Genomic DNA, 112198 nt, shown 5'->3' with positions numbered 1-112198 from the left:
CCCCTCCCCTATCATAAATAATGTCTGGAACTCCACCAAATTTTTCACAAGCTATTTTTGTTCCCCATTCCATAGTTGAGACATTTGGCGGCTCTTCTTTTCTATCAAATGAAGAAACTGCAAATTTATCCTTCAACAACTTTATTAACCCCCCATCATATTTTATATTCATGCAAGCCCTTATCTCTGGGTTGAATTTGCTTGCAGATAAAATTATCTTTGCTATATGCTCAGAAGCTCCAAACTCAATATCTCCAACAATATAAAAACCTCCAAGCTTATTTTTTATTATCCTTCCAGTTAATGCAGCAACATCCTTAAAATCTTTTGGAAATGGTAGAGACTCAGCTATATTACTACCAACCTCTGGGATTAACGTAAAGTTCATCTTTTTTAATAAATATATGGCATAGCTAAGGTTTTTTATCACTTTTTCTTTATTGATATAAGTTGGGTTAGAGTTATAGCCAAACTTTGATTTTTTGGCATAGATAACTGAAGATAAAACAAATCTCTTTGCCTCTTTAATTGCCTCTTCTAAATCATAGCCCTTAGATAAAAAAGCAGTTATAGCTGTTGAATAAACACAACCAGTTCCATGAACTTCTTTATCAACTCTAAATCCTTTAAATGTCTTTATAGGTTTAAAATTTTTCATTAAAATGTCATCAATGCCAGTAGCTAAGATGTATAAATCATTTCTAATCATCAGATTGTTATTTTTTATAAATTCCATGATTTTCTTATATTCTTCTTTGTTAGGAGTTATTAAAAAGCTCTTATTAAAAAGCTCAATATATTTTTCCATCAACTTTTCATCAACAAATGAAAACTTTGTTGTAGATGCAAGAACCGGGTCGCATATAACTTTTAAATCATACTTGTCAATATATTTTAGCAGAGTATCGATAGCTGGTTTTGTTAAAACTCCAGTCTTAACATATTCAATATCAAACTCCTCAAAAACGGCCTTAAACTGATTTTTTATATTCTCCTCTGGTAAATCAAACTTTTCATAAACCATTTTATTATTTTGAGGAATTACTGATGTTGTTATTGTTGGGCAATAAACTCCCAATGTATGGGCTGTTTTTATATCAGCAGAGATGCCAGCTCCACTTGTAGGGTCGTAGCCACCAATAGCTAAAATAACCATTAAAATCACCAAAATTTTATAATGATTTCACATTTATCTCTCTTAAACACTTCATAACCCTCTCTATATTCTCCTCTAAAAATTCAATTCTCTCTAAGTCATCTTTAATTTGCTCTTCTTTAATTTCTCCATTAGCTATTTTCTTTTTAAGCTCATCTTTACTTTTAACATTATATTTTTTAAAAATTTGATTTAATTCATTCTCAAGATCTTTCAGCTCTTCTAAAAATACCTTTTTCATTGAGTTTATTATTAATTTTTCCATACTTAACCCTCTCTATAGAATTCAATTAAATCCTCTAATTTTTTTAACGCTTTACCTTCATCAATGGATTTTTCAGCTAATTTAATACCCTCTTCAACATCTTTAGCCTCTTCAGCAATATATAGGGCAAAGGCAGCATTTAAGACAACAATATCCCTCTTAGCTCCAACCTCCTCACCTTCAAATATCTCCCCAATTATCTTGGCATTTTCTTCAGCATCTCCCCCTCTAATATCTTCTAACTTAGCTTTTTTAATGCCAAAATCCTCTGGTTCAATGTAATAGCTTTTTATCTCCCCATTTCTTAACTCAGATATTTTTGTTTTTCCTATAGTAGTGATTTCGTCCATTCCACTACCATGTACTACTAAAGCCCCCTTCAATCCCAAATTCTTTAAAACATTTGCCAATTTCTCCGTCAATTTTTCATCATAAACTCCCATTAGTTGATAATTAGCGTTAGCTGGATTTGTTAAAGGTCCTAATACATTAAAAACAGTCCTTATCCCCAACTCCTTCCTAACTGGTGTAGCGAACTTCATCGCTGGGTGAAAGTGAGGGGCAAACAAAAACCCAATGCCAATTTTCTCTATAGATTCTTTAACCCTCTCAATAGGAACATTTAGATTAACTCCTAATGCCTCTAAGACGTCAGCACTTCCACTTTTACTGCTCACTGCTTTATTTCCATGCTTTGCAACTGGAACATAGGCAGAGACTACAAAGGCTGTGGCAGTGCTTATATTGAATGTGTTTAAATTATCTCCTCCAGTTCCGCAAGTATCTAAAAGCTTAGGAACATTAGGATTTATTTTTAGTGAAAATTCTCTCATAATCTTTGCAAAGGCAGTTATTTCTTCTATAGTTTCTCCTTTCATTCTTAAAGCTGTTAAGATAGCAGCTATTTGTGTAGGTTTTGCATTTCCACTCATGATGTCTTTCATAACAGCCTCTGCCTCTTTTTCATCTAAATCCTTAAATTCAATAACCTTTTTTAATGCCTCAGTTATCATGTTATCCCCTTTCTATCTTTATAGTATAATGCAACTGCCCTTATTGAAAACACACCTAAATAGAAATCAACAAATGTTGATAATGCGTAAGATATTCCCTTTATTGATATATAAATTATTGTTAAAATACTGTTAGCTAATGCTGAATATGAGATAAATATATCAATAATATTAAGTGGTAAAACAACTATTAGACTTATTATAAAATTAATAATTGCTATGATAATCACTAAGATTATGTATCTTATCCCAATCATCTTAAATATTTCTTTAAATTCAAAGAATCCATAAAATCCTTTAACTGAATAATTAACCTCTGCCAACTTAGAATAAAGCCATAAACTAATTACTGAAATTATAAAAATTAGTATTGAGATTATAATAAGGAAAGCCCCAATAATTTTGCTAATGTATAGTGAAAATATTCCAAAAACAAATAAAATTGCTGGGATAAAGTAAAATATAATATTTAATAAAACTAACCCAACAATATATAGTATTCCCCTATACAGCAAATCAGTAATGTTATTCCAATCAGGAGCTACATTTAATCCTTCAACAGTAGTCTTCATAATTCTCACATTGTATCCTCCTATAATAGCAGAAACAATTAGCCCAATGATAAAAATTATCCCAAAATAAATTAAAAATGACATTATAATATGCATAATGTCATAATTAGCCCTTTCCATAAATAAATCAATAAATGCAGTAGTGACTCCACTCATTGCTCCAACTATGGCACTCATTAAGCCCCCAATACATAACTTTTTAAAGTTAAAGATAATATAGTTATATGAGTTCGTTAAATAACTCTCAATAGTTCCCATATAACTTCACCTCCAAGTTTATTATAAAAATTCATAATTAAAGTATTTAAAAATATCTATTAGGTGATAATTTGTTATATAATATGGATGAGAGATTTGAAATTAAAGATATTGTTGCAAGAGAAGTAATTGACTCAAGAGGAAACCCAACAGTTGAAGTGGAAGTTATAACAAAAGGGAATGGTTACGGTTCAGCAATTGTTCCAAGTGGTGCATCAACTGGAACACATGAGGCATTAGAGTTGAGGGATAAAGAAAAGAGATTTGGTGGAAAAGGAGTTTTAATGGCTGTTGAAAATGTAAATTCAATAATTAGACCAGAGATTTTAGGTTATGATGCAAGAATGCAGAGAGAAATAGATACAATAATGATAGAATTAGATGGTACTCCAAATAAATCAAGATTGGGAGCTAATGCCATATTGGCTGTTTCTTTAGCTGTAGCAAAGGCAGCAGCAGCAACAGCAAAAATCCCTCTCTATAAATACTTGGGGGGATTTAACTCCTATGTCATGCCAGTTCCAATGATGAACGTTATAAATGGAGGAAAACACGCTGGGAATGATTTAGATTTGCAAGAGTTCATGATAATGCCAGTTGGAGCTACATCAATTTCTGAAGCTGTAAGGATGGGTTCAGAAGTTTATCATGTCTTAAAAAATGTCATCTTAGAAAAATATGGAAAAAATGCTGTAAATGTTGGAGATGAGGGAGGTTTTGCTCCACCATTAAAAACATCAAGGGAGGCTTTAGATTTATTAACTGAGAGTGTTAAAAAGGCTGGGTATGAGGATGAGGTTGTCTTTGCATTAGATGCTGCTGCCTCAGAGTTTTATAAAGATGGATATTATTACGTTGAAGGTAAAAAATTAACAAGAGAGGAGCTTTTAGATTACTATAAAGCATTAGTTGATGAATATCCAATAGTCTCAATTGAAGACCCATTCCATGAGGAAGATTTTGAAGGCTTTGCAATGATAACTAAAGAATTAGATATACAGATAGTTGGAGATGACTTGTTTGTTACAAATGTTGAAAGGCTTAGAAAAGGTATTGAGATGAAGGCTGCTAACGCTCTGCTTTTGAAAGTCAATCAGATTGGAACTTTAAGTGAGGCAGTTGATGCTGCTCAATTGGCATTTAGAAATGGTTATGGTGTAGTTGTTTCACATAGAAGTGGAGAGACTGAGGATACAACAATAGCTGATTTGTCAGTTGCTTTGAACTCTGGACAAATAAAGACTGGAGCTCCAGCAAGAGGGGAGAGAACAGCTAAATACAATCAGTTGATAAGAATTGAGCAAGAGTTAGGATTAAGCAAATATGCTGGGAGAAACTTTAGATGTCCATTTTAAATTTTTCTAATTTTTTAATACCTAAGTTTTAAGGTTTTCATCCAATCTTTCCTAAAAGTTTCTTTCAAAATGTTTTACAAGAAACTATATTTCAACTTTTTTTCTATTTTAATGTTTAATTAGGTGAGATTATGGATTTAGAAAAGTTAATAAAAATTGGAGAAAAAGAAGGATTTGAAACTGAAGTTTTATTTGTTAAATCCTATGAGGTTAGTGTTGATTTAGATGGAAAGAGTGTAGATAGCTTTCAAACTGGAATCTCTTACGGTATTGGAGTTAGAGTTATAAAGGATGGGAAAGTTGGCTTTGCCTATGCAAATAAATTTGATGAAAATATTGTTTATAAAGCAATGAAAAACTTAGTTGAAGATAAATATACTGAATTTGCCCATCCACAAAAATATAAAGAACCAAAAGGAATGTTTTATAAAGAAATTTTGGATTTAGATGAAGAAAAATTGTTAGAGGATTTAATAACCATGAGAGATATTGCCTTAGATAATAATGCCATTGTTTTGAGTGGAGGTGTTAGTAAAGAGGTTGGCTATGCAAGATTGATAAATTCAAACGGCGTAGATGTTGAAGAACAAGATACTTATTTCTCTGCGGCAATATCTATAATGTATGATGGAGAAACATCCTATGAATGTAGAACAAGGCACAACATTTTTGATGTTGAAGAAATTAGCTATAGGGCATTGGATTTAGCTAAGAAGTCAGCAAATGGAAAAGCCATATCTTACAAAGGGAATATAGTTTTATCACCAAGGGCATTGTATGACTTGTTATCCTATACGTTAATGCCAGCATTCAGTGCTGAAAATGTGCAGAGGGATAGGAGTGTTTTAAAAGGAAAGATAGGAGAGCAGATTTTTGGAGAGAATATAACAATAATTGATGATGGGACTTTAGATTATGCCCTATACTCATCAAAGTGTGATGGTGAAGGAACAGCTACCCAAAAAACAGTTTTGGTTGAGAATGGAGTTTTGAAAAACTACCTATATGATATAAAGAGAGCAAATAGAGAAGGAAAAACATCAACTGGAAATGCTTCAAGAGGTTATCGCTCTTTACCTTATGTTTCACCAACAAACTTTATTATTAAAGAAACAAAAAATAGCTTAGATGATTTTGATGAGTATGTTTATATCAATGGAGTTATTGGCTCTCACACATCAAATCCAATAACTGGAGATTTTGCTGTTGAGATTCAAAACTCATACTATTACAAAAATGGGAAGATAATTCCAATTAAAAGAGGAATGTTTGGAGGGAATATATTTGAGATGTTTAAAGAAGCTATCCCATTAAACGATGTTGAACAGAGAGGGAAGTTAATTTCTCCTTCAGTAGTGTTTAAGGGTGAAATTATTAATTAATAAATTTATATAAACAAATTAAACAAAACCTATATATAACTTTTTGGCAATATATGTAGTTAAAAATATACATATTAGTATTAGGATATAGTATATTTATTTTAATTGGAAATTACATGTAATTAAGAGATTACAAATTTTGTTTGTAGGTGAAATAATGCCAATGGGTTTTGGAGTGCATTATGTAGGTAGTGAAGGAGTCGCAATAAATCCCTTTTACGATATTCTTTGGATGATTATTTTTGTAGTAATCATTGCGGTAATAATATATATCCTAATCTCTCCATTAAAAAAACAGTCAAGTTCAATAGACAATGAGAAACTTATAAAAATAGAGAAGGATGTTGAGGAGATAAAAGAAATAGTTAAGGAGTTGAAGAAGAAATGGGAAGAGATAGAGTGATTTTATGAAGTTGATAGATGTTGTAAAAATGGGAGAGGCATTGTCAAATCCAATAAGGGTTAAGATATTATACATCTTAAATAAACAGCCAAAAAATATTTATGAATTAGCCAAAGAGTTGGAACTATCAAGACCTGTTGTCTATGCCCATTTAAGAAAATTGGAAGATGCTGATTTAGTTGAGAGTGATTTGGTTTTAGAAGGAAGTAGAGCTAAAAGAATATATAAAGCAAAAGAATTTAAGTTCTATATTGACAATGAGATTATAAAAAAATTATTTGAAAATGAATAGCTATTCTTTTATTCTTTCAATCTTTCTTTTAAATAATCAACGAGCTCATCTATTTTAACTCTAACTTGTTCTCTTGTATTTCTCTCCCTAACAGTTACAGTTCTATCCTCTAATGTTTGTCCATCTACTGTTATACAGAATGGAACTCCAATTTCATCAGCTCTCATATATCTCCTTCCAATAGCTCCACTGTCATCATACTCAGCTATAATACCATTTTCTCTCAACATTTGCTCTATTTCTTTAGCTATTTTTGGCATATCATCTTTATTAACCAACGGCAGAACATAAGCTTTTATAGGGGCAATTGATGGTTTTAAATCTAAATAAACTCTATCTTCTTCCTCTCTGTAAGAGTGTTCTAATAAACAGTAGGTTATTCTATCAATTCCATAGGATGGCTCTATAACGTGAGGGATAACTTTCTCTCCTTTAATAACTTTTTTAACCTTTTTAATTTCAACATAATCCTTTAAAATCTCAAATTCCTTTCCATCAATGTTTATTATTACTTTTCCATCATTTTCAATGTTTTTAACAAATTCTTCTTTTTCTTTTTCACTTAAGTTGTTTATATATGCCTCAATTGCCTTTGTATCTTTCTTAAATATCTTTCCAACAACTTTATAATTTAGATTTATTTCATAAGTTTCAATCTCTCTTTCTTCATCAAGCTCAACAAATACTGAGAGTTCAACTCCACTATGAGCAGAGTGGCTTCTTAAGTCATAATCTGTTCTATCTGCAATCCCAACACACTCAATCCATCCAAATCTCTCTGTGTATATTTCAGCATCCCAACAGTCAATAGCATAGTGTGCCATCTCATTTGGGAGGTGCTGTCTAAATCTTATTTTATCTTTATCAATTCCAATTGCTTCTAAAAACCTCTTTGTTAGAGCTATAAAGTAGGCAATTGTTTGATGCCTTATAATTCCTTTCTCAACAGCCTCACCAATACTTATCTTAATTACCTTTTCATCATCACTTAAGTTTTCATCCATCTGCCTTTCAGCCGGTAATAATGGAACAACTTCATCTTTAACTAAATCAAATTTCTCATGCTCCTTTCTCTCTGGATGGACAAAATATTCAATCTCTGCCTGGGTGAATTCTCTCAACCTAATAACTCCCTGCCTTGGGGAAATCTCATTTCTATAACTTTTACCAATTTGAACAACACCAAAAGGCAATTTATTTCTAAAGAATTGGGCTAATCTCCTAAACTGTATAAATATTCCCTGTGCTGTTTCAGGTCTCATGTATCCAGTTCTCTTTCCTCCCGGACCTATAGATGTGACAAACATTAAGTTAAATTTCTTAACCTCTCCAAGCTCTCCTCCACACTTTGGACATCTTATATTGTGTTTTCTGATTAATTCATCTAATTCCTTTAATGTTTTTCCTTCTGTATCTACATCTACAAATTCTTCAATTAAGTGGTCAGCTCTAAACGACTCTAAGCAGTTTTTACACTCAACAATTGGGTCTGTAAAGTTATCAACGTGCCCAGATGCCTTTAAAACTTCATAAGGTGTTACTGTTGGGCTTTCAATCTCATAAAATCCTTCTTTAATAATATATTGCTCTCTAAACTTTGATATGATGTTATTTTTTAATAAACATCCTAAAGGTCCGTAATCAACAAATCCTGCAATTCCTCCATAGATTTCAAATGAACTCCATAAGTAACCTCTTCTTTTTGCTAAATCCATAATTTTTTCGTAAATATCTTTTTCCATTCTCTCACCAAAGTATTGTCTCTCTCTTATCTATTCTGTCTAATATAAATATCATTAAACTTGATGCAATTAAATCAGCAGTTGTTCCGGGATTTAATTTATTTCCTTCTTTTGATAAATATTTGTCAAATTCTTTGACCTTTTCTTCTTTAAAGTTATTTAACACATCTTCAGCCATTTTAGAAACTTTTAAGGCAGTTTCAAAACCTCTCTTTCTTGCAATTAATGTATCAGGATATTTAGCCAATAGGTTTAAAAATGTTTTTGTTACAGCTAAGTTGATATTGTTGAGCTCATCATAATACTTTTTTAATAAATTATAGCCTTCAAATGAGATTTTAAAGTTATCAACCCATTCTTTGCTTATATTATCCCATTCTGCAGATATTTTATAAACATCCAAAAGAGTTAATCCTTTTTCAATAAGTTCTTTTTTTGCATCTTCTGAAGTAACATCAGGCCCTTTCTTTGGTTTATTAACATAAGCCATTGCTATATTTATAGCATCATAAACATTTAAGGCATCTTCAACAGTTGTATTTTCAGCAATCTTCTTTAAATTCTCTTTTAATTTATTTTCATCAAAATTTTCTAATTTTCCAGCAGCCATGGCTATAGGGATGTGTAGCATTATAATTCCTAAGTTGGCATTAGTTGGAGACCATTTTTTACTCTCAATAACTGCTTTTTTTATGTATAAACCAACATCTCTATCTTTTTGAGCTGCTTCATAAACAACATTTCCAAATGCAATTCCAGCATTTATAAAGTGATGATATTTGATGTCTCTATAATCCCTATTTCTATGAACATTTCCAGGTTTAAAGGAGCTAACTTCTAAGCAACAGGCTATTTGAGAAGCTTTCATTATATCAAAGGGATTCATGCTTTCACCAAAATTTTTATATATTTGGGAATTAGGTAAATGCATATACTATAGGTGGGAACAATGAATGTGGTTGGATTGGCTATTTATCTTTACGCTGGATTTTTATCTTTTATTTTTGGATTTATTTCACTATATGCTTTCATCAAATACTCAAAATTAGAAAGAAAAAATAAGGAAATTATTTATGTTTATGTAGATAATTTGAAAAACTTTTCTCCATATATGTTTTACAGTATTTTATTGACATTTACCATAGTATTTGTTATTTTTGCTTTGTTTATATGCTTTGTTTTTAATTTTGACTTATATTTAGGATTAACTATGTTGTTCTCCTACTTTTTAATTATTTATTTATTTTGCTTTAAAAAATATAGGGTTGAAATATATAAAGATGGCTTTTATGGTGTCTTTCAAAATTGATAAAATTTATTAAGGAAGATTTGAACGCCTTCCAAAGGAAGGCATTCATTAGTGCCTTGGTTATTCAGGAAGTTTTGAAAGACACCATTTTAACCAATTTTACACTTGGAAAGGTTTTGATGGCTATGAGAAAATTGGAGATAGAATAAAATTAATTGGTAAAAAATATATCTCTCCAGATGTATATTTAAAAGATAAAGATGGGAAAGTTGAAGAAATACTTAAAAAACATTTTAAACATTAATTAAAGGGGTTATTATGGATATTGAGTTAATTTTATTGATAGTAGTTTTATTTCTTACTCCTTATTTGATAGCACTCTTTATAATTTTCAATCCTCCCTATTGTATTTTGGATTATCTTCTATACAAAAAATACAGAAAAGCAAAAGAAGAATGGCACTATATAACCTCAACCAATATGGGAATGAATAGAAGCAGATGGATTTTTATATTAATAGTGGAAATAATTGCTTTATGTTCTGGATTTTATATTTTAATAAATATAAATCGCCCTCATGATGAGATATTAACATTTTCGCTTATATTTTTGTTTATTGCCATCATTTATGACAAACTCACTCCTGCCTCTGGAACTGTTGAGATTTATAAAGAAGGAATTGCAGTATATATTAAAATATTCAACACTTTAAAACCATTTTTAAACCGTTATATTGTTTTACCTTGGAAGTTTTTTAAAGGATATAAAATAAAATCTAAAAATAACACAAAATATGTCATTTTAGTTCCAAAATCAAGATTATTTTTTAGTATTTATTTAATAGATAGAGATGGAAATGTTGAAAAAACTATTAGAAACCATTTAAATCCTATCCAATAAAAACTTTTTAAACTCTTCAAAAGCTTTTTTTCTGTGGGAGATTTGGCTTTTCTCTTCTGTTGTCATTTCTGCAAAAGTTCTTTCTTCTTCTTCTGGGATAAAAATACTGTCATAAGCAAATCCATATCCTTTACTTCTTATTTCTTCTGAAACTCTACCTTTAACAATCCCTTTAAATAATCTAACCCCATTCTCATCACAGTAACCGATAACTGTTTTAAAATAGGCATTTCTATTGTCTTTACCTTCTAAGAGTTTTAAAATTCCTTCATTTCCTATAGTCTCTTGAACAAACTTTGAATATGTTCCAGGAAATCCATTTAATGCCTCAACAAAAAATCCACTATCTTCAACAATAACTGGCTTTTTTAATATATTATAAACCCACTTTGCCCCAAATTCAGCAACCTCTTCCAATGTTCCCTGAATTTCTGGATAGCTAATTTTTATCTGTTCGATCTCTACATCTTTTAAATCTTTTAAAATAATATTTGCTTCTTTAATTTTATTTGGATTTCCTGTAGCAAAATAGATTTTCATGATTTCACCAAGAGTTCTTTGCAAAACATTTTAGAATAAATAAGGTATATTTTTATAAAGAGAGTGTCTCCCCAGTTTAACACCCTCTATCATCCTTTAGCTCTGCTACGTCAAGAGGGCTAACCCACTGGGGAGCATAATCTATTTAAGATTTTTTAGTATATAATTTTTCCTTTATAGCCATTCATCTAAAACTGTTGTTTTTTTAGTTTTTATGTTATGTTTTAAATCTCTTTTACTTCCTTTTGGTGGATTAAGTCTTTTAAATTCTAAGTTCTCCTCTTTCAGCAATTTTTCCGCCCCAGTAGTTAAAGAGGGAGAAACCAAAATTCCTCTAACTTTATCCTCACCATATTTGTTTTTAAAATATTCCACATACCTTTTTAGTTGAGAAACTGCCTGTAAATCAGCTCTCCTTCTCTTTAGCTCTAAGATAACCCATTTATTCTCTTTATCTTTTCCTAAAATATCAACGATTCCAGTGGGAATCTGATACTCTCTTGATATGGGCTTAAATCCTTCTTCAATCAAATCTGGATTTCTAAAAATCATCTCTGCCATCTCTGATTCACTACCCCTTAGATTTATCTCTTCATAATCTTCACAGTTAAAAGCACATGCATGATAAACTTCTGAAATAACAACCTTTAACTCTTCTTTTGGCTTTCTTCTAATGCTTTTTAAAATGAAAAAGTTATCTTCAACTTCCCATATTATACTACTTCCAGAAGGTTGCCAATTTACAGGTTCTCTTTTTTTATCTTTATGAATTAAAAAGGCTCCATCTGGTTTTATTATAATGACTCTATCTCCCTCTTCTAACTGACTTTTAGCTCTGCCTTCATAAAAAACTTTACATCGAGCTAATAATATTAATATATATTTAAACACATACATATCAATAAAATTTTCTAAATCTTTGGTAGTAGGATTGGTTAGATAGAAAACTTTCTCCAATCTCATCACCTAAAAAATGAAATTATAATTATGCTTCTAAATATTTAAACTTATATTAAAAAAGATTATTTGAAAATTTTAAAAATATTTAAAAATTTCGTTTTTAAAATTGTAATCTTTATTAATTTAAATTAATAAATATTATTACCTAAAATAAAAATGGTGCAGGGGAGGGGATTTGAACCCCCGAACCCCTACGGGACCGGATCTTAAGTCCGGCGCCTTTGGCCAGGCTTGGCGACCCCTGCACCGCAAGCGAATTATAGAATAGATGAACTCATATATATACTTTTCGGTTTCGTGCAAAAGATAAATATATATTAATAAGTTTTCCCATAATTATAAAAACCTATTTAAATAGGAAACATATTTCCTCCTGAGGTAAAGTATGAAAAAGTTGAAGAGGCTGACGTTAATTTTATACAACTCCTATGATAAAACAAGATGGCATGAAGCTCACAAGAGAGCTATAGCAAGAGCCGCCCCAATCTGTTATGCGTTTGATTGTAACTTAGCGATAATGGACTTTCCATGTAAGATGGAGGATATTTTAAATATAAAAACTACTATTGGTAATTCTGGGGAGTATTTAGAAAAATTAATCGAAAAAAATAGATTTTTTATTGTTGATAAATTTCTACCACAATTTGGAATTCCAATTGCCTCAACATCCAAACCAGATGAAAAAAAGGCTATAACTCCGTTAGATACTGCCTATTTATTAAAGAAAAAACCAATTGGCGTATATGTTGGATTGGGTAGGCATGGACTACCAAAAGATATAATGGAATCTTGTGTCTATCATTTAGATGTAACTGAAAAAAGGGTGTCTTTAGAAACTTGCACTGCTATTGGCAGTATTCCAGCTGTGATATATTGCTATACTAAATACATTTGATATTAAAAATATTTGATAGAGTCAGAGATAAAAAATTTTATATACATAACCCTATTTTAAAATATTACCAATAACTGCAGGTGGAAGTATGAGCGTTAGTGTTATGGAAGCAATAAAAGAAGTAAAATTAGCTGAAGAACAGGCAGTTAAAGAAATAGAGGAAGCAAAAAATAGAGCTGAGCAGATAAAAGCAGAGGCAATTGAAGAAGCAAAAAAACTCATTGCTGAAGCTGAAGAAGAGGCAAAAAAACTTGTTGAAGAGATGATTAAAAAGGCAGAGGAAGAAGCAAAAAAAGAAGCTGAAAAGATTCTTGAAGAGACAGAAAAAGAGATAAAAGAAATCATATCCATTGCCAAGGTTAAGATACTTTCGTTGAAATTGTCTGAGATTCTTGAAATTTAAATAAAAAGGTGATTTTAGTGAGACCCGTAAGAATGAAGAAGTTAAAAGCGGTGATATTGGATGAAAAAATTGATAATGTTGTAAGAAGCTTACATGAAGAAGGGATAGTGGAACTCTGTGATTTATCTGAAAAGTTGGAGGATTTAGAATGGAAGACATTGTTATCACCTTCATCATCAGCTGATTATGTTAGAAATGTTACATCATTGATGATAAAAGCAGGTAGAATATTGGACATGTTTTCAAGTGTTAGTCAGAAGGAGACAAGTATAAAAGATATCTTAAACCCAAAGCCAGTGGAAAAGAAGAAAGTTTCCTTCAACTCATATCAGGAAGTTATTGATTATGCTGAAAAGGTATTAAATGAGATTAGCAAAGAGGTTGATGGACCTGCTGAGAGATTATCAGAGTTAGATAACAAAAAATCAAAGTTATTACAGCTGAAAGAGCAGATATCTTATTTAAAAGGTTTAGAGTTTGATTTAAAATACCTTGGTTCTGGAGAGTATGTATTTATTGGGGCAGGAAGTGTTCCTAAGGAAAAGCTTGGAGAATTGAAAGCAGAACTTGATAAAGTAGCAGATGGATATATTGGAATATTCTCTGGAAGTGAATTTGAAAAGGATAAGAAGATTAGGGTTCCAATTGTATTTGTTACATTGAAAGAGAAGCTTGAGAATGTTTTATCAGAGATTAGAAAGTTTGAGTTTGAAAGATATGACATAAGTGATGTTGAAGGAACACCAAGTGAGGCTCTCTCAAAAATAGAGAGTGAATTAAAGGCAATAGAATCAGAGAGAAACAGCTTAATAGAAAAGTTGAAAGCATTAGCACAAAAATGGGAAAAGGAATTGTTAGCTGTTTATGAATTGTTATCAATAGAGAAGGCAAGAGGAGATGCTTATTCACAATTTGGTAAGACCGATAGAACATACTACATAGAGGCATGGGTTCCTGCAAGAGATGCTGAAAAAGCTAAAAGCTTAATAGAAAATTCAGCAGATGGTTTTGCATTTGTTGAAATAACTGAACCAGATGAACCAGAAGAGAAAATACCTGTTCTACTTGACAATCCAAAGGTTATCAAACCATTTGAGATGCTCACAGAGATGTATGCTCTACCAAAATACAATGAAGTTGATCCAACATTATTGCTGGTTCCTGGTTTCCTATTGTTCTATGGAATTATGCTAACAGACGCTGTTTATGGTTTGCTATTGACTATAATAGGTTTATTTATTTGGAAAAAAATTGGAAAAGTTAGTGAGGGAGCTAATAAGCTTGGTTATATTCTAACATTGGCTGGAATTTCAACAGTTATAATGGGTATTATAACTGGAGGTTATTTAGGGGATTTCACCTATGAGTTCTTTGGATTTGATGTAACAAAGACACCATTAGCTTTAGTCAATCCACTAGGAGAAAGCTACTATATAAATAACAACAACCCATTATTCACCCTTGGTAGTATAAGCGTAACAAATGGGCCAATGGCAATATTAGTATTTTCCATATTTGTTGGATTAATACACCTGTTAATTGGATTATTTGTTGGATTCAAAGAGAACGTAAAAAGAGGAAATATGGGAGATGCTTTCATCAATCAGGGAGTTTGGATATTGCTGATATTATCAATATTCGTTGGAATTGGATTAATGTTTGCTGGAGCAAATACAATGATAGCTGGAGGAATAATCGGAATCTTTGTTGTATTGGCAATCTTAGCTTCAATGTATAAGGGTTATAAGAGCGGAGGAGTAATGGAAGCAATTCTTGGAGCTATGGATGTTACTGGATTCTTAGGAAACGTTTTATCATACGCGAGATTGTTAGCTCTCTGTTTAGCAACTGGAGGTTTAGCAATGGCTGTTAATATTATGGCTAAGCTTGTCGGTGAATCCATTCCAGTAATTGGAATAATTGTGGCTATAATCATATTGTTGGTAGGACATACATTTAACTTCGTAATGAATGGTTTAGGGGCATTTATCCACTCACTAAGGTTGCACTATGTAGAGTTCTTTAGTCAGTTCTATGAGGGTGGAGGTAAAAAGTTTAGCCCATTCAAGGCAAATAGAGAATACACAACTGCTTAACTTCTTTCAAGATTATTTAAATCTTTCCAATACTCAATATAACAATAAAATATAAAAACAAAAAATACAACTTAAAACTTAGACAAAAATGAGGTGATATTATATGGTAGATCCTTTAATCTTAGGAGCTGTTGGTGCTGGTTTAGCAGTTGGTATTGCAGGTTTAGGTTCTGGAATTGGTGCAGGTATTACAGGAGCAAGTGGTGCTGGTGTAGTAGCAGAAGACCCTAACAAATTTGGTACTGCTATCGTTTTCCAAGCGTTACCACAGACACAGGGTTTGTATGGGTTTTTAGTTGCTATCCTTATCTTGTTCGTCTTTAAGACAGTTTCACCATGGGCAATGTTTGCCGCTGGTTTGGCAGCTGGTTTAGCTGGATTATCAGCTATTGGTCAGGGAATTGCTGCTTCAGCTGGTTTGGGAGCTGTTGCTGAAGATAACAGCATATTTGGTAAGGCAATGGTTTTCTCTGTCCTTCCAGAGACCCAGGCAATCTATGGTTTGTTAATAGCCATCTTGTTATTAGTTGGTGTCTTTAAAGGCAATGCAGGAGCTGAAACTGTTGCCGCTTTAGGGGCAGGGTTTGCAGTTGGTTTTGCTGGATTGTCAGGGATTGGGCAAGGTATTACAGCAGCTGGGGCTATTGGAGCCACAGCAAGAGACCCAGATGCTATGGGTAAGGGGTTAGTTTTGGCAGTTATGCCAGAAACCTTCGCTATCTTTGGTTTGTTGATAGCAATCTTAATTATGCTTATGATAAAATAAAACACTCAGCTCCTTCTTTGAATTTAAAAATTTTTATAAAAATTTAATTTTAACAGGTGAAATTGATGGGAGTTGATAAGATAAAGTCAAAGATATTAGATGATGCAAAAGCTGAGGCTAACAAAATCATATCTGAAGCTGAAGCAGAAAAAGCTAAAATCTTAGAGAAAGCAAAAGAAGAAGCAGAGAAAAGAAAGGCAGAGATATTAAAGAAAGGAGAAAAAGAGGCAGAAATGACTAAAAGCAGAATCATCTCAGAGGCAAAATTAGAGGCAAAGAAAAAGTTATTGGAAGCTAAGGAAGAGATTATAGAGATGGCAATAAACAAATTAAAAGAGGAACTTGTTAAACTGCCAGAACAGCCAGAGTATAAAGATAAATTAATAAAATTAATAAAAGATGGAGCTATTTCATTGGGAGGAGGAGAGTTGATTGTGAGGTTAAACAAAAGAGATATGGAACTTATTGACGATTCAACACTATGGAACTTAGAAAAAGAAGTAGAAAACGCAACAAAGAAAGTAACTGTATTAAAGAAAGGAGAACCAGTAGATATTGCTGGAGGATGTATAATAGAGACTGCTGATGGATTAAAATCATTGGATAACAGCTTAGAAGCAATATTCAACAGAAACTTAAATGTAATTAGAGCGAGAATTACAGAAAAATTATTCTAAAATAACAAGATACTAATTGCCTCTCTAATGAATTCGGTATTTCAATAGGGTTTTCCTATGGAGGGCGAGAATTACAGAGAAGTTGTTCTAAAGGTGATGCCTAATGGCGATGGATATAGAGACATTGTTAGATTTGGAGAAGTTATACTCTGCTATAATGACATATTTTGATAACCCTTTAACATTGCTTATTGTTGTAGCAACTATAATCATTGTTCTTATTGTAATCGTATGGATTACAAAGATGGTCATTGATTTAGCTCCTTATGCTTATGTTAATGCAAGAATAAGGAGTAAAGAAGCAAAATTGTTTGATGATGCTAAATTAAATGAATTGATTGAATCTGGCAGCTTAGAAGAATTAGTTGGATTGTTAGAAGATACTGATTACGGGCAATATGTTATAGAGGTTATGAACGAATTAAAAGACCCTGTTGCTGTTGAAAAGGCATTAGATATGTATTTAGCTGACTTGTATGGATTGATATATAGAATATCTCCAGACAGTGCAAAGAAAGTCCTTAAAGTATTTGCCAAAAAATTTGATATCAAAAATATAAAAACATTAATAAGAGCTAAATTCGTAGGATTAAGTGCTGAGGAAACTTATGCTTTGCTAATACCATTAGGAAATATACCTGTTGAAAAATTAAAAGAATTGGCTGAAGTTAAAACAGTTGAAGAAGTTGTTAGAGGTTTAGACGGCACTGAATACTTTAAGATATTGCAGGAGGAGTTATCAAACTATGATCAAACATCTAACATAATAGGATTTGAGTTGGCATTGGATAAATACTACTTAGAGAGTTTAAGAAAAACCATAATGACTGAAGGTAAAGAAGAAGATATCTTTAGAGAGTTTGTAGGGACAATAATTGATGTTGAAAACTTGAAAGTTATATTAAAAGGTAAAGCAGACGGTTTATCAGCTGAAGAACTAAGCAAATATGTAACTTTAACTGGCTATGAATTGGCTGATTGGAAGTTAAAAGATTTGATGAGTGCTGGAGGTATTGAGGGAGTTTTAAGCGGTTTAGAAGGAACAAGCTATGCTGAAGTTTTAGCTGAAGCAATGGAAGAGTATGAGAAAACAAAATCCATCTATGCATTTGAAAAGGCATTGGATAAATTTGTATTAGAGAAAGGTAAAAAACTATCAACAAGAAAACCATTTGGTGTAGGTCCAATTATTGGCCTGATTGTTAGCAAAGAGCTTGAAGTTAAAAACCTTAAGGCAATAATTAAAGGTAAAATAGAAAACTTAAAGCCAGAAGAAATAAGGTCTCTGCTTATATCATTGTAGGTGAGGTAAAATGAAAGTTGGCGTTGTTGGAGATAGAGAAACCGCCATTGGTTTTAGGCTGGCTGGTTTAACTGATGTTTATGAAGTTAAGAATGATGAAGAGGCAGTAAAAGCAATTAACGAGCTTGCAAACAATGAAAACATAGCCTTCATAATTATCACTGAGAGGATAGCTGAAAGTATAAAAGACAAGTTAAAAAATATAAATAAGGTTATCGTTGAAATCCCAGATAAGCATGGTAAGCTTGAGAGAATAGACCCAGTTAAAGAGTTAATAAGAAAAGCAATTGGAGTTTCAATGAAATAATGATAACTAAGATTACGATAAAACCAATAAAAACGTTAAATGAAAAGAGAGGTTGAGAATATGCCAGTTGTTGGTAAGATTATTAAAATCGCAGGGCCTGTTGTAGTTGCAGAGGGAATGAAAGGAGCTCAGATGTATGAGGTCGTTAAAGTAGGAGAAGAGAAATTGACTGGAGAAATCATTCAGTTGCACGATGATAAAGCAGTTATTCAGGTTTATGAAGAAACATCTGGAATTAAACCAGGAGAGCCAGTTGTTGGTACTGGAGCTCCATTGTCTGTTGAATTAGGGCCAGGGATGTTAAGAGCTATGTATGATGGTATTCAGAGGCCTTTAACAGCAATTGAAGAGAAAACAGGTTCAATCTTTATCCCAAGAGGAGTTGATGTCCCTGCATTACCAAGAGATATAAAATGGGAATTTAAACCAGTGGTAAATGAAGGAGATTATGTTGAAGAAGGAGACATAATTGGAACTGTTGATGAAACTCCTTCAATAGTTCATAAAATCTTAGTTCCAATTGGTGTTAAAGGAAAAATTGTTGAAATAAAAGAGGGTAAATTTACAGTTGAAGAGACAGTTGCAGTTGTAGAAACAGAAAATGGAGAAAGGAAAGAAATTACAATGATGCAAAAATGGCCAGTAAGAAAACCAAGACCATATAAAGAGAAACTACCTCCAGAAATTCCATTAATTACAGGGCAAAGAGTTGAAGACACTTTCTTTACATTAGCAAAAGGAGGAACAGCAGCAATTCCAGGTCCATTCGGTTCAGGAAAAACGGTTACTCAGCATCAGTTGGCAAAGTGGTCTGACGCTGATGTCGTTGTTTATATCGGATGTGGAGAAAGAGGAAACGAGATGACAGAGGTTATTGAAGAGTTCCCACACTTAGAAGATATTAGAACTGGAAACAAATTAATGGATAGAACTGTATTAATAGCCAACACATCAAACATGCCTGTCGCTGCAAGGGAAGCATCTGTCTATACAGGAATTACAATTGCAGAGTACTTCAGAGATATGGGTTATGGAGTTTTATTAACAGCAGATTCAACATCAAGATGGGCAGAGGCAATGAGAGAAATTTCAGGTAGATTGGAAGAAATGCCAGGGGAAGAAGGGTATCCAGCATACTTAGCTTCAAGATTGGCTCAGTTCTATGAAAGAGCTGGAAGAGTTATAACCTTAGGGAAAGATAACAGACAAGGATTCGTTTGTATCGTTGGAGCTGTTTCACCACCAGGAGGGGACTTCTCAGAACCAGTTACATCAAACACACTAAGGATAGTTAAGGTATTCTGGGCGTTAGATGCAAACTTGGCAAGAAGAAGACACTTCCCAGCTATCAACTGGTTGCAGAGTTATTCATTATACATTGATGATGTTACAGAGTGGTGGAACACAAATACTGGTCCAGATTGGAGACAATTAAGAGATGAAGCAATGAGCTTATTACAAAAAGAGGCAGAGTTGCAAGAGATTGTTCAGTTAGTTGGGCCTGATGCATTGCCAGATAGGGAGAGAGTTATTTTAGAAGTTGCAAGAATGTTGAGGGAGGATTTCTTACAGCAAGATGCGTTTGATGAGGTAGATACCTACTGTCCTCCAATGAAACAGTACTTAATGTTAAAGATAATTATGACATTCTACCAAGAAGCATTGAAGGCAGTTGAAAGAGGAGTTGAACCAGCTAAGATTTTAGGAGTTTCAGTTAAGCAAGATATTGCAAGAATGAAATACATCCCACACGATGAGTTTATAAATGTTAAATCAAAAGAAATAATGGAGAAAATTAAGAATGAATTAGGTTCATTAAACTAAATTCCTTTCCTTAAAACTTTACAAACTCTTTATTTGAGGTGATGATATGGCTACAGCAGCATCAGCAATTGAATACTCATCAGTTAAGAGTATTGCAGGACCTTTGTTAATCGTTGAGGGAGTTGAAGGAGCAGCTTATGGAGAGATTGTTGAGGTTATCTGTCCAGATGGAGAGAAGAGAATGGGACAGGTTTTGGAGGCAAGAGAGGGTTTAGCAGTTGTTCAGGTATTTGAGGGAACAACAGGATTAAGCACAAAAGATACAAGAGTAAGATTCACAGGAAGAACTGCTAAGATTGGAGTTTCAATGGAAATGTTAGGAAGAATATTCAACGGAGCAGGGAAACCAATTGATGGAGGACCAGAAATAGTTCCTGAGAAAGAGTTAGATATTAATGGTTATCCATTAAACCCTGTTTCAAGAAAAGTTCCAAGTGATTTCATCCAAACAGGTATTTCAACAATTGATGGAATGAATACATTAGTTAGAGGGCAGAAACTGCCAATCTTCTCAGGTTCTGGTTTGCCACACAACCAGTTAGCTGCACAGATTGCAAGACAGGCAAAGGTTAGAGGAGAAGGAGAGAAATTCGCAGTTGTCTTTGCAGCAATGGGTATTACATCAGAAGAGGCAAACTTCTTCATGGAAGAGTTTAGAAAGACAGGAGCTTTAGAGAGAGCAGTTGTCTTCATAAACTTAGCTGACGACCCTGCAATTGAGAGAATTTTAACACCAAGAATTGCTTTAACTGTTGCTGAATACTTAGCTTATGAGAAGGATATGCACGTTCTTGTTATCCTAACAGATATGACAAACTACTGTGAGGCGTTAAGAGAAATCTCAGCAGCAAGAAACGAGGTTCCGGGAAGAAGAGGTTACCCAGGTTACATGTATACTGACTTGGCTACAATCTATGAAAGAGCTGGTAGAGTTAAAGGTAGAACAGGAACAATAACTCAAATTCCAATCTTGACAATGCCAGATGATGATATAACTCACCCAATTCCTGACTTAACTGGTTATATTACAGAGGGGCAGATTGTCTTATCAAGAGAGTTGCACAGAAAAGGTATCTACCCACCAGTTGATGTTCTTCCATCATTATCAAGATTGGCTGGAAACGGACAGGGTCCAGGAAAAACAAGAGAAGACCATAAAAAAGTTGTTAACCAGGCTTATGCTGCCTATGCAGAGGGTAGAAGTTTAAGAGATTTAGTTGCTGTTGTTGGGGAAGAGGCATTGACAGATAGGGATAGGGCATACTTGAAGTTTGCAGATGAGTTTGAAGATAAGTTTGTTAGACAAGGAAAGGATGAGGATAGAAGTATAGAGGAAACTCTTGACTTGTTATGGGAGTTGTTAGCTATATTACCAGAAGAAGAGTTGAAGAGAGTTGATAGGGAGTTAATTGAGAAGTATCATCCAAAATACAGAAAGAAATAAATTCTAAATTTTAATTTTTAAACTTTTTTAAGATTTTTGATAATATTAATTTTAATTTATTTTTATTCATTTATATTTGTATATTGCCATACTTAAGTGTGAGAGCATGGGAAGATGCAAGCATAATGGTGAAGTTAGTATTTTTGGTGTAAGACCAGCAAGCTTTCCTAATTTTCCATTTCATTTAATGGATAAGATTGGAGGTTTTGTGATATTGGATGAGTTATGGTTAAGGAGATGGTGTGAAATTATAGAATATCCGATGAGAATTCCGACATTATATGTGCCAATTGAGGATTATGGTATTCCGACTGTTGAAGATATGGATTTGATTGTTGATTTTATAAAATATCATGTTTCTAAAGAAAAGGAGGTTGTTGTTTCTTGTATTGGTGGGCATGGGAGGACGGGAACTGTTTTAGCCGTATGGGCTGGATTAAATGGGATTAAAAATCCAATAGAGTATGTTAGAGAGCGTTATTGTGAGTGTGCAGTTGAGACAGAAGAGCAGGAAGAGTTTGTAATAGAGTATTTGAAAATGAAAAAGAGAGGGTAACTATCTTGAGAAATCCATATTTACAAAATGTAGGGTAAAAAATATTTAGTAGGGGATAATACATTAAATAATAGTTAATGTGAAAATAAGGTTTATGCTTTAATATTAAATAAAATGACTGCTATCTTTTTTCTCTTTAATCTTCATACTCAACTGTGGCATTTTTTATATTAAACTCCTTCCCTCCAGATAATTTTAATCTTATACTTTTACACTTTGGGCAATAGACCTCAAATTCATCTAAAATCTCTGGTTCTCCCTCATATCCACAGTCTAAGCATTTACACTTTGGTTTTATAAATTCAACGTTAATTTTAGCTCCCTCACATACAGTTCCTTCAGCAATAACTTCAAATGCAAATTTTAACTGCTCAACATTGATAAATGTTAGTTCTCCAACTTCTAAGTTGATTTCTGTAACTTTTTTTATTTTCTTTCCTTTTTCTTCCTCTTTTTTTATGCTGTTTAATATTGCTTCAAGCATGGCATTGGCGTAAGATAATTCATGCATATTTATCCCAATTTTAGCCCTTTAATAACAATTTCCTTAATCCAACTTTTTAAAAAGGTTTAATCAAAACTATAAAAATCTTAATAATTTTAAAATCCGAGTTCGTTAGCGACAATTTCCTTAACCTTCTCCTCCTTATTTTTTGGAGTAAATATTTTAAAGTTGAAAACAGCTCTTATAATATCATCACCATCTACAACTCTACACTCTCCCAAATAAGCCTTCTGCTTATCAAATCTAACATAAAATTTGTTATCCTCAACTCTTAAGTGTAAATCTTTCTTCAGTTTATTTATATTTTTATCATCTGATTTTATTAAATCTATAATATGTTTAAATATCTTCTTAGCCTCTTTTCCTTCAACATTGACATTGATAATTTTTATTGGGTTTCCAAAGTATCCCTGCGTTTCAACAACATCTAAGTCTATTTTTTCCTCATCAACGTTCTCAGGAATAAAAAATTCTATCGCCTCTAAAACCTTATCCTCATCCTCTGTGGCATGAACTATTGCACTAAGTTTTATAGAATTTAGCATATCAACACCTTTTGAGATTTATGATTATTTAGCGAGATTAAAATGAAGACATTTTAATGTTGAGAAAATATAATGTATTATCAAAACTTACCTTATAAAAAAGAATTATAAAATTTATTTAGCTAAAACAATTTCAATCGTTGAAACATTAACTTCTCTACCATCTGGGTTCTTCACTTTATCAGTTCCTATCTCTATTTTTTTAATTTTTATGTCCTTTATAAATCTGTTTCTTATCATCTCTGCAACATCCACTGCTTTGTTGATAGCTTTTCCTCTTGCTTTTATTATCACTTCATCATTGCTTGTTAGCTGTGTTAGAACTGCTACAACGTAGTTCATCACTGGCTTCTTCCCTATCAACACTACATTATCCATGCTCTCAACCTTTCTTGAGTTGTTAGATTAAAGATATATAGAAATAATTTCATCATCTATTTAAACCTTTCATCGGATTTTAAAAAAGTTTCATTAAAAGTTAATAGGATATATCACAATATGAGGCTATGTCCTATTATTATTTTTCATCCAATTAACGACTCTCTTTATTCCCTCTTTTAAATCAATCTCTGGCTTCCAACCTAAAGATTCTGCCTTTTTTATATCCAGATAAATTCTATAGACCTCTCCCTCTCTTGGTTTATCATATATTGCTTCTCCTCTAAACCCAATCTCATGCTTTATTATATCAAATAATTCATTTACTGATGTCTCTTTTCCAGTCCCAATATTTACTATCTCATTCTTCCAATTTAAAGCCATTAAATTAGCTTTAGCTACATCTCCAACATAGACAAAATCCCTTGTTTGATTTCCATCTCCAAAAATAATTGGGCTTTGGTTTTTTAACATTTTATCTATAAATATGCTTATAACTCCAGCCTCTCCTTTTGGGTCTTGCCTCTCTCCATAGACATTTGAATATCTCAAAATTGCATATTCAATTCCATATAAACGGTTGTATAGCTTAATATATTCCTCTCCCACGTATTTACTTAACCCATAAGGAGATAATGGGTTTATTGGATGATTTTCATCTACTGGCAAATAATTTGGTTCTCCATAAACTGCTCCACCAGAAGATGCGAATACAATTTTATCTATATCGTATTTTCTCATCATCTCTAAGATATTTATAGTTCCTAAAACATTGATGTCTCCATCATATACTGGATTTTCAACAGAATTTCTAACGTTTATTTGAGCTGCTTGATGTATAACAACTTCAACATCTTTAAAATTAATTTTTTCATCTAAGTCTTTATCTCTAATATCTGCATTTACAAACTCTGCCTTTGGATTTATGTTATTTTTATTTCCTGTTGTTAAATTATCTAAGATAATTACATCGTAGTTGTTTTCGATTAGTTTATCCACTATATGACTACCAATAAAACCTGCTCCTCCAGTAACTAATATCATTTTTCCACCAACAATTTAATTTCTTTTTAAGTAATTTTTTAGTATATTTTCAACGCCTTTTTCTTTTTTAATAACTATCTTATGTATTGGGGTTGTTAGTATTATGTAGTTGTCTTCTATTTTAACATCTTTAAACTCCTTCCATGAATAAAGAACTCCGCTTACTAATAACCCCTCTTCACAAATATACCCTCTGGTTTCTCCCTTTATAATAATGTATAGGAATACTACAATCCAACATATTGCAATGAATAATATATGAGATATTACAAGTTCTCCTGCAATATACAGCATTCCAAAGTAAAAGCATAGTAATGAAATAATCAAAAAAGAATTTTTAATCATATTACTCTTTAACATCTTAGGTAGGTTTATCTTAACCTCTCTTATTATTTTAACTTGTTTCTTTATTTTTGAATATTTGAAAATTAAATATGCTATAAATAAAAAACTACCAATTGTTATAATTATGGCTATAACAATCATTATTAAATCCATCATTGGGATGTTCATAAAAGCCACCTTATTAAACAAATTAAAAAATTATGGGAAATAATATAAAATAAAAATTATTTTGTTATAGCTGTTCAATCAATTTTCTTCCTGCTTCTTCCATTGATGTCTCATAAGGTATTCCATGTTCTTCCAATATTTTTCTTCCAATCTCTTCATTAGTTCCCATCATTCTAACAGCAAACTTTACATTTGGATGTTCTTTTAAAACTTCAACAATTCCCTTTGCTACTTCATCACACCTTGTTATTCCTCCTAAAATATTAATAAATATTCCCTTAACATTTTTGTTTTCTAAAACCTTTCTCAAAGCCAATTTTACAGTTTCAGCATCAGCCCCTCCTCCAATATCTAAGAAGCAAGCTGGCTTTCTGCCGAGGTTATTTATAATATCCATACTTGCCAAAGTTAAACCAGCTCCATTACCTATAACTGCCACATCTCCATCCAACTCAACGTAGGCAAATGGTAATTTTTCTTTATTTTTATATTCTTCAAATTCTTCATAGTTATGTCTAAATGCTGCATCATCATCTAAGTGAAGAACAGCATCAGCGGCATAGACGTTTCCATCTTTAGTTATAACCAATGGATTGATTTCAACCATTGTAGCATCCAACTCTTTAAAGATTTTGTATAACTTATAAATAACATCAGCAACCTTTCCAATCTCATTGCTTGGCAATTTTGCCTCTTTAACTATCCATCTTGCAATATAAGGGAGGAAAGGTTTTCTAACATCAATATGGTACTTTATAATCTTTTCTGGATTCTTTTCAGCGACTTCTTCAATATCAACTCCTCCCTCAGTTGAGAAGATGATTAACGGTTTTTTAGCATCTCTGTCTATGATAATTGATACATAGTATTCTTTTTCTATTGGCAATTTCTCTTCAACTAAAATTTTTTCAACTTTTTCTCCTTTAACTTCTTTATTAAACAACTCTTCTGCTTTCTTTATGAATTCTTCTTTATTTGATGCAAATAAAATTCCTCCTGCTTTTCCTCTTCCACCAACTAAAACTTGGGCTTTTAAAACAACTTCTTTATCAACATTTATACTGTTTAAATCATCTTCCTTAGATACTAAAAAGCTCTCAGGAACTGGGATACCATACTTTTTAAATATATTTTTAGCTTCATATTCATGTAGTTTCATCCTATCACCTTAAATGATAAATTTCTTTTTAATGCAAAATTTTAAAATTATCATATAAAAAATTTGGTGATAAATTTATAGGTTTAATGTTGTCGGTGATGAGAATGCAGATTCCTAAAACACATCCAAGATATGAGTCATTAATGAAGAGAGAGAAGATAATTGAAGCTTTAGATAAAGGAATTTTAGCTAAGGCTGGATTGATAGCTCACGGTAGAGGAGAGACTTTTGATTATTTAATTGGAGAAAAAACAGCACCAATAGCATTGGAGGCAATAAAAGCTGCTGCTGCTCTATTAATTTTAGCTGAAAATCCAGTGATAAGTGTTAATGGAAACACTGTAGCGTTAGCAATAGATGAAGTTGTTGAGCTTGCAAAAGAATTAAATGGAAAAATAGAGGTTAATCTATTCTATAGAACTAAAGAGAGAGAATTGGCTATAAAAAGAGCATTTGAAGAAAAATTCAAAGATGATATTGAGACAGGAAAGATAAAAATCTTGGGAATAGATGATGCAAATAAGCAGATTCCTAATTTGGATAGCTTGAGAGGAAAGGTTTCAGAAGAAGGAATATTTACTGCTGATGTTGTTTTAGTTCCATTGGAGGATGGAGATAGGGCTGAGGCATTGGTTAATATGGGTAAAAAGGTTATAGCTATAGATTTAAATCCATTATCAAGAACTGCAAGAAAATCAACAATAACAATAGTGGATGAGCTAACAAGAGCTATGCCTTTGTTAATTAAATATGTTAAAGAATTTAAAAATAAGGATAGAGAAGAGCTTTTAAAGATAGTTGAAGATTTTGACAACAAGAAAAATTTGAAAGATATGATTGACTATATTGCTGAAAGATTGAAAAATTTAAGCTTAGATGAATTATAGGTTTGGGATAAATATGAAGATAGTTTGGTGTATTACAGGAGCGGGGCATTTGTTGAGGGAGAGCTTCCAAGTAATGAAACGATTAAAAGAAGAAATTGAAGATTTGAAGGTAACTACCTTAGTTTCAAGGGCTGGAGAGGAAGTTGTAAAGATGTATGGGTTGTTTGGGGAATTGTATAATATCTCTAATGGAAATTATTATGAAGAGCTTATATTGGAGAGAGAACATCCTTACTCATCACCAATCACTGGAAGATTGAGCTTAGGAAAGTATGATTATTTAATTTGCTCACCAGCTACTGGAAATACCGTTGCTAAGGTTGTTAATGGCATTGCAGATAGCTTAGTAACAAATGCTATAGCTCAGGCAGGGAAAGGATTTGTTAAATCTTTAATAGTTCCAGTTGATTATAAAGCTGGGATTGTAACAACAAAACTTCCTTATGCAATTGATAAAAAGAAATGCAAACTCTGTTTAAAATGTATAAACGTCTGTCCAAATGGAGCTATAGTTAAGAGGGATAATTTTGTTGAGATATTATTATCTAAATGCTTAGGATGTGGAAATTGTAAAAAAGTTTGCCCTTATAATGCAATAATTGAGGGAAAAGAGATTAAGATGAGGGTTAGAAAGATAGATGCTGAAAATACAAGAAAATTGATGGAGTTGGAGGATGTTATTGTATTAAAGCATCCTTATGAGATTTTGGAGTTTTTTAATATTAGATAAGTTTTATTTCTTCTTTAATTTAATAATACATGTTTCAGCTGGCTTTAAATTCATTTGGTAGCCTAAATTATACTTTAAAGTTTCACTTATAAATCCAATTAACAATCCTCCCCAAGGGCATGCTGTTCCTTCAAATTCATAGCCACAAATTCTCTTTGGGCAGAGATTGCATTTTGATATCTTTACTATAATTTCATCCTCTTCCTCATTCATCTCTATCTTTGCAAAATCTAACTGGTTAAGAAATCTTTCAATATCTTTAATATCCTTAAATTCATAACCATTATTCATTGCGTAAATTCCCAATTCCTTTCCAGCATAAGAACCAGCCATATTGCTTAAGCTCTGAGCTCCATGTCCAGTAATTAATTTTAATCCAACAGAATATCCTATAATTACCGCTGAAGGTATTGATGGACAGGGATCGTTTTTTGATCTTCTAATTTTATATAGAACCATGTTACCACCCTGTAGTGTTTTTTATACAGATGTATAGGAAGATATATATGATTATAAATATTATATACCTTTAAATAATTTTATGAGGGATATTAATGGAATTTATTATCAAAGCTAAAGGGCATAAAAATGTCTCAGCTACCCATAAAACAACCTTAGAGATTACAAAAGAGGATTATTTAACTCCAACAGGACACTGCATTATAGGAATAGATGCAGATAAATCTATGACTGATTTTAGTGAAGAATTTAAGGAAAAGCTTAGAAATGCTAAAAAAATAATTGTAGAGATTGAAGTTGAAGGAATAAAAGACACTATAATTGGAGAGGGGCATAAAGATTTAATTTTAAACCATCCAACAGACATGGTTATTAGAAAGAGTAATTATATATGCCCAAGAACACTAATGATTAATGCAAATAAATCAGCAAAAGATATTAATAGAGAGATAGTAAAAAAATTAAAAGAAGGGAAAGAGTTGATTTTTAAGATAATTGTCTAAAGGTGAAAAGATGAAGATAAAAGTTGGTGTCTTAGGAGCTACTGGAAGCGTGGGGCAGAGATTTGTCCAATTGTTGGCAGACCATCCAATGTTTGAATTAACAGCTTTAGCAGCATCAGAGAGAAGTGCTGGGAAAAAGTATAAAGATGCATGTTATTGGTTCCAAGATAGAGATATTCCAGAAAATATAAAGGATATGGTTGTTATTCCAACAGACCCTAAGCATGAGGAGTTTGAAGATGTTGATATTGTCTTCTCAGCTTTACCATCAGATTTAGCTAAAAAGTTTGAGCCAGAATTTGCTAAGGAAGGGAAGTTGATTTTCTCTAACGCATCAGCTTATAGAATGGAAGAGGATGTTCCATTGGTAATTCCTGAGGTTAATGCAGACCACTTGGAGTTGATAGAAATTCAGAGAGAAAAGAGAGGATGGGATGGAGCAATTATAACAAACCCCAACTGTTCAACAATCTGTGCTGTCATAACCTTAAAACCAATAATGGATAAATTTGGCTTAGAGGCTGTTTTTATAGCAACAATGCAGGCAGTTAGTGGAGCAGGTTATAATGGCGTTCCTTCAATGGCAATCTTAGACAATTTAATTCCATTTATTAAAAATGAAGAAGAAAAAATGCAAACAGAGAGCTTAAAGCTTTTAGGAACTTTAAAAGATGGAAAAGTTGAGCTTGCGAACTTTAAAATAAGTGCCTCATGCAATAGGGTTGCAGTTATAGATGGGCATACTGAAAGCATATTCGTCAAAACAAAAGAAGGAGCTGAGCCAGAAGAGATAAAAGAGGTTATGGACAAATTCGACCCGTTGAAGGATTTAAACCTCCCAACCTATGCTAAACCAATTGTTATTAGAGAAGAGATAGATAGGCCACAACCAAGATTAGATAGAAATGAAGGAAATGGAATGAGTATCGTTGTTGGTAGAATAAGAAAAGACCCAATATTTGATGTTAAATACACTGCGTTAGAGCATAATACAATCAGAGGAGCTGCTGGGGCAAGTGTGTTAAATGCGGAATATTTTGTTAAGAAATACATATAAATTAAATTAAGAAAATATCTTTTTTATTCTATTTCTTTATTTTACTATTAAAGATTTGGTAGAATTTATTAGTAATATAATATAAACGGGTTTATTTTGAAAAAACCTTTCAAAAGATTATTTGTTATCTCTACCTGACAACGAATTTTTAAAAGAAGCTAAGAAAGCGACTCAAGGGTATGAAGAAAAATAAATAATGAAGCACTGACGATATTACGCAATATTGATAAATATTATATTGACTGTATGGATAAAAGATAGTTATTCTCTCCCCAATATCTTTTCAAAATTAACTTCAGTTGGATATTTTCCAGTTACACAAGCTAAACATAAATCTTTTCTACCTATAGCTTTAACTAATCCCTCTAATGATAAATATCCAATAGAATCAACTCCAATAGCTTTCCCTATCTCTTCTTCTGTTTTGTTTGAGGCAATAAGTTCCTTTTTAGTAGCCATATCTATACCATAATAGCAAGGGGATATAATCTTAGGACAGCCAATTCTTAAATGCACCTCCTTAGCTCCAGCTTTTCTAACCATATTTACAATTCTTCTTGATGTTGTTCCTCTAACAATACTATCATCAACCAAAACAACCCTCTTCCCTTCCAATACACTTTTTACTGGACTTAATTTTAACCTTACTGCCAATTCTCTCTCATTTTGGGATGGAAGAATAAAAGTTCTTCCAACATATCTGTTCTTTATTAAACCTTCATAGTATGGAATCCCTGACTCTTCAGAAAATCCTAAGGCAAATGTGACTCCTGAATCGGGGATTGGAGAAACAACATCAGCATCTACTGGATGTTCTTTAGCCAAAATTTTTCCAATCCTCTTTCTAACCTTATAGACGCTAATACCATCAATTGTTGAGTCAGGTCTTGCAAAATACACATACTCAAACATACAAGTTGCCGCTCCTCTGTATATACATGGCACATCGACATTCACAGGGTTGTATTCAGAAACACCATAATCTAATTTATGAGATATTATTTCCCCGTCTTTAATTTCTATAATTTCTCCTGGCTCAATATCTTTAACAAATTCAGCATCTAAGGTTGTTAATGCACAATCCTCAGATGATATATAGATATTGCTCTCATCTCTTCCAATACACAATGGTTTAAAGCCCCAAGGGTCTCTTACTGCAATTAAGGAATCATTAAACATTATTAAAAGTGAATAAGCTCCAACGAGCTTTTTTAATGTATTTTTTATTGCCTCAATCTTATCAGATGTTTTTAACAATTCTCTAACCAAAAGTTGAGCTATAACTTCAGAGTCAGTTGAAGAAGTGAATATATGCCCCTTCATCTCTAATTCTCTTCTTAATTCGTCTGAATTTACTAAATCTCCATTATGGGCTATAGCTATATTACCAAATGAACTTTTAACTACAAACGGCTGACAGTTTTCAACAGCCTTTCCTCCCGTTGTTGAATATCTTACATGTCCAATTCCAATATAGCCAAATAAGTTTTGTAATGTCTCATTTTTAAAAACATCTGTAACTAATCCAATATTTTTATAGTAGTGTATATTTTTCCCATCACTTGTAGCAATTCCAGCCCCTTCCTGCCCTCTATGCTGTAAAGCAAACAACCCATAATAAATTTTTTTAGCTACATTTAACCTTTCATAAGAGTAGATTCCAAATATCCCACACATATTAAAAACCCTTTTTTAGTTTTTTAGACTTTTAGCAAATAAATAAAAAGAAAGAAGAAAATTAAGAAGAATTAGTAAAATTAAAAAGATAATTTATTTTTATTCTAATATTATATGCTTATCATTATATTTAACAACAGCTTTACCAACAATCTTATTTCCATTAACCTCTAAGCTATCAACAACTCTACCTATTACTTGGGCTGGGATATTATATTTATTAGCTATTTTTATAACTTTGTTGGCATCTTCTTCATCAACAATTACACAGAATCCAATACCCATATTAAACGTTCTAAACATCTCTTCATCAGGCACATTACCCAATCTTTGAATCTCTTTAAATATTGGTAATGGCTCTGGAAGGTTGTCAATATAGTAAGTTACTTTATCATTCAATCTTTTAAGCTTTCTAAAACTTCCTCCAGTTATGTGGGCTAAACCCTTAACTTCTATATCTTTATCTCTAATCATCTCCAAAACTGGCTTTACATAAATCCTTGTTGGTGTTAAAAGCTCTTCAGCAACTGTCTTTCCATAAGAGAGTTTGTCATTAATGTCTAACTTAGCTATGTCAAAAAATACCTTCCTTGCCAATGATAACCCATTGCTATGTATTCCAGAGCTTCTTAAACCAACAATCACATCTCCAGCTTTAACATCCTTTCCAGTTATGATTTCATCCTTCTTAACTATTGCTAACACAGTTCCTGCTAAATCAATACCTTTAATCATATCTGGTAGTGTAGCTGTTTCACCACCAACAATGTTTATATTTGCCTCTTTAGCTCCTTCATTTAATCCTTTTCCTATTTGCTCAGCTATCTCTTCGGTTATATGTCCAACTGCTAAGTAATCAACCAACGCTATAGGCTCTGCCCCAATACAGATGGCATCATTTACATTCATAGCAATCATGTCAATTCCAACGGTATCAAATTTATTAGCCATCTCTGCAACTATCATCTTACTTCCAACACCATCTGTAGATAAAACTAAATAATAATCTCCAAACTCAACAGCTCCTGCATAGTGCAATCCTAACTCAGCTGGTTTTATATCACTTCTCTTAAATGTTATCTGTGAAACTAAGGCTTTAATTACTTTATCTTCGTGAGATATATCTACTCCTGCATCTTTGTAAGTAACCATAATATCTCCTCATTATTTGTTTCAATAACTATACGATTTTTGTAGGAATAAAAATTTTTTAAACATCCAATTTGCATTATGGAATATTTAAACTACAGAAAGTCTTATACTATTATCTTTTTATCTTTTTAACAAAACATTATCCCCTACATCGACACCAATATTTTCAGCAACTGGTTTGCATTTAGCTTTCAATATATAATAGATTGGTTTATCTATCTTATCTTCATATTCTGTTAAACTTTCATAATTACCCATTCCCTTAGCAATGATTAAATCAGCACTTTCAAACTCTTTCAAAAATTCTTCTGAACACTCTTCTAAAATAATTCCAATGATATCTGAGCCGGTTGTTATAACCTTGGCTATCTCATCAATCTTGGCTATCTTTGCATCTTCTAATGTAGCATCGTTTAGAATTGGTTTTCCTTTAACTACTGCAACGATATCTTTATCATATTTTTTAATCTCTTCCATTAAAACCCTATCAAAAATAATCTCTCCAGCGTTATCACATATATACAAAATCTTTTTTATGTTTTTATCTTTTAAATCATTTAAGAGCTTTCTGCTGTTGTCTATCTTTAACTCCCCATTTAATGTGTCTTCAATTAACTTTTCAATATTTATCCCTGTGCTGTAAGCTCCAAAGTCAATAACGTTTCCTGCAATTGTTGCTAAAACCTTCTTTCTCAATCTTTCAAGCTCATCATCTGTATTACTCATCTCCCTAACTTTATCTAAATACTGAAGGGCTATTTTGTTTGCCTTCTCTTTCAAATTTTTGTAAGGGTCGTTGTTGTTGCTAATTTTCTTTAAATATCTATGCACTACAGTCCCCATCCATGCTGGAACCGCACTCTCACCATAAACATCTTTAATAACTTCCATAGTACTTTTTATTAATCTAAACTGCTCTCTTTCATCATCTGTTATCTCATTAGCGGCATCAACGACCTGCCTTATTATACAGATAGCACATTCTGGTTTTATTTTCACACTCTCACCATGAAATTTAAGAATTAGTAAGACCAAATTTTAAGATAAGTTATAAATAAATCTTCAAACTCTTAAACAATACGGCGATAAATATGATTAACCTTGAACTATTTAAAGAATTCTTATTAAACCTTATAAAGGATTATGGGTATTTTGGTATATTTTTGGTTGGATTTTCTGAGCCAATATTTCAACCATTCCCAACAGAGATATTTATTATAGCAGGTATTTTATTAGGGTTAGATTGGAAATTAGTTTGGCTTATATCAACAATTGCCTGTAATTTTGGGGCTGTCGTTACATATTATCTTGCAAAAAAGTATGGGGAAAAGTTAATGTTAAAATTATTTGATGAAGAAAAAATAAAAAAGGGAAGTCATTATTTAAAAAAATGGGGAATTTTGGGAGTTATAATTGCAAGCTTTACACCAATTCCTTTTGAGGTTATATGCTGGGTTTGTGGGAGTTTTGAAATGCCATTTGAGAGATATATGATTGCAGTTTTTTTAAGTAGATTGATTAGGCATGGGATGGTTATTTTACCATTTGTTTTAAAAGACCATATTCATTTTTGATAGGTGCAGTTTATATTAATTAGATTTAGTTAAATACTTAAAAAGCAATAAAAAACATTTTTATTAATACTAAAAACAGATAATTTCATAAACAGAATTTTATATTAAAAGACTGTAATTTATTTTTGGTGATAAAATGTGTCTGGCAATTCCATGTAAGGTTGTTGAGATTATAGAGGAAGATGGAGAGAAATACGCAATAGCTGAATATAAAGGAGTTAAGCAAAAGGCAAAATTAACACTTTTAGATAAGGAGGTTAAAATAGGAGATTATATATTAATCCACACTGGCTATGCTTTAGAAGTTTTAAGTGAAGAAGATGCTAAATTAAGTTTAGAAGCTTGGGAAGAATTGTTTAAAGCATTGGAAGAAATGGAACAATAAAAAAAGATTTTACAAAATAACAGAAAAGAATTTAAATTTGCTCTTTTATTCTGGTTCAACTTTTACAGCTCCTGTTGGACAGACATCTTCACAGACTCCACAATAAGTGCAGTCATCAGGTCTTGCAACAACTACTTTATCTCCCTCAATTTCAAAAACTTCCATTGGGCAGTTATTTACACATTCTGCACACTCTGCCCCTTTACATAAGCTGTAATCTATTGTTACAGCCATTATTACCACCTCTAAAATGTTAATAATTGATTTAATAATTGATTAAGATTACTACTTGATATATATAATTATCGGAAATGATATCGGAAAACAATAATTAAAATTTAAAATAAAATATGGAGCTAAAACCTCCTTATATTTGGATTCATTATGGTTCTCTCTATGTTCCAAACTTCATTTAGCACATTTGAAGATAGCTTAGGTCTTAAAAAAGGAACCTTGAAACTAACTGCAATGTGAGCAAATGATGAGTTATTTCCAAATATTACTGGATAAAGCCCTTTATCCATAATGTAGTTTATGTAATAATACATCTCAGTTATTGTTCCCATTTCATATGGGAAAACTTTAACAAAATCACTTTCCTCATAAATGCTGTCCGTGCATAGAAATCCATCAAATTCAACAGGCTCTTCAACCTCTAAGTAATCAATCTGAGATAAATCCTTATCTTTAACAGTTTCCTTTTTAGAACTAAGTCCCAATAATATATCTAAATCCTCATCTTCTTTAATTTCATCTATCAAATTCCTAATCTTTGGAATTTCATTAAATATGTCCTTGCATGTGTATGCTCCATCAATATTTACAATACTATAATCATGAGATAAGACATCTGTGAGCTTTAGATATAAATTAACTATATCTTCAATGGAATCAGCCATGACTATTGGAATTAACTCATTCTTATCTTTATCAACTAATATGCCAGAAGCAACTATTGGTAGTTCAGTTGTTAAAGCTCCCCCTAAAAATTTAAATAAAGGAATATCTAAGCTGTTTGAAGCCGCTCTTGCTACGCTAATAGAAATTCCCATTGCTACAGTAGGATTATTAACTGATGTTTCACAAATTAATGAATCAATAAAATCAATGTCAGTTGCTGGATATCCAATGAGTTCTGGGGCTATAACATTTTCAACATCAGCTATTGCTTCCTCTGGATTATTCACTTCAATGATGTCATAGCCAATAGAAATATTTGTCATTGTTGTAATCATTACCTTAATTTTAGCTCCTTTAAAAACTTCTTTTGCACTTATTTTTTCAATAATAACATTTGTCAATTACATCCACCTCAATTAAAAAATAATTATAATTTAATTGTTTATGCCTTCTCCTATCAGATGAAATCCTACGGATTTAACAAAATCCTTTGGATTTTGTAGCTCGAAGCTACGCTTCGGTTTCATTACTCGCCCATGGGCGATTACTATACCTCAGAGTGGAGCTTCACTACGTTCAGCCCCACTGTAGTTAAAAACAATTAAGCTTTTACCGGTCTTATTGGTTTTAAAGGAACTTTTCCTTGTTTAATTTCTTCATAAGCTATTTTCAATGAGCTATCACATTTTGTTTCTATTGTTGCATATGCTCCACTTGATATCTGCAAACTTCTCGCTCCCAATATCCTTGCAATCTCAAATTTTGTTAATTTCAATATCTCACCTCTGAAATATATAAAATATCAAATGGTGGGGCCGCCGGGACTTGAACCCGGGTCGCACGCCCCCCAAGCGCACAGGATATCCAGGCTACCCCACGGCCCCGTTAAAAAGAATAATAAGTTTAAAAATCTAATTATAGATATCTCTCGTCATGAGCTATTATTTCATCAATAATTTCTCTTCCATCCTCTCCTATTCTGTAAGAGATAAACATTCTTCTACAGCAGTATTTTTTAATGCCTAAATCATCCAAAACATCTTTTGGATTCTCTCCTTTTAAAATTCTCTCTTTGTACTCTTCAAAAACTTCAGCGATAACATTACCACAGGAAAAACATCTAATAGGGAACATCATGTTTCTCACCCAAAATAAAAGAAAAGATAATATCTTTCCAAAAATTGTAAAATAAATTTATCTGTATGACTTTTGTCTCTTTGCTCTTGGACCCTTTGTTGACCTACTTGGTTTGTGTGGTTCGGTTCTTCTTGCATCGCTAACCAATAATGTTCTGTCGTAAGCTAAGAACTTGTCTCTCAACTCTTTGCTACCTGTAAATTCAACAATAGCTTTACCAATAGCTGTTCTTGCAGCATCCATTTGTCCCATTACTCCTCCGCCTTTAACTGTAACATCAATATCCATTTGGCTAATAACTTCCTCTCCAGCTAATAAAATTGGTTCCATTAACTTCATTCTCTTATATTTGGGCTCAATTAACTCAATAGGTATTTTGTTTATTCTTATTCTTCCCTTCCCTTCTCTTGCTACTGCTCTCGCAATAGCTCTTTTTCTTTTACCAACTGTTATAACAATTTTTCCCATTTAATCACCTCAGAACTTCGCTCCTAAGTGTTTGCTTAACTCAGCTAATGTTATATATTTGGTGGTGTTTAATTTGTGGCTTATTTTTTCATCAACTGTTAAGTTTTTAGGATTTCCAACATAAACTTTAACTCTCTTAAATGCCTCTCTTCCTTTTGGTTTTTTGTATGGAAGCATCTTTCTAATTGTTCTTCTTAATATATCATCTGGTCTTCTTGGGAATTTCGGCCCAAATCTTCTTGGGTTAGCAACGTTTTTCTTCTCTCTTTCCTCTTGGTAGGTTTTTATAATCCAGTCCTTGTTACCTGTAATAACTACCATCTCAGCATTTACAATAACAATTTCTTCTCCTCTCAAAACTCTTTTTGCTACTTCTGAAGCCAATCTTCCCAATATCGCTCCTTCAGCATCTATTACTGTCATAACTATCACCGTGTTTTAATCCAGTTTATATTTACGCCATAATTTTAACATTTGAACCTTTTGGATTTCTTTTTATTAGCTCTTCAATTGTTATTGCTTCTCCTCCAGCTTCTTTAATTAATTTTTTAGCTGTTTCTGAGAATGCAAATGCAGCAACGACAACCTTGTGCTCTAACTTCCCAGCTCCTAAAACTTTACCAGGAACTAAAACAACATCTCCTTCTTTTGTGTATCTGTTTATCTTACTTAAATTTACCTCTGCTCTCCTTCTTCTTGGTTTTGCTAACCTTCTTGCAATATCCTTCCAAATCTTTGCCTGATTTTTATAACTTTCCTGCTTTAATATCTCAATTAACTTAACCAACCTTGGGTTTGTAGCTGTTATTTTCTTTGCCATATATATCACCGTGTTTTCCTTCAAACCTTTTATAATTATTATAAGGTTTGACAAATAATTAGAATGAAAATGGTTTTTTATTGTTCAATCATTTCTAACTGTTGTAAGAAACTTTCAGCTTTATTTTTTAGTATTTTAACAGCTTCTTCTAAGATTTCTTCAGCTTCCATTTGTCCAAATGTTTCAACGAAAAATTCTACTTCATCATCAGCAATTTGTTTATAGACAGCATTGCATGGTTGCCATTTTGCATGAACCTTTCCAATGCCAGGAATTGCTTCACATTCAATCTGTATTCTTTGCCCTTTTCCTAATTTAACAATTGGAATGTTTTTAAAAGCAACTTCTCCATTTTCAGATTTTAAATCTGATGAATAAACTGTGCAAGGCCCCTCTTTTTCTAAGGTGAATGTTATAACTTCATTCTCTAATAATGGTTTTCCTTTAATTGGAATTAAACCCAATCTATGTGCTAAAATCTCATCATCCATTGATGATGAGTTCTCATATATATAAACATCTTCAATAGCAAAGGTTGGAACTTCAGAAATCATTATTCTCCTAATAGCATTAGAAAATGAAATTGGGGCTTTTAAAGAAAAAATAAATTCCTCCCCAATTCTTGTCTTTCTCTTTTCTTTGATTGTAATCAAAGATTATCACCTTACTTTTTGAACCTCTTCTTAGGTGTTGTTCCATCATGTGGAACTGGTGTAACATCTTCAATTCTTCCAATTCTTAATCCAGCTCTTGCTAAAGCTCTAATAGCAGCCTGAGCTCCAGGTCCTGGGTTTTTCTGCCCACTACCTCCTGGAGCTCTAACTTTGATATGGATGTTTTCAATTCCTCTCTCTTTTAATACCTCTGCCAATTTAAATGCTGCCTGCATTGCTGCGTAAGGAGAACCCTCATCTCTCTGGTTTCTTGTAACCCTCCCACCTGAAACTCTTGCAATTGTCTCTGCTCCTGTAATGTCTGTTGCATGGATTATTGTGTTGTTGTAAGATGAGTAGATATGAACTATTCCCCATTTTTCTTTTTTCTGTTCTGCCATAGTGTTTCACCTTTAATTTATATTTTTATTCTGTCTCCTGTGTCTGTGTTTCTTCTGCTACTAATCCAACAATTTTAGCTCTTTCTGGGTGATTGTCATCGTTGAATGGGGAGTTTTTAGCATAGCTGATTTTGTCTTCTTCTTCAACTGTTACCATGTAGCTTGGAGCAGTTACAACTCTACCATTAACTGCTATATGTCCATGAACAATTAACTGTCTTGCTTGTCTTGGTGTTCTTGCTAATCCTTTTCTAAATACAAGTGTTTGTAATCTTCTCTCTAAGATATCTTCAACGGTTAATGATAAGACATCATCAAGTGTTGGGTTCTCAATTTTTAAGATACCGTATTTTTTTAATACATTGAAAAGCTGGACAGCTTCTTTAGCTCCTTGCTCTGTTCTATCACTAATTAATCTTCTTGCCTGTCTTCTGTATTTTCTTAATATTGTCTCTGCTTTCCAAACTTCTCTCTTTCTTCTTAAACCATACTTCCTACACAACTCTTTTTCTCTCTCAATTCTCTCTTTAATCCATGGATGGTTTGGTGTTTCATAAGTCTTTTTAAATCTTCTCCTTGGGTCTCCCATCTAATCACCTTCAATAATTTTTTGTTGAATGTTATGCTAAGTGTTTCATTTAATAATTTATTTCTTTCTTCTTGAAACTCCAACAGTTGGACCTCTTCTAAATGTACTCTTTGTTCTCTGTCCTCTACATGGTAATCCAAGCTCGTGTCTAATTCCTCTATAACATCTGATTCTCTTCAATCTGTTAATATCTTCCTGTTTTATAATCATTAAATCGCTTTCAATAACGTGTTTATCCTCTCCAGTAACATAATCTTTTCTTCTGTTAAACATCCATGATGGGATTCCAAATTTAGCAGGGTCTGCCAATACTTCTTCAATTTTTTTAACTTCTTCCTCTGTTAAATAACCAGCTAATTTGTTAGGGTCTAATTTAGCAACTCTTACAATTGCCCTTGCCATTGCCTCTCCAACACCGTAGATGTCCTGGAGAGCCATTATTAACTTTTTGTTCCCATCTAAATCTGTCCTTGAAACTCTAATTAAATACTTAAATTCAGAATTTTGCATATTCTCGGTCAAGGTTGCACCTCCATAATTTCGTGTTTTATAGTAAATAGATATTAAAAAATAAAAAGAAGTGGCGCGGAGGGGGGGATTTGAACCCCCGCGGGGCAAAGCCCCATGGGATCTCCAGTCCCACGCCTTGGCCGGGCTAGGCTACCTCCGCTCTGAAACGTGTTTCATTTTTTATATATTCTTTTTATATATTCCCACAATACTCAACGTTATGATTAATGGATACCATATTATATATTATTTTCGGTTTTTAGTAAGGTTAAAGGATAGTTATTAATTTGATGTTGAAGTATTTATATCTAATCCTTAAAATAATTTACAATGGAACTTTCGTAGGAATAAATGTTCTATGGAATAATAATGCCTTTAGGCATTTAAATGCCTTTAATAAAATATACAAACTGCGAAAGTTCTATTACAATATAAAAATTTAAAAATTTATGCTGATGGTGTCATTATGTCAGTAAAGGTATCTGAATATATGACAAAGAAGGTTGTTACTGTTTCAAAAGATAATACAGTTAAAGATGTTATTAAATTGTTGAAAGAGACTGGACACAATTCATTTCCTGTGGTTGAGAATGGAAAGCTAATAGGGATAGTTTCTGTTCATGATATTGTAGGAAAGGATGATAATGAGAAAGTAGAAAATGTAATGACAAAAAGGAAAGATATGGTTGTTACAACTCCTGATGCCAATATAATGGATGTTGGTAGAATAATGTTTAGAACTGGTTTCTCAAAATTGCCAGTTGTTGATGAAGAAAATAATTTAGTTGGAATTATATCTAATATGGATGTTATCAGGTCTCAAATAGAGAAAACCACGCCTAAAAAATTGGAAAATATAATCAAAACTTATAAAAGCTTAGGTTACAATTTGAGAGTTGAAAAAGAAGAGGTAGATGTTAATAAATTGAGACCAACACAGAATAAAATACACGCTGATGAGCTGGTTGGCAGAATGTATGAACTAAAAAAAGGTTTGGCAGAGCCAATAATTGCAATAAAAACAAAAAGGGGAGATTATTATATATTGGTAGATGGACATCATAGGGCAGTAGCAGCGTATAAAATGGGAGTGCCGAAGTTGGATGCCTATGTAATTTATTTAGACACTGATAAAAAGCTTGGTATAGAAAAGACAGCTGAGATTATGAATTTAAAATCACTGGAGGATGTTAAGATTGTTGATAGTGATGACGAAAACAGTGTTAAGGTAATAAAATACAACAAAAATGGAGTATTGGGATAATTATGATAATTAGGGGAATAAGAGGGGCAAGGATAAATAATGAAATTTTTAATTTAGGTTTAAAGTTTCAAATTTTAAACGCTGATGTAGTAGCTACAAAGAAACATGTTTTGCATGCTATAAATCAAGCAAAGACAAAAAAACCAATAGCAAAGAGTTTTTGGATGGAAATTTTGGTTAGAGCTTCTGGACAGAGGCAGATACATGAGGCAATAAAGATTATTGGAGCTAAAGATGGGAATGTTTGCTTAATCTGTGAAGATGAAGAGACTTTTAGAAAAATTTATGAGCTTATTGGTGGAGAAATTGATGATTCTGTTTTGGAAATTAATGAAGATAAGGAAAGATTGATTAGAGAAATTTTTAAGATTAGGGGTTTTGGAAATGTTGTTGAAAGAGTTTTGGAGAAGATAGCTTTAATTGAATTAAAGAAAGAGTAAAGGTGGAAATATGAGAGTTATTGATGGTGGAGTTACAGCCCCTAAGGGATTTAAAGCCAATGGATACAAAGAGGGTAAGTTTGGAGTAGCGATAATTATCTCTGAAAAAGATGCAGTAGGAGCTGGGACATTCACAACAAATAAAGTTGTAGCTCATCCTGTAGTTTTATCAAGGGAGTTGATAAAAAATAGAGATAAATTTAGAGCAATAGTTGCAAATAGTGGAAACGCCAACTGTTTTACAAAAGATGGAATGGAAGATGCTAAAGAAATGCAGAGATTAGTAGCAGAGCTCTTTAATATTAATGAAGATGAGGTTTTAGTAGCCTCAACTGGAGTTATTGGAAGAAAGATGGATATGAACATTATAAAAGATAGAATAAATAAGGTTTATAATTTAATAAAAGAAGGAAACAGCTCAATAAACGCTGCCAAAGCAATAATGACAACTGATACAAAACCAAAGGAAATAGCTGTGGAGTTTGAGGTTAATGGAAAAACTGTTAGAGTTGGGGGGATAGCAAAAGGAGCTGGGATGATAGCTCCAAATATGTTACATGCTACTATGCTTTGCTTTATAACAACAGACATAGAGATTGATAAAGAAAGCTTAACAAATATCTTGCAAAAGGTTGTAGATAAAACATTCAACAACATATCCGTTGATGGAGACACTTCAACAAATGATACCGTTTTTGTTTTAGCTAATGGATTAAGTGGAGTTAATTATGAAGAATGTGGAGAAGAGTTTGAAAATGCCTTATTGTATGTGTGCAGAGAGCTTGCCAAGATGATTGTTAAGGATGGTGAAGGAGCTACCAAATTTATGGAGGTTGTTGTTAAAGGGGCTAAAACTGAGGAGGATGCAGTTAAAGCATCAAAGGCTATAGTTAATTCTTTGTTAGTTAAAACTGCTGTGTTTGGTGGAGACCCAAATTGGGGAAGGATTGTTGCTGCTGTTGGATATAGTGGGGCTGATTTCAACCCAGAAGTTGTTGATGTTATATTGAGCAACTATAAAGATGAGGTTTATTTAGTTAAAGATGGGATTCCATTGGCTGATGAAGGAACTGAAGAGCTAAAAAAGGCCGAGGAGATTATGAAAAGTGATGAAATAAAGATAGTTGTTGATTTGAAGATGGGGGAGTTTGAGAACGTTTGTTATGGATGTGATTTAAGCTATGAGTATGTTAGAATAAACGCTGAATATACAACTTAATGGTTTGTCACAATCTATATAACTAACTGCTTACATAAGAATATAACAACACAAAAAAGAGGATGATGTTATGGAAACGGATATAATTATAGCATCAATTATGATTAGTTTGTTTTTATTGGCTATGGTCTTGGTTGGCTGTTTGTGGTTGTTCTATGCCTCTAAAAAGTTAGAAGCAAAACCTACCCAATAATCTTTTTTATAGCATACTCTATTATTAAGTATATTCCAATTGCTATTATTATCATTATGCTTATTCCAACTATGGCAGAGTTTGGAGCTAAACCCTTATACAAACTAAATAGTATCATCACTATTATACCATAACACATGGCATTAATGGCAGTATCACAAAAATTGGTTAAAATATCAAATTTAGCTTTTTGTTTATTTTTTTAAATCCATTTTAGCCATAAAATCCAACAATCTACCTAAGAAAAACATTGACACCAATAACCACACAACAAACATAATGATGTATAATCCTATTAAATAACCTACTGGAAGCTCAAACACTAAGTAGTAAGCAGTTATCAAAATAATACCATTAGCAAAAACTTTAACTATTGTAGTGTAATACTTTAAATGTCTATCAAATTGTTTAGTTATCATAATATTCACAACTCCTAAGCTTTTGATATGGTTAAGGATATATATTTTTTAGGATTAATAAAAGTTATCTAAGCTAACAGTATCAAAATTATTAGCTTATGTGGGGGGAGGGTTATGTTAAGCCCTGACATGCCTTTAAAAAATTTGGATGAATATGATAGGTTAGGAATAAAGAAGAAGGCAGATGCTATAGCAAGATTTATTGAAAATAGATGGGATTATTTGCAGAAGAATAATATGATAGCCCTTTATGGAAATTGAGGTAGTGGGAAGAGTAGCGTTATAAACCATATTATGAGTAAATTGGATAAAAATGAATTTATTTGCTTAAAATTTGATGCTTGGCTTTATGAAAAAGATGATAATTTGCCTTATTCATTATTGGAGTTTATTTGGGACGAATTAGAAGCTAAATTAAATAAGGACGAAACTATTACAAAAGAAATAAAAGATAAAATTAAAAAATTAGGAAAGAAGTCAGTTAATCTTTGGAAAAACATGGTTTTAGGAGCAATAAATGCAACAAATATTAAAGCAGGGACTTCTCCCATAACAGAACTATCTGGGATTAAAATAAACGCAAGTTTTGATGGAAGCAAATTTGTTGGATACGTAGTCAATGCATCAAAAGAAGACGAAAATGAAGAAGAATCTTACCATAAAAAAGTTAAAGAATTACAGAATTGTTTTAAAGAGTTATCAAAAACACTTGCCGACAATGGTAAAAAATTAATTATTTTTATTGATGAACTTGATAGGTGCGAAGCAGAGAATATTTTAAATTTATTGGCATCAATTAAGTTATTCTTTAGTTTAGGCGGAGAAGATGAAGACGAAAACAAAAATGATGATGAAATAAAAATATTGTTTATTTTGTAGCTGTTGATAAAGATGCTGTTTCTAAGGCTATTAAAACAAAATATAAAGATATTATAAAAGCAGAAGAGTATTTGGAAAAGATTTTTAATATTTCATTTAGTATGCCAAAATCTTATGAATTAAAGGATTTTATTAAACAATATGATTTCTTTAATGATGATAAAATTGCTGAAAAGCTTGAGAGATTCTTTAAAGCTATCAATTTTACGAATCCAAGACATTTGAAGAAGGTTTTAAATAAATATGCAATCCTTATTGAGTTTAAAAATTCTAAAATTGATAACGAGAGATTAATTCCTGAAATAATAAGAATTGAAAATGGAGAAAGAAAAAGAAAAGGATATTTATTTGATACAGTTTTTGTTTTGTATTTTATAATTCTTTATGAGTTTTATTATGGGAAATATTTGGAGGTTAAGAGGTATAAATGTAGATTACAAACAAATACAGGATTACAATCTTATTTTGAACGTTATTCTTTATTATCTCAAATTATGAAAGTAATAAAAAATAGAAATGCTAATGACATGGATAGAGTCATCACCAATTTAATGCTGTTGTATTCACAACTGGGCTATAGATATAACTATGAAATTAAAGGAAGAAAGTTTTATAAATTAGTAATAAACAGGGAAATTAGAGATAAGGATTACAATATAGCCAATGAATTAAGTATAGAATTAAAAGAAGCCGGAATCACAGTAGATTTTTGGGAATATATTAAAAACAACTATGAAGATTTAATAGAAGAGAATTATCCAAATCCTTATCCATTTACAAATCTCTTTAAAATGGTAGAAACCTATTTATAAAATCTTTTATCCAAATAAGTAAATATCCCCTATTAATAAAAAAAGAAAGGTAAAGAATTTACTTGATTGGAACGAACATTGAGCTTCTTGTAGCTCCCATACCAGGAGCTCCGTGCTGAACTGGTTTTCTTGTTAATGAGAACTCTCCTAAGTAGTGTCCAATCATTTCTGGAGTTACTTTAACTTCAACGAACTCTTTTCCGTTATAGACACCAAAGGTTAATCCAACCATATCTGGTGTTATAACAAAGTCTCTGCAGTGTGTTCTTATAATTCTTGGTTCTTTACCTTTGTTTAATAATCTTCTTGCTTTTTTAATTTTCATAGCTAATTTTTTCTGTTGTGGGGTTAAACCTCTCAATAATGTTCTTCTCTGTCTTGCAGGCAACAACTTTGCAAACTCTCTTAAAGGCATTTGTTGAAGTTCTTCTAATGTGTATCCTCTGTATCTAAACTCTATCTTTTTTGAAATTACTTGTTTTTTCTTTTTAATTCTTCTTCTCCTTGCAGATGCCATATTTAGTCACCTTAAATTATTATGTGTTTTGTTTGTGTTTATTTTATCTAATTTTATTCAAAAACTTAATAAATAAGAGAGGAAATTATTTCCTGACTCCAGTTCTTCTTGCAGATATATGTCCAACCTTTCTTCCTGGTGGAACTTTCTTTCTTGAAACAGTAGTTGGTTTTCCAGTGTGTTGGTGTCTTCCTCCACCGAATGGGTGATCGACAGCGTTCATTGCAACTCCTCTAACTCTTGGCCACTTAACTGCCTTAGCTTTCATTGCGTGATACTTCTTACCAGCCTTAACGAATGGTTTCTCTTTTCTTCCTCCACCAGCAACAACTCCAATTGTAGCTCTACACATTGAGTGTAAAGCTTTGATGTGTCCTGATGGCAATTTAACATAAGTTCTTTCTCCATCGTGTGTCAATATGTGTGCATAACAACCTCCTGCTCTAACTAATTTTCCTCCATCTCCTGGAACTGTTTCTATGTTGAAGACAGGAATTCCCTCTGGAATAGCTCCCAATGGTAAGATATTTCCTGGCTTTATTTCTGCAGAGACACCACACTCAATAATATCTCCAACTTTTACACCTTCTGGAACAACTAACAATCCTTCTTCTCCTGTTTCGTATTCAACTTTTGCAACTGGAGCACTTCTTCCTGGGTCGTGTAATATATCAACAATTTTACCTAAAACTTTTCCTTTTTTCTCTAATTCATCAAATCTTCTGTATTTTGCTTCTCCCCTTCTTTTGTGTGAAGGGCAAGTATATACTGAAGAACCCCTACCTCTTCTTTGAGAGATTAATCTTTTTCCCATCTTCACCACCACTTGTGATAAATTTTTAAGTGTTTCAATTATTTAAAAATTTATTTAATTTAGTAGATTCCTAAGCTTGCTGCTATTTTACTTGCGTCATATCCTTCTTTCAACTTAACGTAAGCTTTCTTTTCCCCTTTTGGTGTTATTAATGTATTTACTTTCTCAACTTCAACATCAAACAACTCTTTCATAGCTCTCTTTATATCCTGCTTTGTAGCTCTCCTATCAACGTAAAATACTAATTTGTTTTCCTCTTCAATCATTCTAACAGTTTTTTCTGTAACTACTGGAGCTTTTATTACATCGAAGGCATCCATTTTTATCCCCTTGTTTCTGCATTTTTATTTTATTTATTCAAATCTCTCTTTTAATTTCTCTAATGCACTTTCAGTCCATACGGTTAATCTTCCAGCAACTCCCCCAGGAGCTAAATGGATAATTCCCAAATCTTTAGCAGTTATAACATCAACTCCTGGTAAGTTTCTTGAAGCCAATATAGCGTTGCATTTATCTCCAACAACAACTAAGATACTTCTTGGTTTTTTGTATTTTCTTCCTCTCATCTTACCTTTTCCAGCTCTAATCTTAATTCCGTTCTTAGCTCTTATAACATCATCACTGATTCCTAATTTTTCAAATACTGCAAATACATCTTTTGTTTTTTGCAACTCTTCAAATGAACTTTCAACAATAATTGGGAGATTTTCAGTCTCAAAGACATGTCCTCTTTCTTTAACTAATTCAGGGTTTGCTGTAGCTGCAATAGCACTCTTTATTGCTTTAATTCTTTCTTTTTTATTTACTCTTTCCCATAATATTTTCTCAACTTTTGGTGGGTGTGCTCTTCTTCCACCAACTGCTTGTGGAACTCTTGCAGCCCATCCTTGTGGAACTCTATCTACTCTTGCCCTACCGTGTCCTTTACCAATGTTTTTAGCACTTGTTCTTAATCCTGCCAATGGGTCTGAACCTTTTGGCTGTAATCTTGCTGTAAATGCAGATAAGAAAGCTCTCTTAATTAAATCTGGTCTGTATTCTTCTTCAAATACTGCTGGTAAGTCAATTTCTTTTACTGCCTCTCCATTTAAATTATAAACAACAGCCTTCATTATTATTCACCTTCTCTCTCAATTATTTTAAAGTATTTTATTTACTTACCTTGCTTTGATGTTGTACTTATGTATGTAATTTCAGGTACTTTGATTAATGGCTCCTGTGGTCTTATAGCTCTTCTTAATACAATTAATCTCTTTGCAGGCCCTTGAACTGAACCTTTTAATACAACATAGTTGTTTCTTATAACCCCGTAGTGTAAGAATCCACCTTTTGGTGTAATTTCATCCCCATTGTTTCCAATCTTTAATATTCTCTTGTTGTATTCAGTTCTTTGGTGGTATCCCATTTGACCTGGCATTGGAACACTCCACATAACCATCTTTGGTTGCCATGGACCAATAGAACCAACGTGTCTTCCTACTCCTTTTCTTGCGTGCTTACCAAATTGTATTTTAACTCCCCATCTTTTAACTTGTCCTTGGAATCCTTTACCTTTTGTAACTCCAATTGTATCGACTAACTCTCCTTCTTGGAAGACATCTGTAATGTTTAACTGCTTACCTAAAATCTCTTTAGCGTAGTTTAATCTTTCTTCAATATCTTTTCCTCCAATTCTAATTTCTAAGATTTCTGGTTTTTTCTTTGGAAGGCATGTTAATTTTGGATTTGTATGAACGAGAACTCTAACATCTTCAATTTTGTCTTTTAATGCTTCTAAATCTTCAACGGTCTTTCTGTCTTCTTTTTTAGGGAGTTTAATTTTTCTTTCTAATTCTTTGTCTAAGTTGTCTGCCCAAACTTCTGTTAATGTTGTTAAGTAGTTTCTTTCATTTCTTCCATAAACTCTTATAGCACATACGTTGATTGGTGGAGCTTCTAATATTGTGATTGGAGTAAATACCTCCTGTCCAGCATTTGGACTTTTTGGATTATCTTCTTTAATAAATGCATGGCTCATTCCTGCTTTATATACTGGAAATGCCTGTAACCTTACTGTATCCTCTTCTGGCCAGCTTCTAATTCTTGGAACTGGTCTTTTTGCTCTTTTTCTTGGACTGAATGCTAATGAACCTCTTCTTGGTCTGTTAATATTTAACCCCATAATCTAACCTCCAGCATATTTATTGATATCTTTAAAATCTTTTATTTGAGTGTTTTGTTTGGTTTAATATCTAAATAGCTTTTTTATAGTGTCTTTCAAAACTTTTGAAATAACTAAGGTATTAATGAACGCCTTAAAGGCGTTCAATGTTCCTTAAATTAATTTTATTGATTTTGGAAGACACTATATTTTGCAAACCTGTCATTGCCCTACCCGGGCTTTTCAGGTTTGCATTATTTGAGGTATAAATTAATAACGGATTAGTGTAATAAAAGAAAAGGAGTGTATAAACAAATACTAACAATAGGGTATATAAAATTTTTGGTGGTAGCAATGGATGAGCTAAATTATCTAATAAACTACCTTGCAAATAAAGATAGTGTTAGAGAAGAAATTTTAAAGTTATCAAGGGAAATAACAAGAGATTGTGCAATGTTAATTAGAAAAATTCACAAATCAGACGATAAAGATGAGTTTAAAGACAAATTAAATGAGATATCAGAAAAAATTAAAAAACTAAATAGTTTAGCAACATTCCCAGAGTTTGTTGGATATTTATCTACCCCTCAACAGGAATTTGTTGAGGCATTATCTTTGTATATGATAAAGTTTGATAATAAGATTCCAAGTTTCAAAGAGCTTGATTTTATTAAAGAAGAGAACTACATCTTAGGATTAGCTGATGTGATTGGAGAGTTGAGGAGAGAGGTATTAGAGGCAATGAAAAATGATAATTTAGCAGAGGTTGAAAGGTATTTCAAATTTATGGAAGATTTATATGAATTTTTAATGAACTTTGATTATTATCACGTAGTGGATAATTTGAGAAGGAAGCAGGATATTAGTAGAGGAATCTTAGAAAAAACCCATGGAGATATTGTTACTTTTATTCAAAATCTTAAGCTTAGAGAACATTTAAAAAGAGTTCAAATAGGACTTTCGCAGGAATAAATCTCTATAAGGAAAATGATGCCTTTTAGGCATCTAAATTCCAAATTCAATATATAAACTGCGAAAGTCCTATTCAAGAGTAATTATTCAATAGGGAATCTTAATAAACCGGCTATTCCTCCTAAGGCTTTTAATTGCTTTCCAGCATCATGTTCAGAGGAAACGATAACTACCTTCCCACCCATCTCTTCAGTAGTATCTATTATTTTTTCTATCTCATGATTTCTTACTAAGCTATCTGAAACTAATAATGTGTCTATAGCTGAATATTCTAAAGCTTTTTTTACTTCATCAATACCATAAACAGCCAATCCCTTTTTAGCAATCTCTTCCAAAAGCTTTTCTATCAATTGTGTTTCTTTTGCAACCCTTGATTCAGCATATATTCTATTAATAATTCCTCTTTTAATAACCTCATTTAATCCAGCTCTTGAGGTTGTTGATATGCTCTCCACAACTATTTTATTTTTAAGCTCTGGGTATTGAGAGGAAATAAAATTATAAAAGCTATTTTTTGCAAATCCTGGCCCTGCGACCAAAATATTATCAACATCATACTCTGACAAAACCTTAGCTATTTCATGATAATACTCTTTTTTTAACTCTTCGTTAATTTTATAATCCAATTTTTTTGAAGTGTGAGATTTTATTGAGCAAATTTCTTTTATGCTGTAGTCTCTAACTTCAAAGATATCTGCTTCTTCATCATCCATAACAACAACTAAAACCTTAGGTCTTTTAGATGATTCAATAGCTTCCTTTATTCTCTCTATCTGCCATTTTTTCCAATTTTTTTCAATTGAAAGCTCATCAAATGGTTTAATTTCAATTGTATGATGACTGCCAAGGGGAACATCGTCTGGGCCATGAATTATAGTTCCTAAAATTCTAACTCTTTTCGTGTTTTCATCAAATTCTACGTTTTTTACTTCAATTCCTAAAAACATTTTTCTTTTGGCTCCTCTGTCTGCTCTAATAACGTCTCCTTTATCCTGCACTCTTCTCTCAGTAACTGCAAATATCTTATCTCCTTCTTCAATAATGTTATATAAGACCCATAAATCATCTAAGTTTTCAGGCATAAGCTTAATAATATTTTTCTGTGGAATTTCTTCTATAATTTTCATTTAGCTCCCTCCAACATCTAAGTCCCCATTTTCAAGGATGTATATTTTAAATTTCTTTTTAACTGTTCTTTTTTCTATAAATTCTGAAGCATTTTCTTTTATAAGCTCAATGAGCTCTAAGGTATTGTATTTCACTTTTATACCTTCTTCATCAGCTTTTTTAAATACAATATCTGGAATTTCTAAAACATCAGTCCCTTCTTCAATTTCAATAGATAGTGGAGCCATTATCCTATTATAAATCTTTATTGTGTTATATGCCTTCTTTATATTTTCTTTTGCCCTTTTTTCAATCATACTTATGTTGGCTCTACTTGTTCCAAGCATTTTTGCTATTTCTTCTTGGGTTAATCCTTTTTTTCTCAATTTTAAAACCTTAATTTGTGTGTCTGTTAAGAATGAATCCTCAACCATGCATAACACCAAATAATTATTTTGGTGGTAATTTCTTATAATTAACATTATATTAAACATTTATATAAGCTACCTTATATAGATTATATTTGGTGAAATTATGGATTTAGAAGAACAAAAGAAAGCAGTAATTGAGAAATTAATTAGGGAGGGGTATATAAAAAGTAAAAGAGTAATTGATGCTCTATTAAAAGTTCCAAGGGAGGAATTTCTTCCAGAGCATTTAAAGGAATATGCGTATGTAGATACTCCATTAGAGATTGGTTATGGGCAGACTATTTCAGCCATTCATATGGTTGGAATGATGTGTGAGCTTTTAGATTTAAAGCCAGGAATGAAAGTTTTAGAGATTGGGACTGGTTGTGGTTATCACGCGGCAGTAACTGCTGAGATTGTGGGGGAGGATGGTTTAGTTGTTAGTATTGAGAGAATTCCAGAATTGGCTGAAAAAGCAGAGAGAACTTTAAGGAAATTGGGATACGATAACGTTATTGTAATAGTGGGAGATGGAACTTTAGGGTATGAGCCATTAGCCCCTTATGATAGGATATATACAACTGCAGCAGGTCCAAAAATCCCAGAACCATTAATAAGGCAATTAAAAGATGGGGGAAAGTTATTAATGCCTGTTGGTAGGTATCTACAAAGATTAGTTTTAGCTGAAAAGAGAGGAGATGAGATAATAATAAAGGACTGTGGGCCAGTGGCATTTGTTCCTTTAGTTGGTAAAGAAGGATTCCAAGGGTAAAATGATAATAAGATAAATTATTATCTCTTTTATTTTATTCTGTTTTATTTTTGAGTGGATAGTTAATGACATATTAACTAAGATTAAAAATGAGAAACAATTTTAATTAGAGCCAAGATAATAAAATTTCATAATATATATTTTTATGGTGAAATAATGCTTTGGAGAGATGTTTGTGAAATATTTAATAAAATTGAAAAAACAACAAAAAGGTTGGAAAAGAGAGATTATTTTATAAAATTAATTGACATGGTTAAAGAGAAAGGGAAGCCAGAGGATTTAAAAAAGATTTGTTATATGGCTATAGGGAGGGTTTATCCCGAATACGATGAGAGAGAGTTAGGAATTGGAGAAAAACTTTTAATAAATGCTGTTACATCTATAGGAATTAAGAAAGATGAATTGTTAGAGAAAATTAAAGAGACGGGAGATATTGGATTGGCAATAGAGCAATTAAAATCAAAGATTAAGCAAGCATCTTTATTTTTTCAGCCATTAACTGTAGATGAGGTTTATGAAACCTTAAAGAGGGTTGGGGAGATAGAGGGAGAAGGTTCTCAAAAGAAAAAGTTGAGGTTAATAAGTAGTCTCTTTTTAAGAGCTTCACCAATAGAGTGCAGGTATTTGGCAAGGTTAATTTTGGAAGATATGAGGATAGGGATGAATGTTCCAACTATATTAGATGCTTTGTCAGTTTATTTCAATGTTCCAAAGGAAAAACTTGAGAAGATATATGCTATAACCAATGATATTGGGCTTTTAGCTGAGAAATTATTAATGGGAGATTTAGAAAGTGAGGAGCTAAAATTAAAATTATTTAGACCAATAAAACCAATGTTGGCTCAATTAACTCCTTCAATTGAAGAGGCATTATTGGAGATGGGCAGAGCTCAATTTGAAACAAAGTATGATGGAGCAAGAGTTCAAATACATAAGGATGGAAATAAAGTTAAGATATATAGCAGGAGATTGGAGGATGTTACAAATGCCCTTCCAGAGATTGTTGAGGCGGTAAAAAATATTAATGTAGATAAATTAATTGTTGAAGGGGAGTGTGTAGCTATAGATAAACAAACAGGAAAGCCAAGACCTTTCCAAGATATACTTAGAAGATTTAGGAGAAAGTATGATATTGGAAAGATGATGAAGGAAATAAATTTGAGAGTTTATTTGTTTGATATTCTTTATAAAGATGGAGTATCATTTATAGATGAGGAATTTGAAAAGAGAAGAAAAGTTTTAGAGGAAATTGTTGGTTATGAGAATGATTGGAGAACTGAAAGAAAGAGGATAGAGAAAGAGCTTAAATCAGATAAAATAATTGATATATCCTATAAATTAGTCACAAACGATGCAAAAGAGGCAAGAGAATTTTATAACTGGTCTCTATCTATTGGGCATGAGGGAGTTATGATTAAAAATTTAAAGGCTCCTTATACCCCAGGAAGTAGAGTTAGAACAATGTATAAATTTAAACCAACTCTTGAGAGTTTAGATGTCGTAATTACAAAGGCAAAGAGAGGGATGGGGAAGAGAAAGGATTGGTATGGTTCATTTGAAATATGTGTTAGAGATGAGGAAGGGAACCTCTACCCTATTGGACATGTAGGGACTGGACTAACTGAGGCAGATTTAGAGTTTTTGAAAGAAGAGATTGATAAAATTATTATTAGAGATTTAGGTGAAGAGGTTGAAGTAGAACCAAAGATAGTTATTGAAGTTGCTTATGAAGAAATTCAAAAATCTGATAAATATCCTTGTGGCTATGCTTTGAGATTCCCAAGGGTTGTAAGATTTAGATTTGATAAGGGAGTTAATGAGATAAACACTATAGAGGATGTTGAAAGGATATATGAAATCCAAAGAGGAAGGAAATAATCTTTAATATAAAAATCTTTGATAAATAATTAAATTTTTCAATTTTATTTTTATAGTGGTAATTTAAAGAAGAGGTGATGTGAATATGGAAATTTTTGGGAACAGCATATCTAATATACTTATTTTTGTTGTTATAACTCTATTGGGTATTTTCATTGGAAAAATTGTGGATAAAATAGTTAGAAATTATCTCAAAAAAATCATAGATAAAACAAAAACAAAATTCGATGATATAATATTAGAGTCTATTGATTTACCAATTATTGTGTTAGTAGTTACATTGTTTTTCTATTTTGGGTTAAGATTTTTAATTCTGCCAGATTATATACTCAAGTTGATAGATGAAGCAGTAAAAGTTGTAGTTATCTTATCGGCTACATATTTTGCAGTTAAATTTATTGATGGGATATTTGAACACTACCTAATTCCATTAACCGAAAAGACAGAAACAGAGTTGGACGAACACATAATAAAGCCATTGAAAAAAGTTGTAAAGATATTAACAATACTTCTTGGTATATTAACGGCTTTAAGCTCTGTTGGTTATGATATCACTGCTTTATTGGCTGGTTTAGGAGTAGGGGGTTTAGCTTTAGCTTTGGCTATGCAAGACACCATAAAAAACTTCATTGCTGGGATTTTAATATTGATTGACAAACCCTTTAGTTTAGGCCATTGGGTTAAAGTTAAAGGGGCTGAAGGGATTGTAGAGGAGATTGGAATAAGAAGCACACGAATTAGAACTTTTGATTACACTTTAATAACTATCCCAAACTCAGAATTGTTGGATTCAGCCATTGAAAACTTAACAGTTAGAGATAGAAGAAGGGTTTTAATGACTATCGGTTTAACTTATAACACACCGGTAGAGAAAATTAAGAGGGCTAAGGAGATAATAAAAGAGATTGTTGAAAATCATCCAGCTACTCTCCCTCCATATAGAGTGCATTTTAGGGAATATGGAGATTGGAGTTTAAATTTGAGGGTAGAATACTTTGTTAGAAACATGGGATTTGATTACTATTTAAATGCCGTTGATGAAATAAATTTGAAGATAAAAGAGGAATTTGAAAAAGAAGGGATAGAGATGGCATTCCCAACATATACTGTTTATTTGGAGAAAGATAACTAAGAGGCATCATCGAGCAAAGCGAGATGATGCATCCATTTTTGGTGAAGCTTTTACTGAAAGGTTCATTGAGAGGGCGTTCCCAACATATACGGTTTATTTGGAAAAGGATGATAATTAAAATTTTTAAATCAAGATAATTAATACATCCTAAATAATCTCTTAATTTTATCTATAAAGCTTTCTTTCCTTATTATTTTAATTTCATCTTCAATGTAAATAGGAACTCCTGCTATTATTGAAGCTAACTTCATATAAGCTTGAGAAGCTGGAGAATTCTTTCTATATTCAATAACACTCATCTTTTTTAAAGCTGCTGACCTAACATTTTCATCTTCAGGGACTTCAACTAAAACTTTACCTTTTATTAACATTTCAATCTCATCTCTACCCATTTCACCAAAATCTCTACCAACCCTATTTAACACAACACCCATTAAAGGTGTTCCAGCCATTTCAGCACTTTCTTTTAATCTAACAGCGTCAATAATTGAGAACATCTCTGGGGTGACAACAAGTAAAAGTTTATCAGCAATAGCTAAATGAGTAGCCATTTCTCTATTTAACCCAGCTGGAGCATCTATAATTACATAATCAAAATCATCAGCTACCTCATTAACCACATCTGGAAGTAAATCAATATCTGATTTCTTATAACCTTCTAAAGACAAACTCGTTGGCAATACATAAACTCCAGTTTTATGTTTGTAAATTGCATCCCTAACATCTGCCTCTTCACTCAAAACTTCATGTAAAGAGGGTTTTTTCTTTTCCATATTGAATAGAATCCCTAAATTAGCCATTGATATGTCTCCATCAATAGCTAAAACCTTTTTTCCCAATTTAGCAAGTGCTACTGCTAAAGATGCTGATGTTGTAGTTTTTCCAACCCCTCCTTTACCCGAAGCTATAGTAATTATCATAAATATCACAATTAAACTCTATTAATTTATGTTTATCTATCTTTCATAAAATTATATTTTAAATTTGTGACATACATTATAAATAGTGTTTTTTATAATTTTAGTGTCACACTTTTTAATACCTTCTTTATGTGTGGGAAAATTTTCCAAAGACTTTCACAAAAAATGAAAATGACCGAAAAGTTTAAATAAAGGATTTTATAACAGTATTTATTGGAAATCTATTGTGAGGTGGTATTATGGCTGAGCTTCCAGTTGCACCATTTGAGAGAATATTGAAAAAGGCTGGTGCTGAGAGAGTTAGCAGAGCAGCTGCAGAATACTTAGCAGAGGCTGTTGAAGAGATTGCATTAGAAATTGCAAAAGAAGCAGTTGAATTAGCTAAGCACGCAAAAAGAAAAACAGTAAAAGTTGAGGATATAAAATTGGCTTTGAAGAAATAAATTTTATTTTTAAAATTTTTAATTTTTATTATTAATATTTTACTTCCTTCCAAAACTTTAGAATTCTTTTGTTATTTTAATTTATATTCATTAATTTATATATTTATTTAAACGGTGGAAATATGCACAAAAGAATAAAAAATATAAAATATGCGGTAGTTACTGTAAGTGATAGTAGATATAATGATTTAATTAAGGGAAAAGAAGTAGATGATAAATCTGGAAAATTATTAAAAAAAGAACTAAACGCTAAAGTATATACAATAATCCCCGACAACAAAAATATGATTAAAGGAATAGTTGAGCATATAGTTGAATTTTTTGATGTAGATTGTATTGTTTTCACAGGAGGAACTGGAATAGCTGAGAGAGATGTCACTGTAGAAGCATTGAAAGAAATTATTGAAAAAGAGTTAGATGGCTTTAAAATTATTTTTCAAAAACTAAGTTATGAGGAAGTTGGATTCTCAGCCATGCTATCAAGAGCTATGGCTGGAATTTATAAAGGAAAAATCATATATGCCCTCCCAGGCTCAGTAAATGCATGTAGAACAGCATTAAAGATAATTAAAGAAGAAACAGGACATATATTAGGACATTTAAGAGAGGGATAAGATGAAATTTTTGTTAATAGCATCAAATAAAGATTTAGCAAGTAAAAACATAGCTAATCATATAAAAGAGTATTTTGATGTTTTTGAAACTGATAAGGAGCTTTTATCTCTAACTGCAGAAGATTTGGAGTATGCAGATTACTATATATTTTTATCAAAGCATAAAAGTATTGCAAATAAACCATCCCTAACAGTCCATACGCCCGGAAATTTAACTGAAGATAATACTTTTGGAGGAAATCCTAAGGAAGTTTGTCCATGTGATGCTGTTTTAAATACTCTTTTATTAAAAAACATTTACAAAAATTACAAAACATACTATGAGGATGGGAAGATTGGAGAGTTTGATGTCTCTTTTGAGGTAGTTCATCACTCTCCAACCGGTTTAAAAGCTCCAACAGTATTTGTTGAAATTGGAAGTAGTGAAAAAGAGTGGATTTTAAAAGAGGCTGGAGAGATAATTGCTAAATCTGTTTTGGAAACAATAGATGCAATGAAATCCAAAAATTATGATAAAAAAGTTAGAGCTATTGGCTTTGGTGGAGGGCATTATGCTCCAAAATTTACAAAACTTGCTTTAGAGGATAAATATTATTTTGGCTATTTAGTTCCAAAATATGCCTCAGTGTCTGAGGATGTTTTAAATCAACTTATCAGTAAGATGGAAGTGGATAAAGCTCTTATTGATTGGAAGGGATGTAGGGGAGATGATAAAAGGAGATATATTGAATTTTTTGAAAATAATGGAATCGAATGGGAAAGAGTTTAAATGTTTTTTCTAAAAGTTTTGGAGGGAATTGAATGGGAAAAAATTTAAGAGATTTACTTTTAGCATTTAAAAATGGAGATATAAGCTTAGATGAAATTGAAAAACAGATAAAGCTTAACTATTATGAAGAGATTGAGGAAAGATTAAAGTTGGATATAAACAGGCAGTTTAGGACAGGAGTTCCAGAAGTTGTTTATGGTAAGGGAAAAGATATAGATGAGATAATTAAAGCCACGCTAAAACTTGTAGAAAAAAATGGCATAGCGTTAGCAACTAAAATAGAAGATATTGAAAAACTTAGTGACGAAATTAGGAAGTGGAATTTAAAAAACTACGACATAAAAATTAACAAAAAAGCGAAAACATTAATAATAAAAAATAAAAACTATGAAGTAAAAAAAATAGGTAAAGTGGGTATATTAACAGCAGGGACCTCAGATATTCCAGTGGCAGAGGAGGCAAAAGACACATTAGAAATAATGGGAGTTGAAGCAATAACTGCTTATGATGTAGGAATTGCAGGCATTCACAGGCTGTTTCCAGCTTTAAAAAGAATGATTGAGGAAGATGTTTGCTGTATTATTGTTGTTGCTGGTATGGAGGGAGCTTTACCTTCAGTTATCGCCTCAATGGTTGATATTCCTGTTATTGGAGTTCCAACATCGACATCTTATGGGATAAAAATAACGCCTCTGTTAACTATGTTGCATTCATGTTCTCCTGGAATAGCGGTTGTTAATATTGATAATGGATTTGGAGCAGGTGTATTTGCAGGATTGATAGCTAAGATAATGCATAAGTAATAAAGATAGATGAGGGAAAATATGATAAAAGTTGTTGATGGAGAGTATGTAAAGACATTATATGAAGGAAATTTAGAAGAGATAATCAATGAGATAGACACTGGATATATTTTAATTTTAGTTAAAGAAGGGAATAAATTACATGAGGGTTATATCTTTGTTGAAGATGGAAAAATTGTTGGATGCTACTACACCGATAGTGAATCTACAGAGGTTTTTGGAAATAAAGAAAAAGTTATTGAACTGTTAAACTACGAAAACAAAGTTATAGATATCTACAAATATAATAAAGATAAAATAAATTTAATGAAATGGCTATATCCAGAGATTTTTGCATGTAAAGACACAAATAAAGTATCTGAAAAAAATGAAGATATGAGTGAGAAGAGAGACATAGTTGAAAAATATCTCAACATAAAATTGGACATACCATTGGATAATTTAATAGAGGCAAATACAAAGGACTTTGAAAAATACTTAGAAGATAATAAATATATTATTATAAATGCTTATAGAAAAAAAGATGGCAAATTTGAGAACGGTTATATAATATACAAAGGACAAACACCAATAGCAGCGGCTTATGAATGTGACTTAGGAGTTTTGTTAGGAAAAGATGCCTATGAAAAATTGGAAGAAATGTTGAAAGATGAAAATACAGTTATTGATGTCTATGAGTATAATGAGAAAAAAACACATGTTATATTAGAACTATACCCACAAATGAAAATTCTGGATGAAAACGAAAATAAAAGTAGTGAAAAAGCGGATAGTTTAGAAAGTGAAGGTAGTATAACAACTGCTGAAGAAATAGAAGAAGAATCAACAGTCTCAAGAGAAGAACTGCTAAAAAAATTGGGAATAAAAGAGCCAGATGAGAATTGGATAGAGACAATATTAGAAGATGTGTTTAGACCTTCAGATGAAGAATTGGAAGAACTAAAAGAAAAAATTGAGAGTGAGATTGTTAATAAAGTTAAGAGGATGGAAGGTGTTAGTGATGTTTTAGTTAATCTTAAGATTAAGTGGGAGAATGGTAGATACTATATATTTGGGGATGTTAATGTAAAGAGAAAAAGAATCTTGGGAATTATCAAAAAAGATATAGACCCTTCAATTGTTAAATTTGAGATTGACAATACAATTAAAAAATATGTATCCAAATATACCTCAAGGATAAATATTAATATAGAGTAATAAAATAAAAAGCAAATATTCAAATAGAAGAAATGAAGAGGTATTAACATGGATGCGATAATAATTTTTTTAATTCTTTTTATAGTTGGGGTCTTGATTGGTGTAGGAGTGTATTACTATAAAGAGAAAGAAAGAAAGAAAACGTATAAGATTATTGAAATGGAAATTATCGAAAATCTTAAAGAATTAAAACCTTATGTAGCTCCAGATGAAGGTAGGGAATATACAAAAGAATTTGATTTGGTTGAAATAGCTCTTTCTTATGATATAGAAGATATTATTGTTGTTAATGATGAGGGTTTAGTTATAGCCACTACATTAAAGGATGCTGATGAAGTTGGAGCTACTGCATCGAGCATATTTGAATATATTAAAAAACTATGTGGAAATATAAAAAAGGTCGTTATATTTAAGGAAGATAGTTATCTATACATCTATCCATTAAAACTTTATGGTGAAAATCTGTATGTTATAATAGAGTCAAAAATAGCCCTTGACGTTATAGAAGAGAAAGAAATACTGAAAAGAATAACAGGAGTTCTCAAAAAGTATTTCTCAACAATTACAACCATAGAGCAAGAAATTCCAGAGGAGGCATTATTGAGTATTTAAAAATTTTATAATTTATATTGGCAATATTGTTCCTCTAACAGGAACAAAGGTTGGAATCTTTAATGTCTTCCAAATAGTCATAGCGAATGATAATGATTGATATCTCTCCCCATGCATAACTATAGCTTTTTCTGGTTTAGGAATCTTCTTTATATATCTAACTAATGAATTATAATCACCATGAGCAGAAAATTCTATTTTAACAACTTTTCCCCTTATAGGGATTTTATTTTTAAATGGCTGAATTTCTTTAGCTCCCTCTTCTAATTCCCTTCCTAATGTTCCCTCTGCCTGATAACCAGTTAATATAAGCTTGTTTTTTGGGTCTTTCAATAACTTTAAATATTTTAATACCGGTCCTCCTTGAACCATCCCTGAAGTTGAAACAATAATACAAGGCTCTTTATTAAATACTAAGCTTTCATCTGCCTTCTTTATCTCACCAAATGGATTAATTCTATTCTCAACCATATTTTTTATTTTTGGATTTAGCCAATTTATATAGCTCATATAAACAGCAGTTGCATGAATTAGGGAGCCGTCAGTATATATTGGCACATCCCTTAACTTTCCACTTCTAATATAGTTGTTTATAATCAACAATATCTCTTGAGCTCTACCAATTGCAAAAACTGGGATTATTACTTTTCCTCCATTTTCTATTGTTTCAGATATTTCCTCAATTAATTGCCTCTCTAAAGTTTTTCTTGCTGGCTTTATATCCAATGGAGATCCATAAGTAGATTCTATAATTAGGACATCAATCTCATCGATATCTGTATCTGCAGGGAGTAATGTTCTTGAAACTCCTTCATTTATGTCCCCAGTATAGAGAATTTTTTTCCCATCCACTTCCAAGTATATGGAAGCACTTCCCAATATATGCCCGGCATTGTAAAATTTAAATTTAATGTTTTCAGTTATTTGCCTTTCCTCATAGTAATTTAGGCACTCAATATTTTCCATAGCATGCTGAATGTCTTCTTCTTTATAAGCTTTTGTTAAATTTAGAGTATCTCTCCAAGTTATAAACATTAAATCAGCTGTTGGATGTGTGCAATAAATCTTTTTGAATTTATAAAATGGGATTGCTCCACAATGGTCAAGATGAGCATGGGAAACAATAACTGCATCTACTGCTTTATCATCTACCTTAGGTATTTCTCCAGTGTCTGGAGACATTCCGCAATCCAATAAAACTCTCCCTTTTTGTGTTTCTACCTCAACACAACTCATCCCAATTTGCTGGCAACCACCATGAAACTTTAATAAAACCATACTACCATCCCAAAAATTTATATATATTTTATTTGGATAAATCCTATTACCCAGGCAAAGAATAGGAAACCAAAAATTAAGTTAAGATTAAAAGAAAATTTTCATAGTTTTTCGTAAAGTTGTTAAATTTAGTTATGAAAAATTGAACACCCTCTATCGAAAGACATTTATTATGTCCTTTATCTTTAGAATATTTGCAAAAACCAATAATTTAGATGCCAATTAATTAACAAAAGAAAAATTAAGCCTTGTCATATCCTATCAAAAATATGCAAATCAAAAATTTCAGGTATCATAATTATTATATGGTGAGTTCTACTAAATATCTATTTTATTATTTTTAAATCTTACTATAAAAAGGATTGGTGAATATAATGGAACATAGGCATGTCATCTCCGCGTTAGTTTTAAATAAACCAGGAGTATTGCAGAGAATTTCAGGGTTATTTACAAGGAGAGGGTTTAATATTTCAAGTATTACAGTCGGAATAACAGAGAATCCACAAATTTCAAGAGTTACGATAGTTGTTAATGGAGATGATAAGATATTAGAGCAGGTTATCAAACAACTCAACAAATTAATTGATGTTATAAAGGTTAGTGAGTTAGAGGAAAAGAAATCCGTTCAGAGAGAGCTCTGTTTAATAAAGATTTATGCACCAACAGAGAGTGCAAAATCACAAGTTATTCAATATACAAGCATATTTAGAGGAAATGTTGTAGATTTAAGTCCAGAATCTTTAATTGTAGAGATAACTGGTAGTGAAGATAAAATAAACGCATTTATTGACTTAGTTAAACCATTAGGAATTAAAGAAATGGCAAGAACTGGAATAACTGCCTTAGCAAGGGGACCAAAAATCTTAAAACCAAAAAGCTAAGTTTTAAAAAGACCAAAATAAGGTGGAAACATGAACGATGACGTTAAAATGAAGTGTGGTTTGGAAATGCACGTGAAAATTTAATAAAGTTTCATCAAAACTAACACCTCCTCGCTTACGCTCGGAGGTGTAAATTAAAATTTAATGGGTGGAAATATGGAAGATGTTAAAATGAAGTGTGGTTTGGAGATACATGTTCAAATTGATACAAAATCAAAATTATTCTGTAACTGCTCAACGAATTATTTAGATGCAGAGCCAAACACGAATGTTTGTCCTGTCTGTCTTGGATTGCCTGGAGCAAAACCACTCCCACCAAATAAAAAGGCAGTGGAAGTTGCAATAATGGTTGCAAAGATGCTTGGTTGTAAAATAGTTGTTGATGAAGATATTTACTTCCAAAGAAAGCATTATGATTATCCAGATTTACCGAGCGGTTATCAGAGAACTTCAACCCCTATTGGAGTAGATGGAGAGTTTATGGGTATTGGAATACATGAGGTTCATTTAGAGGAAGACCCTGGGCAGTACAACCCAAGTTTTGGAATTGTTGATTATAACAGAAGCGGAACCCCACTAATTGAGATTGTTACAAAGCCAGATATAAAAAGCCCAGAAGAAGCAAGAGAATTTTTAAAGCAATTGATGACATTATTCAGATACCTTGGCTGTTTAAGAGGAGAAGGAACAATGAGGGCTGATGTAAATATTTCCATTGAATATATGGGAGTCCAAGGAAATAGGGTTGAGGTTAAAAACGTCAATTCAATTAAAGGGGTTTATAAAGTTCTAAAATATGAACTAATCAGACAGAAAAACATTATTAAAAGAGGGGGAGAGGTTAAAAGAGAAACAAGAGCATTCTTAGAAAGTCAGATGATAACTAAGGCAATGAGAAGTAAAGAGACTGCTGAAGATTACAGATATATTCCAGACCCAGACATTCAGCCAATAGTCATCTCTGAAAAATGGGTTAAGGAAATAGAGGAAAAAATGCCAGAAACACCATTAGCTAAGAAGAAAAGATTTGTTGAAGAGTATGGTATTGATGAAGAGGATGCTAAGGTATTAGTTTCTGACTTAGATATGGCTGAAATGTTTGAGGAAGTTGTTAAATCCTTAGGTGTTAATAAGGAAAATGTTGATTTGGCAGTTACATGGATTAGAAATGAGTTGAGGAGGTCTTTACAGTATCACAAAGTAGATTTGTATGAGAGTGGGGTTAAGGCAGAGCATATAGTTGAATTAATAAAGCTAATTAAAGAGGGGGTTATATCTCAAAAAATAGCTAAAGAGATTGTTGATTTGTTGGTTATAAATAGAGGAAAGAAGATGCCTAAAGAACTCGTTGAGGAGCTTGGATTAACAGTTATTAGAGATGAAGACGCTTTAGTTAAAGCGGTTGAGGAAGCTATTAAAAACAATCCAAAGGCAGTTGAAGATTATCTAAATGGTAAAAAAGAGGCATTGAACTTCTTAATGGGGCAAGTAATGAGATTAACAAGGGGAAGGGCAGATCCAAAGAGAGTCATTGAGTTATTGAAAGAGAGATTAGATAAATAAATTTTTATTATTCTTTTTTTTAATAATTATTTTTTAGGTGATAATAATGGCAGACCTTGATAGGAAGTTAATAGAAATTTTAGATATTTTATCTAAATCAAAAGAGCCTGTAGGGGCTAAAATTATAGCTAAAGAACTTAATAAGAGGGGTTATAAAATTGGAGAGAGGGCTGTGAGATATCATTTAAAGTTATTGGATGGGATGAAATTAACAAAAAAAGTTGGTTATGCTGGAAGGGTTATAACTGAGAGAGGTTTAGAGGAGTTGGAGAAAGCTAATATATCTTATAGACTGGGGAGTATTTACTCGAATATATTGGAAAAAACAATATCTGCCAACTATAGGTTTGGATATGTAGTTATCAACAGATGTCAGGTTTATGCAGACTTTAATGATGTGTTAAAAATAATAAAAAGTGTCTATGAGTCTGGTTTGGCTGTTGGGGATAGAGTTGGAATTATAGATAGGGAAAAATTCGTGGAAATAAATACCCTCTGCTCATTAAACTTTGATAATATCCTACTACAAAATGGCATTTTTCCACTCCATGTATGTGCTGGAGTTGTTAAATATGAGGATGGAAAACCAGTAGAATTTAAAGAAATTATAGATTACAAATCTACATCTATAGACCCATTGAGAGCATTTATTGAGAAGAAAGAAACAGATGTTATGGGTATTATAGAGAATGGGGAGGGTTATTTACCAGCAAACTTTAGATACTTTGGAGTTGAGTTTTTGGAGAGATTTGAGACTATATTGGAGATAGATGAATTAAAATGTATTATTAGTTATGGGACAGAAAATGTTTTAGGATTAGATGTTGGAGATGATAAGGTGGGAGTCGCTTTAATTGGAGGTCTAACACCAATAGCTCCATTTGTTGAAAACAACTACTGCGTTGAAATTTGTCCAATGTCATCAATTGTTAGATTAGAATCTCTCCATAAGCTTAAAAAGAATCCAAGGGATATAGTAACAAAGAAGGCAAATATAAGAATAAAAACCGCTTTATCAAAAATGTTCAATGCAATGGCAAAGGTAACCTATGATATAGATGAAGCTGATGGAGATGTTATAGTAAATACTGCATTTATCGATAAAAAATACCTTGATGAGGCATTTGATATACTAAAAGAGGCATATAAAAAAGGTTTAGGCATATCCGACAGATTTGGAATTGTTGAAGAAAATGATAGGATAAAAATTCAAACAATCTGTGCTGTAACCTTAGATGGAATATTTTTAAGAAACTCAGTTCCTCTCATACCAAAATATGGGGGGATTTTGGAGATAACTGAAGATAAGGAGAGGTTTATTGATATAATTGGTTATGATGGTTCGTCATTAGACCCTCATGAAGTTTTCTTTAATTTTGTTGATTGTGAAAAAACATTTTTGGCAGGATTTAGGGAAGTGCATAGAGTTGCAAGAGAGAAATTAGAAGAAGTTTTAAAGAAATTAAATTGGAATGGTATTAAAGCTATAGGAGAGCCAAACAATGAACTTTATGGTATTGGCGTGAATAAAGACATGTGTGGAGTTGTAACAATGGGGGGAATAAATCCCTTAGTGTTATTGAAAGAGAATGAAATACCTATTGAGTTAAAGGCAATGCATGAAGTTGTTAGATTTTCAGATTTAAAGAGTTATAAGGAGATTTAAACTCATATATCCTAAATACTCTCATTAAAGTGGGGCTGAACGAAGTGAAGCCCCGCTCGGGTATCCCAATAGGGGCTTCCCCTATGGATTTAAAGAGTTATAAAAATATTTAACCACAATTAGTGATATAAAGGAACTTTAAACTTTTTAAGATTTAAAAGCCATTTTTATTGATTCAACTATTGCCTTTATTATATAATTATCATCAATCCTTTCAGCATCCCTTGATGTTAAATCAATCCTTAAACTTTTACTTGCCCCAGGCATACCTGCCACGGTTATAGTTATAATTCCATAATTTTTTAACAAATTAAACCCAATCTCAATGAGTTTTTTAATATTTATAGTGTCATCTTTATAAACTCTTTTTATTACAAATCCCGTTGGTGTTCTTTCATAAACAATATTTATATTATCATCTATTGCCTTAAGCTCTTTGTTTAATTTTTCAATCTTAGATAAATCAAAGTTTTTAGCCCTTTCAAATGCTTTTCTAATTCTTTCTAAGTTAAAGTTTTTTAAAGCTCTATATATACCAGCCAATAAAGGGGGCTGAGCTTCTAAGCCAAACTTAGTGCCTTCAATATATATCTTATCAACAAGTTCCTTTTTTCCAGCTAATAAACCTCCCCTCGGTCCTTCCATAAGCTTATCTGTGCTTGTAACTACCAAATCAGCTCCCAATTTTAATGCTGGAGGTTGATTAAATAACAACCTAACTCTCGCTCCAGAGGCATCATCAACAAAGACAATAGCTTCTTTATTTTTAGCTGTATTAATAACTTTTTTAAAGTTTTCAAGTTCAATAACTTTCAAATCCATTGTTGAACCAGTGATAATAACTAGAGTATCTTTATCTATTTTATTTAAAATCTCTCCTACTTTATCAGATTCAAAATACTTAGCATTAACAATTTTACAACTTCTCTCTATTGATGGATGTCCTGGAAGTTCTGGTAGATAGTGGATAACTTTTTTTGGTTTTAATGCCAATATAGTGGCTAAAATTGCCGATGATGTTCTATTAAAACCAACACATTTATCATTCTCATCTCCACCTAAATGTTTAAGCCCATATTCATTAACCTTCTCTGCAAAGTAAGATGACCCAATGTAGGTATTTAATAAAGCTTTATCTTTTTCATCTATTAAAAACCCTCCTGACAATCCACTTAAGTCATACAATGCATCTCTACCCTTTTCATTTAATATTTCTAAGATAATTTTTCTTGCCTTCTCTAATCTTAAAAACTCCTCATAGTCGGAGAGCATTAAATCACCAATACAAGTTTATAAAAATTTAAAAAATTTAAAAAATAAAAGGAAAATAATAATGATTTATCCAGCCCCACAAGCATCTCCTAAATCCAGGTCTATTAATTTTCCTTCTTCTAATTCTTCTTTTTCTAATTTCTTAACGACTTCATCAATATCTTCTTTTCTTTCTGTTATCTTCGACTTATCGATAACTCTCAATAGGTGCGGTCTATACATTAAATTGTTATCTAACACAACCCAAATGTCTCCATTTTCGTCTTTTCTTATATCTACAACTCTTCCTTTTGTTCCAGTATTTATATAAACCACATAATCTCCAACTTTAATATTAACTTCATCCATGTATCCCACGCTCCAAATATTTTATAATAGGACTTTCGCAATTTATATATTGAATTTGGAACTTAGACACCCAGAGGGTGTCAATACGCAATAAAAAATTTATTCCTGCGAAAGTCCTATTACAATAATCTTCTCTCATAGCATGTATTAATAATTTATTCAAATTATTGTTCTATTCCTAAAAACGTTGCATATAACAACCTCTCGTTATAGGATGCACTTGAGGGATGCGTCCCCAATCCGGAGGGGTTGGGGCTGAGGCAAGCCCACGACTGGTGGTGAAACCCCGCAGCAACCAGCCGCAAGAAAGGTTTATCCTTTCTTGCGACCGTACCTCCCACTTAATTCCGGTTGATCCTGCCGGAGGCCACTGCTATCGGGGTCCGACTAAGCCATGCGAGTCAAGGGGCTCCCTTCGGGGAGCACCGGCGCACGGCTCAGTAACACGTGGCTAACCTACCCTCGGGTGGGGGATAACCTCGGGAAACTGAGGCTAATCCCCCATAGGGGAGGAGGTCTGGAATGATCCCTCCCCGAAAGGCGTAAGCTGCCCGAGGATGGGGCTGCGGCGGATTAGGTAGTTGGTGGGGTAACGGCCCACCAAGCCTACGATCCGTACGGGCCCTGAGAGGGGGAGCCCGGAGATGGACACTGAGACACGGGTCCAGGCCTACGGGGCGCAGCAGGCGCGAAACCTCCGCAATGCGCGAAAGCGCGACGGGGGGACCCCGAGTGCCCACGCCCTGCGTGGGCTTTTCCGGAGTGTAAACAGCTCCGGGAATAAGGGCTGGGCAAGTCCGGTGCCAGCAGCCGCGGTAATACCGGCGGCCCAAGTGGTGGCCACTGTTATTGGGCCTAAAGCGTCCGTAGCCGGCCCGGTAAGTCTCTGCTTAAATCTGCGGCTCAACCGCAGGGCTGGCAGAGATACTGCCGGGCTTGGGACCGGGAGAGGCCGGGGGTACCCCAGGGGTAGCGGTGAAATGCGTTGATCCCTGGGGGACCACCTGTGGCGAAGGCGCCCGGCTGGAACGGGTCCGACGGTGAGGGACGAAGGCCAGGGGAGCAAACCGGATTAGATACCCGGGTAGTCCTGGCTGTAAACTCTGCGGACTAGGTGTCGCGTCGGCTTCGGGCCGACGCGGTGCCGAAGGGAAGCCGTTAAGTCCGCCGCCTGGGGAGTACGGTCGCAAGACTGAAACTTAAAGGAATTGGCGGGGGAGCACTACAACGGGTGGAGCCTGCGGTTTAATTGGATTCAACGCCGGGCATCTTACCAGGGGCGACGGCAGGATGAAGGCCAGGTTGACGACCTTGCCAGACGCGCCGAGAGGTGGTGCATGGCCGTCGTCAGCTCGTACCGTGAGGCGTCCTGTTAAGTCAGGTAACGAGCGAGACCCGTGCCCCATGTTGCTACCTCCTCCTCCGGGAGGAGGGCACTCATGGGGGACCGCCGGCGCTAAGCCGGAGGAAGGTGCGGGCAACGACAGGTCCGCATGCCCCGAATCCCCTGGGCTACACGCGGGCTACAATGGCCGGGACAATGGGACGCGACCCCGAAAGGGGGAGCGAATCCCCTAAACCCGGTCGTAGTCCGGATCGAGGGCTGTAACTCGCCCTCGTGAAGCCGGAATCCGTAGTAATCGCGCCTCACCATGGCGCGGTGAATGCGTCCCTGCTCCTTGCACACACCGCCCGTCACGCCACCCGAGTTGAGCCCAAGTGAGGCCCTGTCCGCAAGGGCAGGGTCGAACTTGGGTTCAGCGAGGGGGGCGAAGTCGTAACAAGGTAGCCGTAGGGGAACTGCGGCTGGATCACCTCCTGAGAAAAAAGCGCTGGTTGCTGCGGGGCACCAAACCAGTCGTGGGCTTGCCTCATAGGGAAAGTGGGCCCGTAGCTCAGCTGGGAGAGCGCCGGCCTTGCAAGCCGGAGGCCGTGGGTTCAAATCCCACCGGGTCCACTATATATGCAGCCTGCAACTCCAAAGAGTTGCAGGTGAAGGGCCTGATACGGGACTTTCGCAGGAAATAATTTTTATTTGGTAATTGATGCTTTCAGCATCTCACTACCTTATAAATATTACAAACTGCGAAAGTCCCGTAAAAACATGAGGGCCATGCATAGGCTTCCACATCCCGGTGAAATCTGGATACTCTGCCGGGCCACCAGCCCACCTGGTGGATGGCTCGGCTCGGGGCGCCGAGGAAGGGCGTGGCAAGCTGCGATAAGCCCGGGGGAGGCGCAGGCAGCCGTGGAACCCGGGATCCCCGAATGGGACTTCCTGCCCCATTTGGGGCGCTCCCGTTAGGGAGCGGGAACGCGGGGAAAAGAAGCATCCGAGTACCCGCAGGAAAAGAAACCAACAGGGATGCCGGGAGTAGGGGCGACCGAAACCGGCACAGGGCAAACCGAATCCCTACCCGTAAGGGTAGGGAGATGTGGAGTTGCAGGGCCCCCAATACAGACCCCCACTGGGAAGCCGAAGTCCCCTGGAATGGGGCGCCATAGAGGGTGAAAGCCCCGTAGGCGTAACCAGTTGGGGGTCTTGGGGTGTCCCTGAGTACCGCGCGTTGGATATCGCGCGGGAAGCTGGGAGACATTAGGCTTCCAACCCTAAATACGTCCCGAGACCGATAGCGAACTAGTACCGTGAGGGAAAGCTGAAAAGCACCCCTTGCGGGGGGTGAAAAGAGCCTGAAACCAGGTGGGTACGGAATGGCACGGCCCGAAAGGTAACCACCCCGAAGGAAACTCCCGCGAGGGAGGAGTACGAGGGGTGGCATGCCGGGGTCGTGCCGTCCGTTTCGAAAAACGGGCCGGGGAGTGTACGGGTGTGGCGAGCCTAAGGGGTTCAACCCCGGAGGCGTAGGGAAACCGACATGCCCGCAGCCCTTATGGGTGAGGGGCGGGGTCTTAATGGGCCCGGAGTCACACCCGTACGACCCGAAACCGGGCGATCTAGGCCGGGGTAGGGTGAAGCCCCTCGCCAGAGGGGTGGAGGCCCGCAGGGGTGTTACCGCGCAAAGTGCTCCTCTGACCCCGGTCTAGGGGTGAAAAGCCAATCGAGCCCGGAGATAGCTGGTTCCCCCCGAAATAACTCGCAGGTTAGCCGGGGGTTAGGTAGATGGCGGGGTAGAGCCACGGATAGGGTGTTTAGGGGGCGAGAGCCTCGGCACCCTGTCAAACTCCGAACCCGTCATCGCCGTAGCCCCCGAGTGAGGGCATACGGGTAAGCCGTATGTCCGAGAGGGGAACAACCCGGACCCGGGTTAAGGCCCCTAAGTGCCGGCTAAGTGTAAATGAGAAGGGAGTCCCTGGCCTAAGACAGCGGGGAGGTTGGCTTAGAAGCAGCCATCCTTTAAAGAGTGCGTAACAGCTCACCCGTCGAGGTCAGGGGCCCCGAAGATAACGGGGGCTAAGCCGGCCGCCGAGACCCGGGGGGGCTGAAAAGCCATCCGGTAGGGGGGCGTCCCGCGGGGGTAGAAGCTCGGCCGTGAGGTCGGGTGGACCCCGTGGGAACGAGAATCCCGGCAGTAGTAACAGCAAAGTGGGGTGAGAATCCCCACCGCCGAAGGGGCCAGGTTTCCACAGCAACGGTCGTCAGCTGTGGGTTAGCCGGTCCTAACCCCCGGGGTAATTCCCTGGGGGGGAAAGGGAAGCGGGTTAATATTCCCGCGCCACCGGGGTACGTGCGGCAACGCAAGGCCAGCTCCTGACGCTTCGGGGTAGGCCGACCACCCCCGTCGGGGTGGCCAAGCGCATAAGCCCGGGGAGTGCCGTAATGGCGAGAACCGGGCAAAAGCGTGATGGGCCCTCCGTTAGGAGGGTTCGGCTGAGCCCTGGAGCCCGTGAAAAGGGAGCTGGCAAGGATCCCCGGTGACCGTACCCAGAACCGACACAGGTGCCCCTAGGCGAGTATCCTAAGGCGTGTCGGGAGAATCCGGCCCAGGGAAGTCGGCAAATTGGCCCCGTAACTTCGGGAGAAGGGGTGCCTGCGGTCTTCTCTAAGTGAGGGGACCGCAGTCGCAGTGGCCAGGGGGGTCCGACTGTTTAATAAAAACACAGGTCTTGGCTAGCCCGTAAGGGTGTGTACCAAGGCCGACGCCTGCCCAGTGCCGGTACGTGAAACCCGGGTACAACCGGGCGAAGCGCCGGTAAACGGCGGGGGTAACTATAACCCTCTTAAGGTAGCGAAATTCCTTGTCGGGTAAGTTCCGACCTGCATGAATGGCGTAACGAGACCCCCACTGTCCCGGGCCGGAACCCGGTGAACCTACCATTCCGGTGCAAAGGCCGGAGACCCCCAGTGGGAAGCGAAGACCCCGTGGAGCTTTACTGCAGCCTGTCGTTGGGGCATGGCCGTGGGTGCACAGCGTAGGTGGGAGCCGTCGAAGCCACCCCTCCGGGGGTGGTGGAGGCGCCCATGGGACACCACCCACCCATGGCCATGTCCCTAACCCCGTAAAGGGGGACACCGGCAGGTGGGCAGTTTGGCTGGGGCGGCACCCCCCTGAAAAGGCATCAGGGGGGCCCAAAGGTCGGCTCAGGCGGGTCAGAACTCCGCCGTGGAGTGCAAGGGCAAAAGCCGGCCTGACTTGGTCGGTAAAAGAGGCCGACCAAGAGGCGAAAGCCGGGCCTAGCGAACCCCTGTGCCTCACCGATGGGGGCCAGGGATAACAGAAAAGCTACCCCGGGGATAACAGAGTTGTCGCGGGCAAGAGCCCATATCGACCCCGCGGCTTGCTACATCGATGTCGGTTCTTCCCATCCTGGGCCTGCAGCAGGGCCCAAGGGTGGGGCTGTTCGCCCATTAAAGGGGATCGTGAGCTGGGTTTAAACCGTCGTGAGACAGGTTGGTTGCTATCTGCTGGGGGTGTTGGCCGCCTGAGGGGAAGGTGGCTCTAGTACGAGAGGAACGAGCCGCCGGCGCCTCTGGTCTACCGGTTGTCCGACAGGGCATTGCCGGGCAGCTACGCGCTAAGGGATAAGGGCTGAAGGCATCTAAGCCCGAAACCCTCCCCGAAAATAGGCGGCCAGTCCTTCGGGGACGAGGGCTCTCCTATAAGAGGAGGTTGATAGGCCGGGGGTGTAAGCGCCGAGGGCTTTGCCCGAGGCGTTCAGCCCGCCGGTACTAATCGCCCAAGGGCCCGGCAGGGTATCCAGACACTAAGCGGATGTGGAAGCCTATGCATGGCCCAAAAAAAGGAATGGAAATTCTTGAATGGGTTATATGGGTGTATAGTTATTATTTTATTTTATCACATTATATCAATAAATTTAAATATACAAATAAAACTGAAAATAAAATTTTGTAAAAGAGATAAAAATTACTTCTTCTTTTTCTTCTTCTTTTCTGGCTCTTCTTTTGTAATAATTATTTTTTCTGCTTTAATTACTGCATTGTATAAGACTATTTTTATTCCTGGTGGAAGCCCAGCAAATGTTCCTGGAAGAGTCATAGTTGGTACTTCAATTCCTTCAACTTCTTCCATCTCTTCTTCTACTTCTTCCTCTTCAATTGCCTCTTCTTCAACTTCAGCACCTATTCTTTCAGCACATGGGTGTCCTTTTTCTTTTAGGAACTTGATTAATTCATCAGTTGTTTTAACGTCTTCTTCTGTAGCTATCTTATCATACAACTCTTCTGGTATCGCATCTTTAACTCTCTCTTTTAACTCTTTCGGTAACCAAACAACCCTCTCCCAACCACCGTCTCCCTGTAAGAACTTAGGGGATTTCATATAAGATATTGAAATACCAACGAACCCAGGAACCTGCTTTCCACCACTACACTGCCCAGCTAAAGTAGAGAATGGAATTCCCATTGGAGTTTCTCCTTTATATCCCCTATGTGCTATACCAAATCCATCAACCTCTGGGATGTAGAAGACAATAGCCTCAAAGCATCCGCAAGATGTGCAAGGTTTTTCTAATGCACTATGTAGGGTTACCTCTTCAACAGTTCCTTGAGACCTTTCTCTAACAACTTCATTTACTCCAGAGTAAATTCCTAACTTTTCATCCAAGCATTCTCCTTTAGGTATTTCAAATATCGGTCCGTTAGGGTCTATTTTAGCAGCAGCCCTTGCATCTAAGTAGTTTATACCTCCACACAACGCTGGTCTGTCTGGAGTTATAACACACACGTGTGTTGGAGCGAAACTTTGACACATCACACAACCATAGAATACATCAACATCCTCTTCATGCAGTGCCTTAGTTTTCTCATCTCTTTTGTTGTAAATTTCTCTTGCCTTTTCTAACTCTTCTTTAACTTTTTCTGGGTCTGTTATGATGGTTACATCACATTTTTCTATAAACGGAAACTCTGCCTTAAACAATCTTTGAACGACTTTTCCAATATGCTTTAATCTCAATCCCTTATTAAAAGAATCCTTATTTATTCTTATCCATACTTGGTCTCTTTGGTTTAGGTGCATTACTCCTTCTATGTAATTTAAAAACTCATGGATTCTTCTTTCTAAAACTCCTTCTAAATCTTCCTCCAAATTACTTCCACTAACTTCAACAATTATAGCGAATGGGTTTCTACTACCCTCTTCCATCTCATCAATATCTTTTCCTATAATTTCAACCTTATCCTCTGCTTTATTTACAACTTTTACCAACTCAAAACCATAACTCTTCGGCCCTGCAAGTTCAACATACATATCAGGGCCCCTAACTCTCTCCCCCTCATTCATCGGCCCAACAGAGACAGGGATATCATCAAACATGCTTTCTCACCTTTAAGTGTTTTTATAGGTTTTCTTTAGCTTCTTCTCTCAAAATTTTAAGTATTTTTTTTCTTTTCTCTTCTTTCATCATGTCAAGTGTTTCTTCTGATACTAATAAGAGGGCTTTGTCCTTACAAGCCTCTACACAGGCTGGAGTTATTCTATCAACATCCAAGCAGAGGGTGCATTTATGAGCAACCCTGTTTTTTATAAATATTGCTCCTATTGGGCAGGCAATTGCACACATTCCACAAGCAATACATCTCTCCTTATCTACAATTGGAATGCCATCTTTTAGATAGATTGCATCAACAGGACAAATCTCTTTACAGGGAGCGTTTTCACACTGCATGCAAAATATTGGAATGCCATCAACCTTCCTTACTCTACTCTCTCCATGAATCTCTTTACAGATGTTTATACAGTCATAGCATTTGGTGCATTTTTCTGGATTTAAGACGATAATTTTTGGGTTCATTCTACCCCTCCAATAACTTCCTCAAATAGTCTAAATATTCTTCCTTGCTGAGATTTGGGAATGAATAAAGGGTATTTGGCTGATAATATTTGTCTATTGATATTGTTACCACATTTGAGAACTGTTTTAGATGAGTTGCTGCCTGAGCTAAGTAATAGTAAGTTATTCCAGTGAATAGGGCTAAATCATAATCACTACTTGCCAAATATTTCATTATAGCCATTAAATTCATTTCTTCCGGTGTTTTTATTGTTTTTAAGTTAAATTTCTCAATTAATTTGCTGATTAGCTCTTTCTCATTTTCCTCCAAATTCTCTCCCAATATTAAGATTGGTTTTTTAGCCCTTCTAATCATCATCTTAACAAGTGTTGGAGATGTTATTTCAGCATGTGCTACATTGCTCCCAGCTGTTGGGATATAGGCAATAAATCTCTCATCCATTACTATCACCAACTTCAGAAATTTAAAGTAAAAGAATTAGGAGTTAATACAATATTGTTGGGTCTTGTGGATATTTCTCCAATGGCTTCCATCCTTTTTCTTCTAAGTATGCCATTATCTTATCTTTCATCATAAATGGGATGTCTTTTTCAGTTCTAACGAATTTCTCTAAATCTGGAGGCATTCTTCCAAAGTATTTTTCATAGACATCAACGTAGTGGTAAATCTTATTGGCTCTACCTTTTGGAGTATCGTTTGGCCTCATACATAGCTTTGGAATCATGCAGATGCATTCTTTAACATTCTCAGCAGTTACAATCAAATGCTCTGGAGCTGGCTCTATCTCCAAAATTTCTCCTGTTTTTTTATCTTTAACTTTGAATTTCTCTCCATTGCTTAAATACAGCCTTCTATACTTAGCTCCATGAGGGCCTAAAATAACAGGGATTCCCCATCTATTGACTCCAGTAGCAATTGCAGCAGCCTTTTGACTCATAGCACCCCATGCAACACCAACAGCTCCAACTTTGTTTAGTATGTAATCTGCAACTTCAGCATAGTTTCCTCTCAACGGAACTTTGGCAAAGATGTTGGCAATTTTTATAGCAGCTCCAGTAATGTGGCAGTTTGAGAGACAAGAACCACAATTTACAAGACCTCCAGCCCTAAATTCACCTGGATACTTCTCATATAATGTTTTTCCATCTTTATCTTTCCACATTCCAATTGCCATTGCTGCACAACCAGTTGCTACAACTATATACTTCCTCTCCAAGAACTCCTTTGCAATCATCGCTACTTCTTCCTCACCATTTGGATGGTTTGAACATCCAACTAAAGCAACAACTCCAGGAATATCTCCAAATACAATTGGAGCTCCAACACTTCTAATTTCAACATCTTTTATAGGCCCTCTTCCAGCCCTCATCTTGAACTTTAAGTCTTTATAGTATGCCTCTCCAACCTTTGTAGTCATGCTAACTATTGGCAAATTCCTTGGACAGATAGCTTCACATCTTCCACAGCCATAACATCTCTTATACAAATCAATGAATCCTTTAAAATTACCCTGTTTTGCTAAAGCCATTGCTTCCTTAACTTTAAATGCATTTGGACAGTTTCTGTTGCACCATCCACATTCAGTGCATTGTTTTGCCAACTCAACAACTTCATTTAAATCTGGTAGGGTTTTTCTATCCTTTCTCTCCTTAGCAACTATTTTAGCAACTTCAACAGCAACTTTTCCAACTTTCTTCTCATCTAAGAGTAAAGCTGCCCTATTTCTCAATAAATAGCCTATAATTTCATCCTCATCCATGTGGGAAACATCCTCTAATCCCAAACACATCTTCTCATTTGTTGCTATCAAGACAGCTCCAGTTTTTAAAACCTCCTCTAAGATATCTGTTCTAATACACTGCTCATCTACAATTACAACATCAGCAACCCCACTTCTTACAAACATCAACTGCCTTGATAAAGGCCCTACAACCTTTGGTTTATCTGAAACCCTTGTGATGTCTATAGCTGTACAACAGATACCGCAGACCTCTACTTCATCCTCCATACTGTTTTCTTCTAAATACTCTAATATGTAGCTACCTGGGACTACGTTATGCCCAATACACAAGATAACTGGCTTACTCTTGTCTATGCAACCAAACCCTAATTCTATTAAAGGAGCATCTTCATCTCCTTTTGGCATGTTGTAGGCAACTATTTGGGCCAAATCTCCTGCTTCTCTTGCTAAATCATCAATCATTCCTGCATGTAACGCTTTACTCTCAAAATCTAAGTAATCCCCTTCCTGCCCAGTATGTGCCGCTGATAATAAATGAGTTATCTGCTCTTCACAGTAATCTAAGATTTTCTCTAAATCTCCAAGTGTTTTTGGTTTAATACCAGTTACTGTCCTTGCTATTGGTGCCTCAACCTCTATTTCATTACCCAAATCTATTGGATAATCTCTTCCCAACGTCTCAATTAGGTGATGAACTAAATGCCTACTATGTCCAGCATGACATGCCGCTCCAATACAGCAGGCAATTAAAACAATTCTTGCCTGTTGAGCTTTGATATTTAAACCACAAGCTCCTTTCTTCCCTCTGCTTAAATCACACTTTCCAAAAGTACAGAGACAGCATAAATCACAGATTGGCATATAGAATGGAGGATATCTCTCTAAGAGCTTAAAGTCCCAGTGTCTTAATGTAGGGATTTTTGGCATTGGAGTAGGTCCCATTGGTTCCCATTCTTCTTCCTCTTCTTCTCCAAACTTTATACTCATGGATATGTTTGCGTTTTTCATCTTAACTAATGGTGTAAGGAGTTTTTTAATGTCCATTTCTACGTTATTCCCCATAACCATCACTTCTTAATTGTCATGATTAATCATTATAATTTAAGGTTAGTTTTTAAAACTTTAATATATAAAGTTTGTTATGACTAAAGCCAAGTTTGGTATGAAAATAAGGACTGAATTTTTCTTTTAACAAAAAAATTACGCATTTTAAAAATTGTTTTGTAGGGATTTTTAAAAATGAGTATCTATTAATTTAAAAAAATAAATTAGTGTTGGCATAAAATATAAAGTTTATGATAGGGCATTTATCTTTTCACATTGAGATTTATCACAATCTTGACGTTCTTCATAATAATTTGGATTCCTCCCTCTTTTGCTAACTTGGTTATTAACTCACCAACTTCAATGCCTTCTTTTTCCTCTTCAGTAGCTTTAACCTCTTCTTTCTCTTCTTCGACTTCTTCAACAACTTCTTCCTCTGTCTTTTTAACTATTGGATGTCCTTTTTCTTTTAGGAACTTGATTAATTCATCAGTTGTTTTAACGTCTTCTTCTGTAGCTATCTTATCATACAACTCTTCTGGTATCGCATCTTTAACTCTCTCTTTTAACTCTTTCGGTAACCAAACAACCCTCTCCCAACCACCGTCTCCCTGTAAGAACTTAGGGGATTTCATATAAGATATTGAAATACCAACGAACCCAGGAACCTGCTTTCCACCACTACACTGCCCAGCTAAAGTAGAGAATGGCAAACCAAACGGTGTCTCTCCTCTAAAGTTTCTATGGGCTACTCCAAATCCATCAACTTCTGGGATGTAGAAGACAATAGCCTCAAAGCATCCGCAAGATGTGCATGGGTTTGTTAAAGCACTATGTAATGCCATCTCTTCAACACTTCCTTGAGACCTCTCCCTAACAACCTCATTCACACCTGTGTAGATTCCTAACTTTTCATCTAAGCATTCTCCTTTTGGTATTTCGAATATCGGTCCGTTAGGGTCTATTTTAGCAGCAGCCCTTGCATCTAAGTAGTTTATACTTCCACAGAGGGAAGGTCTGTCTGGTGTTATAATACATACATGAGTTGGAGCAAAACTCTGACACATTACACAGCCGTAGAATACATCAACATCTTCCTCTCTTATGGATTTTGTTTTTTCATCTCTCTTTTTGTAAATCTCTTTGGCTTTCTCTAACTCTTCTTTAACCTTATCTGGGTCTGTTATAATAATTACATTACACTTCTCAACAATTGGGAAATGTTCTTTAAAGAGTTGTTTTACAACTTCACCAATGTGTTTTAGTCTTAAACCTTTGTTAAACGAGTTTTTATTTATTCTTATCCATACTTGGTCTCTTTGGTTTAGGTGCATTACTCCTTCTATGTAATTTAAAAACTCATGGATTCTTCTTTCTAAAACTCCTTCTAAATCTTCCTCCAAATTACTTCCACTAACTTCAACAATTATAGCGAATGGGTTTCTACTACCCTCTTCCATCTCATCAATATCTTTTCCTATAATTTCAACCTTATCCTCTGCTTTATTTACAACTTTTACCAACTCAAAACCATAACTCTTCGGCCCTGCAAGTTCAACATACATATCAGGGCCCCTAACTCTCTCCCCCTCATTCATCGGCCCAACAGAGACAGGGATGTCAAATTCAACTACCTTAACCTTAACGCCTTTCATTTTTAGGGCATTTTCTACTATATTATCAATGTCTGAACTCTCTAAAGCTCCTTTAATAACTGGAACCTCATTGTTGGTTATAACTGGGACTCCAGCTTTTATACATCCAGCTCCAGCGGCTAAGGTTATGTTATCCAACTCTCCCAAAGCTACAACAACAGCTGGAACTCTGTTTTTTAGATAGTCTATAATTTCTTCTGTTTTTCCAGGCTCAATTCCTCCAAATATTAATGGAGCTCTTATAGCCAAGTTTGCAGCGTGTATTGCTGAGGTTATTTCATTTCCAACTGGAACAAGGAGTTTGTCTAAACCATACTCAATGTCAGCTTCATCCATCTCTTTAACTATATCTCCAACTAATAACGCCAAAATATTTCTCTTTTTTATGTCATCTATGAGTTTTTTTAGCTTCTCTTTATCTCCAACTTTTCCAATAACTACTAAAATTGCAGGGATTTTTCCTTCTACGAGAGGAACTCCTAAACCTCTCAAAATTTCATCAGGAATAAAGCCAACATATGGCTCTTTGTAAGGTTTTTCACTCTTTGCATATTTTAAAGCCTCAATCGCTTCAGCACATATTAATGTTACAACTCCAGCATCTAACGCATTTTCTAACGTTTCTTCATCTTTTATCTCAAGTGAGTTAATTAATTCTTTTAAGTCTTTGACTGTCTCTATCTTTTTACCTAAAAGACCGTATATAATTGGTAGGTTGTAATTTGTTCCAGGATAAGATACTTTTAGGTTCTCATCTTCTTTCTCTAAGATTTCTTTTGTTAAATTTAGAACTGTTTTCCCTCCTTCTATTATATTGCCCACGACCATCGTTTCACCATATAAACGAATTTTCAAATATTCGAATTTACCATATACAGTAGTCTAATTTTAAGTTTATGCATTACTATATAATAGTGGTTACGCATTGCGAAAAATTTAATACAAATAACTTATTAAAGATTTTAATATCCATGGTAAAAATAGCACAAACCTAAGCATTAATTAAAAATTTCTATGACTTGCAAAATAAAAAATAGGGCTTTTTTAAATGTTTCTATTTGATTTTTTTAGTAATATCTGATTTTTTTGTTTATTATTTAGTAATAAAATTTTATATTGGCATCTTACTACCATCTTTAAATGTTCTCAAAACAAGAGTTACTTTACATCCATTAACATTAACTAATGGATATATCTTCTCTGCTAAAAATTTTCCTAAGCTTTCTATATCCTTTAAAATTGCTATACAAACGGCATCATATTCTCCAGTAGTTTGATAGAGTTCAACTATTTCATCAAGCTCTTTTAATTTATTGAGGGTTTCTTCAACCTTAGATGGTTTAATATATAAACCTAATATGGCAACTACTTCAAATCCCAAATTTTTTGGATTTATAGATGCATGAAAACCTGTTATGATTCCTTTTTCAGTTAATCTTTTTACTCTATTCCTTACAGTCCCCTCACTAATACCCAATTCTCTCCCAATTTCTCTAAATGATTTTCTGGCATTTCCATTTAAAATTCTTAGAATTTTTAAATCAATTCTATCAAGCATTTAATCACCAATACAATTTATCTTCAATTTTTACTAAAAATTCGCAGTACTCATCACCCTTTCCACAACATTTTGTTTCAACAGCATTGACTTTTCTTCTTAGCTTTTTTTCCAAAGTTCCAGCTATTAGTCCAGCCTCAAAATGACAGAGGGTAGTTCCAACATTTGGAACATTATGGCAAGATATGCAGTCTTTTAAAATTAGAATCATCTCATTTTCTTCAACTTTTTTTACTTCTAAAATGCCAATTTTTGCCTTCTTTAATATTTCTGCAAAGCTTTCGAGTAAATTGTCCCTATCGACGTATCTTGAAATTACTTCTCTACCAATATCTTTTCCAATATTGTAAATTATTGCTTCAATGCCACATCCAGCAGTTAAAACTCCTATTCTTACTGCTTGAAATATAGATAAGGGTATTAAATTCCCTAACGTTCTTTCTGGAGGATGGTTGTTTATTAAATCCTCAATATCTTTTTTAATTTTTTTATGTAAAAGCTCTTTATCCATTTTAACATCCCCCATACAGTCAAAGATTTATATAACAAATGTAGGATTATTCATTAATAAAGCTTGTTTATTCTGATACCATGCTTAGAGATATCGCATTTGAATTTTTTATAATGATTGCCTTGGGTATTTTTATTGGTTATATCATAGCAGAATACACAGATAACAATTTATGGATAGTTGTATTTTTGTTATTAGGCATTTTTTGTGCATTTGGAAGGTTATTTAAAATGATTAAAGATTATGAAAAAAGGTGATTTTATTGGAAAAAACACAGGAAAAAAAGATAAATGACAAAGAGGAGCTTATAGTTAAGGAAGAGGTTGAAACAAATTGGGATTATGGCTGCAACCCTTATGAAAGAAAGATAGAGGATTTGATAAAGTACGGTGTTGTTGTAGTTGATAAACCAAGAGGTCCAACGTCTCATGAGGTTTCAACATGGGTTAAAAAGATTTTAAATTTAGATAAAGCTGGACATGGTGGGACATTAGACCCAAAGGTTACTGGTGTTTTGCCAGTGGCTTTAGAGAGAGCTACAAAAACAATACCAATGTGGCACATTCCACCTAAGGAGTATGTTTGTTTGATGCATCTACATAGAGATGCGTCTGAAGAAGATATATTGAGAGTTTTTAAAGAATTTACTGGAAGGATTTATCAGAGACCTCCATTAAAAGCAGCTGTTAAAAGAAGATTGAGAATTAGGAAGATTCATGAATTAGAGTTATTAGACAAAGATGGTAAGGATGTTTTATTTAGGGTTAAATGTCAATCTGGGACTTATATAAGGAAATTGTGTGAAGATATTGGGGAAGCGTTAGGAACATCTGCCCACATGCAAGAGCTAAGAAGGACTAAAAGTGGATGTTTTGAGGAGAAGGATGCTGTTTATTTACAAGATTTGCTTGATGCTTATGTATTTTGGAAGGAGGATGGGGATGAAGAAGAGTTAAGGAGAGTTATAAAGCCAATGGAGTATGGGTTAAGGCATTTGAAGAAGGTTGTTGTTAAGGATAGTGCTGTTGATGCTATCTGCCATGGAGCAGATGTCTATGTTAGAGGAATAGCTAAGTTGAGTAAAGGCATTGGTAAAGGAGAGACTGTCTTAGTTGAGACTTTGAAAGGGGAAGCTGTAGCTGTAGGAAAGGCTTTAATGAACACAAAAGAGATTTTAAATGCAGATAAAGGAGTTGCTGTTGATGTTGAGAGAGTTTATATGGATAGAGGGACTTATCCAAGGATGTGGAAGAGGAAGAAGTAAATTGAAATGGTGATTCAAATGAAATTCTTCAATAGAGAAAAAGAAATTCATGAAATTCTATCAATCTTAGAGGGAGAACCAAATATAATTTATTTCATCTACGGCCCTTTAAATTCTGGTAAAACTGCTCTAATAAAACACATCATTGAAAACAAACTAAGTGATGATTATAAGGTTTTTTATATTAATTTTAGGACTTATTTAATTTCAGAAAAGAGGGAATTTATTGAAGCTATCTTTACCACTAAAAAAGATGATTTCTTTGAAAAAATAAAAGATAAATCAGAAGTTTTAAATTTGATAACAAAAGGGGCTAAGATTTTAACTGGTATTCCAATACCTGAAGTAGAGTTTGATAAATTATTTGAAGAGAAAATAAATGATGCCTTCCAATACTTAAACTCTATACTATTAGAGGTTAAAAAGAGTGGAAAACAGCCAGTGTTAATACTTGATGAACTTCAGATGATTAAAGATGTAGTTTTAAATTGGCAAAAATACTTGTTAAAAGAGTTGTTTCAGTTTTTAGTTTCTTTAACTAAAGAACAACATCTATGCCATGTTTTTTGTCTAAGTTCTGATAGCTTATTTATTGAATATGTTTATAGTGCTGGAGAGTTGGAAGGTAGAGCCAAATACCTCTTAGTGGATGACTTTGATAAAGAGACAGCTTTAAAATTTATGGATTTCTTGGCTAAAGAGATTTTAAATAAAAAACTCTCTGATGAAGATAAAGAGTTAATCTATAACTATGTAGGAGGAAAACCGGTATATATCTACAGTGTGATTGATGAGATGAGGTATAGGAAGTTAGAAGATATTCTAAATTTAATGCTTAAAGAAGAAACTCAAAAACTAAAGTATTTTTTAAAGGAGTTGGATTATATAAAACCAAAAGTAGAACTTAAAGATGAAATCATTGAGATTAAAAAGGATGATATTATAAATGCGTTAAAATTATTTAAAGAAAATTATGAAGTTAGTGATGATGATATACCAGAACCAGTTTATATTTATTTAGTTAAGAAAAATATTTTATTCCTAAATCCTATTGAAGGAATTTTAAAACCACAATCATTTTTAATCTGGAATGCTATAAAGAAATTACTGAATGGACATTAATTGGGGCTGAAAGCCCCAACTTATAACCAATTATCAAAGGATATTATTTACTATGGAATTTAGAAGCCCAAAGGGCTTCTATATGTGCCTTATTTAATTAAAAACTTTGATAATTGGTTAAATGGACGAGTTTTGATGAAACCGAAGCGTTAGCTTCGGGCTACAAAAACTCGAAGAGTTTTTGTTCAACTTTTACTAAAAGTTTCTTTTAAAACCACAGAGTTTTTTAATCTGGAATGCTATAAAAAGAGTGTTATAACACATCAAAAACTACTTGGAGGGATAATAATGAAGATAGAAATAAATGAAAACTTCTGTAAGGGATGTGATATATGTATTGTAGTATGTCCAAGAGGAGTATTTGAGAAATCAAAAAAGTTGAATAAAAAAGGTATCTACCCACCAATCCCAGTAAATCCTGAAAAATGCACAAAGTGCAATCTCTGTATATTACAATGCCCAGACCAAGCTATATCAATAGAACTTTCGCAGGAATAAAATTTATTATTGCACAAAGATGCCTTTTGGCATCAATGTTCCTTAATTAGTAGTATAAAACTGCGAAAGTTCTATTCAATAGAAGAGTAATTAATTTTTTTAATACCTACTACATAAACTTTTTAATGGATAATAATAAATAAAACCATACTGAAGTTAATTATTTACTATACTACATACTTTATAAATTAGTGGAAGAGATGGGAAAATGATTCAAATAACAGTAATTCAGATAGATAATTACGGACCTTGGACAGTTACACCAAATCCAAGAAGAGAGAGCGATTTACAAGCTCTGCAGAGCAGATTATACGCTGACTTAAATTTGATGTTTGGGGCTCATAAGGGACTGGTGTTTTACACAAGATTTGATAATTTAATAGCTATAACAAATGGTATTGATTTAATTACACACAAAAGAATTCAGGAGAGTATAAGGAATAGATATCCTTTCACTGTTAGTATGGTTATTGCTTCAGCTGAAACACCTTATGAAGCTCAAAAATTAGCCACTGAAACACTTCAAGAGTATGGAAGTGCTCAGGATGAGAATAGAAAGGAAGTTTTAGATGTTGCCAATGAATTGGTTGTTGATGGCTATGTTCAAATCGCTCATATAGATATAAACAACATTACTGGGACTCTTACTGACATTGTGAGTGCCTATGACACTTATTTAAATGTGAATAAGGTTAAATTGGCTTTAATGGAAGAGCTTTTAAAATATAACGCTCTGTTGTTTTTCATAGGTGGAGATAACTTCATGGCTCCATCAAACGGAATGAGTGAAGAAGATTTCTTAGATATTTTCAACAGAATCAATAAAAAGTATAAGATTGAGCTAAAAGCAGGAATTGGAATAGGAAGAACTGCTGAAGATGCCTCAAACTTAGCAGATATTGGTTTAGAAAAAATTAGAGGAAAGTTAGTTGATAAGAATGTATGCACTTTAAAGCAGGATGACTTCTTAGAATCAAAAATGGGTATGGGAAAAATATACCATCCACAGTTTTAGGTGATTTTATAGATGAACAAAAAAATAGAAGAATTAAATAAATTAGATAAAAAAGTTGTCTTAGCACCAATGGCAGGCATTACGGATGGGGATTTCTGCAGAAAATTTAAGGATTTGTTTGCCATTGTTACCATTGGTGGCTACAACTTAGATTCTGCAACCTATAAAGCAAGTAGAGATATAGAGAAAAGGGGAAGGAAAGAATTTTCTATAAATTTAGAAGAATTTAATAGCTATATAATTGAGCAAATAAAAAAGGCAAGAGAAAGTAATGCCTTAGTTTCAGTTAATGTTAGATTTGTTGATATAGATGAAGCTTATGACAAACTATTGACTATTGCCAAACATGCTGATATCATTGAACTTAACTGCCATTGCAGACAGCCAGAGATAACTTCTTTAGGTATAGGGCAAGAGCTAATGAAAAATAAAAATCTTTTAAAAGAATTTTTAACTAAAATGAAAGAGTTAAATAAACCAATTTTTTTAAAGATAAGATTAAATTGCATCCCACTAAAAGAGCTAATAGATAATTTAAACTATGTGAGAGATTATTTTGATGGATTACATGTTGATTGCTTTTATCCAGGAAAACCTTATGCAGATATGGATTCATTAAAAATTTTGGCAGAAGAATTTAACGATAAGATAATAATTGGAAATAACTCAATTGATTCAATAGAAAAAGCTAAGGAAATGTTAAAATACTCTGATTTTGTATCTGTTGCAAGGACTATTTTAAAAGGTAATGTTGAATGGATAAAAGAGTTAAATAAAGAGAATATTTAATTTTTATTTTTATTGCCAAGTTTTTTAAATTCTTTGGCTAAACACTCAAAAACTTCTTTATCTTCCACATTCTCAAATATCTTTATTATATCGTAAATTATTCTCTTACACAATGCCTTTGAAAAATCTTCTAAAACTTCCTCAACTGGCTTATTTTTATTCTTCAATATCTTTTTTGCTTTTTCAACCTCCTTCTTTCTCACATTTTCAATATATTGCCCAAGTTCTTTTATTGCTGTTTCAAATCTCATTTTATCAAGAAATTCTTTTAACCTCTCTAATTCTTCACAAATAATCATCTCAACCTTTGGGATTTCTTCTTTTCTCTTCTTTAAATTTTCTTCAGCCACTAATCTTAAATCATCAATTGTGAATAAAAAAATATCTGGCAGTTCTCTAATGTCATCAGTTGTGTCTCTTGGATTGGCAATATCTATAATAATTGTCTTTCCAGCATTTTTTAACCTCTCCTTATTTAAAATTGGATGTGGAGCCCCTGTTGCTGATATAACTATATCGGCATATCTTAAAGCCTCTTCCAATTTATCAAACTTTATAGCCATTCCTCCAAGTTCTTTAGCTAATTTTTCAGCTTTTTCATAAGTCCTATTTGCTACGATAATTGCTTTAATGTTTTTTTCCTTCAATGCCTTTATAACTAAATTTGCCATCTCTCCAGCTCCAATTAATAAGACATTTTTCCCTTCTAATCCAAAAATTTTTTCTGCCAATTCAACTGCCGCAGAGCCAATTGAAACCCCGCCCTCATTTATCTTTGTCTCTACTCTTGCCCTTTGTCCAGTATGTATTGCCTTTAAAATAATTTTCTCCAATTTTTTGGATATTCTGCCTTTTTCTTTTGCTTTTAGATAGGCATTTTTTAACTGCCCAAGTATTTGGTCTTCTCCAACAATCATGGACTCTAAACCACATGCAACTCTAAAAAGATGTTCTATTGCTTTATCTCCAAATAGAATATCAAATTTTTCTAAATCTATATTTTCGATTCCTTTAATTTCTTCTAAGCTATCTGCATCAAAGATTATCTCAACTCTGTTGCATGTTTGTAATAATATGGCATTATCAAATGTCTCATAAAATTTTTCTTCATCCATTCTGAGCTTTTCTAATTCAGAGACGTTGTATTTTTTATAATCAGCTTTTAGTATTATCATTCTCTCCCTTTAGTATATTTTTTGATATTAAGTATTTTTTAGTTTTATTTAAGAATATATGCCCTTTGTGAAGTAAATATTCAGCCTCTTCCTTTTTTATTTCAATGGTTGCGTCATAATCAGCTGTTTGCCTATAATTGTATGCTTCATTTATATATTCAAATAATTCAACATCTAACTCATTAGTTTTTATAAATTCCTTTGCAAACATTTTTAAAACTCCACTGTGTTTTTTAGGATTAATTTCTTTTGTTAATAATAAAGCCTTAACACAATAAAACATTGAGTAGTATATTCTTGAAACAGCAAAATCATAAAATTCGCTATTATAAAGATTTTCTGATGCTTCTAATGATTTTTCTGCTTTTTCTATTAATTTTTCAAGCTCTCTTTTATACCTCAACTCCATAATTTTCAACCTCATCAATAAAAGACGTTTTTATAGTTTTTTTGTAAATTATTGGGCTAATTAGAATATCATATTTTAATGAGTATCTTGAGGCAATTTTAATAATTTTTTGTTTTTCTTTAAGAGTAGGCATTTCTTTAACTAAAATTAAAACATCAACATCGCTCTCTTCATCATAATCTCCTCTTGCATAACTTCCAAATAAAATAACTCTGTCTAATTTATCTTTTAAAATGGTTGATATATCCTTTTTAAACTCCTTTATAATTTCAATGATTTCCATTTTCCCACTTCTCTATTAATTTTTTTAATTCTTCTCTAAATTTTTCATTTTCAAAAATCTTTTTTAATATTTTTTCCCTATCTTTCTGTTTAGGAATTGTCTCTTTTAAAAACTCTCTTATATAGGCTATCATATTTATGTCAGTTGATTTTAGATAGTTTTCAACAAAAATTCTTATATGCTTAGCTATTAAAGGACTTTTTCCTTTTGTGTATATGCTGAATATTACTTCATCAACCTCTGTATAAGCAGGGATGATAAAATTAACTCCTTCTGTCTTTGTTGAAGAATTTACAAATTTGTTTAGCTCTTTAGCTAATTTAACAATTCTCTTATTAATTTCATCGTTGATAGCTGTTACTATAAAATCATACTTCATTATAATATTTTTTAGCTCTTCATCACTTAACTGATTAATATCAATTTCAATTAAATTTAGATTTTTATTGCTTTCTTTTAATTTTTTTATTTCTTCATCAAATTCTTTAGAGTATATATCAACAATCCCTCCACTTTTTAATATTTTCTTAGCTCTCCTTTTTCCTACACTTCCACAACCAAATACTGCCACTTTCTTTCCTTCAAAAGATAACAAAATAGGAAGCAAATTATCCCTCCCATAGTTAGAAAGTATTTATTAGATATAGTGAATATTATATTAGAGTTAGAACAAGTGAATTTTAAAACTTATTATAGGGACTGTCAAGTTAAGTTTTTATTAAATATTGATAAAAAATAATAAACTATGAGGCTCACGATAGAAGTTATAAAGGAGAGAATCGTAGAGAGGAAGCTTTTTAAAAGGAATAGGAAATCGATAGAGGTTAAAATCTTAGCAGGGCTTTTATACTACCTCGGGTTATCGTTAAGGAAGGTAAGTTTATTCCTTTCCCAATTCGAAGACATAAGCCACGAATCGGTTAGAATTTATTATCACAAGATTAAAGAGGTTTTAAATAGATTTCCAAGTAATAGTAAATTCGATACGGTTGTTAGTTGGATAAAAAGCTTCATGATGTTCTATAATTGGGTGAAATCACTAACTTGACAATCTCTTACAATACCATAAAAATTTTATATTCAAACATCAGTTAAAACTTATTAGATGGGCTCGTGGTCTAGTGGCTATGACGCCGCCCTCACAAGGCGGTGGTCGCGGGTTCGAATCCCGCCGAGCCCACCAATAATTTTAGACCTTTTTCTGAATACCCATTCCATTTTGATGAAACTTTTTCTAAAAGTTTCATTTGTATCTCCCGAGCCCCATTTTCTATTTTTAGTTTATTCTACTCCCTCAACATATCTTTTTAACTTCTCAAGCTGTTCTTTAGTCCCAAAGGCATAAATGATGTCTCCAATATTAATTACTGTGTCAGGAGGAGGACTTGTAATTGTTTTATCTCCTTTTTTAACTGCTAAAATTGTGGCTCCAGTTTTTTCCCTAATGCCAGAATCCTTTAAAAGTTTGTTATCAAGTTCTTTATTTTTTACAATGTATCTTCTAACTTCCATATCCTCTTCTGTAGCCACTAAGGAATGGATAAATTCAACAATATCGGGATTTATAGCTATTCTTGCAATTTCCATTCCTCCAACTATATAGGGGCAAACCGCCCTATCAGCTCCTGCTTTTATTAGTTTATCCAACGTTGATGGCTTTTCTGCTTTTGCGACTATGTAGATGTTTGGATTTAACTTTTTTGCTGATAAGGTTATGAAAACGTTTTCAGCATCTGATGAAACTACTGAAATCAATCCTTTAGCTTTTTCAATCTTTGCCTTTTTTAAAATATCGTCTGATGTTGCATCTCCAACAATGCAGATAAGATTTGGGTCTTTCTCAAGAGCTTCTTCTAATAATTTTTCATCTGAATCAATGATAACAAATGGAATATTACATTTTTTAAACTCTTCAGCTATTACTTTTCCTAATCTTCCATAACCGCAGATGATATAATGGTTATTTAGTTTTTTAATTCTGTCCATCATCTTTCTCAACCTGAAGTATTTTCTAAAATGCCCTTCAATGAAAAAACTTGCAATGTTTCCCATAGTATATGCAACTGCTCCAACACCTGCAAATATGTAAATTATAACTGAAAGTTTTCCAAGAAATGTTTGTGGAGTGTAATCTCCATAACCAACTGTTGATATTGTAACAACAGCAGTATAAAAGGCTGTGAAAAAGTCCCAGCCTTCAACTGTCATTAATATTACTGATTCAATTAAGATGAGTAAGATGATAACTATTATACCAAGCTCTATCTTCTCATAAGTTTCCATTTAATCTCCCTTTAATGCCTTTTGTAAAGAGGTTATTAAACCAGATATAAAGAATAGGACTGAGAATATTATTATTAGCTTCCCAGCATCTGTTTTTGGTGTTATATCTCCATAACCAACCGTTGTTATTGATATTGTTGTGAAATAAAAAGCATCAAAGAAATTGTTTATTGCTGGATTTACACCTGATTCGACAATCCATATTAAGCAGGAAGCAATAAAGCAAATTGTTAATAATGTTAGAAAGTTTATTAATGCCTGATTTTCTTCTAACTTTCTTAACTTAATTATTCTAAGTAAAACTAAAATTCTTAGTAGGTTTATAACCCTAAGTCCTAAGAATGCCTTTGAATAAAATACCTGTAAAGAATACAGTAAGAAAGCAATAACAACTATGGCATCAACAATATTGTAAATGTCTTTAAAAAACTTTGCCTTGTCTTCAACATAATAAAAATTGTATATAAACTCAAATGTAAAGAACATAATAGAGATATAATCTAACTTTATTAGTAAGTCTTGATACGGTGGATTATATGTTGAGAGAATGAAAGAAGCGACTATCTCAAATGTAAAAATTAAACTCAATACTTCCATTATTTTCTTTAACCGCCTATCTTTTAAGTTCATTTATATCCCAATTTGAAATTTTTATAACAAATATTTTTGGTGATATCCAATGGAAATTGGTATTTTGGATATTAAGGGGTCTCTTCCATTATTTGAAGATTTCGGCAATCTACCAACAAAGATTATAACTGAAAATAATTATAAAGAAATTAAAGATTTAGATGCTTTGATAATACCTGGAGGAAGTTTAATTGAAAGTAAATCATTAAATGATGATTTAAAAAAAGAAATAATTAACTTTAATGGGTATATAATTGGCATTTGCAGTGGTTTTCAGATATTAGCTAAAAAGATAGACATTGGAAGAAAAAGCAGCGTTCCAATAATTAAAGAGGGCTTAGGTTTGTTGGATGTTGAGTTTTCTCCATTAGTTTGCACAGATAGAGTAGAATTTGAAGTAAAAAAATCAATATTTGGAGAGGGAAAGGGAGAAGGGTTTCACTGCCATACTTATGGAAATATTGAGGTAGTTGATAAAGAAACTAAAATTCTAACAGTTTCAAAAGTAAAAAAGCTAAATTATAAACTTGGAGCTGAAAAAGAAATTATCTCTGGAGCTTTTAAAGGAAAAGTGTTTGGAACAATGGTTCATAACTTCTTAGATAATGAATTTGTCAGAGACAATTTTTTAAAACATTTGGGAGTTACAGAGGATGAGAAAGAGGAAATATTTGAAAAAAATAAGATTATAAAAGATGAATTAAAAAAGAGGGCTTTAAAATATAGATTAAACCCAAAATTACTAAAAGAGAATAATAAAAAAGATGTTAATAAAAAAAGAGGGATTATTTTATTGGCAACATCATCAAACAGTGGAAAGACGTTTTTAACAACTGCTTTATCATCAAAATTAAATGGAAGAGTTTTTGTTGCTAAGATTGGCGGGGATGTTAGGGATATAGTGCCAGCTCTTTATTTATTGAGAGAGAAGATGACAAAATACAACAGCATAAAGATTGGAGAGAGAGGATGGGTTGATGTTTCTAAATTTTTAGATTATATAAAAAAGTCAGATTATGATTACATAATTGTTGAAGGGGTTATGGGAGCTTTTACTGCAGCATTAAAAAATATTTCCTCTTATCAAATAGCCAAAAAGCTTGGATTTCCAGTTTATATAGTAAGTGCTTGCAATATAAGTGGGATAGAGGGAGCTTTTGTAGAGGCAATGGCTTATTACAGCCTACTCAAAGATATTGGGATTAAAGTTGAAGGAGTAATTTTAAATAAAGTCTATGATTGGAACTCTTTCAATAAATTAAAAAGTTTGGCTGAAAAACATAACATAAAGCTCTATGGAGTTGGAAAAATAGCTAATGAGAGTAGGGGACTAATTCCAGAAGTAGAGATTGATTATGAAAGCTTCTGCAGAAATGCCTTTAATGTTGATTTAGAAATAGAAATCCCAGAGGTTGAAATAAATAATCATATAAAGGATGAGGAAGATAACTTTTTAGAGAGGTTAGATAATTGGATGGAAAATATTAATAAATATTAATTTAAGAGGCATTGCCGAGCGTAAGCGAGGCAATGCATCCCGGGTATACCAATAGGGCGATAGCCCTATGGGGAGATAACTTTTTAGAGAGGTTAGATAATTGGATGAGAAAGATAATCTAAAAGAACTTTCATTTTATTTATGTGGGGGGAGAAAATGGACCCATTAAGTGGTTTTATTAGCTCATTAATTTGGTGGCTTTTGTTCTTTTATTTAATTATGGCTCCTCAAATACAGTATAAGCAATTACAACTTGCAAGATTAAAAATACTTAGAGAGCTATCAAATAAAAGAAATTCAACAGTAATAACTATGATACATAGGCAGGAGAGTATTGGCTTGTTTGGAATTCCAGTTTATAAATTTATAACAATTGAAGATAGTGAGGAGATTTTGAGGGCCATAAGGGCAGCTCCAAAAGATAAACCTATAGATTTAATTATACACACACCAGGAGGTTTAGTCTTGGCAGCTACTCAAATAGCAAAGGCATTAAAAGCTCATCCAGCAGAGACGAGAGTTATAGTTCCACACTATGCAATGAGTGGAGGAACTTTAATAGCTTTAGCTGCAGATAAAATAATCATGGATGAAAATGCAGTTTTGGGACCTGTAGACCCACAACTTGGGCAATATCCTGCTCCAAGTATAGTTAAAGCTGTAGAGCAGAAAGGGGCTGATAAAGCAGACGACCAAACATTAATATTGGCAGATATTGCTAAAAAAGCAATAAATCAAGTTCAAAATTTTGTATATAATTTATTGAAGGATAAGTATGGAGAAGAAAAAGCCAAAGAATTGTCTAAGATATTAACAGAAGGAAGATGGACTCATGACTATCCAATAACTGTTGAAGAAGCTAAAGAACTTGGTTTAGATGTAGATACGAATGTTCCTGAAGAGGTTTATACATTAATGGAATTGTATAAGCAACCAGTAAGACAAAGGGGAACAGTTGAATTTATGCCATATCCAGTAAAACAGGAGAATGGGGCTAAATAGAATAATTAATTACATTATACTTTTTTATGTTGCAATTATCATTAAATCTAAATAACTCTATTTTTACAGATTTCTATCCTATTAATAAGACAATATAAAAAAAGCTAAGGGATTTTCACATTCCGAATCGGTCTGATTTTAATGGAGCGGGGTTCATCTAAAACCATAAGCGGGTTAAATTAGATAAAGTTTCCATTCCGAAACGGTCTGATTTTAATCTGATTTTAATGTCTCATTATCAAATATTACAACTGGAATTAATACAATTTCCATTCCGAATCGGTCTGATTTTAATAAATATCAAATTGATAAGTTTATTGAAGGTGGTGTTTTGTTTCCATTCCGAAACGGTCTGATTTTAATCATAAACAGTATATAAATAATATAAATTCTGTAATGCGTTTCCATTCCGAAACGGTCTGATTTTAATTAAAAATCATCCACTATTAAAACAATATGTTGTTTTGCTCCATGTTTCCATTCCGAAACGGTCTGATTTTAATTACTGTTTTATAGTTAATTTAAATGAAAATGAAGCAAAAAGTTTCCATTCCGAAACGGTCTGATTTTAATTACCACATTATACACAATAGATTTAAACAACAAAAATAATTTCCATTCCGAAACGGTCTGATTTTAATTGATGAGATTATAGAAAATATCGCAAAAGATAAAAATACTTCATTTCCATTCCGAAACGGTCTGATTTTAATGGAATGAAGGTGTTTTGTGCTTTAAGTTTTAACTACTGATTTCCATTCCGAAACGGTCTGATTTTAATTCCTTATTTGCAACGTTATATTTTTAAATTTACATTATTTCCATTCCGAAACGGTCTGATTTTAATTTAAAGCAATAGAAGAAGCTATAGAGATGAAATTAAAGACATTTCCATTCCGAAACGGTCTGATTTTAATTTCCAGAAGATGTAAAAAACAAGGCATTAGAATTAAATTTCCATTCCGAAACGGTCTGATTTTAATCAAGTTTTAAATCTTCCTCTCCAACTTTTGTAACATAATTTCCATTCCGAAACGGTCTGATTTTAATTAGGCCTTACTATGAACGTATTGGTAGGTCTGCATGGGACTTAATAGATTTCCATTCCGAAACGGTCTGATTTTAATAGAAATCCAAGGAGAACCTCCCTCCTACCTCCCTGATTTCCATTCCGAAACGGTCTGATTTTAATAGGGCAATCATTCACAACATAATATACTTCATCACTCTTAATATTTAAGCTTTTCTATACCATATTTTTCTAAGGGTAAGTAACTACTCCATAATATAAACCTTTTAATATTTAAAATTTTCTCCCTTTAATAAAACAGAGCATTCTTATCTTTTTAAATCCAAAAATTTAACTTATTAGTTAGAGAAATTTTATTTACTTGCCTAATTAATCTTAATTTTCAAAAATCTGAATAATTTGATTAAGTTAAATATTCTAAACAATCAAACCAGCAAACCCTTAGAAATTAAATTTAAAACCTCTAAATAAACGAATAAAGTTTTAAAGAAATAAAGCTAAGCAATATTAAATTTTTCACAAGATACTAACTTATGAAATAATCTTATCAATCATATCTAATTGTAGAGCCATCTTTATCTCTCTTGCAATTCTCTGCCCCATACTCAATGGCTCTCCATTGTATAGGAAAGAGTAAGGGCCACCATTCATAAAGCTGTTTGTTCCACCATCAACTCTTGCACTCATTTCAAAGACAACTAATTCAAGATTCTCATTACATAAACTCTGCAAACAGAAAGGTCCAATCATTCCTGGTGGAACAAGCTCTTTAGCCTTAGCAACTAACTTATCCCCCATCTCAAAGACTTGAGGTAATAAACTCTCCCTAATAACAACTGGAATATTTCCAGTAATCACATAGCTTGGATTTATATTCATCTCTAATTGGTCTTTTGCTGGAATTCTAACTAAACCATCTATATTACTTTCATATCTCTTGTCCATTCCCAATAACTCAACTTCATCCTTCAATGGAGAGTAGAAATAATGTATGCAGAAGTTAGTTCCAACAACATACTCTTCTATATGTGCGTTGGCTATGTCTTCATCAGTCAATATTCCTCTTTTCTTTAAATCCTCAGCTTTTTTATAAAATTCCTCTGTTGATGAAGCTATAAAGTAACCTCTTCCACCTCTTGCCCCTGGGAATTTGACTATAACTGTTCCATCAATGTCTTCTGGGCTTTCATACTTCTTAGGAACTCTTAATCCAGCTTCTCTCAACAGCTTTCCTTCTAAGCTTCTCTCTGATTCCCATCTTAATATTCTCCTATTCCCAAACATTGGGACTAAAAAACTATTTTCCACATTGTCTAAACCACAGTATGCAATAAAAGAGCCGTGTGGAACTACAATAGAATTTAACTCTCTCAATTTCTCTTGAATCTCTTCATTTTTTATGTCAGAAAAGTTATCAACATATATAAATTTATCAGCAACTTTAAATCTCTTGTATGGAACATCTCTTCCCTTCATAGTTATACAAACAGTAGAAAAGCCTTCTAATTTAGCTCCTTTTAAAATATGCAAAGAGGTATGGCTTCCTAATGTTGCTATTGTTATCTCATCTTTGTTGTATTTATCAAAAATCTCTAAAATCTCATCTTTTGAAATCATTTATTTCACCTAATTATAGTTTTTTGCAAATATTTAAGATGGATAAGGCATTAATGAACGCCTTCCAAAGGAAGGCGTTCAAATTTTCATTATGAATTTTAATGACTTTTGCAAAAAACTATAGGTTTTTGTAGTATTTTAATATTCTTTAAAAAAGCATATAAAATGCTTACTGCTTAAACTAAGTAGAAATTATTATATAGAGATAAACTTATGAGCAGAAATGCATTTCCTATCCATAGGGCTCCGCCCTATTGGGATACCCGACGTCCATTAAGTTGGGGCTTTCAGCCCCAATTAATGTCCAATTTAGCTATGTAATACTTTTAGATTTCGTTTTAAAAAAGAGGTGCAATTATGATAATTATTGGTATTGATGAAGCTGGAAGAGGGCCTGTTTTGGGTCCAATGGTTGTTTGTGCTTTTGCAATTGAAAAAGAGAGAGAAGAGGAATTAAAGAAATTGGGAGTTAAAGATAGTAAGGAGCTAACTAAAAATAAAAGGGCTTATCTAAAAAAGTTACTTGAAAATTTGGGTTATGTAGAAAAACGTATCTTAGAAGCAGAGGAAATAAACCAATTAATGAACTCAATAAACTTAAATGATATTGAAATTAACGCCTTTTCCAAGGTTGCTAAAAATTTGATAGAAAAGTTGAATATAAGGGATGATGAAATTGAAATTTATATTGATGCATGCAGTACAAACACTAAAAAATTTGAGGATAGTTTTAAAGATAAGATAGAGGATATAATTAAAGAAAGAAATTTAAACATAAAAATTATAGCTGAACATAAGGCAGATGCTAAGTATCCTGTTGTTTCAGCTGCCTCAATAATAGCAAAGGCAGAACGGGATGAGATAATAGACTACTACAAAAAAATTTATGGAGATATTGGGAGCGGTTATCCATCAGACCCAAAAACTATAAAGTTTCTTGAAGATTACTTTAAAAAGCATAAAAAACTTCCTGATATTGCAAGAACTCACTGGAAAACATGTAAAAGGATATTGGATAAATCAAAACAGACAAAGCTAATTATAGAGTGATATTATGTTTGCTTATAAATTGTTAGTGGATGAGAGAGGGAAGAGATATTTGTTAAAAAAGAATGTTGAGAAGTTTGGAACAGATTTGGGAATTGTAGATATGAAGGATATTGAGGAAGGAGTTGAGTTAAAATCCCACAAAGGACATACTTTCTATTTGGTTGAACCTACAATGTTTGATATCTTAAAGAGAATGAAGAGGACAGTAACAACCCTATTACCAAAAGATATTGGGTTTATTATAGCAAGAGCTGGAATTAGAGAGGGAGAGACAGTAGTTGAAGCTGGAACTGGCTCTGGAGCTTTAACTATGTATCTATCAAATGCTGTTGGTAAGACAGGGAAAGTTATTACTTATGATATAAGGCCAGAATTTGCCAAAGTTGCAAGGAAAAATCTGTTGAGAGTTGGAGCTATTAAAAAAGGGCAAAAAATTATTGGTTTAGATGAAGAGTTTGATGATGAGGATGAGATTGAAATTGAAGATGGATTATTCAATGTCATACAAAAAATTGGAGATGTTAGGGAGAAGATAGATGAGAAGGATGTTGATGTTATTGTCTTAGATTTACCAGACCCCTGGAATGTTGTAGAGAATGCAAAAAAGGCTTTAAACAAAAAGAGGGGGAGAATAGTTACTTATCTCCCATACATAGAGCAAGTTAAAAAAACTGTAGAGAAGCTTAAAGAGGAAGGATTTTGGGATATCCACACCTATGAGATTATTGAGAGAGAGATTGAAATCTCTGAAAAAGGTGTTAGGCCATCAACAAGGATGATTGGACATACTGGATACATAACTGTCGCGAGAGTTCCACCAGAGCCTTTAGATAGAGAAGAAGAGAAAGAATAAAAATAATTTACACCTCCGAGCGTAAGCGAGGAGGTGTTAGGGTATCCCAATAGGGTTTCCCTATGGCTGGATATATAACGGTTGCAAGAGTCCCCCCTAAGCCTTTAGATAAAGAAGAAAAAGAGGATAAGAAAGAAAATGAATAGGGAAATTATGTTGATATTTGGCACTGCTGGAGTTCCAATATCTGCAGAGGATGAATTTAAAGCTGTAGATGTCTTAAGAAAATTAAATTTAGGAGCTATGGAGTTGGAATTTGTTAAAGGAGTTTATATGAAAGAAGATTATGCTAAAAAGTTGAAAGAGTATGGAGAAGATATTATTTTCTCAGCCCATGCCCCTCACTATATAAATCTTAATGCAAATGAGGAGGAAAAAGTAGAGAATAGCATAAGGAGAATAATTAAAACTGCTAAGGTTTTGAATAATTGTGGAAAAAATTTAGTTTTTCATCCTGGATATTATTTGAAAAGAAGTAAAGAAGTAACCTACAATAGAATAAAATCAAATATTCAGAGAATTTTGGATAAGTTAGAGGCTTTAAATTTAAATGTTATGCTAAGGCCTGAAACTACTGGAAAAACTACTCAATTTGGAGATATTGATGAGACACTAAAATTATGCTTTGAGCTGAATATTTTACCATGTATTGATTTCTCCCATATTTATGCAAGAAGTAGGGGAGTTATAAACGATTACAACTCTTTTTATAAAATTCTTGAAAAAGTTGAGAATGTTTTAGGAAAAGAGGCTATAAAAGATATGCATATTCATTTATCTGGAATAGAATATGGAAAAGGAGGAGAAAGGAGACATTTGCCTTTAAATGAATCTAACTTTAACTATAGAGATGTTTTAAAAGCTTTGAAGGATTTTGATGCCTCTGGAACTGTTATATGTGAAAGTCCTATGTTGGAGTATGACGCTGTTTTGTTGATGAAGTGTTATAATGAGTTGTAGATAAAGTATATATAAGAGATAGGTAGATTAAATTAAAATTATCTACCTAATTTTGTATGGTGATACAATGCTATTAGAGTTTGCAGATTTAGACAATTGGGTTAAAAAAAGAGGAAGTATTTTATTTAAAAAGTTTAAATATGAACCATTTACCTTAGAAGAGGCAGATAAAGCTTTAAAAGAAGAAGGAATTGAAGCAGAGAATACAAAAGAGCTTTTATCTATTTTAAGAAGAAAGGAAATAATTATAGCAAAGAAAGACCCTAAGGATAAAAGAAAAAGGTTATATCAATTTGTTAAATCAGCAAAGAAACCAACAAAAGATAATTTAATAAGAAATCTAAAATATTGTGCAGATTTAATTAGAACGAGTGTTGATTACAAAGTGTTATTGGTATTTTTATTTTATAAGGCAATTAGTGATAAATATCTGGCATTAGTTGAGAAATTCGTTAGTGAGGGATATTCTAAAACACAGGCTTATCTAATGGCAAATAGGAGTTATTTAACGCTCTATGATGAAGATGAAGGAAAGTTGTATGTTTGGCATGAAATTGTTAAAAGTAGAGAGACAATAATGGAGTTGGCAAATGCATTAAACAAGATAGCAAATCTTAATGATAATTTAAAAGATTTATCTAAATTGGTTGAGGTTTTGGGGCTTATTGGGTTTATTAATGAGGATAACATGCATATTTTGGAGGAATTGGTTAGAGTTTATAATGAGATGGACTTTTCAGAGATTGATTATGATGCTATTGGTGATGCATATCAATGGATTTTGTCATACTTTGCCCCTCAAAAATGTAAAGAGGGGGAGGTCTATACTCCAGTAGAGGTTGTTAGGTTGATAGTGAATTTGTTGGATATTGAAAAAGATAGTGAGGTTTTAGACCCTGCCTGTGGTAGCGGAACTATGCTGATTGAATCTTATAGGTATGTTAAAGATAACTATGGGGGGGAGATTTATCTCTATGGGCAGGAGAGAAATGAGATTATGGCAATTTTGGCAAAGTTGAATTTGATATTACATGGAGTTGATAGTGAGGAGTATGAGATTTATATTGGAGATAGCTTAAAAAATCCCAAAATTTGGAGAGGTTGATTATACCATTGCCAATCCACCATGGAACTTGGATGGATATAATGAAGATGTTTTAAAGGAAAATCCAGATGTTAGGAGGATTTATAACACTTTTGTTAGAGGTGGTTATCCTCCTAAGCAGTCAGCAGATTGGGCATGGGTTCAATTGATGTTGTATTTTGCGAGGAAAAAAGTGGGAATTGTTTTAGATTCAGGGGCATTATTTAGAGGAGGGAAGGAGAAGAAGATAAGGAAGGAGATTGTTGAGAAGGATTTAATTGAGGCTATTATTTTATTGCCAGAGAAGTTGTTTTATAATGTTACAGCTCCAGGAATTGTGATGATTTTAAATAAAAATAAGCCAGAGGAGAGGAAGGGGAAGATTTTATTTATAAATGCATCTTTGGAGTTTGAGAAGCATCCAGAGGTTAGGAGATTGAATAGATTGGGGGAGGAGAATATTGATAAGATTGTTGATGTCTATGAGAATTGGGAGGATATTGAAGGGTTTAGCAGAGTTGTTGATTTAGAGGAGATTAGAAAGAATGATTATAATCTGAATGTTAGCTTGTATGTCTTTCCAGTTGAGGAGAAGGAGGATATTGATTTAAGGAAGGAGTTAGAGGAGTTTAAGGAGATTGAGAAGAAGGAGAAAGAGGTTTTAGATGAAGTTATTGGATATGTTGAGGGAATTTTAAGGGCTGGAAGTTAATTAAAAATTTATTTTTTGGTGAAAATATGCCTGGTGTAATATTTTGGACTATATTTATCATTCAATTTATGATTTGGGTATTTCTTAGCACTACAAAAATAGGAAGAGTTATTGCATTTATTTGGGGGACAATGCCATTTTTGGCATTATATTTGAAATATACGGGATATTTTCCAACAATTTTTGAAAATCCGGATGTTAATTTATTTGCTAATTTACTTAGTAATTTCGTTGTTGAGTGGAGTTATTTAGTAGTTCAAACAACCGTTCCGTCATGGATAGGTTTGCTTTTTGGTTTAAAATTATCTGGAAATAATGATACTCCTCAAATTATTTAATTTGGAGGGATTTTTATGTTCTATAAAGAAGAGAATTTTAAAAAAACAGAGATTGGAGAGATTCCAGAGGATTGGGAGATTGTTGAGCTAAAGGATGTTTGTAAAAAAATAAAAGCAGGAGGAACACCAAAAACCAGTGTAGAAGAATATTATAAAAATGGGACTATTCCATTTGTTAAAATTGAAGATATAACCAATTCAAATAAATATTTAACCAATACAAAAATAAAAATAACTGAAGAAGGTTTAAATAATTCCAATGCGTGGATAGTTCCGAAAAATTCTGTATTATTTGCTATGTATGGAAGTATTGGAGAAACAGCAATAAATAAAATAGAAGTAGCCACAAATCAAGCAATTTTAGGGATAATACCAAAAGATAATATTTTAGAAAGTGAATTTTTGTATTATATTTTAGCTAAAAATAAAAATTATTACTCTAAGTTAGGAATGCAAACAACACAGAAAAATTTGAATGCTCAAATAGTAAAAAGTTTTAAAATCCCTCTCCCTCCATTAGAAGAGCAAAAACAAATAGCTAAAATTTTAACTAAAATTGATGAAGGTATTGAGATTATTGAGAAATCAATTAATAAATTGGAGAGGATTAAAAAGGGTTTAATGCATAAATTATTAACTAAGGGAATAGGGCATAGTAGATTTAAAAAATCTGAGATTGGGGAGATTCCAGAGGATTGGGAAGTTTTTGAGATTAAAGATATATTTGAAGTAAAAACGGGAACTACCCCATCAACTAAAAAATCAGAATATTGGGAAAATGGAGAAATAAATTGGATAACACCATTGGATTTAAGCAGGTTAAATGAAAAAATCTATATTGGAAGTAGTGAAAGAAAAGTAACAAAAATAGCATTAGAAAAGTGTAACTTAAATTTAATTCCAAAAGGTTCAATTATTATATCAACAAGAGCACCAGTTGGGTATGTTGCAGTTTTAACTGTAGAATCTACATTTAATCAAGGTTGCAAGGGATTATTCCAAAAAATAACGATTCGGTTAATACTGAATTTTATGCTTATTATTTAAAGTTTAAAAAAAATTTACTTGAAAATCTAAGTGGGGGAAGCACTTTTAAAGAATTATCAAAATCTATGCTTGAAAACTTTAAAATCCCTCTCCCTCCTTTAGAAGAGCAAAAACAAATAGCTAAAATATTAAGTTCAGTAGATAAAAGCATAGAATTGAAAAAACAAAAGAAAGAAAAACTACAAAGAATGAAAAAGAAAATTATGGAGTTATTATTAACTGGAAAAGTTAGAGTAAAAACTTAGATTTTAATCAACCACAATATATAAAACCATAACTTAACATAATTAATGATAACAAAAAAGAGGTTGATGACTATGGAATTAAATCCATTTGTTGTTGGAGTTATAGCAATTGGGATTATTATGATTAGTGTGGCAGTTCTTTTTTACTATAATGTCAGTAAGATAGAAAAGGAGGTAAGTTAATTATTTTCTAATTTTTTAAGTTGTTTTATTATAATAGAGTAAGTTTTTAGAAATAACAACATAACAACAATTACTGAGATTGTTATCATTCCAATCATAACTATAAAATCAATTGTAGGCTTTGGATGTTGTATTTGGTATAAAACAATTGCGGATATTGTTAAAAATGCATGATTTGTTAAAGATGAAAACATTTCAATTGTGAATTTACATAAAAATTTGTATTTATCATATTTTGATAGATAAGACAGCTCTCTATGAGTAAATCCAAATAAAAATAGAAGCAAACCATACAAAAATACAAAAACCGTTAAAATCCCAGCAGTAATAAGAAATAAGCTAATATTTTGCGGGTAGAAGATATAAAATACAATTATCGATAGTATAATGGTAATACTACCATTTACAACTGCCAATATCATCTTTTGAATCACTGAAAGATGAGCTTTATGTTCATTAACCATAACTATCACAAAAATTAAGAATGACATAACAACAAAAGATAACATAGCACCATTTATATAAAGAAACTTTATTTTAAGTTAATTACTACATAATATTTAAAATTTTTCTCTAATTGTTAAAGTTGGAAAACAAGGAAAAACTTAAATTCTTAAAATAAAATTTTATTATTAATAAAAATTTGGTGAAACTATGAAAACCATCTCTGAAATAAAAGATATCCTAAGAAAGCATAAAAAAATACTCAAAGAAAAATATAAAGTCAAATCTATTGCTATATTTGGAAGTTATGCAAGAAATGAACAGACAGAAAAAAGCGATATAGACATTTTAGTGGAATTTTATGAAACTCCTGACTATCTCAAATTCTTTGAGTTGGAGGATTATCTATCAGATTTATTAGGAATTAAAGTAGATTTAGTTATTAAAGGAGCGATAAAAAATCCTTATATTAAAAAATCTATTGAAGAGGATTTAATTTATGTATAGTGGTGATTAAATGCCTAAAAAAGATGTTAGAGCATTTTTATATGACATCTTAGAGAATATGAAAGATATCATCGATTTCACAAATGATATGACATTTGATGAGTTTTTAAAAGATAAAAAGACACAAAAAGCAGTGATTAGAAGTTTAGAAGTTATTGGTGAGGCAGTTAAAAATCTTCCAGAAGATTTTATAAATAAATATCCACAAGTTCCGTGGAAAGGCATGGCAAGGTTAAGAGATAAGTTAATTCATCATTATTTTGGAATAAATTATGAGATTATTTGGGATATTGTAATTAATAAAGTTCCAAACGATATAAAAGAAATAGAGGAAATTATAAAAGACATTGAGGGAGAGGATGAAAACTCTATCTGAAATAAAAGAAATCTTAAGGAAACATAAAAAAGAATTAAAAGAAAAATATAAAGTTAAATCTATAGCCATATTTGGCTCTTATGCAAGAAATGAACAAACTGAAACCTCAGACATAGACATATTAATTGACTACTATGAGCCAATAAGTTTATTAAAATTGATAGAGTTGGAGAATTATCTATCAGATTTATTGGAAATTAAAGTTGATTTAATTACAAAAAACTCTATTCACAACCCTTATGTAAAAAAATCCATTGAAGAAGATTTAATTTATATTTAATGGTGGTTAAATGCCGAAGAGAGATATAAAGGCATTTTTATATGATATTTTATCCTACATGGATGATATAATTAACTTCACTAAAGATATGGATTATGAGGAGTTTATAAACAATAAAGCAATAAAATACGCAGTTATTAGATGCTTAGAAGTTATTGGAGAGGCAGTTAAAAAGATACCAAAGGATATTAGAGAAAAATATCCACACATCCCATTTAAAGAATTGGCTGGAATGAGGGATAAATTAATCCACCAATATTTTGGTGTAGATTATTTAACAGTTTGGGAAACTGCAAAATATGAAATTCCAGAGATAAAGAAAGAGTTTGAAAAGATTATAAAAGACCTTGAAGAAAAATAAATATTGATTCTTTGATTATTCTAATGTGGGGATTATTATGATAAGAGAAGAATATTTAGATGTTGAGAATATAAAAGAAAAACTTCAAGAAATTGGATGGGAGGATGGAAAGAAATACATTAACTTTAAAGAATATCAATAATCCCTGACTACTATNTACCAAACTTTTTTGAAGAAAAATTTAAGGAGATAAATAAAACTCTACTAAGTTATTTAACTCCAAAAGAGGTTAAAGAAGTTATTGATTTTATAAAAAATGAACTTAAAAATGCAGATGAAATAAAAATATTGGACTACCTAAAATACGGTATTGAAGTTGTAGTTAAAAAAAGTGAAAAAAGAAAATTTAAACTCATTGATTATAAAAATATAGATAAAAATACATTTTTTTATTTATGCGAAGCAGAATTTAAAGGAAATCCAAAAAATTCAAGACCTGATATAACTTTGTTCATTAACGGAATCCCTGTTGTAATAATAGAGGCAAAGGCAACATTAAAAATTGACTCTCATTTAGAAGGAATAAGCCAAATAAGAAGATATGAAAAATTTAGCCCTGATTTATTTAGGTTCGTTCAGTTTGCAATATCTTATGGAGAAGAGCAGTTATATACTCCAACAATGCCAAACTGGTATAAAGAAAATATACACTTACCAGCATACTATTGGAGAATTAGACAAAAAATTAATGGAAAAAAGGTTGTTAAAGATGACATCTTCTATATCTTAAATCCAAGCATATTGCTTGAAATAATAAGATACTTCATATTTTACAGAAAAGACGAATACAGCAAAACAAAAACTTTAAGCAAAATCATCGCAAGATACAACCAATACTTTGCCACAAAGAAGGCAATGAAAAGAATAGATGAATATTTAAGTGGAGACAGTAAAAATAAGGGTTTAATTTGGCACTGGCAGGGTAGTGGAAAAACTTACACTATGTTTTTTATAGCAAATTATTTTTTAGACAAATACTTCTCAGAAAATCCTGTTATTTTCTTTGTAGTTGATAGGGTTGATTTAGAAAGGCAGAGTAAAGAGTTTTATGAAGCAATCCAAGAGAAAAAATTTAAAACCATTTTAAAAAGAATTGACAGCATAAATAAGCTTTATGAAGTCATAAAATCAATAAAAATGAGTGAATTAAGTAATAAAGTTATTGTTAGGGGTATTTACACAACAACAATACAAAAATTTCAATATGAAAGAAGTAAAAAAGAAAAGGATAATAATAAGGAAAAGGATAAAGATGACGAAGATTTGGATTTATCAAAACCCATTGAAGAGATTATCAAAAAAATTGAAGATAAATTAAAAAAAGAAGAAAAAGAAGGAAAAATAAAAGGATTAAAAGACCTTTTAATAATATTGGCATTCATATATCTAAAACATCTAAAAGAAAAAAACCCTGAAGAATATAAAAAACATATAGAAAACCTAAAAAAACTAAAAGATAAAGATAAAAAAGAAGAATACCTAATAAACTTAGGAAATATCAAAAGAAAACATATTCTAATACTGATAGATGAAGCTCACAGAACACAATACGGAATTTTGGGAGGTATGAGAAAAATAACATTTCCAAATGCCATTACATTTGGATTTACAGGAACACCAGTATTTAAAAATGAAAAAAACACATTTACAGAATTTTCGTATCCAGAAAAGGGAGAGTTTTATTTAGATGTGTATTTCATAGGAGATTCCATAAAAGACAAATTTACCCTCCCATTAACTTATCAAATTGTAAAAGAAGGAGATATCAAATCAGAAGGAATTCAAATTACATTGGATGAAGAAGATATAAAAGAATTTATTGATGAGTGGATTAAAAGGGGGGAAGATATTAACCTATTTGATAGAAAAAAACTTCCAAAATATATAAATAAATCAAAAACAATTTTATTAAACCCCAAAAGAATTGATAAAGTTGCAAAATATATAGTTGATAGGATAGAAGAAGATACTGAAAACTTCAAATTTAAGGCAATGGTTGTTGCAGTCAATAGATTGGGGTGTGTTAGATTTAAAAAAGCACTTGATAAGTATTTAAAAGAAAAGTTTGGAGATGAGGCAGAGAAATGGGCTGAAGTTGTGATGACATATCACCACAACGAAGAAGAGAAAGAAATTATTGAATACATGAAAAAACTTAAAAAAGAAAGAAATTCTAACGATTTTAATGAGATTAACCAAATTATTAGAGAAGAATTCTTAAATTCAGAAAATCCAAAAATTTTGATAGTTACAGATATGCTTTTAACAGGCTTTGACGCTCCAAGATTAAAGGTTATGTATTTGGATAAACCACTGTATGGGCATAGATTACTACAAGCAATAGCAAGAACTAACAGACCATATCCAGACAAAGAATTTGGTTTAATAGTTGATTCTGTTGGATTATTTAAAGTTTTAACCGAAACTATGGCATTATACAACATGTTGGCGGAGGAAGAGATTAGGGAAGATTTCAAAAACAATTTAATTAGTTCAATTGATGAGATTTTCCAAGAATTTAAATTAAAGTTAGAAATGGTTAAAGAATCATTAAAAAATTTAAAAATTAACGATGAGGATTTAAGCATAGATGTAAATACTCTTAAAACTTTAACAAAAAACAAAGATTTCAATAACAATGAGTTAAAAGAAAAATTGGATTTAATTGCATTTTATGCAGAAGACGGAAAAAATGCGAGAATTTTAAAGCTTATAGATGATTTAAAAGCAGTAATCAAACTTTATAAAGCATTAGGTTCTTATCCACAAAAGATTTTTTATATTGAGGATATTGAACTTCTATCCTTCATATATGCTTACTTAATAAAAAAACTAAAGCCAAAAAAGAAATCAAATAGAAAATTCTGGGAGGAATTAATATCATTTATACACAATAAAATGCTTGTTGATGATTTAACTGTAATTGAAGAGATAAATCTCAACCCTGATGATTTAGATAAGATTTTAAAAGAAAATATTGGAAAGAGAGAGATAAAAAGAGCAGTAGCAAATTACTATTTTATTTTAAAAAATAGCATCTTAGATAAACAGCACGACCCAATATATAAGGAAATATTAGAAAGATTGGAAAGATTAAGAAGAGACTGGATTATGAAGAGGATAGATGACAAAATTTATTTGAACGCCATAAAAAACCTTATGGAATTAAAAAACAACTACGATAAAAAAATAAAAGGAAAATCATCAATTGAAAGAATAAAAGAATCAATAAGCACCTATATAGGCGAAAATATATTAAAAGACCAAGATATTAAATTGAACTTAGAAAATACTGAAAAACTAATTACTAAAATGCAAAATTTAAATAAATTATCAAAATTACAAAGAAAAAAATTCAAAAAAGAATTGTCATGTGCATTACTTGAAGATTTATTAAAAGAGCTAAAAGGAAAAATTAAAGATGAAGACGCTAAAAAAGTGGCTGAATTATCAGATAATTTAGTTTCTGAATTCATCTTAAAAGAAATATGGGGAGAGAATTATGAAAATCAATGAAAATAAAAAAGATATTAAAGACATTGTTAATGAAATTTTAATTTCATTAAATATCAATGAAAGCATAAATATAGAAATAAAACCAATGAAACAAAAAATTGCTTCATTTTCCTTTAAAACAAAGACTTTAAGATTAAACAAATATGTTGTTGAAAATTTTGATGAGGAACTTCTCCACTATATAATATTACACGAACTTATACACTTTAAAATAAAATCAATAAACCATGGCATAAAGTTTGAGAACGAATTAAGAAACTATTTTTCTAAGAATGAATGTGATGAGATTGAATTAAAAATCATACAAAAACTTATATGATAAAAGAGATAAAAAATTAATTTAAAATAAATTTTTGGTGTTTAAAATGAGTGAAATGGATATTATAAAAGAAACCTATGAAAAAATCAAAAATATGGAGATTAGGGGGGCGGGGAGAATAGGAAGAGCAGCAGCTAAGGCATTAAAAGAATATGCTCTAAAAATTAGCCATTTAAATGAAGAAGAATTCAAAAATAAAATGAGAGAGGCAGGAAATATATTAATATCAGCAAGACCTACAGCTGTTTCTCTACCAAATGTTGTAAAGTATGTATTAAAGGGCTTAAATGAAGAAAATCCAAAAGAAAGAGTTATAGAGAGAGCTGATGAATTCATCAACTCATCATTAAAGGCAATTGAAAATATAGGAAAGTTTGGAGCAAATAGAATAAAAGATGGAGACACTATCTTAACTCACTGCAACTCTGAAGCTGCAATAAGCGTTATAAAAACTGCTTACGATGAAGGAAAAGATATCAAAGTTTTCTGCACAGAGACAAGACCAAGAAATCAGGGATATTTAACAGCTAAAACCCTCTATGATTATGGTATTGATGTAACCCTAATAGTAGATTCTGCAGTGAGGTACTTTATAAAAGAGATAGATATTGTCGTCGTTGGAGCTGATGCCATAACAGCAAATGGTTGCCTTGTAAATAAAATAGGAACTTCACAAATTGCTTTAATAGCAAATGAAAGTAGAGTACCTTTTTTAACAGCCGCTGAAACATACAAATTCCATCCAAAGACTATAGTTGGAGAGCTAATTGAGATAGAAGAAAGAAGCCCAGAGGAAGTTGCAGTTTTTGAAGATAAATACAAAGGAATAAAAATTAGGAATCCCGCATTTGATGTAACACCAGCTAAGTATATAGATGCTATAATAACAGAGGTGGGGTTAATTCCTCCACAGGGAGCTTGGTATATAATAGAAAAATACTTTGGCTGGCTTGAGAAATAAATAATTGTTGGAATAAAATATATATACCACAATTTGCATAAATTAATATATGTCCCGGGTGGCGACCTTCCGCAGGGGATGAAACCACCTCGGCATTCTACCCACAAGGCGGCCGTGCCGAGTAGCCGTTATGGCTTCAATGAAGGCCACGGTTTTCCAAGGGTAGATACATCTTTTTTTAGAAATAAATTTCATCTAAGAGGTGTTTTCTTTTTTTATCTTTTATATTTATTAATTTAAATTAATAGATTAAATTATTCTGCAAAAAATCAAAAATTATATAAAACTGTTTATCCAATAGTAATTGTAAATAACCTTATAATGTAAATATATATATCAATTTTTCTTATAAGAAAAAATAATTTTTAGGATGGGAATATGGAAATTAAGGAGATAACAATTATCGGTGGTTATGACAAGAACGGCAATCCAGAACCTGTAAGGGAGGTTACAATAAAAAGAGGAGAGATTGTCGGTGTTGTTGGGCCAACAGGAAGTGGGAAATCAAATTTAATCAGCGATATAGAGCAGTTAGCTCAAGGAGATACCATCTCCAAGAGAAGAATTTTAGTTAATGGAGAAGTTCCTCCAATAGAGATGAGAAGAGACCCAAAAAAGAGAAGAATTGCCCAACTATCTCAAAACATGAATTTTTTAGCAGACATGACTGTAGAGGAGTTTATTTTAATGCATGCGAAGAGTAGGGGAGTTTATAGAGAAAATATTGTTGATGAAGTCATAGAATTAGCAAATAGATTAACAGGAGAGCCAATAAAGAAAGACTACAACTTAACAATCCTAAGTGGAGGGCAGTCAAGAAGTTTAATGGTTGCTGATGTAGCTGTAATAAGCGATTCTCCCATAGTTTTAATAGATGAGATTGAAAACGCTGGAATAAAGAAGCATGAGGCTTTAGAGTTATTGGCAGGATATGGAAAGATTGTTTTAGTTATAACTCACGACCCTGTCTTGGCTTTAATGACTGATAGAAGGATAGTGATGAGAAACGGAGGAATGCAGAAGATTATAGAAACTACTGAAGAAGAGAAGGAAATTTCAAGAAAAATAAATGAGGTTGATAACTGGCTACTCTCTTTAAGAGAAAAGATTAGGTTTGGAGAGAGATTGACTCATGAAGATATAAGCCTAATGGTGAAAGGATGAAAGTGGCAATAGTTGCAGGAACCCCTGGAGCTGGAAAGACTTCAGTATTAATTCACACAATAAGAACCTTAATTAATGAAGGATATAAGCCAGTAGTTGTAAAAATTGACTGTTTATATACTGACGATGATGTCAGGTATAAAAAATTGGGCATCCCTGTTTTAGTTGGTTTAAGTAAGGATATGTGCCCAGACCACTTTGCAATATACAACTTTGAAGAAATGGTTGATTGGGCTAAGGATAAGGGAGATATCTTACTAATAGAAACTGCTGGTCTCTGCCATAGATGTGCCCCTTACACAAAAAACAGTTTGGGAATTTGTGTCATTGATGCCACTTCAGGGCCGAACACGCCAAGAAAAGTAGGGCCGTTCTTAACAAGTGCAGATATTGTAGTTATAACCAAAGGAGATATCATCTCTCAAGCTGAAAGAGAAGTTTTTAGAGAAAGAGTTTTAGAGATGAACCCAAATTGTAGAATTTATGAAGTTAATGGACTTACAGGGCAGGGATGTGTTGAAATAGCCAAGGAGATTATTGAAAGCAAAGATATTAAAGATTTAGAAAATGAAGAGCTAAGACACAACGCTCCATTGTGTATTTGCACCTTATGTGTTGGAGAGACAAGAGTTAGTAAAAAGTATCACAGAGGAATTTTAAGAAGAATAGATGGATTCATGGAATATGAAGGGGAGTAAAATGGTCGATGTAAATGAAATTACCAAATATCTTCCAGGATTCAATTGTGGAGCTTGTGGTTATAAGAGATGTGATTTATTTGCTGAGGCATTATTAAATAAAGATGTAAAATTAGAGGACTGCCCATTTTTGCTTAGGGAGAGATTTAAAGAAAACTATGAAAAATTAAAAGAGATTTTAAAGATTAAAGGAAAAATTAAAAAAGAGGAAAAATACATTGGAGTTATTGATGGATATGAGGCAGATTTTCTATTAAAACCTCTACCAAATGAATGTTCTTGTAGAGAGACACTATTAATTATGGATAAAAAAGAGCTTAAAGTTGGAGATTATATAAGATATAGACCTTTAGGTTGTCCAATTCCACACTTTGCTAAAATAATCGATGAGTATCATGGCTTTTATATAATCCATGTAGTGGGACCGAGCCATAGGATAACTGGGGAAAAAATAGAGTATAAAGATGTTGGTATAGCGATAGTTGTTGCATTTGAGGGAATTGTAGAAGGTAAAGTTCCAGAGGTTGGAAAAACTGTTAAATTTATCCCAAAACACTGTATGATGCAGAAGGTTCATTCTGGAGTAGTAGTGCAAGTTGAGGGAAAAAGAGTTTATATAGAAGGTATTGATTTGAAAGTATTTTAAAAATAAAAAATATTTTTTTAATTATTTATTTTATCATCTTTACAGAATCTTTTAATCTTGCTGATGCATCTACCATGCCAATCAATCTTGGGTCTATACTGCTAATATCTCCATACTTCATATAATCAGTTACAGTTGGCTTTATTTTAGTAAATGCACCTACATAGATATCATATCCAAATGGGAAGTTTCTTTTACATATCTCTTCTATTCCATCCATTATCTTTTCAAGTTTTTCTCCTTCAACTGTTATAATTATCTCTCCAACTTTAACTCTCAATTCCATTTCTTCGCCTTTAACCTTAATAACTTTTCTATCTTGGTGATTTACAGGCAATCCTCTTGCAGGACCAAATGGAACAGTTTTTGGCAAGGGTTG

Annotated in this window: 125 protein-coding genes, 5 tRNA genes, 2 rRNA genes, 3 pseudogenes and 1 CRISPR repeat array (2 of these 136 only partly in view); of the genes and pseudogenes, 74 read left to right on the top strand and 61 right to left on the bottom strand. The window is 33.1% G+C overall.

Annotated elements, in window-relative coordinates; all coding sequences use genetic code 11:
• The 4 genes in view from MJ_RS01245 to MJ_RS01230 are tightly spaced (at most 16 nt apart) and all read right to left on the bottom strand, a layout consistent with a single transcriptional unit that may run on beyond the window.
• Positions 1-1156, bottom strand: the 5' portion of a protein-coding gene (locus MJ_RS01245; protein ID WP_064496432.1) for a bifunctional hydroxymethylpyrimidine kinase/phosphomethylpyrimidine kinase. 98 nt of this gene lie to the left of the window's left edge; the window shows 1156 of its 1254 coding nt (coding positions 1-1156); it begins with the start codon at positions 1154-1156; its stop codon lies off the left edge, out of view.
• A 16-nt stretch (positions 1157-1172) separates the two neighbouring features.
• Positions 1173-1421 carry a hypothetical protein gene (locus tag MJ_RS01240; RefSeq protein ID WP_010869733.1) on the bottom strand — a complete coding sequence of 83 codons (249 nt, stop codon included), beginning with the start codon at positions 1419-1421 and terminating at the stop codon, positions 1173-1175.
• A gap of 2 nt (positions 1422-1423) precedes the next feature.
• Complete coding sequence (gene trpD, locus MJ_RS01235) at positions 1424-2434, bottom strand: anthranilate phosphoribosyltransferase (RefSeq protein WP_010869732.1); 1011 nt, start codon at positions 2432-2434, stop codon at positions 1424-1426.
• Entirely contained in the window at positions 2431-3264 is an 834-nt protein-coding gene (locus tag MJ_RS01230; RefSeq protein WP_010869731.1) for a DUF4013 domain-containing protein, read from the bottom strand. The genes trpD and MJ_RS01230 overlap by 4 nt, the downstream gene beginning before the upstream one ends.
• Positions 3265-3347: 83 nt before the next feature.
• Between MJ_RS01230 and eno the strand changes: the two genes are divergently transcribed.
• The 4 genes from eno to MJ_RS01210 all read left to right on the top strand — a co-directional run bounded on the left by eno (position 3348) and on the right by MJ_RS01210 (position 6696).
• Positions 3348-4619 (top strand): phosphopyruvate hydratase, encoded by a 1272-nt coding sequence (gene eno / locus MJ_RS01225; RefSeq protein ID WP_064496902.1) that lies wholly within the window; start codon positions 3348-3350, stop codon positions 4617-4619.
• A gap of 131 nt (positions 4620-4750) precedes the next feature.
• Positions 4751-6001, top strand: a complete 1251-nt coding sequence (locus MJ_RS01220) for a TldD/PmbA family protein (protein WP_010869729.1) — start codon at positions 4751-4753, stop codon at positions 5999-6001.
• A 157-nt stretch (positions 6002-6158) separates the two neighbouring features.
• On the top strand, positions 6159-6404 hold the full coding sequence (locus MJ_RS01215; protein WP_064496431.1) for a hypothetical protein: 246 nt from the start codon (positions 6159-6161) through the stop codon (positions 6402-6404).
• 4 nt (positions 6405-6408) lie between these two features.
• Positions 6409-6696 carry an ArsR/SmtB family transcription factor gene (locus MJ_RS01210; protein ID WP_010869727.1) on the top strand — a complete coding sequence of 96 codons (288 nt, stop codon included), beginning with the start codon at positions 6409-6411 and terminating at the stop codon, positions 6694-6696.
• 8 nt (positions 6697-6704) lie between these two features.
• Here the strand turns inward: MJ_RS01210 and glyS are convergent, their stop codons facing one another.
• Complete coding sequence (glyS, locus tag MJ_RS01205; RefSeq protein WP_010869726.1) at positions 6705-8438, bottom strand: glycine--tRNA ligase; 1734 nt, start codon at positions 8436-8438, stop codon at positions 6705-6707.
• Between the two features lie 4 nt (positions 8439-8442).
• Positions 8443-9324, bottom strand: a complete 882-nt coding sequence (locus MJ_RS01200) for a triphosphoribosyl-dephospho-CoA synthase (protein ID WP_064496430.1) — start codon at positions 9322-9324, stop codon at positions 8443-8445.
• Between the two features lie 63 nt (positions 9325-9387).
• Between MJ_RS01200 and MJ_RS01195 the strand changes: the two genes are divergently transcribed.
• The 3 genes from MJ_RS01195 to MJ_RS01190 all read left to right on the top strand — a co-directional run bounded on the left by MJ_RS01195 (position 9388) and on the right by MJ_RS01190 (position 10587).
• On the top strand, positions 9388-9747 hold the full coding sequence (locus MJ_RS01195) for a hypothetical protein (RefSeq protein WP_064496429.1): 360 nt from the start codon (positions 9388-9390) through the stop codon (positions 9745-9747).
• Positions 9744-9896 (top strand): hypothetical protein, encoded by a 153-nt coding sequence (locus MJ_RS09450; RefSeq protein WP_162484743.1) that lies wholly within the window; start codon positions 9744-9746, stop codon positions 9894-9896. The genes MJ_RS01195 and MJ_RS09450 overlap by 4 nt, the downstream gene beginning before the upstream one ends.
• 109 nt (positions 9897-10005) lie before the next feature.
• Positions 10006-10587 (top strand): hypothetical protein, encoded by a 582-nt coding sequence (locus MJ_RS01190; RefSeq protein WP_010869723.1) that lies wholly within the window; start codon positions 10006-10008, stop codon positions 10585-10587.
• On the opposite strand, the gene MJ_RS01185 is transcribed toward MJ_RS01190, so the two are convergent.
• From MJ_RS01185 to MJ_RS01175, 3 genes are all read right to left on the bottom strand, one after another.
• Positions 10570-11127, bottom strand: coding sequence for an XTP/dITP diphosphatase (locus tag MJ_RS01185; protein ID WP_064496428.1), 558 nt, complete (start codon positions 11125-11127; stop codon positions 10570-10572). The two genes, MJ_RS01190 and MJ_RS01185, sit on opposite strands and share 18 nt — an antisense overlap.
• A 174-nt stretch (positions 11128-11301) precedes the next feature.
• Positions 11302-12090 carry an endonuclease NucS gene (gene nucS / locus MJ_RS01180; protein WP_064496427.1) on the bottom strand — a complete coding sequence of 263 codons (789 nt, stop codon included), beginning with the start codon at positions 12088-12090 and terminating at the stop codon, positions 11302-11304.
• Positions 12091-12244: 154 nt separating this feature from the next.
• Positions 12245-12332 (bottom strand) — tRNA-Leu (locus MJ_RS01175).
• 140 nt (positions 12333-12472) lie between these two features.
• Here MJ_RS01175 and MJ_RS01170 point away from each other — a divergent pair.
• From MJ_RS01170 to MJ_RS01125, 10 genes are all read left to right on the top strand, one after another.
• Positions 12473-12982, top strand: a complete 510-nt coding sequence (locus MJ_RS01170) for a DUF531 domain-containing protein (protein WP_010869720.1) — start codon at positions 12473-12475, stop codon at positions 12980-12982.
• 88 nt (positions 12983-13070) lie between these two features.
• Positions 13071-13385 carry an ATP synthase archaeal subunit H gene (gene ahaH / locus MJ_RS01165; RefSeq protein ID WP_010869719.1) on the top strand — a complete coding sequence of 105 codons (315 nt, stop codon included), beginning with the start codon at positions 13071-13073 and terminating at the stop codon, positions 13383-13385.
• Positions 13386-13417: 32 nt separating this feature from the next.
• Positions 13418-15481, top strand: a complete 2064-nt coding sequence (locus tag MJ_RS01160; protein WP_064496426.1) for a V-type ATP synthase subunit I — start codon at positions 13418-13420, stop codon at positions 15479-15481.
• A gap of 103 nt (positions 15482-15584) precedes the next feature.
• Positions 15585-16247 (top strand): ATP synthase subunit K, encoded by a 663-nt coding sequence (locus tag MJ_RS01155; protein ID WP_010869717.1) that lies wholly within the window; start codon positions 15585-15587, stop codon positions 16245-16247.
• Positions 16248-16312: 65 nt separating this feature from the next.
• Positions 16313-16924, top strand: a complete 612-nt coding sequence (locus tag MJ_RS01150; protein ID WP_064496425.1) for a V-type proton ATPase subunit E — start codon at positions 16313-16315, stop codon at positions 16922-16924.
• 103 nt (positions 16925-17027) lie between these two features.
• Positions 17028-18227, top strand: a complete 1200-nt coding sequence (locus MJ_RS01145) for a V-type ATP synthase subunit C (RefSeq protein WP_010869715.1) — start codon at positions 17028-17030, stop codon at positions 18225-18227.
• 10 nt (positions 18228-18237) lie between these two features.
• Positions 18238-18534 carry a V-type ATP synthase subunit F gene (locus MJ_RS01140; protein ID WP_010869714.1) on the top strand — a complete coding sequence of 99 codons (297 nt, stop codon included), beginning with the start codon at positions 18238-18240 and terminating at the stop codon, positions 18532-18534.
• Positions 18535-18594: 60 nt separating this feature from the next.
• On the top strand, positions 18595-20358 hold the full coding sequence (locus tag MJ_RS01135) for an ATP synthase subunit A (RefSeq protein ID WP_064496424.1): 1764 nt from the start codon (positions 18595-18597) through the stop codon (positions 20356-20358).
• A 46-nt stretch (positions 20359-20404) separates the two neighbouring features.
• Positions 20405-21802 carry an ATP synthase subunit B gene (locus MJ_RS01130; RefSeq protein ID WP_010869712.1) on the top strand — a complete coding sequence of 466 codons (1398 nt, stop codon included), beginning with the start codon at positions 20405-20407 and terminating at the stop codon, positions 21800-21802.
• Between the two features lie 106 nt (positions 21803-21908).
• Positions 21909-22358 (top strand): protein-tyrosine phosphatase family protein, encoded by a 450-nt coding sequence (locus MJ_RS01125; protein ID WP_064496423.1) that lies wholly within the window; start codon positions 21909-21911, stop codon positions 22356-22358.
• Between the two features lie 136 nt (positions 22359-22494).
• Here MJ_RS01125 and hypA read toward each other — a convergent pair whose 3' ends face one another.
• The 6 genes from hypA to sucC form a co-directional block, all read right to left on the bottom strand.
• On the bottom strand, positions 22495-22869 hold the full coding sequence (hypA, locus tag MJ_RS01120; RefSeq protein ID WP_010869710.1) for a hydrogenase maturation nickel metallochaperone HypA: 375 nt from the start codon (positions 22867-22869) through the stop codon (positions 22495-22497).
• Positions 22870-22958: 89 nt separating this feature from the next.
• On the bottom strand, positions 22959-23408 hold the full coding sequence (locus MJ_RS01115) for an RNA-binding domain-containing protein (RefSeq protein WP_010869709.1): 450 nt from the start codon (positions 23406-23408) through the stop codon (positions 22959-22961).
• 114 nt (positions 23409-23522) lie between these two features.
• Positions 23523-23786, bottom strand: coding sequence for a DNA-binding protein Alba (gene albA, locus MJ_RS01110; RefSeq protein WP_010869708.1), 264 nt, complete (start codon positions 23784-23786; stop codon positions 23523-23525).
• A 126-nt stretch (positions 23787-23912) separates the two neighbouring features.
• Positions 23913-24830, bottom strand: coding sequence for an SDR family oxidoreductase (locus tag MJ_RS01105; protein ID WP_010869707.1), 918 nt, complete (start codon positions 24828-24830; stop codon positions 23913-23915).
• Between the two features lie 15 nt (positions 24831-24845).
• Positions 24846-25343, bottom strand: a complete 498-nt coding sequence (locus MJ_RS01100) for a hypothetical protein (RefSeq protein WP_244409438.1) — start codon at positions 25341-25343, stop codon at positions 24846-24848.
• A 64-nt stretch (positions 25344-25407) separates the two neighbouring features.
• Positions 25408-26502 (bottom strand): ADP-forming succinate--CoA ligase subunit beta, encoded by a 1095-nt coding sequence (sucC, locus tag MJ_RS01095; protein ID WP_010869705.1) that lies wholly within the window; start codon positions 26500-26502, stop codon positions 25408-25410.
• Positions 26503-26606: 104 nt separating this feature from the next.
• Between sucC and MJ_RS01090 the strand changes: the two genes are divergently transcribed.
• Together MJ_RS01090 and MJ_RS01085 are read left to right on the top strand one after the other, a co-directional pair.
• Positions 26607-27389: a 4-phosphopantoate--beta-alanine ligase gene (locus MJ_RS01090; RefSeq protein WP_064496422.1), complete on the top strand. Its 783-nt coding sequence runs from the start codon at positions 26607-26609 to the stop codon at positions 27387-27389.
• 13 nt (positions 27390-27402) lie between these two features.
• Positions 27403-28119, top strand: coding sequence for a dihydromethanopterin reductase (acceptor) (locus MJ_RS01085; RefSeq protein WP_064496421.1), 717 nt, complete (start codon positions 27403-27405; stop codon positions 28117-28119).
• 3 nt (positions 28120-28122) lie between these two features.
• Here the strand turns inward: MJ_RS01085 and MJ_RS01080 are convergent, their stop codons facing one another.
• Positions 28123-28578 carry a hypothetical protein gene (locus MJ_RS01080; RefSeq protein ID WP_010869702.1) on the bottom strand — a complete coding sequence of 152 codons (456 nt, stop codon included), beginning with the start codon at positions 28576-28578 and terminating at the stop codon, positions 28123-28125.
• A gap of 95 nt (positions 28579-28673) precedes the next feature.
• Between MJ_RS01080 and MJ_RS01075 the strand changes: the two genes are divergently transcribed.
• On the top strand, positions 28674-29081 hold the full coding sequence (locus tag MJ_RS01075; RefSeq protein WP_010869701.1) for a DUF371 domain-containing protein: 408 nt from the start codon (positions 28674-28676) through the stop codon (positions 29079-29081).
• A gap of 10 nt (positions 29082-29091) precedes the next feature.
• A complete protein-coding gene (gene asd / locus MJ_RS01070) occupies positions 29092-30138 on the top strand; it encodes an aspartate-semialdehyde dehydrogenase (protein ID WP_064496420.1) in 1047 nt (348 codons plus the stop codon).
• 261 nt (positions 30139-30399) lie between these two features.
• Here the strand turns inward: asd and purF are convergent, their stop codons facing one another.
• From purF to MJ_RS01055, 3 genes are all read right to left on the bottom strand, one after another.
• Positions 30400-31815 (bottom strand): amidophosphoribosyltransferase, encoded by a 1416-nt coding sequence (gene purF, locus MJ_RS01065; protein ID WP_010869699.1) that lies wholly within the window; start codon positions 31813-31815, stop codon positions 30400-30402.
• 99 nt (positions 31816-31914) lie between these two features.
• Positions 31915-32967 (bottom strand): phosphoribosylformylglycinamidine cyclo-ligase, encoded by a 1053-nt coding sequence (purM, locus tag MJ_RS01060; protein WP_010869698.1) that lies wholly within the window; start codon positions 32965-32967, stop codon positions 31915-31917.
• Between the two features lie 120 nt (positions 32968-33087).
• Complete coding sequence (locus tag MJ_RS01055) at positions 33088-33966, bottom strand: damage-control phosphatase ARMT1 family protein (RefSeq protein ID WP_064496419.1); 879 nt, start codon at positions 33964-33966, stop codon at positions 33088-33090.
• Positions 33967-34058: 92 nt separating this feature from the next.
• Here MJ_RS01055 and MJ_RS01050 point away from each other — a divergent pair, with 92 nt between their 5' ends.
• Complete coding sequence (locus tag MJ_RS01050; protein ID WP_010869696.1) at positions 34059-34541, top strand: YqaA family protein; 483 nt, start codon at positions 34059-34061, stop codon at positions 34539-34541.
• A gap of 136 nt (positions 34542-34677) precedes the next feature.
• The gene (locus MJ_RS01045) at positions 34678-34926 is read left to right on the top strand and encodes a HypC/HybG/HupF family hydrogenase formation chaperone (RefSeq protein ID WP_010869695.1); all 249 of its coding nucleotides are present in this window, start codon (positions 34678-34680) and stop codon (positions 34924-34926) included.
• A gap of 45 nt (positions 34927-34971) precedes the next feature.
• On the opposite strand, the gene MJ_RS01040 is transcribed toward MJ_RS01045, so the two are convergent.
• The 13 genes from MJ_RS01040 to MJ_RS00980 all read right to left on the bottom strand — a co-directional run bounded on the left by MJ_RS01040 (position 34972) and on the right by MJ_RS00980 (position 40564).
• Positions 34972-35160, bottom strand: coding sequence for a 4Fe-4S dicluster domain-containing protein (locus tag MJ_RS01040; RefSeq protein WP_064496418.1), 189 nt, complete (start codon positions 35158-35160; stop codon positions 34972-34974).
• A 122-nt stretch (positions 35161-35282) separates the two neighbouring features.
• Positions 35283-36227 carry a phosphopyruvate hydratase family protein gene (locus MJ_RS01035; RefSeq protein ID WP_010869693.1) on the bottom strand — a complete coding sequence of 315 codons (945 nt, stop codon included), beginning with the start codon at positions 36225-36227 and terminating at the stop codon, positions 35283-35285.
• A gap of 200 nt (positions 36228-36427) precedes the next feature.
• Positions 36428-36601 carry a DNA-directed RNA polymerase subunit K gene (locus tag MJ_RS01030; protein ID WP_010869692.1) on the bottom strand — a complete coding sequence of 58 codons (174 nt, stop codon included), beginning with the start codon at positions 36599-36601 and terminating at the stop codon, positions 36428-36430.
• Positions 36602-36633: 32 nt separating this feature from the next.
• Positions 36634-36710: transfer RNA gene (locus MJ_RS01025), tRNA-Pro, on the bottom strand.
• A 31-nt stretch (positions 36711-36741) separates the two neighbouring features.
• On the bottom strand, positions 36742-36963 hold the full coding sequence (locus tag MJ_RS01020; RefSeq protein ID WP_010869691.1) for a DNA-directed RNA polymerase subunit N: 222 nt from the start codon (positions 36961-36963) through the stop codon (positions 36742-36744).
• A gap of 57 nt (positions 36964-37020) precedes the next feature.
• A complete protein-coding gene (locus MJ_RS01015; RefSeq protein WP_010869690.1) occupies positions 37021-37431 on the bottom strand; it encodes a 30S ribosomal protein S9 in 411 nt (136 codons plus the stop codon).
• Between the two features lie 9 nt (positions 37432-37440).
• The gene (gene rplM / locus MJ_RS01010; protein WP_010869689.1) at positions 37441-37854 is read right to left on the bottom strand and encodes a 50S ribosomal protein L13; all 414 of its coding nucleotides are present in this window, start codon (positions 37852-37854) and stop codon (positions 37441-37443) included.
• A 31-nt stretch (positions 37855-37885) separates the two neighbouring features.
• Positions 37886-38251 (bottom strand): 50S ribosomal protein L18e, encoded by a 366-nt coding sequence (locus MJ_RS01005; RefSeq protein WP_010869688.1) that lies wholly within the window; start codon positions 38249-38251, stop codon positions 37886-37888.
• A 77-nt stretch (positions 38252-38328) separates the two neighbouring features.
• Positions 38329-38904, bottom strand: coding sequence for a DNA-directed RNA polymerase subunit D (locus tag MJ_RS01000; RefSeq protein ID WP_010869687.1), 576 nt, complete (start codon positions 38902-38904; stop codon positions 38329-38331).
• An 11-nt stretch (positions 38905-38915) separates the two neighbouring features.
• Complete coding sequence (locus MJ_RS00995) at positions 38916-39305, bottom strand: 30S ribosomal protein S11 (RefSeq protein WP_010869686.1); 390 nt, start codon at positions 39303-39305, stop codon at positions 38916-38918.
• A 25-nt stretch (positions 39306-39330) separates the two neighbouring features.
• A complete protein-coding gene (locus MJ_RS00990) occupies positions 39331-39894 on the bottom strand; it encodes a 30S ribosomal protein S4 (protein ID WP_010869685.1) in 564 nt (187 codons plus the stop codon).
• A gap of 57 nt (positions 39895-39951) precedes the next feature.
• On the bottom strand, positions 39952-40404 hold the full coding sequence (locus MJ_RS00985) for a 30S ribosomal protein S13 (RefSeq protein ID WP_010869684.1): 453 nt from the start codon (positions 40402-40404) through the stop codon (positions 39952-39954).
• Between the two features lie 71 nt (positions 40405-40475).
• A tRNA-Ser gene (locus MJ_RS00980) sits at positions 40476-40564 on the bottom strand.
• Between the two features lie 306 nt (positions 40565-40870).
• Here MJ_RS00980 and MJ_RS00975 point away from each other — a divergent pair.
• The 4 genes from MJ_RS00975 (at position 40871) to MJ_RS09840 (ending at position 43520) form a co-directional block, all read left to right on the top strand.
• Positions 40871-41668, top strand: a complete 798-nt coding sequence (locus tag MJ_RS00975) for a CBS domain-containing ParB/RepB/Spo0J family partition protein (protein ID WP_010869683.1) — start codon at positions 40871-40873, stop codon at positions 41666-41668.
• 2 nt (positions 41669-41670) lie between these two features.
• Positions 41671-42108: a KEOPS complex subunit Cgi121 gene (cgi121, locus tag MJ_RS00970; protein WP_010869682.1), complete on the top strand. Its 438-nt coding sequence runs from the start codon at positions 41671-41673 to the stop codon at positions 42106-42108.
• Between the two features lie 10 nt (positions 42109-42118).
• Positions 42119-43327 (top strand): bifunctional ornithine acetyltransferase/N-acetylglutamate synthase, encoded by a 1209-nt coding sequence (gene argJ / locus MJ_RS00965; protein WP_010869681.1) that lies wholly within the window; start codon positions 42119-42121, stop codon positions 43325-43327.
• A gap of 70 nt (positions 43328-43397) precedes the next feature.
• Complete coding sequence (locus tag MJ_RS09840) at positions 43398-43520, top strand: hypothetical protein (RefSeq protein ID WP_280109652.1); 123 nt, start codon at positions 43398-43400, stop codon at positions 43518-43520.
• Here the strand turns inward: MJ_RS09840 and MJ_RS09835 are convergent.
• Together MJ_RS09835 and MJ_RS00960 are read right to left on the bottom strand one after the other, a co-directional pair.
• The gene (locus MJ_RS09835; RefSeq protein WP_280109651.1) at positions 43510-43638 is read right to left on the bottom strand and encodes a hypothetical protein; all 129 of its coding nucleotides are present in this window, start codon (positions 43636-43638) and stop codon (positions 43510-43512) included. The genes MJ_RS09840 and MJ_RS09835 overlap by 11 nt on opposite strands.
• Before the next feature lie 76 nt (positions 43639-43714).
• Positions 43715-43939: a hypothetical protein gene (locus MJ_RS00960; RefSeq protein ID WP_064496417.1), complete on the bottom strand. Its 225-nt coding sequence runs from the start codon at positions 43937-43939 to the stop codon at positions 43715-43717.
• A 114-nt stretch (positions 43940-44053) separates the two neighbouring features.
• Between MJ_RS00960 and MJ_RS09445 the strand changes: the two genes are divergently transcribed.
• The 3 genes and pseudogenes from MJ_RS09445 to MJ_RS09825 all read left to right on the top strand — a co-directional run bounded on the left by MJ_RS09445 (position 44054) and on the right by MJ_RS09825 (position 45630).
• Positions 44054-44200: a hypothetical protein gene (locus MJ_RS09445; protein ID WP_010869678.1), complete on the top strand. Its 147-nt coding sequence runs from the start codon at positions 44054-44056 to the stop codon at positions 44198-44200.
• Positions 44201-44212: 12 nt separating this feature from the next.
• Positions 44213-44818: pseudogene (locus MJ_RS09830) on the top strand (P-loop NTPase fold protein); the annotation flags it as partial.
• A gap of 71 nt (positions 44819-44889) precedes the next feature.
• Complete coding sequence (locus MJ_RS09825; protein ID WP_010869676.1) at positions 44890-45630, top strand: hypothetical protein; 741 nt, start codon at positions 44890-44892, stop codon at positions 45628-45630.
• A 58-nt stretch (positions 45631-45688) separates the two neighbouring features.
• On the opposite strand, the gene rpsS is transcribed toward MJ_RS09825, so the two are convergent.
• The 5 genes from rpsS to MJ_RS00925 form a co-directional block, all read right to left on the bottom strand.
• Positions 45689-46147 (bottom strand): 30S ribosomal protein S19, encoded by a 459-nt coding sequence (gene rpsS, locus MJ_RS00945; protein ID WP_010869675.1) that lies wholly within the window; start codon positions 46145-46147, stop codon positions 45689-45691.
• Between the two features lie 85 nt (positions 46148-46232).
• Positions 46233-46961: a 50S ribosomal protein L2 gene (locus MJ_RS00940; RefSeq protein WP_010869674.1), complete on the bottom strand. Its 729-nt coding sequence runs from the start codon at positions 46959-46961 to the stop codon at positions 46233-46235.
• A gap of 59 nt (positions 46962-47020) precedes the next feature.
• On the bottom strand, positions 47021-47281 hold the full coding sequence (locus tag MJ_RS00935; RefSeq protein WP_010869673.1) for a 50S ribosomal protein L23: 261 nt from the start codon (positions 47279-47281) through the stop codon (positions 47021-47023).
• Positions 47282-47314: 33 nt separating this feature from the next.
• Positions 47315-48073: a 50S ribosomal protein L4 gene (rpl4p, locus tag MJ_RS00930; protein ID WP_010869672.1), complete on the bottom strand. Its 759-nt coding sequence runs from the start codon at positions 48071-48073 to the stop codon at positions 47315-47317.
• A 41-nt stretch (positions 48074-48114) separates the two neighbouring features.
• Entirely contained in the window at positions 48115-49122 is a 1008-nt protein-coding gene (locus tag MJ_RS00925; RefSeq protein ID WP_010869671.1) for a 50S ribosomal protein L3, read from the bottom strand.
• Positions 49123-49455: 333 nt separating this feature from the next.
• Here MJ_RS00925 and MJ_RS00920 point away from each other — a divergent pair, with 333 nt between their 5' ends.
• Positions 49456-50073 (top strand): translin family protein, encoded by a 618-nt coding sequence (locus MJ_RS00920; protein WP_064496416.1) that lies wholly within the window; start codon positions 49456-49458, stop codon positions 50071-50073.
• 83 nt (positions 50074-50156) lie between these two features.
• On the opposite strand, the gene MJ_RS00915 is transcribed toward MJ_RS00920, so the two are convergent.
• Together MJ_RS00915 and MJ_RS00910 are read right to left on the bottom strand one after the other, a co-directional pair.
• Positions 50157-51200, bottom strand: a complete 1044-nt coding sequence (locus MJ_RS00915; protein WP_010869669.1) for an mRNA surveillance protein pelota — start codon at positions 51198-51200, stop codon at positions 50157-50159.
• Positions 51201-51614 (bottom strand): Tfx family DNA-binding protein, encoded by a 414-nt coding sequence (locus MJ_RS00910; protein WP_064496415.1) that lies wholly within the window; start codon positions 51612-51614, stop codon positions 51201-51203.
• Positions 51615-51714: 100 nt separating this feature from the next.
• On the opposite strand from MJ_RS00910, the gene MJ_RS00905 reads away from it, so the two are divergent.
• The 3 genes from MJ_RS00905 (at position 51715) to MJ_RS00895 (ending at position 55372) form a co-directional block, all read left to right on the top strand.
• Positions 51715-52362, top strand: coding sequence for a protein-L-isoaspartate O-methyltransferase (locus MJ_RS00905; RefSeq protein ID WP_010869667.1), 648 nt, complete (start codon positions 51715-51717; stop codon positions 52360-52362).
• Between the two features lie 156 nt (positions 52363-52518).
• On the top strand, positions 52519-54240 hold the full coding sequence (locus MJ_RS00900; RefSeq protein ID WP_010869666.1) for an ATP-dependent DNA ligase: 1722 nt from the start codon (positions 52519-52521) through the stop codon (positions 54238-54240).
• A gap of 85 nt (positions 54241-54325) precedes the next feature.
• Positions 54326-55372, top strand: coding sequence for a mechanosensitive ion channel family protein (locus MJ_RS00895; RefSeq protein WP_064496414.1), 1047 nt, complete (start codon positions 54326-54328; stop codon positions 55370-55372).
• Between the two features lie 137 nt (positions 55373-55509).
• Here MJ_RS00895 and minD read toward each other — a convergent pair whose 3' ends face one another.
• Positions 55510-56292 (bottom strand): septum site-determining protein MinD, encoded by a 783-nt coding sequence (gene minD, locus MJ_RS00890; protein WP_064496413.1) that lies wholly within the window; start codon positions 56290-56292, stop codon positions 55510-55512.
• 239 nt (positions 56293-56531) lie between these two features.
• On the opposite strand from minD, the gene MJ_RS00885 reads away from it, so the two are divergent.
• From MJ_RS00885 to MJ_RS00860, 6 genes are all read left to right on the top strand, one after another.
• Entirely contained in the window at positions 56532-56735 is a 204-nt protein-coding gene (locus MJ_RS00885; RefSeq protein ID WP_010869663.1) for a histone family protein, read from the top strand.
• Positions 56736-56857: 122 nt separating this feature from the next.
• Positions 56858-57349: a MogA/MoaB family molybdenum cofactor biosynthesis protein gene (locus MJ_RS00880; protein ID WP_010869662.1), complete on the top strand. Its 492-nt coding sequence runs from the start codon at positions 56858-56860 to the stop codon at positions 57347-57349.
• Position 57350: 1 nt separating this feature from the next.
• The gene (locus tag MJ_RS00875) at positions 57351-58118 is read left to right on the top strand and encodes a D-aminoacyl-tRNA deacylase (RefSeq protein ID WP_010869661.1); all 768 of its coding nucleotides are present in this window, start codon (positions 57351-57353) and stop codon (positions 58116-58118) included.
• Between the two features lie 32 nt (positions 58119-58150).
• On the top strand, positions 58151-58921 hold the full coding sequence (gene larB / locus MJ_RS00870) for a nickel pincer cofactor biosynthesis protein LarB (RefSeq protein ID WP_010869660.1): 771 nt from the start codon (positions 58151-58153) through the stop codon (positions 58919-58921).
• A 21-nt stretch (positions 58922-58942) separates the two neighbouring features.
• Complete coding sequence (locus MJ_RS00865) at positions 58943-60118, top strand: DUF2226 domain-containing protein (protein ID WP_064496412.1); 1176 nt, start codon at positions 58943-58945, stop codon at positions 60116-60118.
• Positions 60119-60226: 108 nt separating this feature from the next.
• Positions 60227-60730 (top strand): roadblock/LC7 domain-containing protein, encoded by a 504-nt coding sequence (locus MJ_RS00860; RefSeq protein ID WP_244409436.1) that lies wholly within the window; start codon positions 60227-60229, stop codon positions 60728-60730.
• Positions 60731-60742: 12 nt separating this feature from the next.
• On the opposite strand, the gene MJ_RS00855 is transcribed toward MJ_RS00860, so the two are convergent.
• Positions 60743-62008 carry an MBL fold metallo-hydrolase gene (locus MJ_RS00855; RefSeq protein ID WP_010869657.1) on the bottom strand — a complete coding sequence of 422 codons (1266 nt, stop codon included), beginning with the start codon at positions 62006-62008 and terminating at the stop codon, positions 60743-60745.
• Between the two features lie 374 nt (positions 62009-62382).
• Between MJ_RS00855 and ilvN the strand changes: the two genes are divergently transcribed.
• The 3 genes from ilvN to MJ_RS00840 all read left to right on the top strand — a co-directional run bounded on the left by ilvN (position 62383) and on the right by MJ_RS00840 (position 66118).
• Positions 62383-62889 (top strand): acetolactate synthase small subunit, encoded by a 507-nt coding sequence (gene ilvN / locus MJ_RS00850; protein ID WP_064496411.1) that lies wholly within the window; start codon positions 62383-62385, stop codon positions 62887-62889.
• Between the two features lie 156 nt (positions 62890-63045).
• Positions 63046-64452: an Asp-tRNA(Asn)/Glu-tRNA(Gln) amidotransferase subunit GatB gene (gene gatB, locus MJ_RS00845; protein ID WP_064496410.1), complete on the top strand. Its 1407-nt coding sequence runs from the start codon at positions 63046-63048 to the stop codon at positions 64450-64452.
• Positions 64453-64498: 46 nt separating this feature from the next.
• Complete coding sequence (locus tag MJ_RS00840; RefSeq protein ID WP_064496409.1) at positions 64499-66118, top strand: DUF128 domain-containing protein; 1620 nt, start codon at positions 64499-64501, stop codon at positions 66116-66118.
• A 147-nt stretch (positions 66119-66265) separates the two neighbouring features.
• On the opposite strand, the gene MJ_RS00835 is transcribed toward MJ_RS00840, so the two are convergent.
• Together MJ_RS00835 and MJ_RS00830 are read right to left on the bottom strand one after the other, a co-directional pair.
• Positions 66266-67390, bottom strand: coding sequence for a TIGR03576 family pyridoxal phosphate-dependent enzyme (locus tag MJ_RS00835; protein ID WP_010869653.1), 1125 nt, complete (start codon positions 67388-67390; stop codon positions 66266-66268).
• Positions 67391-67456: 66 nt separating this feature from the next.
• Positions 67457-67738: a DUF2098 domain-containing protein gene (locus tag MJ_RS00830; protein ID WP_064496408.1), complete on the bottom strand. Its 282-nt coding sequence runs from the start codon at positions 67736-67738 to the stop codon at positions 67457-67459.
• Between the two features lie 344 nt (positions 67739-68082).
• Between MJ_RS00830 and MJ_RS00825 the strand changes: the two genes are divergently transcribed.
• The 3 genes from MJ_RS00825 (at position 68083) to MJ_RS00815 (ending at position 72890) form a co-directional block, all read left to right on the top strand.
• Positions 68083-69558: ribosomal RNA gene (locus tag MJ_RS00825) — 16S ribosomal RNA — on the top strand.
• 64 nt (positions 69559-69622) lie between these two features.
• Positions 69623-69695: transfer RNA gene (locus MJ_RS00820), tRNA-Ala, on the top strand.
• Positions 69696-69888: 193 nt separating this feature from the next.
• Positions 69889-72890, top strand: a 23S ribosomal RNA gene (locus MJ_RS00815).
• Together the 16S and 23S rRNA genes with 1 tRNA gene alongside form the textbook arrangement of a ribosomal RNA operon.
• Before the next feature lie 172 nt (positions 72891-73062).
• Here the strand turns inward: MJ_RS00815 and cdhC are convergent.
• The 7 genes from cdhC to MJ_RS00780 all read right to left on the bottom strand — a co-directional run bounded on the left by cdhC (position 73063) and on the right by MJ_RS00780 (position 81460).
• Entirely contained in the window at positions 73063-74472 is a 1410-nt protein-coding gene (gene cdhC, locus MJ_RS00810) for a CO dehydrogenase/CO-methylating acetyl-CoA synthase complex subunit beta (RefSeq protein ID WP_010869651.1), read from the bottom strand.
• Between the two features lie 22 nt (positions 74473-74494).
• Positions 74495-74950, bottom strand: coding sequence for a 4Fe-4S dicluster domain-containing protein (locus tag MJ_RS00805; RefSeq protein ID WP_010869650.1), 456 nt, complete (start codon positions 74948-74950; stop codon positions 74495-74497).
• A 1-nt stretch (position 74951) separates the two neighbouring features.
• A complete protein-coding gene (gene cdhB / locus MJ_RS00800) occupies positions 74952-75392 on the bottom strand; it encodes a CO dehydrogenase/acetyl-CoA synthase complex subunit epsilon (protein WP_010869649.1) in 441 nt (146 codons plus the stop codon).
• A gap of 43 nt (positions 75393-75435) precedes the next feature.
• Positions 75436-77760, bottom strand: coding sequence for a CO dehydrogenase/acetyl-CoA synthase complex subunit alpha (gene cdhA, locus MJ_RS00795; protein ID WP_010869648.1), 2325 nt, complete (start codon positions 77758-77760; stop codon positions 75436-75438).
• A 239-nt stretch (positions 77761-77999) separates the two neighbouring features.
• Positions 78000-80219, bottom strand: a complete 2220-nt coding sequence (gene acsB / locus MJ_RS09290) for an acetyl-CoA decarbonylase/synthase complex subunit alpha/beta (protein WP_083774537.1) — start codon at positions 80217-80219, stop codon at positions 78000-78002.
• 283 nt (positions 80220-80502) lie between these two features.
• Complete coding sequence (gene ptr1, locus MJ_RS00785; RefSeq protein WP_010869646.1) at positions 80503-80949, bottom strand: HTH-type transcriptional regulator Ptr1; 447 nt, start codon at positions 80947-80949, stop codon at positions 80503-80505.
• Between the two features lie 4 nt (positions 80950-80953).
• Positions 80954-81460, bottom strand: coding sequence for a V4R domain-containing protein (locus MJ_RS00780; RefSeq protein ID WP_064496407.1), 507 nt, complete (start codon positions 81458-81460; stop codon positions 80954-80956).
• An 80-nt stretch (positions 81461-81540) separates the two neighbouring features.
• On the opposite strand from MJ_RS00780, the gene MJ_RS09440 reads away from it, so the two are divergent.
• The 7 genes and pseudogenes from MJ_RS09440 to MJ_RS00755 all read left to right on the top strand — a co-directional run bounded on the left by MJ_RS09440 (position 81541) and on the right by MJ_RS00755 (position 86148).
• On the top strand, positions 81541-81717 hold the full coding sequence (locus MJ_RS09440; protein WP_010869644.1) for an AtpZ/AtpI family protein: 177 nt from the start codon (positions 81541-81543) through the stop codon (positions 81715-81717).
• On the top strand, positions 81714-82724 hold the full coding sequence (locus MJ_RS00775; protein ID WP_010869643.1) for an RNA-guided pseudouridylation complex pseudouridine synthase subunit Cbf5: 1011 nt from the start codon (positions 81714-81716) through the stop codon (positions 82722-82724). The genes MJ_RS09440 and MJ_RS00775 overlap by 4 nt, the downstream gene beginning before the upstream one ends.
• Before the next feature lie 18 nt (positions 82725-82742).
• Positions 82743-83846, top strand: a complete 1104-nt coding sequence (locus tag MJ_RS00770) for an ATP-binding protein (RefSeq protein ID WP_064496406.1) — start codon at positions 82743-82745, stop codon at positions 83844-83846.
• 205 nt (positions 83847-84051) lie between these two features.
• Positions 84052-84105 (top strand): annotated as a pseudogene (locus tag MJ_RS09915) (hypothetical protein); the annotation flags it as partial.
• Between the two features lie 29 nt (positions 84106-84134).
• Positions 84135-84344, top strand: coding sequence for a 4Fe-4S dicluster domain-containing protein (locus MJ_RS00765; RefSeq protein WP_010869641.1), 210 nt, complete (start codon positions 84135-84137; stop codon positions 84342-84344).
• Positions 84345-84552: 208 nt separating this feature from the next.
• The gene (locus MJ_RS00760) at positions 84553-85359 is read left to right on the top strand and encodes a GTP cyclohydrolase III (RefSeq protein ID WP_010869640.1); all 807 of its coding nucleotides are present in this window, start codon (positions 84553-84555) and stop codon (positions 85357-85359) included.
• A gap of 12 nt (positions 85360-85371) precedes the next feature.
• Positions 85372-86148 carry an MJ0144 family RNA dihydrouridine synthase-like protein gene (locus MJ_RS00755; RefSeq protein WP_010869639.1) on the top strand — a complete coding sequence of 259 codons (777 nt, stop codon included), beginning with the start codon at positions 85372-85374 and terminating at the stop codon, positions 86146-86148.
• Here the strand turns inward: MJ_RS00755 and hemA are convergent.
• Genes hemA through MJ_RS00735 form a run of 4 tightly spaced genes read right to left on the bottom strand, consistent with a single transcriptional unit; the run spans position 86145 to position 88622 of the window.
• Positions 86145-87323, bottom strand: coding sequence for a glutamyl-tRNA reductase (gene hemA / locus MJ_RS00750; protein ID WP_010869638.1), 1179 nt, complete (start codon positions 87321-87323; stop codon positions 86145-86147). The two genes, MJ_RS00755 and hemA, sit on opposite strands and share 4 nt — an antisense overlap.
• Positions 87304-87732 (bottom strand): HEPN domain-containing protein, encoded by a 429-nt coding sequence (locus tag MJ_RS00745; protein WP_244409434.1) that lies wholly within the window; start codon positions 87730-87732, stop codon positions 87304-87306. Before MJ_RS00745 ends, hemA begins: the two co-directional genes overlap by 20 nt.
• Positions 87716-88015, bottom strand: a complete 300-nt coding sequence (locus tag MJ_RS00740; RefSeq protein WP_010869636.1) for a nucleotidyltransferase domain-containing protein — start codon at positions 88013-88015, stop codon at positions 87716-87718. Before MJ_RS00740 ends, MJ_RS00745 begins: the two co-directional genes overlap by 17 nt.
• Positions 88002-88622, bottom strand: a complete 621-nt coding sequence (locus MJ_RS00735) for a precorrin-2 dehydrogenase/sirohydrochlorin ferrochelatase family protein (RefSeq protein ID WP_010869635.1) — start codon at positions 88620-88622, stop codon at positions 88002-88004. Before MJ_RS00735 ends, MJ_RS00740 begins: the two co-directional genes overlap by 14 nt.
• 138 nt (positions 88623-88760) lie before the next feature.
• On the opposite strand from MJ_RS00735, the gene MJ_RS09285 reads away from it, so the two are divergent.
• The gene (locus tag MJ_RS09285; protein WP_010869634.1) at positions 88761-89063 is read left to right on the top strand and encodes a hypothetical protein; all 303 of its coding nucleotides are present in this window, start codon (positions 88761-88763) and stop codon (positions 89061-89063) included.
• A 59-nt stretch (positions 89064-89122) separates the two neighbouring features.
• Positions 89123-89198 (top strand) — tRNA-Val (locus MJ_RS00730).
• Positions 89199-89296: 98 nt separating this feature from the next.
• On the opposite strand, the gene mjk1 is transcribed toward MJ_RS00730, so the two are convergent.
• Together mjk1 and mvp are read right to left on the bottom strand one after the other, a co-directional pair.
• Positions 89297-90298 (bottom strand): potassium channel protein MjK1, encoded by a 1002-nt coding sequence (mjk1, locus tag MJ_RS00725; protein WP_010869633.1) that lies wholly within the window; start codon positions 90296-90298, stop codon positions 89297-89299.
• Positions 90299-90928: a hyperpolarization-activated voltage-gated potassium channel gene (mvp, locus tag MJ_RS00720; RefSeq protein ID WP_010869632.1), complete on the bottom strand. Its 630-nt coding sequence runs from the start codon at positions 90926-90928 to the stop codon at positions 90299-90301.
• 49 nt (positions 90929-90977) lie between these two features.
• Here mvp and MJ_RS00715 point away from each other — a divergent pair, with 49 nt between their 5' ends.
• Together MJ_RS00715 and MJ_RS00710 are read left to right on the top strand one after the other, a co-directional pair.
• Positions 90978-92426: an AAA family ATPase gene (locus MJ_RS00715; RefSeq protein WP_010869631.1), complete on the top strand. Its 1449-nt coding sequence runs from the start codon at positions 90978-90980 to the stop codon at positions 92424-92426.
• 156 nt (positions 92427-92582) lie between these two features.
• On the top strand, positions 92583-93428 hold the full coding sequence (locus tag MJ_RS00710; RefSeq protein WP_064496405.1) for an SDH family Clp fold serine proteinase: 846 nt from the start codon (positions 92583-92585) through the stop codon (positions 93426-93428).
• Between the two features lie 113 nt (positions 93429-93541).
• Positions 93542-94620: direct repeats of the CRISPR family, unit length 30 nt; unit sequence ATTTCCATTCCGAAACGGTCTGATTTTAAT.
• Positions 94621-94989: 369 nt separating this feature from the next.
• Here the strand turns inward: MJ_RS00710 and MJ_RS00705 are convergent.
• Positions 94990-96075, bottom strand: coding sequence for a formate--phosphoribosylaminoimidazolecarboxamide ligase (locus MJ_RS00705; protein ID WP_010869629.1), 1086 nt, complete (start codon positions 96073-96075; stop codon positions 94990-94992).
• A 357-nt stretch (positions 96076-96432) separates the two neighbouring features.
• Between MJ_RS00705 and rnhB the strand changes: the two genes are divergently transcribed.
• The 7 genes and pseudogenes from rnhB (at position 96433) to MJ_RS09435 (ending at position 102364) form a co-directional block, all read left to right on the top strand.
• Positions 96433-97125, top strand: a complete 693-nt coding sequence (gene rnhB / locus MJ_RS00700; RefSeq protein WP_010869628.1) for a ribonuclease HII — start codon at positions 96433-96435, stop codon at positions 97123-97125.
• A 4-nt stretch (positions 97126-97129) separates the two neighbouring features.
• Complete coding sequence (locus tag MJ_RS00695; RefSeq protein ID WP_010869627.1) at positions 97130-97978, top strand: tRNA (adenine(57)-N(1)/adenine(58)-N(1))-methyltransferase TrmI; 849 nt, start codon at positions 97130-97132, stop codon at positions 97976-97978.
• Between the two features lie 153 nt (positions 97979-98131).
• Entirely contained in the window at positions 98132-98938 is an 807-nt protein-coding gene (locus MJ_RS00690) for a deoxyribonuclease IV (protein WP_064496404.1), read from the top strand.
• Between the two features lie 67 nt (positions 98939-99005).
• Positions 99006-100043, top strand: coding sequence for a class I SAM-dependent DNA methyltransferase (locus MJ_RS09820; protein ID WP_280109650.1), 1038 nt, complete (start codon positions 99006-99008; stop codon positions 100041-100043).
• Between the two features lie 28 nt (positions 100044-100071).
• Positions 100072-100734, top strand: a complete 663-nt coding sequence (locus tag MJ_RS09815) for an N-6 DNA methylase (RefSeq protein ID WP_010869625.1) — start codon at positions 100072-100074, stop codon at positions 100732-100734.
• 26 nt (positions 100735-100760) lie between these two features.
• Positions 100761-101072, top strand: coding sequence for a hypothetical protein (locus tag MJ_RS00680; protein ID WP_010869624.1), 312 nt, complete (start codon positions 100761-100763; stop codon positions 101070-101072).
• A gap of 15 nt (positions 101073-101087) precedes the next feature.
• Positions 101088-102364, top strand: a pseudogene (locus MJ_RS09435) (restriction endonuclease subunit S).
• A gap of 179 nt (positions 102365-102543) precedes the next feature.
• Here MJ_RS09435 and MJ_RS00665 read toward each other — a convergent pair.
• Entirely contained in the window at positions 102544-103011 is a 468-nt protein-coding gene (locus MJ_RS00665; RefSeq protein WP_064496402.1) for a hypothetical protein, read from the bottom strand.
• A gap of 190 nt (positions 103012-103201) precedes the next feature.
• Here MJ_RS00665 and MJ_RS00660 point away from each other — a divergent pair, with 190 nt between their 5' ends.
• From MJ_RS00660 to MJ_RS00615, 10 genes are all read left to right on the top strand, one after another.
• Entirely contained in the window at positions 103202-103498 is a 297-nt protein-coding gene (locus MJ_RS00660; protein WP_010869621.1) for a nucleotidyltransferase family protein, read from the top strand.
• 10 nt (positions 103499-103508) lie between these two features.
• Positions 103509-103874, top strand: coding sequence for a HepT-like ribonuclease domain-containing protein (locus MJ_RS00655; protein ID WP_010869620.1), 366 nt, complete (start codon positions 103509-103511; stop codon positions 103872-103874).
• Complete coding sequence (locus MJ_RS00650) at positions 103858-104154, top strand: nucleotidyltransferase family protein (protein WP_010869619.1); 297 nt, start codon at positions 103858-103860, stop codon at positions 104152-104154. The genes MJ_RS00655 and MJ_RS00650 overlap by 17 nt, the downstream gene beginning before the upstream one ends.
• Positions 104155-104164: 10 nt before the next feature.
• A complete protein-coding gene (locus MJ_RS00645; protein WP_010869618.1) occupies positions 104165-104515 on the top strand; it encodes a HepT-like ribonuclease domain-containing protein in 351 nt (116 codons plus the stop codon).
• 132 nt (positions 104516-104647) lie between these two features.
• The gene (locus MJ_RS00640; RefSeq protein ID WP_341871963.1) at positions 104648-108031 is read left to right on the top strand and encodes a type I restriction endonuclease subunit R; all 3384 of its coding nucleotides are present in this window, start codon (positions 104648-104650) and stop codon (positions 108029-108031) included.
• Entirely contained in the window at positions 108018-108350 is a 333-nt protein-coding gene (locus MJ_RS00635) for a SprT-like domain-containing protein (RefSeq protein WP_010869616.1), read from the top strand. Before MJ_RS00640 ends, MJ_RS00635 begins: the two co-directional genes overlap by 14 nt.
• 55 nt (positions 108351-108405) lie before the next feature.
• Positions 108406-109311, top strand: a complete 906-nt coding sequence (locus MJ_RS00630; RefSeq protein WP_064496898.1) for a ribose 1,5-bisphosphate isomerase — start codon at positions 108406-108408, stop codon at positions 109309-109311.
• A gap of 378 nt (positions 109312-109689) precedes the next feature.
• The gene (locus MJ_RS00625; protein ID WP_010869614.1) at positions 109690-110475 is read left to right on the top strand and encodes an ATP-binding cassette domain-containing protein; all 786 of its coding nucleotides are present in this window, start codon (positions 109690-109692) and stop codon (positions 110473-110475) included.
• Positions 110472-111173 carry a GTP-binding protein gene (locus tag MJ_RS00620; RefSeq protein ID WP_010869613.1) on the top strand — a complete coding sequence of 234 codons (702 nt, stop codon included), beginning with the start codon at positions 110472-110474 and terminating at the stop codon, positions 111171-111173. Before MJ_RS00625 ends, MJ_RS00620 begins: the two co-directional genes overlap by 4 nt.
• A gap of 1 nt (position 111174) precedes the next feature.
• The gene (locus MJ_RS00615; RefSeq protein WP_064496401.1) at positions 111175-111819 is read left to right on the top strand and encodes a (Fe-S)-binding protein; all 645 of its coding nucleotides are present in this window, start codon (positions 111175-111177) and stop codon (positions 111817-111819) included.
• Between the two features lie 25 nt (positions 111820-111844).
• Here MJ_RS00615 and mcrD read toward each other — a convergent pair whose 3' ends face one another.
• Positions 111845-112198 carry the 3' portion of a methyl-coenzyme M reductase operon protein D gene (gene mcrD, locus MJ_RS00610; RefSeq protein WP_064496400.1) on the bottom strand. 129 nt of this gene lie beyond the right edge of the window, so only the last 354 of its 483 coding nucleotides appear in the window; its start codon lies beyond the right edge, outside the window; it ends in the stop codon at positions 111845-111847.

This window comes from Methanocaldococcus jannaschii DSM 2661 (genome assembly GCF_000091665.1).
Classification (GTDB): domain Archaea; phylum AGJL01; class Methanococci; order Methanococcales; family Methanocaldococcaceae; genus Methanocaldococcus; species Methanocaldococcus jannaschii.
This window is presented reverse-complemented; position numbering and strand designations above follow the sequence as displayed.

What these genes read in the sequence shown, in the direction of transcription:
- MJ_RS01240 (WP_010869733.1), bottom strand. Translation starts at nt 1,421, where the DNA reads ATGGAAAAATTAATAATAAACTCAATGAAAAAGGTATTTTTAGAAGAG.
- trpD (WP_010869732.1), bottom strand. Translation starts at nt 2,434, where the DNA reads ATGATAACTGAGGCATTAAAAAAGGTTATTGAATTTAAGGATTTAGAT.
- MJ_RS01230 (WP_010869731.1), bottom strand. Translation starts at nt 3,264, where the DNA reads ATGGGAACTATTGAGAGTTATTTAACGAACTCATATAACTATATTATC.
- eno (WP_064496902.1), top strand. Translation starts at nt 3,348, where the DNA reads ATGGATGAGAGATTTGAAATTAAAGATATTGTTGCAAGAGAAGTAATT.
- MJ_RS01220 (WP_010869729.1), top strand. Translation starts at nt 4,751, where the DNA reads ATGGATTTAGAAAAGTTAATAAAAATTGGAGAAAAAGAAGGATTTGAA.
- MJ_RS01215 (WP_064496431.1), top strand. Translation starts at nt 6,159, where the DNA reads ATGCCAATGGGTTTTGGAGTGCATTATGTAGGTAGTGAAGGAGTCGCA.
- MJ_RS01210 (WP_010869727.1), top strand. Translation starts at nt 6,409, where the DNA reads ATGAAGTTGATAGATGTTGTAAAAATGGGAGAGGCATTGTCAAATCCA.
- glyS (WP_010869726.1), bottom strand. Translation starts at nt 8,438, where the DNA reads ATGGAAAAAGATATTTACGAAAAAATTATGGATTTAGCAAAAAGAAGA.
- MJ_RS01200 (WP_064496430.1), bottom strand. Translation starts at nt 9,324, where the DNA reads ATGAATCCCTTTGATATAATGAAAGCTTCTCAAATAGCCTGTTGCTTA.
- MJ_RS01195 (WP_064496429.1), top strand. Translation starts at nt 9,388, where the DNA reads ATGAATGTGGTTGGATTGGCTATTTATCTTTACGCTGGATTTTTATCT.
- MJ_RS01190 (WP_010869723.1), top strand. Translation starts at nt 10,006, where the DNA reads ATGGATATTGAGTTAATTTTATTGATAGTAGTTTTATTTCTTACTCCT.
- MJ_RS01185 (WP_064496428.1), bottom strand. Translation starts at nt 11,127, where the DNA reads ATGAAAATCTATTTTGCTACAGGAAATCCAAATAAAATTAAAGAAGCA.
- nucS (WP_064496427.1), bottom strand. Translation starts at nt 12,090, where the DNA reads ATGAGATTGGAGAAAGTTTTCTATCTAACCAATCCTACTACCAAAGAT.
- MJ_RS01170 (WP_010869720.1), top strand. Translation starts at nt 12,473, where the DNA reads ATGAAAAAGTTGAAGAGGCTGACGTTAATTTTATACAACTCCTATGAT.
- ahaH (WP_010869719.1), top strand. Translation starts at nt 13,071, where the DNA reads ATGAGCGTTAGTGTTATGGAAGCAATAAAAGAAGTAAAATTAGCTGAA.
- MJ_RS01160 (WP_064496426.1), top strand. Translation starts at nt 13,418, where the DNA reads ATGAAGAAGTTAAAAGCGGTGATATTGGATGAAAAAATTGATAATGTT.
- MJ_RS01155 (WP_010869717.1), top strand. Translation starts at nt 15,585, where the DNA reads ATGGTAGATCCTTTAATCTTAGGAGCTGTTGGTGCTGGTTTAGCAGTT.
- MJ_RS01150 (WP_064496425.1), top strand. Translation starts at nt 16,313, where the DNA reads ATGGGAGTTGATAAGATAAAGTCAAAGATATTAGATGATGCAAAAGCT.
- MJ_RS01145 (WP_010869715.1), top strand. Translation starts at nt 17,028, where the DNA reads ATGGCGATGGATATAGAGACATTGTTAGATTTGGAGAAGTTATACTCT.
- MJ_RS01140 (WP_010869714.1), top strand. Translation starts at nt 18,238, where the DNA reads ATGAAAGTTGGCGTTGTTGGAGATAGAGAAACCGCCATTGGTTTTAGG.
- MJ_RS01135 (WP_064496424.1), top strand. Translation starts at nt 18,595, where the DNA reads ATGCCAGTTGTTGGTAAGATTATTAAAATCGCAGGGCCTGTTGTAGTT.
- MJ_RS01130 (WP_010869712.1), top strand. Translation starts at nt 20,405, where the DNA reads ATGGCTACAGCAGCATCAGCAATTGAATACTCATCAGTTAAGAGTATT.
- MJ_RS01125 (WP_064496423.1), top strand. Translation starts at nt 21,909, where the DNA reads ATGGGAAGATGCAAGCATAATGGTGAAGTTAGTATTTTTGGTGTAAGA.
- hypA (WP_010869710.1), bottom strand. Translation starts at nt 22,869, where the DNA reads ATGCATGAATTATCTTACGCCAATGCCATGCTTGAAGCAATATTAAAC.
- MJ_RS01115 (WP_010869709.1), bottom strand. Translation starts at nt 23,408, where the DNA reads ATGCTAAATTCTATAAAACTTAGTGCAATAGTTCATGCCACAGAGGAT.
- albA (WP_010869708.1), bottom strand. Translation starts at nt 23,786, where the DNA reads ATGGATAATGTAGTGTTGATAGGGAAGAAGCCAGTGATGAACTACGTT.
- MJ_RS01105 (WP_010869707.1), bottom strand. Translation starts at nt 24,830, where the DNA reads ATGATATTAGTTACTGGAGGAGCAGGTTTTATTGGTAGTCATATAGTG.
- MJ_RS01100 (WP_244409438.1), bottom strand. Translation starts at nt 25,343, where the DNA reads ATGAACATCCCAATGATGGATTTAATAATGATTGTTATAGCCATAATT.
- sucC (WP_010869705.1), bottom strand. Translation starts at nt 26,502, where the DNA reads ATGAAACTACATGAATATGAAGCTAAAAATATATTTAAAAAGTATGGT.
- MJ_RS01090 (WP_064496422.1), top strand. Translation starts at nt 26,607, where the DNA reads ATGCAGATTCCTAAAACACATCCAAGATATGAGTCATTAATGAAGAGA.
- MJ_RS01085 (WP_064496421.1), top strand. Translation starts at nt 27,403, where the DNA reads ATGAAGATAGTTTGGTGTATTACAGGAGCGGGGCATTTGTTGAGGGAG.
- MJ_RS01080 (WP_010869702.1), bottom strand. Translation starts at nt 28,578, where the DNA reads ATGGTTCTATATAAAATTAGAAGATCAAAAAACGATCCCTGTCCATCA.
- MJ_RS01075 (WP_010869701.1), top strand. Translation starts at nt 28,674, where the DNA reads ATGGAATTTATTATCAAAGCTAAAGGGCATAAAAATGTCTCAGCTACC.
- asd (WP_064496420.1), top strand. Translation starts at nt 29,092, where the DNA reads ATGAAGATAAAAGTTGGTGTCTTAGGAGCTACTGGAAGCGTGGGGCAG.
- purF (WP_010869699.1), bottom strand. Translation starts at nt 31,815, where the DNA reads ATGTGTGGGATATTTGGAATCTACTCTTATGAAAGGTTAAATGTAGCT.
- purM (WP_010869698.1), bottom strand. Translation starts at nt 32,967, where the DNA reads ATGGTTACTTACAAAGATGCAGGAGTAGATATATCTCACGAAGATAAA.
- MJ_RS01050 (WP_010869696.1), top strand. Translation starts at nt 34,059, where the DNA reads ATGATTAACCTTGAACTATTTAAAGAATTCTTATTAAACCTTATAAAG.
- MJ_RS01045 (WP_010869695.1), top strand. Translation starts at nt 34,678, where the DNA reads ATGTGTCTGGCAATTCCATGTAAGGTTGTTGAGATTATAGAGGAAGAT.
- MJ_RS01040 (WP_064496418.1), bottom strand. Translation starts at nt 35,160, where the DNA reads ATGGCTGTAACAATAGATTACAGCTTATGTAAAGGGGCAGAGTGTGCA.
- MJ_RS01020 (WP_010869691.1), bottom strand. Translation starts at nt 36,963, where the DNA reads ATGATGTTCCCTATTAGATGTTTTTCCTGTGGTAATGTTATCGCTGAA.
- MJ_RS01015 (WP_010869690.1), bottom strand. Translation starts at nt 37,431, where the DNA reads ATGGGAAAAATTGTTATAACAGTTGGTAAAAGAAAAAGAGCTATTGCG.
- rplM (WP_010869689.1), bottom strand. Translation starts at nt 37,854, where the DNA reads ATGACAGTAATAGATGCTGAAGGAGCGATATTGGGAAGATTGGCTTCA.
- MJ_RS01005 (WP_010869688.1), bottom strand. Translation starts at nt 38,251, where the DNA reads ATGGCAAAGAAAATAACAGCTACAAACCCAAGGTTGGTTAAGTTAATT.
- MJ_RS00995 (WP_010869686.1), bottom strand. Translation starts at nt 39,305, where the DNA reads ATGGCAGAACAGAAAAAAGAAAAATGGGGAATAGTTCATATCTACTCA.
- MJ_RS00990 (WP_010869685.1), bottom strand. Translation starts at nt 39,894, where the DNA reads ATGGGAGACCCAAGGAGAAGATTTAAAAAGACTTATGAAACACCAAAC.
- MJ_RS00985 (WP_010869684.1), bottom strand. Translation starts at nt 40,404, where the DNA reads ATGCAAAATTCTGAATTTAAGTATTTAATTAGAGTTTCAAGGACAGAT.
- MJ_RS00975 (WP_010869683.1), top strand. Translation starts at nt 40,871, where the DNA reads ATGTCAGTAAAGGTATCTGAATATATGACAAAGAAGGTTGTTACTGTT.
- cgi121 (WP_010869682.1), top strand. Translation starts at nt 41,671, where the DNA reads ATGATAATTAGGGGAATAAGAGGGGCAAGGATAAATAATGAAATTTTT.
- argJ (WP_010869681.1), top strand. Translation starts at nt 42,119, where the DNA reads ATGAGAGTTATTGATGGTGGAGTTACAGCCCCTAAGGGATTTAAAGCC.
- MJ_RS09840 (WP_280109652.1), top strand. Translation starts at nt 43,398, where the DNA reads ATGGAAACGGATATAATTATAGCATCAATTATGATTAGTTTGTTTTTA.
- MJ_RS09835 (WP_280109651.1), bottom strand. Translation starts at nt 43,638, where the DNA reads ATGATACTATTTAGTTTGTATAAGGGTTTAGCTCCAAACTCTGCCATA.
- MJ_RS00960 (WP_064496417.1), bottom strand. Translation starts at nt 43,939, where the DNA reads ATGATAACTAAACAATTTGATAGACATTTAAAGTATTACACTACAATA.
- MJ_RS09445 (WP_010869678.1), top strand. Translation starts at nt 44,054, where the DNA reads ATGTTAAGCCCTGACATGCCTTTAAAAAATTTGGATGAATATGATAGG.
- rpsS (WP_010869675.1), bottom strand. Translation starts at nt 46,147, where the DNA reads ATGGCATCTGCAAGGAGAAGAAGAATTAAAAAGAAAAAACAAGTAATT.
- MJ_RS00940 (WP_010869674.1), bottom strand. Translation starts at nt 46,961, where the DNA reads ATGGGAAAAAGATTAATCTCTCAAAGAAGAGGTAGGGGTTCTTCAGTA.
- MJ_RS00935 (WP_010869673.1), bottom strand. Translation starts at nt 47,281, where the DNA reads ATGGATGCCTTCGATGTAATAAAAGCTCCAGTAGTTACAGAAAAAACT.
- rpl4p (WP_010869672.1), bottom strand. Translation starts at nt 48,073, where the DNA reads ATGAAGGCTGTTGTTTATAATTTAAATGGAGAGGCAGTAAAAGAAATT.
- MJ_RS00925 (WP_010869671.1), bottom strand. Translation starts at nt 49,122, where the DNA reads ATGGGGTTAAATATTAACAGACCAAGAAGAGGTTCATTAGCATTCAGT.
- MJ_RS00920 (WP_064496416.1), top strand. Translation starts at nt 49,456, where the DNA reads ATGGATGAGCTAAATTATCTAATAAACTACCTTGCAAATAAAGATAGT.
- MJ_RS00915 (WP_010869669.1), bottom strand. Translation starts at nt 51,200, where the DNA reads ATGAAAATTATAGAAGAAATTCCACAGAAAAATATTATTAAGCTTATG.
- MJ_RS00910 (WP_064496415.1), bottom strand. Translation starts at nt 51,614, where the DNA reads ATGGTTGAGGATTCATTCTTAACAGACACACAAATTAAGGTTTTAAAA.
- MJ_RS00905 (WP_010869667.1), top strand. Translation starts at nt 51,715, where the DNA reads ATGGATTTAGAAGAACAAAAGAAAGCAGTAATTGAGAAATTAATTAGG.
- MJ_RS00900 (WP_010869666.1), top strand. Translation starts at nt 52,519, where the DNA reads ATGCTTTGGAGAGATGTTTGTGAAATATTTAATAAAATTGAAAAAACA.
- MJ_RS00895 (WP_064496414.1), top strand. Translation starts at nt 54,326, where the DNA reads ATGGAAATTTTTGGGAACAGCATATCTAATATACTTATTTTTGTTGTT.
- minD (WP_064496413.1), bottom strand. Translation starts at nt 56,292, where the DNA reads ATGATAATTACTATAGCTTCGGGTAAAGGAGGGGTTGGAAAAACTACA.
- MJ_RS00885 (WP_010869663.1), top strand. Translation starts at nt 56,532, where the DNA reads ATGGCTGAGCTTCCAGTTGCACCATTTGAGAGAATATTGAAAAAGGCT.
- MJ_RS00880 (WP_010869662.1), top strand. Translation starts at nt 56,858, where the DNA reads ATGCACAAAAGAATAAAAAATATAAAATATGCGGTAGTTACTGTAAGT.
- MJ_RS00875 (WP_010869661.1), top strand. Translation starts at nt 57,351, where the DNA reads ATGAAATTTTTGTTAATAGCATCAAATAAAGATTTAGCAAGTAAAAAC.
- larB (WP_010869660.1), top strand. Translation starts at nt 58,151, where the DNA reads ATGGGAAAAAATTTAAGAGATTTACTTTTAGCATTTAAAAATGGAGAT.
- MJ_RS00865 (WP_064496412.1), top strand. Translation starts at nt 58,943, where the DNA reads ATGATAAAAGTTGTTGATGGAGAGTATGTAAAGACATTATATGAAGGA.
- MJ_RS00855 (WP_010869657.1), bottom strand. Translation starts at nt 62,008, where the DNA reads ATGGTTTTATTAAAGTTTCATGGTGGTTGCCAGCAAATTGGGATGAGT.
- ilvN (WP_064496411.1), top strand. Translation starts at nt 62,383, where the DNA reads ATGGAACATAGGCATGTCATCTCCGCGTTAGTTTTAAATAAACCAGGA.
- gatB (WP_064496410.1), top strand. Translation starts at nt 63,046, where the DNA reads ATGGAAGATGTTAAAATGAAGTGTGGTTTGGAGATACATGTTCAAATT.
- MJ_RS00840 (WP_064496409.1), top strand. Translation starts at nt 64,499, where the DNA reads ATGGCAGACCTTGATAGGAAGTTAATAGAAATTTTAGATATTTTATCT.
- MJ_RS00835 (WP_010869653.1), bottom strand. Translation starts at nt 67,390, where the DNA reads ATGCTCTCCGACTATGAGGAGTTTTTAAGATTAGAGAAGGCAAGAAAA.
- MJ_RS00830 (WP_064496408.1), bottom strand. Translation starts at nt 67,738, where the DNA reads ATGGATGAAGTTAATATTAAAGTTGGAGATTATGTGGTTTATATAAAT.
- cdhC (WP_010869651.1), bottom strand. Translation starts at nt 74,472, where the DNA reads ATGTTTGATGATATCCCTGTCTCTGTTGGGCCGATGAATGAGGGGGAG.
- MJ_RS00805 (WP_010869650.1), bottom strand. Translation starts at nt 74,950, where the DNA reads ATGAACCCAAAAATTATCGTCTTAAATCCAGAAAAATGCACCAAATGC.
- cdhB (WP_010869649.1), bottom strand. Translation starts at nt 75,392, where the DNA reads ATGGATGAGAGATTTATTGCCTATATCCCAACAGCTGGGAGCAATGTA.
- cdhA (WP_010869648.1), bottom strand. Translation starts at nt 77,760, where the DNA reads ATGGTTATGGGGAATAACGTAGAAATGGACATTAAAAAACTCCTTACA.
- acsB (WP_083774537.1), bottom strand. Translation starts at nt 80,219, where the DNA reads ATGGTCGTGGGCAATATAATAGAAGGAGGGAAAACAGTTCTAAATTTA.
- ptr1 (WP_010869646.1), bottom strand. Translation starts at nt 80,949, where the DNA reads ATGCTTGATAGAATTGATTTAAAAATTCTAAGAATTTTAAATGGAAAT.
- MJ_RS00780 (WP_064496407.1), bottom strand. Translation starts at nt 81,460, where the DNA reads ATGGATAAAGAGCTTTTACATAAAAAAATTAAAAAAGATATTGAGGAT.
- MJ_RS09440 (WP_010869644.1), top strand. Translation starts at nt 81,541, where the DNA reads ATGCTTAGAGATATCGCATTTGAATTTTTTATAATGATTGCCTTGGGT.
- MJ_RS00770 (WP_064496406.1), top strand. Translation starts at nt 82,743, where the DNA reads ATGAAATTCTTCAATAGAGAAAAAGAAATTCATGAAATTCTATCAATC.
- MJ_RS00765 (WP_010869641.1), top strand. Translation starts at nt 84,135, where the DNA reads ATGAAGATAGAAATAAATGAAAACTTCTGTAAGGGATGTGATATATGT.
- MJ_RS00760 (WP_010869640.1), top strand. Translation starts at nt 84,553, where the DNA reads ATGATTCAAATAACAGTAATTCAGATAGATAATTACGGACCTTGGACA.
- MJ_RS00755 (WP_010869639.1), top strand. Translation starts at nt 85,372, where the DNA reads ATGAACAAAAAAATAGAAGAATTAAATAAATTAGATAAAAAAGTTGTC.
- hemA (WP_010869638.1), bottom strand. Translation starts at nt 87,323, where the DNA reads ATGATAATACTAAAAGCTGATTATAAAAAATACAACGTCTCTGAATTA.
- MJ_RS00745 (WP_244409434.1), bottom strand. Translation starts at nt 87,732, where the DNA reads ATGGAGTTGAGGTATAAAAGAGAGCTTGAAAAATTAATAGAAAAAGCA.
- MJ_RS00740 (WP_010869636.1), bottom strand. Translation starts at nt 88,015, where the DNA reads ATGGAAATCATTGAAATTATAAAGGAGTTTAAAAAGGATATATCAACC.
- MJ_RS09285 (WP_010869634.1), top strand. Translation starts at nt 88,761, where the DNA reads ATGAGGCTCACGATAGAAGTTATAAAGGAGAGAATCGTAGAGAGGAAG.
- mjk1 (WP_010869633.1), bottom strand. Translation starts at nt 90,298, where the DNA reads ATGGAAACTTATGAGAAGATAGAGCTTGGTATAATAGTTATCATCTTA.
- mvp (WP_010869632.1), bottom strand. Translation starts at nt 90,928, where the DNA reads ATGAACTTAAAAGATAGGCGGTTAAAGAAAATAATGGAAGTATTGAGT.
- MJ_RS00715 (WP_010869631.1), top strand. Translation starts at nt 90,978, where the DNA reads ATGGAAATTGGTATTTTGGATATTAAGGGGTCTCTTCCATTATTTGAA.
- MJ_RS00710 (WP_064496405.1), top strand. Translation starts at nt 92,583, where the DNA reads ATGGACCCATTAAGTGGTTTTATTAGCTCATTAATTTGGTGGCTTTTG.
- MJ_RS00705 (WP_010869629.1), bottom strand. Translation starts at nt 96,075, where the DNA reads ATGATTTCAAAAGATGAGATTTTAGAGATTTTTGATAAATACAACAAA.
- rnhB (WP_010869628.1), top strand. Translation starts at nt 96,433, where the DNA reads ATGATAATTATTGGTATTGATGAAGCTGGAAGAGGGCCTGTTTTGGGT.
- MJ_RS00695 (WP_010869627.1), top strand. Translation starts at nt 97,130, where the DNA reads ATGTTTGCTTATAAATTGTTAGTGGATGAGAGAGGGAAGAGATATTTG.
- MJ_RS00690 (WP_064496404.1), top strand. Translation starts at nt 98,132, where the DNA reads ATGTTGATATTTGGCACTGCTGGAGTTCCAATATCTGCAGAGGATGAA.
- MJ_RS09820 (WP_280109650.1), top strand. Translation starts at nt 99,006, where the DNA reads ATGCTATTAGAGTTTGCAGATTTAGACAATTGGGTTAAAAAAAGAGGA.
- MJ_RS00680 (WP_010869624.1), top strand. Translation starts at nt 100,761, where the DNA reads ATGCCTGGTGTAATATTTTGGACTATATTTATCATTCAATTTATGATT.
- MJ_RS00665 (WP_064496402.1), bottom strand. Translation starts at nt 103,011, where the DNA reads ATGGTTAATGAACATAAAGCTCATCTTTCAGTGATTCAAAAGATGATA.
- MJ_RS00660 (WP_010869621.1), top strand. Translation starts at nt 103,202, where the DNA reads ATGAAAACCATCTCTGAAATAAAAGATATCCTAAGAAAGCATAAAAAA.
- MJ_RS00655 (WP_010869620.1), top strand. Translation starts at nt 103,509, where the DNA reads ATGCCTAAAAAAGATGTTAGAGCATTTTTATATGACATCTTAGAGAAT.
- MJ_RS00650 (WP_010869619.1), top strand. Translation starts at nt 103,858, where the DNA reads ATGAAAACTCTATCTGAAATAAAAGAAATCTTAAGGAAACATAAAAAA.
- MJ_RS00645 (WP_010869618.1), top strand. Translation starts at nt 104,165, where the DNA reads ATGCCGAAGAGAGATATAAAGGCATTTTTATATGATATTTTATCCTAC.
- MJ_RS00635 (WP_010869616.1), top strand. Translation starts at nt 108,018, where the DNA reads ATGAAAATCAATGAAAATAAAAAAGATATTAAAGACATTGTTAATGAA.
- MJ_RS00630 (WP_064496898.1), top strand. Translation starts at nt 108,406, where the DNA reads ATGGATATTATAAAAGAAACCTATGAAAAAATCAAAAATATGGAGATT.
- MJ_RS00625 (WP_010869614.1), top strand. Translation starts at nt 109,690, where the DNA reads ATGGAAATTAAGGAGATAACAATTATCGGTGGTTATGACAAGAACGGC.
- MJ_RS00620 (WP_010869613.1), top strand. Translation starts at nt 110,472, where the DNA reads ATGAAAGTGGCAATAGTTGCAGGAACCCCTGGAGCTGGAAAGACTTCA.
- MJ_RS00615 (WP_064496401.1), top strand. Translation starts at nt 111,175, where the DNA reads ATGGTCGATGTAAATGAAATTACCAAATATCTTCCAGGATTCAATTGT.